99 protein-coding genes, 3 rRNA genes, 3 pseudogenes and 1 riboswitch (2 of these 106 running past the window's edge) are annotated in these 115,343 nt (G+C 71.2%); of the genes and pseudogenes, 62 read left to right on the plus strand and 43 right to left on the minus strand.

Annotated elements, in window-relative coordinates; genetic code table 11:
• The 5 genes from ACQPZG_RS26680 to ACQPZG_RS26700 all read right to left on the minus strand — a co-directional run.
• On the minus strand, nt 1-1,955 hold the 5' portion of the coding sequence (locus ACQPZG_RS26680) for a putative cobaltochelatase (protein ID WP_433548248.1). 94 nt of this gene lie to the left of the window's left edge; only the first 1,955 of its 2,049 coding nucleotides appear in the window; the start codon lies at nt 1,953-1,955; its stop codon lies off the left edge, out of view.
• A 67-nt stretch (nt 1,956-2,022) separates the two neighbouring features.
• Nucleotides 2,023-3,582 (minus strand): cobyric acid synthase, encoded by a 1,560-nt coding sequence (locus ACQPZG_RS26685; RefSeq protein ID WP_433548249.1) that lies wholly within the window; start codon nt 3,580-3,582, stop codon nt 2,023-2,025.
• The gene (locus ACQPZG_RS26690) at nt 3,579-4,619 is read right to left on the minus strand and encodes a cobalamin biosynthesis protein (RefSeq protein ID WP_433548250.1); all 1,041 of its coding nucleotides are present in this window, start codon (nt 4,617-4,619) and stop codon (nt 3,579-3,581) included. Before ACQPZG_RS26690 ends, ACQPZG_RS26685 begins: the two co-directional genes overlap by 4 nt.
• 35 nt (nt 4,620-4,654) lie before the next feature.
• Nucleotides 4,655-4,802: riboswitch (cobalamin riboswitch) on the minus strand.
• A gap of 97 nt (nt 4,803-4,899) precedes the next feature.
• The gene (locus tag ACQPZG_RS26695; RefSeq protein ID WP_433548251.1) at nt 4,900-5,121 is read right to left on the minus strand and encodes a hypothetical protein; all 222 of its coding nucleotides are present in this window, start codon (nt 5,119-5,121) and stop codon (nt 4,900-4,902) included.
• 12 nt (nt 5,122-5,133) lie between these two features.
• Nucleotides 5,134-6,405 (minus strand): anion permease, encoded by a 1,272-nt coding sequence (locus ACQPZG_RS26700; RefSeq protein ID WP_433548252.1) that lies wholly within the window; start codon nt 6,403-6,405, stop codon nt 5,134-5,136.
• A gap of 305 nt (nt 6,406-6,710) precedes the next feature.
• Between ACQPZG_RS26700 and ACQPZG_RS26705 the strand changes: the two genes are divergently transcribed.
• The 3 genes from ACQPZG_RS26705 (at nt 6,711) to ACQPZG_RS26715 (ending at nt 10,586) form a co-directional block, all read left to right on the plus strand.
• Complete coding sequence (locus tag ACQPZG_RS26705; RefSeq protein WP_433548253.1) at nt 6,711-7,406, plus strand: class II aldolase/adducin family protein; 696 nt, start codon at nt 6,711-6,713, stop codon at nt 7,404-7,406.
• A 298-nt stretch (nt 7,407-7,704) separates the two neighbouring features.
• On the plus strand, nt 7,705-8,847 hold the full coding sequence (locus ACQPZG_RS26710; protein ID WP_433548254.1) for an alpha/beta hydrolase family protein: 1,143 nt from the start codon (nt 7,705-7,707) through the stop codon (nt 8,845-8,847).
• Between the two features lie 341 nt (nt 8,848-9,188).
• Nucleotides 9,189-10,586: a hypothetical protein gene (locus tag ACQPZG_RS26715; RefSeq protein ID WP_433548255.1), complete on the plus strand. Its 1,398-nt coding sequence runs from the start codon at nt 9,189-9,191 to the stop codon at nt 10,584-10,586.
• A gap of 29 nt (nt 10,587-10,615) precedes the next feature.
• Here ACQPZG_RS26715 and ACQPZG_RS26720 read toward each other — a convergent pair whose 3' ends face one another.
• Together ACQPZG_RS26720 and ypfJ are read right to left on the minus strand one after the other, a co-directional pair.
• The gene (locus ACQPZG_RS26720; protein ID WP_433548256.1) at nt 10,616-11,017 is read right to left on the minus strand and encodes a VOC family protein; all 402 of its coding nucleotides are present in this window, start codon (nt 11,015-11,017) and stop codon (nt 10,616-10,618) included.
• Nucleotides 11,018-11,124: 107 nt separating this feature from the next.
• A complete protein-coding gene (gene ypfJ / locus ACQPZG_RS26725; RefSeq protein ID WP_433548257.1) occupies nt 11,125-12,015 on the minus strand; it encodes a KPN_02809 family neutral zinc metallopeptidase in 891 nt (296 codons plus the stop codon).
• Between the two features lie 208 nt (nt 12,016-12,223).
• On the opposite strand from ypfJ, the gene ACQPZG_RS26730 reads away from it, so the two are divergent.
• The 4 genes from ACQPZG_RS26730 to ACQPZG_RS26745 all read left to right on the plus strand — a co-directional run bounded on the left by ACQPZG_RS26730 (nt 12,224) and on the right by ACQPZG_RS26745 (nt 16,312).
• Entirely contained in the window at nt 12,224-13,006 is a 783-nt protein-coding gene (locus ACQPZG_RS26730) for a hypothetical protein (RefSeq protein WP_433548258.1), read from the plus strand.
• A 102-nt stretch (nt 13,007-13,108) separates the two neighbouring features.
• On the plus strand, nt 13,109-14,707 hold the full coding sequence (locus ACQPZG_RS26735) for an ABC-F family ATP-binding cassette domain-containing protein (protein ID WP_433548259.1): 1,599 nt from the start codon (nt 13,109-13,111) through the stop codon (nt 14,705-14,707).
• Between the two features lie 401 nt (nt 14,708-15,108).
• Nucleotides 15,109-15,327, plus strand: coding sequence for a helix-turn-helix domain-containing protein (locus tag ACQPZG_RS26740; protein WP_185035675.1), 219 nt, complete (start codon nt 15,109-15,111; stop codon nt 15,325-15,327).
• A 193-nt stretch (nt 15,328-15,520) separates the two neighbouring features.
• Nucleotides 15,521-16,312: an enoyl-CoA hydratase/isomerase family protein gene (locus ACQPZG_RS26745; RefSeq protein WP_433548260.1), complete on the plus strand. Its 792-nt coding sequence runs from the start codon at nt 15,521-15,523 to the stop codon at nt 16,310-16,312.
• A gap of 15 nt (nt 16,313-16,327) precedes the next feature.
• Here ACQPZG_RS26745 and ACQPZG_RS26750 read toward each other — a convergent pair whose 3' ends face one another.
• On the minus strand, nt 16,328-17,065 hold the full coding sequence (locus tag ACQPZG_RS26750) for a nucleopolyhedrovirus P10 family protein (protein ID WP_433548261.1): 738 nt from the start codon (nt 17,063-17,065) through the stop codon (nt 16,328-16,330).
• Between the two features lie 100 nt (nt 17,066-17,165).
• On the opposite strand from ACQPZG_RS26750, the gene ACQPZG_RS26755 reads away from it, so the two are divergent.
• Genes ACQPZG_RS26755 through amaP form a run of 5 tightly spaced genes read left to right on the plus strand, consistent with a single transcriptional unit; the run spans nt 17,166 to nt 19,519 of the window.
• Complete coding sequence (locus tag ACQPZG_RS26755) at nt 17,166-17,693, plus strand: Asp23/Gls24 family envelope stress response protein (protein ID WP_433548262.1); 528 nt, start codon at nt 17,166-17,168, stop codon at nt 17,691-17,693.
• A gap of 43 nt (nt 17,694-17,736) precedes the next feature.
• Nucleotides 17,737-17,940 carry a hypothetical protein gene (locus ACQPZG_RS26760; RefSeq protein WP_433548263.1) on the plus strand — a complete coding sequence of 68 codons (204 nt, stop codon included), beginning with the start codon at nt 17,737-17,739 and terminating at the stop codon, nt 17,938-17,940.
• The gene (locus ACQPZG_RS26765; RefSeq protein ID WP_433548264.1) at nt 17,937-18,299 is read left to right on the plus strand and encodes a hypothetical protein; all 363 of its coding nucleotides are present in this window, start codon (nt 17,937-17,939) and stop codon (nt 18,297-18,299) included. The genes ACQPZG_RS26760 and ACQPZG_RS26765 overlap by 4 nt, the downstream gene beginning before the upstream one ends.
• Nucleotides 18,296-18,922, plus strand: coding sequence for a DUF6286 domain-containing protein (locus ACQPZG_RS26770; RefSeq protein ID WP_433548265.1), 627 nt, complete (start codon nt 18,296-18,298; stop codon nt 18,920-18,922). Before ACQPZG_RS26765 ends, ACQPZG_RS26770 begins: the two co-directional genes overlap by 4 nt.
• Nucleotides 18,923-18,928: 6 nt before the next feature.
• Nucleotides 18,929-19,519: an alkaline shock response membrane anchor protein AmaP gene (gene amaP / locus ACQPZG_RS26775; RefSeq protein ID WP_433548266.1), complete on the plus strand. Its 591-nt coding sequence runs from the start codon at nt 18,929-18,931 to the stop codon at nt 19,517-19,519.
• A 347-nt stretch (nt 19,520-19,866) separates the two neighbouring features.
• On the opposite strand, the gene ACQPZG_RS26780 is transcribed toward amaP, so the two are convergent.
• From ACQPZG_RS26780 to ACQPZG_RS26795, 4 genes are all read right to left on the minus strand, one after another.
• Nucleotides 19,867-20,622 (minus strand): SDR family oxidoreductase, encoded by a 756-nt coding sequence (locus tag ACQPZG_RS26780; protein ID WP_433548267.1) that lies wholly within the window; start codon nt 20,620-20,622, stop codon nt 19,867-19,869.
• Between the two features lie 4 nt (nt 20,623-20,626).
• Nucleotides 20,627-22,456 (minus strand): glycoside hydrolase family 15 protein, encoded by a 1,830-nt coding sequence (locus tag ACQPZG_RS26785; RefSeq protein WP_433548268.1) that lies wholly within the window; start codon nt 22,454-22,456, stop codon nt 20,627-20,629.
• Between the two features lie 64 nt (nt 22,457-22,520).
• Nucleotides 22,521-23,327 (minus strand): SURF1 family cytochrome oxidase biogenesis protein, encoded by an 807-nt coding sequence (locus ACQPZG_RS26790; RefSeq protein WP_433548269.1) that lies wholly within the window; start codon nt 23,325-23,327, stop codon nt 22,521-22,523.
• A gap of 57 nt (nt 23,328-23,384) precedes the next feature.
• Nucleotides 23,385-24,383, minus strand: a complete 999-nt coding sequence (locus ACQPZG_RS26795) for a DEDDh family exonuclease (RefSeq protein WP_433548270.1) — start codon at nt 24,381-24,383, stop codon at nt 23,385-23,387.
• Nucleotides 24,384-24,678: 295 nt separating this feature from the next.
• Here ACQPZG_RS26795 and ACQPZG_RS26800 point away from each other — a divergent pair, with 295 nt between their 5' ends.
• The 4 genes from ACQPZG_RS26800 (at nt 24,679) to ACQPZG_RS26815 (ending at nt 27,588) form a co-directional block, all read left to right on the plus strand.
• Nucleotides 24,679-25,389, plus strand: a complete 711-nt coding sequence (locus ACQPZG_RS26800) for a VIT1/CCC1 transporter family protein (protein WP_433548271.1) — start codon at nt 24,679-24,681, stop codon at nt 25,387-25,389.
• A 72-nt stretch (nt 25,390-25,461) separates the two neighbouring features.
• Nucleotides 25,462-25,752: a Clp protease N-terminal domain-containing protein gene (locus ACQPZG_RS26805; RefSeq protein WP_433548272.1), complete on the plus strand. Its 291-nt coding sequence runs from the start codon at nt 25,462-25,464 to the stop codon at nt 25,750-25,752.
• A gap of 70 nt (nt 25,753-25,822) precedes the next feature.
• Nucleotides 25,823-26,896, plus strand: a complete 1,074-nt coding sequence (locus tag ACQPZG_RS26810) for a sterol desaturase family protein (protein WP_433548273.1) — start codon at nt 25,823-25,825, stop codon at nt 26,894-26,896.
• Nucleotides 26,893-27,588: a lysoplasmalogenase gene (locus ACQPZG_RS26815; protein WP_433548274.1), complete on the plus strand. Its 696-nt coding sequence runs from the start codon at nt 26,893-26,895 to the stop codon at nt 27,586-27,588. The genes ACQPZG_RS26810 and ACQPZG_RS26815 overlap by 4 nt, the downstream gene beginning before the upstream one ends.
• Before the next feature lie 27 nt (nt 27,589-27,615).
• On the opposite strand, the gene ACQPZG_RS26820 is transcribed toward ACQPZG_RS26815, so the two are convergent.
• Nucleotides 27,616-29,145 (minus strand): S8 family peptidase, encoded by a 1,530-nt coding sequence (locus tag ACQPZG_RS26820; RefSeq protein WP_433548275.1) that lies wholly within the window; start codon nt 29,143-29,145, stop codon nt 27,616-27,618.
• Between the two features lie 266 nt (nt 29,146-29,411).
• Here ACQPZG_RS26820 and ACQPZG_RS26825 point away from each other — a divergent pair, with 266 nt between their 5' ends.
• The 3 genes from ACQPZG_RS26825 (at nt 29,412) to moaA (ending at nt 32,554) form a co-directional block, all read left to right on the plus strand.
• Nucleotides 29,412-29,777, plus strand: coding sequence for a DUF485 domain-containing protein (locus tag ACQPZG_RS26825; protein ID WP_433548276.1), 366 nt, complete (start codon nt 29,412-29,414; stop codon nt 29,775-29,777).
• Complete coding sequence (locus tag ACQPZG_RS26830; RefSeq protein WP_433548277.1) at nt 29,774-31,414, plus strand: solute symporter family protein; 1,641 nt, start codon at nt 29,774-29,776, stop codon at nt 31,412-31,414. Before ACQPZG_RS26825 ends, ACQPZG_RS26830 begins: the two co-directional genes overlap by 4 nt.
• A gap of 150 nt (nt 31,415-31,564) precedes the next feature.
• The gene (gene moaA, locus ACQPZG_RS26835; RefSeq protein WP_433548278.1) at nt 31,565-32,554 is read left to right on the plus strand and encodes a GTP 3',8-cyclase MoaA; all 990 of its coding nucleotides are present in this window, start codon (nt 31,565-31,567) and stop codon (nt 32,552-32,554) included.
• A gap of 59 nt (nt 32,555-32,613) precedes the next feature.
• Here the strand turns inward: moaA and ACQPZG_RS26840 are convergent, their stop codons facing one another.
• A complete protein-coding gene (locus ACQPZG_RS26840) occupies nt 32,614-32,856 on the minus strand; it encodes a hypothetical protein (RefSeq protein WP_433548279.1) in 243 nt (80 codons plus the stop codon).
• A gap of 198 nt (nt 32,857-33,054) precedes the next feature.
• Nucleotides 33,055-33,432, minus strand: coding sequence for a DUF3099 domain-containing protein (locus ACQPZG_RS26845; RefSeq protein WP_433549562.1), 378 nt, complete (start codon nt 33,430-33,432; stop codon nt 33,055-33,057).
• A 212-nt stretch (nt 33,433-33,644) separates the two neighbouring features.
• Here ACQPZG_RS26845 and ACQPZG_RS26850 point away from each other — a divergent pair, with 212 nt between their 5' ends.
• On the plus strand, nt 33,645-33,920 hold the full coding sequence (locus tag ACQPZG_RS26850) for a GlsB/YeaQ/YmgE family stress response membrane protein (protein ID WP_433548280.1): 276 nt from the start codon (nt 33,645-33,647) through the stop codon (nt 33,918-33,920).
• Between the two features lie 162 nt (nt 33,921-34,082).
• Here ACQPZG_RS26850 and tyrS read toward each other — a convergent pair whose 3' ends face one another.
• The 3 genes from tyrS to ACQPZG_RS26865 are packed head-to-tail and all read right to left on the minus strand — an operon-like array spanning nt 34,083 to nt 38,342.
• Nucleotides 34,083-35,360 (minus strand): tyrosine--tRNA ligase, encoded by a 1,278-nt coding sequence (gene tyrS, locus ACQPZG_RS26855; RefSeq protein ID WP_433548281.1) that lies wholly within the window; start codon nt 35,358-35,360, stop codon nt 34,083-34,085.
• Between the two features lie 43 nt (nt 35,361-35,403).
• Nucleotides 35,404-36,798 carry a metallopeptidase TldD-related protein gene (locus tag ACQPZG_RS26860; protein ID WP_433548282.1) on the minus strand — a complete coding sequence of 465 codons (1,395 nt, stop codon included), beginning with the start codon at nt 36,796-36,798 and terminating at the stop codon, nt 35,404-35,406.
• Entirely contained in the window at nt 36,795-38,342 is a 1,548-nt protein-coding gene (locus ACQPZG_RS26865; RefSeq protein WP_433548283.1) for a TldD/PmbA family protein, read from the minus strand. Before ACQPZG_RS26865 ends, ACQPZG_RS26860 begins: the two co-directional genes overlap by 4 nt.
• Nucleotides 38,343-38,528: 186 nt before the next feature.
• Between ACQPZG_RS26865 and fabG the strand changes: the two genes are divergently transcribed.
• Together fabG and fabI are read left to right on the plus strand one after the other, a co-directional pair.
• On the plus strand, nt 38,529-39,245 hold the full coding sequence (gene fabG, locus ACQPZG_RS26870; protein WP_433548284.1) for a 3-oxoacyl-[acyl-carrier-protein] reductase: 717 nt from the start codon (nt 38,529-38,531) through the stop codon (nt 39,243-39,245).
• A 5-nt stretch (nt 39,246-39,250) separates the two neighbouring features.
• Entirely contained in the window at nt 39,251-40,012 is a 762-nt protein-coding gene (gene fabI / locus ACQPZG_RS26875) for an enoyl-ACP reductase FabI (protein ID WP_433548285.1), read from the plus strand.
• Nucleotides 40,013-40,150: 138 nt separating this feature from the next.
• Here the strand turns inward: fabI and ACQPZG_RS26880 are convergent, their stop codons facing one another.
• The 7 genes from ACQPZG_RS26880 to ACQPZG_RS26910 all read right to left on the minus strand — a co-directional run bounded on the left by ACQPZG_RS26880 (nt 40,151) and on the right by ACQPZG_RS26910 (nt 49,702).
• Nucleotides 40,151-41,500, minus strand: a complete 1,350-nt coding sequence (locus ACQPZG_RS26880; protein WP_433548286.1) for a UbiD family decarboxylase — start codon at nt 41,498-41,500, stop codon at nt 40,151-40,153.
• 31 nt (nt 41,501-41,531) lie between these two features.
• A complete protein-coding gene (locus tag ACQPZG_RS26885) occupies nt 41,532-42,278 on the minus strand; it encodes a hypothetical protein (RefSeq protein WP_433548287.1) in 747 nt (248 codons plus the stop codon).
• A gap of 134 nt (nt 42,279-42,412) precedes the next feature.
• On the minus strand, nt 42,413-43,363 hold the full coding sequence (locus ACQPZG_RS26890; RefSeq protein WP_433548288.1) for an amidohydrolase family protein: 951 nt from the start codon (nt 43,361-43,363) through the stop codon (nt 42,413-42,415).
• An 88-nt stretch (nt 43,364-43,451) separates the two neighbouring features.
• Nucleotides 43,452-45,683: a molybdopterin cofactor-binding domain-containing protein gene (locus tag ACQPZG_RS26895; protein WP_433548289.1), complete on the minus strand. Its 2,232-nt coding sequence runs from the start codon at nt 45,681-45,683 to the stop codon at nt 43,452-43,454.
• 127 nt (nt 45,684-45,810) lie between these two features.
• Nucleotides 45,811-46,554: a GntR family transcriptional regulator gene (locus tag ACQPZG_RS26900; protein WP_433548290.1), complete on the minus strand. Its 744-nt coding sequence runs from the start codon at nt 46,552-46,554 to the stop codon at nt 45,811-45,813.
• 41 nt (nt 46,555-46,595) lie between these two features.
• A complete protein-coding gene (locus tag ACQPZG_RS26905) occupies nt 46,596-48,053 on the minus strand; it encodes a nucleobase:cation symporter-2 family protein (RefSeq protein WP_433548291.1) in 1,458 nt (485 codons plus the stop codon).
• A 218-nt stretch (nt 48,054-48,271) separates the two neighbouring features.
• A complete protein-coding gene (locus ACQPZG_RS26910) occupies nt 48,272-49,702 on the minus strand; it encodes an amidohydrolase family protein (protein ID WP_433548292.1) in 1,431 nt (476 codons plus the stop codon).
• A gap of 233 nt (nt 49,703-49,935) precedes the next feature.
• Here ACQPZG_RS26910 and ACQPZG_RS26915 point away from each other — a divergent pair.
• Nucleotides 49,936-50,292: pseudogene (locus ACQPZG_RS26915) on the plus strand (hypothetical protein); the annotation flags it as partial.
• 109 nt (nt 50,293-50,401) lie between these two features.
• Here the strand turns inward: ACQPZG_RS26915 and ACQPZG_RS26920 are convergent.
• The gene (locus ACQPZG_RS26920; protein ID WP_433548293.1) at nt 50,402-51,100 is read right to left on the minus strand and encodes a FadR/GntR family transcriptional regulator; all 699 of its coding nucleotides are present in this window, start codon (nt 51,098-51,100) and stop codon (nt 50,402-50,404) included.
• A 102-nt stretch (nt 51,101-51,202) separates the two neighbouring features.
• Here ACQPZG_RS26920 and ACQPZG_RS26925 point away from each other — a divergent pair, with 102 nt between their 5' ends.
• The 4 genes from ACQPZG_RS26925 (at nt 51,203) to ACQPZG_RS26940 (ending at nt 53,690) form a co-directional block, all read left to right on the plus strand.
• Entirely contained in the window at nt 51,203-52,546 is a 1,344-nt protein-coding gene (locus ACQPZG_RS26925; RefSeq protein ID WP_433548294.1) for a CynX/NimT family MFS transporter, read from the plus strand.
• A gap of 66 nt (nt 52,547-52,612) precedes the next feature.
• Nucleotides 52,613-52,729, plus strand: coding sequence for an SGM_5486 family transporter-associated protein (locus tag ACQPZG_RS26930; RefSeq protein ID WP_433548295.1), 117 nt, complete (start codon nt 52,613-52,615; stop codon nt 52,727-52,729).
• A 154-nt stretch (nt 52,730-52,883) separates the two neighbouring features.
• Nucleotides 52,884-53,090 (plus strand): hypothetical protein, encoded by a 207-nt coding sequence (locus tag ACQPZG_RS26935; protein WP_433548296.1) that lies wholly within the window; start codon nt 52,884-52,886, stop codon nt 53,088-53,090.
• A gap of 81 nt (nt 53,091-53,171) precedes the next feature.
• Nucleotides 53,172-53,690, plus strand: a complete 519-nt coding sequence (locus ACQPZG_RS26940; RefSeq protein ID WP_433548297.1) for a SixA phosphatase family protein — start codon at nt 53,172-53,174, stop codon at nt 53,688-53,690.
• Between the two features lie 103 nt (nt 53,691-53,793).
• Here ACQPZG_RS26940 and serB read toward each other — a convergent pair whose 3' ends face one another.
• Together serB and ACQPZG_RS26950 are read right to left on the minus strand one after the other, a co-directional pair.
• Entirely contained in the window at nt 53,794-55,008 is a 1,215-nt protein-coding gene (serB, locus tag ACQPZG_RS26945) for a phosphoserine phosphatase SerB (protein WP_433548298.1), read from the minus strand.
• A gap of 228 nt (nt 55,009-55,236) precedes the next feature.
• Entirely contained in the window at nt 55,237-56,970 is a 1,734-nt protein-coding gene (locus ACQPZG_RS26950; protein WP_433548299.1) for a streptophobe family protein, read from the minus strand.
• Nucleotides 56,971-57,244: 274 nt separating this feature from the next.
• On the opposite strand from ACQPZG_RS26950, the gene ACQPZG_RS26955 reads away from it, so the two are divergent.
• Complete coding sequence (locus ACQPZG_RS26955) at nt 57,245-59,818, plus strand: FHA domain-containing protein (protein WP_433548300.1); 2,574 nt, start codon at nt 57,245-57,247, stop codon at nt 59,816-59,818.
• A gap of 76 nt (nt 59,819-59,894) precedes the next feature.
• Here the strand turns inward: ACQPZG_RS26955 and ACQPZG_RS26960 are convergent, their stop codons facing one another.
• Nucleotides 59,895-60,563: a transglycosylase SLT domain-containing protein gene (locus ACQPZG_RS26960; RefSeq protein WP_433548301.1), complete on the minus strand. Its 669-nt coding sequence runs from the start codon at nt 60,561-60,563 to the stop codon at nt 59,895-59,897.
• Nucleotides 60,564-61,351: 788 nt separating this feature from the next.
• On the opposite strand from ACQPZG_RS26960, the gene ACQPZG_RS26965 reads away from it, so the two are divergent.
• From ACQPZG_RS26965 to ACQPZG_RS26975, 3 genes are all read left to right on the plus strand, one after another.
• Nucleotides 61,352-62,443 carry a GAF domain-containing sensor histidine kinase gene (locus ACQPZG_RS26965; protein ID WP_433549563.1) on the plus strand — a complete coding sequence of 364 codons (1,092 nt, stop codon included), beginning with the start codon at nt 61,352-61,354 and terminating at the stop codon, nt 62,441-62,443.
• Nucleotides 62,436-63,104 carry a response regulator gene (locus ACQPZG_RS26970; RefSeq protein WP_433548302.1) on the plus strand — a complete coding sequence of 223 codons (669 nt, stop codon included), beginning with the start codon at nt 62,436-62,438 and terminating at the stop codon, nt 63,102-63,104. Before ACQPZG_RS26965 ends, ACQPZG_RS26970 begins: the two co-directional genes overlap by 8 nt.
• A 161-nt stretch (nt 63,105-63,265) precedes the next feature.
• Nucleotides 63,266-63,511, plus strand: coding sequence for a chaplin (locus ACQPZG_RS26975; protein WP_433548303.1), 246 nt, complete (start codon nt 63,266-63,268; stop codon nt 63,509-63,511).
• A gap of 452 nt (nt 63,512-63,963) precedes the next feature.
• On the opposite strand, the gene ACQPZG_RS26980 is transcribed toward ACQPZG_RS26975, so the two are convergent.
• Nucleotides 63,964-64,737 (minus strand): hypothetical protein, encoded by a 774-nt coding sequence (locus ACQPZG_RS26980; RefSeq protein ID WP_433548304.1) that lies wholly within the window; start codon nt 64,735-64,737, stop codon nt 63,964-63,966.
• 191 nt (nt 64,738-64,928) lie between these two features.
• Here ACQPZG_RS26980 and ACQPZG_RS26985 point away from each other — a divergent pair, with 191 nt between their 5' ends.
• From ACQPZG_RS26985 to ACQPZG_RS27000, 4 genes are all read left to right on the plus strand, one after another.
• A complete protein-coding gene (locus ACQPZG_RS26985; RefSeq protein WP_185035640.1) occupies nt 64,929-65,720 on the plus strand; it encodes an ABC transporter ATP-binding protein in 792 nt (263 codons plus the stop codon).
• Nucleotides 65,721-65,797: 77 nt separating this feature from the next.
• Nucleotides 65,798-66,238, plus strand: coding sequence for an NfeD family protein (locus tag ACQPZG_RS26990; protein ID WP_433548305.1), 441 nt, complete (start codon nt 65,798-65,800; stop codon nt 66,236-66,238).
• Nucleotides 66,239-66,400: 162 nt separating this feature from the next.
• Nucleotides 66,401-67,363, plus strand: a complete 963-nt coding sequence (locus ACQPZG_RS26995) for an SPFH domain-containing protein (protein WP_433548306.1) — start codon at nt 66,401-66,403, stop codon at nt 67,361-67,363.
• Between the two features lie 83 nt (nt 67,364-67,446).
• Nucleotides 67,447-68,223 (plus strand): sulfite exporter TauE/SafE family protein, encoded by a 777-nt coding sequence (locus ACQPZG_RS27000; protein ID WP_433549564.1) that lies wholly within the window; start codon nt 67,447-67,449, stop codon nt 68,221-68,223.
• Nucleotides 68,224-68,347: 124 nt separating this feature from the next.
• Here ACQPZG_RS27000 and ACQPZG_RS27005 read toward each other — a convergent pair whose 3' ends face one another.
• From ACQPZG_RS27005 to ACQPZG_RS27015, 3 genes are all read right to left on the minus strand, one after another.
• Nucleotides 68,348-68,854 (minus strand): HNH endonuclease, encoded by a 507-nt coding sequence (locus tag ACQPZG_RS27005; RefSeq protein ID WP_185035637.1) that lies wholly within the window; start codon nt 68,852-68,854, stop codon nt 68,348-68,350.
• A gap of 214 nt (nt 68,855-69,068) precedes the next feature.
• Nucleotides 69,069-69,638, minus strand: a complete 570-nt coding sequence (locus ACQPZG_RS27010) for a YbhB/YbcL family Raf kinase inhibitor-like protein (RefSeq protein WP_433548307.1) — start codon at nt 69,636-69,638, stop codon at nt 69,069-69,071.
• Between the two features lie 42 nt (nt 69,639-69,680).
• The gene (locus ACQPZG_RS27015) at nt 69,681-70,463 is read right to left on the minus strand and encodes a sporulation protein (protein ID WP_433548308.1); all 783 of its coding nucleotides are present in this window, start codon (nt 70,461-70,463) and stop codon (nt 69,681-69,683) included.
• Nucleotides 70,464-70,609: 146 nt separating this feature from the next.
• Between ACQPZG_RS27015 and ACQPZG_RS27020 the strand changes: the two genes are divergently transcribed.
• The 6 genes and pseudogenes from ACQPZG_RS27020 (at nt 70,610) to ACQPZG_RS27045 (ending at nt 79,750) form a co-directional block, all read left to right on the plus strand.
• A complete protein-coding gene (locus tag ACQPZG_RS27020; protein ID WP_433549565.1) occupies nt 70,610-71,251 on the plus strand; it encodes a DNA-3-methyladenine glycosylase in 642 nt (213 codons plus the stop codon).
• A 583-nt stretch (nt 71,252-71,834) separates the two neighbouring features.
• A 16S ribosomal RNA gene (locus tag ACQPZG_RS27025) occupies nt 71,835-73,362 on the plus strand.
• A 294-nt stretch (nt 73,363-73,656) separates the two neighbouring features.
• Nucleotides 73,657-76,780 (plus strand): 23S ribosomal RNA (locus ACQPZG_RS27030).
• 107 nt (nt 76,781-76,887) lie between these two features.
• Nucleotides 76,888-77,004: ribosomal RNA gene (rrf, locus tag ACQPZG_RS27035) — 5S ribosomal RNA — on the plus strand.
• Together the 16S, 23S and 5S rRNA genes form the textbook arrangement of a ribosomal RNA operon.
• Before the next feature lie 133 nt (nt 77,005-77,137).
• Nucleotides 77,138-78,229, plus strand: a pseudogene (locus tag ACQPZG_RS27040) (hypothetical protein); the annotation flags it as partial.
• 597 nt (nt 78,230-78,826) lie between these two features.
• Nucleotides 78,827-79,750 (plus strand): hypothetical protein, encoded by a 924-nt coding sequence (locus tag ACQPZG_RS27045; RefSeq protein WP_433549566.1) that lies wholly within the window; start codon nt 78,827-78,829, stop codon nt 79,748-79,750.
• A gap of 69 nt (nt 79,751-79,819) precedes the next feature.
• Here ACQPZG_RS27045 and ACQPZG_RS27050 read toward each other — a convergent pair whose 3' ends face one another.
• Nucleotides 79,820-81,100 (minus strand): DUF1015 family protein, encoded by a 1,281-nt coding sequence (locus ACQPZG_RS27050; protein WP_433548309.1) that lies wholly within the window; start codon nt 81,098-81,100, stop codon nt 79,820-79,822.
• A 74-nt stretch (nt 81,101-81,174) separates the two neighbouring features.
• Here ACQPZG_RS27050 and ACQPZG_RS27055 point away from each other — a divergent pair, with 74 nt between their 5' ends.
• From ACQPZG_RS27055 to ACQPZG_RS27070, 4 genes are all read left to right on the plus strand, one after another.
• A complete protein-coding gene (locus tag ACQPZG_RS27055; RefSeq protein WP_433548310.1) occupies nt 81,175-82,209 on the plus strand; it encodes an HAD hydrolase-like protein in 1,035 nt (344 codons plus the stop codon).
• Nucleotides 82,210-82,617: 408 nt separating this feature from the next.
• Nucleotides 82,618-83,679 (plus strand): FecCD family ABC transporter permease, encoded by a 1,062-nt coding sequence (locus ACQPZG_RS27060; protein ID WP_433548311.1) that lies wholly within the window; start codon nt 82,618-82,620, stop codon nt 83,677-83,679.
• Nucleotides 83,676-84,755: a FecCD family ABC transporter permease gene (locus tag ACQPZG_RS27065; RefSeq protein ID WP_433548312.1), complete on the plus strand. Its 1,080-nt coding sequence runs from the start codon at nt 83,676-83,678 to the stop codon at nt 84,753-84,755. Before ACQPZG_RS27060 ends, ACQPZG_RS27065 begins: the two co-directional genes overlap by 4 nt.
• Nucleotides 84,756-84,784: 29 nt before the next feature.
• Nucleotides 84,785-85,606 (plus strand): ABC transporter ATP-binding protein, encoded by an 822-nt coding sequence (locus tag ACQPZG_RS27070; RefSeq protein ID WP_433549567.1) that lies wholly within the window; start codon nt 84,785-84,787, stop codon nt 85,604-85,606.
• Here ACQPZG_RS27070 and ACQPZG_RS27075 read toward each other — a convergent pair.
• Entirely contained in the window at nt 85,590-85,940 is a 351-nt protein-coding gene (locus ACQPZG_RS27075) for an SCP2 sterol-binding domain-containing protein (RefSeq protein ID WP_433548313.1), read from the minus strand. The genes ACQPZG_RS27070 and ACQPZG_RS27075 overlap by 17 nt on opposite strands.
• 43 nt (nt 85,941-85,983) lie before the next feature.
• Here ACQPZG_RS27075 and ACQPZG_RS27080 point away from each other — a divergent pair, with 43 nt between their 5' ends.
• The 6 genes from ACQPZG_RS27080 (at nt 85,984) to ACQPZG_RS27105 (ending at nt 92,363) form a co-directional block, all read left to right on the plus strand.
• Entirely contained in the window at nt 85,984-86,304 is a 321-nt protein-coding gene (locus tag ACQPZG_RS27080; protein WP_433548314.1) for a hypothetical protein, read from the plus strand.
• A gap of 7 nt (nt 86,305-86,311) precedes the next feature.
• On the plus strand, nt 86,312-87,127 hold the full coding sequence (locus ACQPZG_RS27085) for a TlyA family RNA methyltransferase (RefSeq protein WP_433548315.1): 816 nt from the start codon (nt 86,312-86,314) through the stop codon (nt 87,125-87,127).
• 50 nt (nt 87,128-87,177) lie between these two features.
• Nucleotides 87,178-88,083, plus strand: a complete 906-nt coding sequence (locus ACQPZG_RS27090; RefSeq protein WP_433549568.1) for an NAD kinase — start codon at nt 87,178-87,180, stop codon at nt 88,081-88,083.
• Between the two features lie 193 nt (nt 88,084-88,276).
• Complete coding sequence (recN, locus tag ACQPZG_RS27095; protein WP_433548316.1) at nt 88,277-90,031, plus strand: DNA repair protein RecN; 1,755 nt, start codon at nt 88,277-88,279, stop codon at nt 90,029-90,031.
• A gap of 42 nt (nt 90,032-90,073) precedes the next feature.
• On the plus strand, nt 90,074-90,862 hold the full coding sequence (locus ACQPZG_RS27100) for a hypothetical protein (protein ID WP_433548317.1): 789 nt from the start codon (nt 90,074-90,076) through the stop codon (nt 90,860-90,862).
• A gap of 349 nt (nt 90,863-91,211) precedes the next feature.
• A complete protein-coding gene (locus tag ACQPZG_RS27105) occupies nt 91,212-92,363 on the plus strand; it encodes a glycosyltransferase family 4 protein (protein WP_433548318.1) in 1,152 nt (383 codons plus the stop codon).
• Between the two features lie 42 nt (nt 92,364-92,405).
• Here the strand turns inward: ACQPZG_RS27105 and ACQPZG_RS27110 are convergent, their stop codons facing one another.
• Both ACQPZG_RS27110 and ACQPZG_RS27115 read right to left on the minus strand, forming a co-directional pair.
• Nucleotides 92,406-94,037, minus strand: coding sequence for a PucR family transcriptional regulator (locus ACQPZG_RS27110; RefSeq protein WP_433548319.1), 1,632 nt, complete (start codon nt 94,035-94,037; stop codon nt 92,406-92,408).
• A 271-nt stretch (nt 94,038-94,308) separates the two neighbouring features.
• Nucleotides 94,309-96,111 (minus strand): glycoside hydrolase family 15 protein, encoded by a 1,803-nt coding sequence (locus tag ACQPZG_RS27115; protein WP_433548320.1) that lies wholly within the window; start codon nt 96,109-96,111, stop codon nt 94,309-94,311.
• Nucleotides 96,112-96,665: 554 nt separating this feature from the next.
• On the opposite strand from ACQPZG_RS27115, the gene ACQPZG_RS27120 reads away from it, so the two are divergent.
• The 11 genes and pseudogenes from ACQPZG_RS27120 (at nt 96,666) to ACQPZG_RS27170 (ending at nt 110,341) form a co-directional block, all read left to right on the plus strand.
• Nucleotides 96,666-98,333, plus strand: a complete 1,668-nt coding sequence (locus ACQPZG_RS27120) for a CTP synthase (protein WP_433549569.1) — start codon at nt 96,666-96,668, stop codon at nt 98,331-98,333.
• Between the two features lie 76 nt (nt 98,334-98,409).
• Nucleotides 98,410-99,030, plus strand: coding sequence for an NUDIX domain-containing protein (locus ACQPZG_RS27125; protein WP_433549570.1), 621 nt, complete (start codon nt 98,410-98,412; stop codon nt 99,028-99,030).
• 174 nt (nt 99,031-99,204) lie between these two features.
• On the plus strand, nt 99,205-101,265 hold the full coding sequence (locus ACQPZG_RS27130) for a tetratricopeptide repeat protein (RefSeq protein WP_433548321.1): 2,061 nt from the start codon (nt 99,205-99,207) through the stop codon (nt 101,263-101,265).
• A 146-nt stretch (nt 101,266-101,411) separates the two neighbouring features.
• Nucleotides 101,412-102,527, plus strand: coding sequence for an alanine dehydrogenase (gene ald / locus ACQPZG_RS27135; protein WP_433549571.1), 1,116 nt, complete (start codon nt 101,412-101,414; stop codon nt 102,525-102,527).
• A gap of 464 nt (nt 102,528-102,991) precedes the next feature.
• Nucleotides 102,992-104,035 (plus strand): ParA family protein, encoded by a 1,044-nt coding sequence (locus tag ACQPZG_RS27140; protein ID WP_433548322.1) that lies wholly within the window; start codon nt 102,992-102,994, stop codon nt 104,033-104,035.
• A complete protein-coding gene (locus tag ACQPZG_RS27145; protein ID WP_433548323.1) occupies nt 104,020-104,634 on the plus strand; it encodes a hypothetical protein in 615 nt (204 codons plus the stop codon). Before ACQPZG_RS27140 ends, ACQPZG_RS27145 begins: the two co-directional genes overlap by 16 nt.
• A gap of 61 nt (nt 104,635-104,695) precedes the next feature.
• Nucleotides 104,696-105,829 carry a segregation and condensation protein A gene (locus ACQPZG_RS27150; protein WP_433548324.1) on the plus strand — a complete coding sequence of 378 codons (1,134 nt, stop codon included), beginning with the start codon at nt 104,696-104,698 and terminating at the stop codon, nt 105,827-105,829.
• The gene (gene scpB / locus ACQPZG_RS27155; RefSeq protein ID WP_433548325.1) at nt 105,826-106,437 is read left to right on the plus strand and encodes an SMC-Scp complex subunit ScpB; all 612 of its coding nucleotides are present in this window, start codon (nt 105,826-105,828) and stop codon (nt 106,435-106,437) included. The genes ACQPZG_RS27150 and scpB overlap by 4 nt, the downstream gene beginning before the upstream one ends.
• Nucleotides 106,437-107,831, plus strand: coding sequence for a pseudouridine synthase (locus tag ACQPZG_RS27160; RefSeq protein WP_433548326.1), 1,395 nt, complete (start codon nt 106,437-106,439; stop codon nt 107,829-107,831). The genes scpB and ACQPZG_RS27160 overlap by 1 nt, the downstream gene beginning before the upstream one ends.
• Nucleotides 107,832-108,311: 480 nt before the next feature.
• Nucleotides 108,312-109,043, plus strand: a pseudogene (locus ACQPZG_RS27165) (NUDIX hydrolase); the annotation flags it as partial.
• Between the two features lie 275 nt (nt 109,044-109,318).
• On the plus strand, nt 109,319-110,341 hold the full coding sequence (locus ACQPZG_RS27170; protein ID WP_433548327.1) for an ADP-ribosylglycohydrolase family protein: 1,023 nt from the start codon (nt 109,319-109,321) through the stop codon (nt 110,339-110,341).
• An 11-nt stretch (nt 110,342-110,352) separates the two neighbouring features.
• Here the strand turns inward: ACQPZG_RS27170 and ACQPZG_RS27175 are convergent, their stop codons facing one another.
• The 6 genes from ACQPZG_RS27175 to ACQPZG_RS27200 all read right to left on the minus strand — a co-directional run.
• Nucleotides 110,353-110,820, minus strand: a complete 468-nt coding sequence (locus ACQPZG_RS27175) for a hypothetical protein (protein WP_433548328.1) — start codon at nt 110,818-110,820, stop codon at nt 110,353-110,355.
• Between the two features lie 156 nt (nt 110,821-110,976).
• Nucleotides 110,977-113,205, minus strand: a complete 2,229-nt coding sequence (locus ACQPZG_RS27180; protein ID WP_433548329.1) for a hypothetical protein — start codon at nt 113,203-113,205, stop codon at nt 110,977-110,979.
• Nucleotides 113,206-113,228: 23 nt separating this feature from the next.
• On the minus strand, nt 113,229-113,684 hold the full coding sequence (locus tag ACQPZG_RS27185; protein WP_433548330.1) for a hypothetical protein: 456 nt from the start codon (nt 113,682-113,684) through the stop codon (nt 113,229-113,231).
• Nucleotides 113,685-113,711: 27 nt separating this feature from the next.
• Complete coding sequence (locus ACQPZG_RS27190; RefSeq protein ID WP_433548331.1) at nt 113,712-114,422, minus strand: nucleotidyltransferase domain-containing protein; 711 nt, start codon at nt 114,420-114,422, stop codon at nt 113,712-113,714.
• A 17-nt stretch (nt 114,423-114,439) separates the two neighbouring features.
• The gene (locus ACQPZG_RS27195) at nt 114,440-114,901 is read right to left on the minus strand and encodes a Rieske (2Fe-2S) protein (RefSeq protein ID WP_433548332.1); all 462 of its coding nucleotides are present in this window, start codon (nt 114,899-114,901) and stop codon (nt 114,440-114,442) included.
• A gap of 110 nt (nt 114,902-115,011) precedes the next feature.
• On the minus strand, nt 115,012-115,343 hold the 3' portion of the coding sequence (locus ACQPZG_RS27200) for a DUF6529 family protein (RefSeq protein WP_433548333.1). 265 nt of this gene lie beyond the right edge of the window; the window shows 332 of its 597 coding nt (coding positions 266-597); its start codon lies off the right edge, out of view; the stop codon is at nt 115,012-115,014.

Consider the following 115,343-nt stretch of genomic DNA (forward strand, 5'->3'; position numbering starts at 1 on the left):
AGCTCCCGTGCCAGCTCGGCCGCCAGGCCCAGCCGCACCATTCCCGACTCGCAGTCCACCACCACCGAGGCGACGCCCTCCGCCTCGTGCAGCCGCGCCGCCCGCCCCGCCAGCGCCACGGGCTCCGGGCCCCCGGTGGCCCGCCCGTCCGTCACCACGACCAGCAGCGGACGGCGCGAGGGATCGCGCAGACGCTCCACCCGCAGCACGTCGTGCGCCTTGAGCAGCCCGGCCGCCAGCGGCGTCCGTCCGCCCGTCGGCAGCAGCTCCAGACGAGCGGCGGCGGCGTCCACCGACGACGTCGGCGGCAGGACGACCTCCGCGTCCCTGCCCCGGAAGGTGACGAGGCCGACCTTGTCCCGCCGCTGGTAGGCGTCCAGCAGCAGCGAGAGCACCGCACCCTTGACGGCGCTCATCCGCTGCCGGGCCGCCATCGACCCCGAGGCGTCCACCACGAACAGCACCAGGTTCCCCTCGCGCCCCTCGCGCGTCGTCTGTCGCAGGTCGTCGCGGCGCACGACCAGCCCGCGCCCGGTGCGCCCGCGCGCCCGCTGGTGCGGGGCGGCGGCCTGCACGGTGGCGGCCAGGTGCAGCTTGGTGAGCGTGCCCCGGGGGCGCACGGCCCCCGTCGTACGGCCGTGCTCGGTGCGTGCACGGGACCTGCGTCCCGCCGCCCCCTCGCCGAGTCCCGGCACGCTCAGCATTCTGGTGCGGAACGGCTCGGCGGACCGGGCGGCGGGCTGCTCGCCTGTGCCCCTGCCGGCCGGGGCGCTCTGCTGCTCCGGCTGCTCGGTCGGCGGCTCGGGTGTGTCGCCCTGCTCGGACTCGGTGCGCTCGGGCGCGTCGGGGCCGTCTCCGTCGCTCTGCGGCGGAATGCCGCCCCTGGGCCCGTCCGGCCCCGGATCGGGATCGTCGTCCCCGCCGTCCTCGTCCTCGCCCTGCGGAGGGCTGTTCTGCTCCAGCGTGTCGTCGAGCTTGTCCTCGTCGAGGCCCGGCGCGTCGAAGGGGTTGCGCCGCCTGCGGTGGGGGAGCGCGAGGAGGGCGGCCTGCCGTACGTCCTCCTCCTGTACGTCCTCACGCCCGGCCCACGCGGCCAGCGCGGTCGCGGTACGGGCCATCACGATGTCCGCCCGCATGCCGTCGACCTCGAAGGCGGCACAGGTCGCGGCGATCTGCCGGAGCGCGTCGTCACCGAGGCGCACGTGCGGCAGCAGGGCGCGCGCGGTCACGATGCGTTCGCGCAGGTCGCCCTCCTCGCTCGCCCACTTCGCGGCGAAGCCCGCCGGGTCGTCGTCGTAGGCGAGCCGACGGCGTACGACCTCCACCCGCAGATCGGTGTCCCGGGAGGCGGCCACCTCCACGGTCAGCCCGAACCGGTCCAGCAACTGGGGGCGCAGCTCGCCCTCTTCGGGGTTCATCGTCCCGACGAGCAGGAACCGCGCGGCGTGCCGTACGGACACACCCTCGCGCTCGACGTAGGAGGCGCCCATGGCGGCGGCGTCCAGGAGGAGGTCGACCAAGTGGTCATGGAGAAGGTTGACCTCGTCCACGTACAGAATCCCGCGGTGGGCGTCCGCGAGCAGCCCCGGCTCGAACGCCTTCACGCCCTCGCTGAGCGCCCGCTCGATGTCGAGCGCGCCCACCAGCCGGTCCTCGGAGGCGCCGACCGGCAGCTCCACCGTCCGGGCGTCCCGCGACACACCGCCGGCACCCGGGTGCGGCCCGTCGGGACACGCCGGGTCGGGGACCGCCGGATCACAGGAGAACCGGCACCCCGCGACCACCGTCACCTGGGGCATCAAGGCCGCCAGCGCCCGCACGGCGGTGGACTTCGCGGTCCCCTTCTCACCCCGCACCAGCACTCCGCCGACCGCCGGGGACACGGCGTTGAGCAGCAGGGCGAGCCGCAGGTCGTCCTGTCCGACGATCGCGGTGAAGGGATAGGGCGTACTCATGCGGCCTCCATAGTGGTTTCTGGCACAGCTGTCACGACCGCGACCGCTGTCGCGCATACGGCACTTCTCATCCGCGTGCCTCCGGTGCTCCCGGCGGCACGAACGGCAGCCCGCGGGGGGCACCCGACTCGATCAGCCGCCACAGCCCGTCCGTGTCCGCGTGCTCCTCGATCAAGTCCCCGAGGGTGTCGAGCTGTTCCTCCCGCAGCGCCTCGAAACTCGTGTCCGGCGCCGGCACGAACCGCCGCCCCGCCGCCGCGGCGACCTCGCGCAGGAAGGCACGCCGGAACGCGTCGCTCTCCAGCGACCCGTGCCAGTGCGTGCCCCACACCGAGCCGACCCGGCAGCCGTCCAGAAATGCTTCCCCGCCCAGGACCTCGGCGACCCCGTGATGGATCTCGTAGCCCGCCACGGGCTCGCCCAGCGCCTCGCCCACCGGCCGCGCCAGGGTCTTCTCCCGCGCGAACCGCACCCGCACCGGGAGCAGGCCCAGCCCGTCCACCACTCCCGCCCGGGACTCCACCTCGTCCTCGATGCGCTCGCCGAGGACCTGGAAGCCCCCGCAGATCCCCAGTACCGGCCGTCCCTCGGCCACCCGCCGCCGCAGCGCGTCCGCCAGTCCCCGCTCCCGCAGCCACTCCAGCGCGCGCACCGTGCCCCGGGTCCCCGGCACGACCACCAGGTCCGCGTCGGCCAGTTCCTCCGGCCGGTCCACGAACCGCACCACCACGCCCGGCTCGGCCGCCAGCGCGTCGACATCGGTGAAGTTCGACATCAGCGGCACCGCGCACACCGCGACCCGCAGCACGTCCTCGCCGACCGGGGGCGCGACCACGGACTCCCGCACCGCACCGCGCATCGAGACCCGCAGTCCGTCCTCCTCGTCGATGCCGAGCCCGTGTGCGTACGGGAGCACGCCGTAGGTCCGGCGCCCGGTGAGGTCCTCCAGCATCCGCAGGCCCGGCTCCAGCAACGACACGTCGCCCCGGAACTTGTTCACCAGGTAGCCGGCGATCAGCCGCTGGTCCTCCTCGGCCAGCAGGGCCGTCGTGCCGAAGAACGACGCGAAGACGCCGCCCCGGTCGATGTCCCCGACCACCACCACGGGAAAGTCTGCGGCGCGGGCGATGCCCATGTTCACGATGTCGGTGCGCCGGAGGTTGATCTCCGCCGGGCTGCCCGCGCCCTCGCAGATCACCGCGTCGTACTGGCTCCTCAGCTCGGCCAGGCACTCGGTCACCGTGCCGAGCAGCGCCTCCCGGTGCCCGCCCTGCACGCCCTCGCCGTACTTCCTGCCGCCCGCCGTCCCGAAGAAGCCGCGCGCGCTCATCTCGCCCACCGGCTTGCCCAGCAGCACCACCTGGCTGGAGCGGTCGCTGCCCGGCTTCAGCAGTACGGGGTTCATCAGCGCGGTCGGCTCGACCCGCGCCGCCTGCGCCTGCATGGCCTGCGCGCGCCCGATCTCCGCGCCCTCGCGCGTGACGAACGAGTTCAGCGACATGTTCTGCGCCTTGAACGGGGCGACCTTCACGCCCTGCCGCACCAGCCACCGGCAGATCCCCGCCGTGACGACGCTCTTGCCCGCGTCCGAGGTGGTCCCCGCGACCAGCAGTCCGCCGCCGCTCATGCGCTGTGCCCCTTGTCCCCGTGTCCGGCCCGCACGTACGAAACCGCCAGCCGCCCGGCCGCGCACGCGGCCAGCGCCAGCACACCCACCCGACGCGACAGCCGCACCGCACGCTCGATGTCCGGTACGGCGACGGCGCGGCCGGCCGCGCCGTTGAGCACCGCCCGGTGCTCGACCCGGCCCGCGTACGACAGCGTCCCGCCCAGCCGCACACCCAGCGCCCCCGCGAACGACGCCTCGACCGGGCCCGCGTTGGGGCTCGGGTGCGCCGCGGCATCGGCGCGCCAGGCCCGCACGGCACCCCGCGGGTCGTCCCCGGCGAGCACCGCGAGCGCCGCCGTCAGCCGTGCGCCCGGCCAGCCGGCCACGTCGTCGAGCCGGGCCGAGGCCCAGCCGTACCGGCGGTATCGCGCCGACTTGTGCCCGACCATCGCGTCCAGCGTGTTCACCGCCCGGAACGCGACCAGGCCGGGGACGCCGCCGAGCGCGCCCCACACCAGTGCGCCGACCACCGCGTCCGACGTGTTCTCGGCGACGGACTCGACCACCGCCCGCGCCATCTGCTGCCCGTCCAGGGAGTGCGGGTCGCGCCCGCACAGGTGGGGCAGGCGCTCGCGCGCGGTCTCCAGGTCGCCCGCCGCGAGGGCCCCGCCGATCGCCCGCGCCTCGCGCCCCAGCGACGTGCCGCCGACGACGGACCACGTCACCGCGGCGGTCAGTGCGACCGAAGCGGCGGGGGAGCGTCGTACGGCCCGTGCGGCGACGGCCGCCGCACCGGCGCCGCCGCCCGCGCACACCAGGGTGTGCAGTGCGCCCCACGCCCGGTGGTCGTGCCACAGCACGCGTTCCACGGCGCCCGCGGCACGGCCGAAGGCGGCGACGGGGTGCCCGCGGCGCGGATCACCGAACAGGAGGTCCGCGAGCATCCCGGCGGCGGCGCCGTACGCGAAGAGGCGGGCGTCGGCGAAGGCAGGGGCGCCTCCCGTGCCGGAAACCGGGCAGGGGGCGGCTGAACTGCGGGTTCCGCAGCCGGGCATGGCTGTGTGTCCTCACTCAGGGTCCGCGCCCTGGTTCGACGTGACGAGCGGCTGGGAGTTCCTGGCTTCCGTACGGCTCGTGCGAGCCGCCCGGTGACAGTGGCGGGACCGCGCCGGATTCGCACCGGCTTCCTCTCCATGCCGCCGTATTGGCTCCGGCAGTCCACCACGCCCCGCGAACGCCCGTCAACCTGGGGTTGACCTGCGGCGGGCGAGAACCCGGGGGCGCACGCAGAACCGCCCCGCGCACGGGGCGCGGGGCGGTTCGAAGGAACGGGTGTCAGACGACGATCAGGTAGATCCCGTACGCCACGGCCGCCGCGCACAGCGCGAAGCAGGCGTACGCGCCGGTGCGGGCCACGGTCGCGGAACCGCCGGACGCGGCGGCCGCGGTCTGCTTGGAGAGGCCGACGATGCCGAGGGTGAACAGACCCACCAGAGCCACGGTGGCCACGAGGCTGACGCCGAAGACGGTGCCCAGAGCTGCCCAGTCGATGTTCATGTGTGCGCTTCCTTAGACCGAGGCGGCCGGGCGGGACGCCTCGGTGGGGGAGTGGAGGGTGGCCTTTATGTCACCGGTGACCATGTGCGTGGCCTCGTGCGGGAGCACGCCCGCCGGGGGCGGGGAGACCGAGGCGACGGCCGCGGAGACGACGCCGGCGTTCTCGCCGGCCGGAGCGTCCAGGTCGTCGGCGGTGACGTTGGTGTGGTCGACCGGCTTGCGGCGCGACAGGAGCCAGATCACGGCCGACCCGACGACCAGCAGGATCGCGACGGCGGTGACGCCCCACGTGCCCTGACCGGTGAGGAACTCGGCGGCGGCGGCGATCGCACCCGCGGCCGGGAGGGTCAGGCCCCAGGCGACGAACATCCGGGTCGCGGTCGACCAGCGGACCACGCCGCCCTTGGGGCCGAGGCCGGCGCCCATCACGGAGCCGGAGCAGACCTGGGTGGTGGAGAGGGAGAAACCGAGGTGCGAGGAGGCCAGGATGACCGTCGCGGCGCTGGTCTGGGCGGCGAAGCCCTGCGGCGGCCGGAGGTCGGTGAGGCCCTTGCCCATGGTGCGGATGATGCGCCAGCCGCCGAGGTAGGTGCCGAGCGCGATGGCCACACCGGCCGAGACGATGACCCACATGGGCGGGTTGGAGCCGGGGACCAGGACGTTGCCGGTGACCAGGGCGAGGGTGATGACACCCATCGTCTTCTGCGCGTCGTTGGTGCCGTGCGCGAGCGAGACGAGACCGGCCGAGGCGATCTGGCCCGCCCGGTACCCCTTGGCGGTGGCCTTCTCGTCGGTCCTGCTCGCCAGCTTGAAGGTGAGCTTCGTGGCGAGGTACGCGGCGATGCCCGCGACGATCGGGGCGGCGATGGCGGGCAGCAGCACCTTGGTGATGACGACGCTGCCGTTGACGCCGGAGGCGCCGACCGACATCAGAGTGGCACCGATGAGGCCGCCGAAGAGTGCGTGGGAGGAACTGGACGGCAGGCCGATCAGCCAGGTCAACAGGTTCCACAGGATCGCGCCGACGAGCGCTGCGAAGATCACTTCCGTCGTGATGCCGCTCTCGTTGATGAGCCCTCCGGAAATCGTCTTGGCGACTTCGACGGAGAGGAAAGCACCTACGAGGTTCAGCACGGCGGACATGGCCACCGCCGTCTTGGGCTTGAGTGCGCCGGTCGAGATGGTGGTGGCCATCGCGTTGGCAGTGTCGTGGAAACCGTTCGTGAAGTCGAACACGAGAGCGGTCACGATCACGATTCCGAGAAGGAGCGTGATGTGTTCCATTTACCCAGGCAATCGTTTGAGGTCAGTGGCGCGTTGAACGTAGGCAACCTGAGTGAACGGAAGATGAACTGGGCAGGGCGCTGCGGTGACCCGAAACGCCGTGTCGCCGTTCCGTTTTCCACCGGAACGGCGGAGCCCCAAGGGCTGACCGGCGCGTCGACGTCGCGCGGGGCCCCTCGACCGCCCGGACGACCCGTCGAGGAGATCCTCGTCACCCGGAAGCGGGTCCCGGTCGCCGCCCGCCCCTGCGCACACCTTCCGTACGCCACTGCCGTACCGGCGCCCCGGCTGGCAGGATGCCGCCCATGACGAACAAGGCGACGGCTGCGACGGCTGCGACGGACGGGACAGGCGGGGCCACCGCGGTGCCCCGGGCCTGGCGGGAACTTCTGGCCACCGCCCGCCGATCGGTGGCCGACGGCCTGGTCGTCGGCACCTCCGGAAACGTCTCCGTCCGCCTCGGCGACCTCGTGCTGCTCACCCCGAGCGGCGTCCCCTACGACCGGCTCGGCCCCGACGACGCCGTGGGCGTCGACCTCGACGGCCGCCAAGTCCTCGGCGCCCTCGCACCGACCAGCGAACTCCCCCTGCACCTGTCCGTCTACCGGGCCACCGACGCGCGCGCGATCGTGCACACCCACGCCGTGCACGCCACCGCCGTCTCCACCCTCGTCGACCGGCTCCCGCTCATCCACTACATGGCCGCCGCCATGGGGGGCCCGATCCGCACGGCCCCCTACGCCACGTACGGAACCGACGAACTGGCGGAGAACGTGCTGCACGCACTGCGCGACCGCAGCGGATGCCTGATGGCGAACCACGGCGCCCTCACCTACGGCGACACCCTCGACCAGGCGTACGACCGCACCGCCCAGCTGGAGTGGATGTGCCGCCTGTGGCTCACCGCCTCCGCCGTCCCCGGGCACTCCCCGTCCCTGCTCTCGGGCCCGCAGCTCGACGCGGTGAAGGAACAGCTGCGCGGCTACGGCCAGCGCGGCTGACCTCCCGGCACGGCGGGCCCCAGGCTCCGGCTCGGCCGCCGCCGTCCCCGCCACGGGATAGGGCTCGGCCTCCTCCGCCCTGTCACGTGAGCGGGCTCGACTTCCACCGGCCACGCCTGCTCGCGGGCCCGGGATCGGCCGCCACCGGCCGCGTCCACGGACTCGGGCCCAGCCTCTGCCGACCCTGCCTGCCCACGGGCTCCGAACCGGCCGCCCCCGGCCCTCCCACATGAGCGGGCTCGGCCTCCACCGGCCCTGCCCACTGGCAGTTCCGTCCCGCCGTACGGACACTGGAGCGGTGCACCCGGCTAAAGCGACGGCAGCGGCCGTCACCACCCTGATCGGCATCGGCGCCGCCACAGTCGCCGCCGCCCGGTACGCCGGCGCCGCGGCCCTCAACTCCTCGCCCCGACGGCCCCCGCCCGGCGACCCGGGCGTCACCGTGCATGCCACGGCGCCCGGACGGATCACCCTGACCCGCGACCTGACCACGCTCCGGCCCGGCGTGTACGGACTGGAGGGCGCCGGGGCGGACGGCGAACGCGTCCACGCCGTCGTCGGCCCCGTCCTCGAAGAGGCCCCGCACGAGGCCCACACCGTCGTACGCCGCCTGAAGCGCGTCACCCGCGGTTCCCTCGAACCCGGGACGACAGTGCGGCTCACCCCGTACGTGCACACCGGCGACCCGGGCAGCGCGCTCGGCCTCGACTTCGAGAACACCGACGTCATGGGCGAACTCGGCGCGCTGCCCGCCTGGTTCGTGCCCGGTTCCCGCGCCACCTGGGTGATCACCGTGCACGGCCTCGACGCGACCCGCGAGCACCCGCTCAACGTCCTCGCGTTCCTGCACCGCCACCGGATGCCCGTGCTCGACCTCGCCTACCGGGGCGACGCGGGCGCGCCCCGTTCGCCCGACGGCCTCGGCCACCTCGGCGACTCCGAGTGGCGCGATCTGGACGCCGCCATCCGGCACGCGGTGCGCCACGGCGCCGACCGGGTCATCCTGTACGGCTGGTCCACCGGCGCGGCGATGGCGCTGCGCGCGGCGACCTCCTCGTCCGTCCGCCACCACGTGAGCGGGCTCGTCCTCGACTCCCCGGTGCTCGACTGGGAGGCCACCGTGCGCGCCCTGGCCAGGGCCCGGCGCACCCCCGGCGCCCTGCTGCCGCTCGTGGTGCGCGCCGCGCAGGGCAGCACCGGAGCGCACGGCGACCGACTGCGTGCGGCGGCCGACCCCGACGGGTTGCGCGTCCCGGCGCTGATCATCCACGGGCCCGGCGACACCGTCGCTCCCTGGGGGCCGTCCCGCGCACTCGCGCAGGCCCGGCCGGACGTGGTCACCCTGCACACCGTTCCGGACGCCGCCCACGCGGCGATGTGGAACGCCGACCCGGCCGGCTACGAAGAGGTACTACGGCGCTTTCTCACCCCGCTGATGTAACGGCCCCGTGCGGCGGTCCCTCGCGGGGCGGACCCAAGCGGAGGCCGGGCTGGCGGGAAGCGGACCCCGCGGGTGGTCGCGCGCCACCGGGACATGCGCCCTGCGTGGCGGGCCGGGCAACGGTGACCCGGGTGCCGCGTGGCGGGCCGGGCAACGGTGACCCGGGTCCCGCGCGGCCGGCCGCGCCACCGGGACCCGGGTCCCGCGGGTGGTCGCGCACCGGAACGCGGCCCGTCGGCCCCCTCCGGATGAGCGCCTTGTAGCAGATCCGACGCCGCTCCGTGGGCGGTGCGCGACATTCCGTTTGGGCTTTCGGGCAGTCAGCGGAGACACTGCTGCACGTGACGTCCCGTACACCGCGCGACTCCAGACTCCGACTTGTCCGCCCGCGACCCCTCGCCACGGCCCGACGGGCCGTGACGAACCGGCGTACCCGCCCGGCCCCCCGCCCCCCAGAGGGGACCCCCGCCCAGGCGGAACTGGCCCGTCACGCCCGGGAGGTGCTCGCGGACGCCGCCCGCATCGCCCGCTGGGCCGACACCGAGCGGGCCCGCGGCGCGGCCCCGCGGCCCGGCCAGGCCGGCACGCTCTCCGCCGCCTCCGCCGAACGCGCCGCCGAAGCGCTGCGCCTCACCGAGGCCAAGGTCCGCGCGGGATGGGACCGGGCCCGGCTCGCCGGTCTCGTCGAGATCCACGGTGCCAGCGCCCGCCCCGGTTGGCGGCTGCGCGCCTGGGACCGCGACGACGCCGCCGTGCTGCGCGGCTGGGTCGCCCTGTTCGACGCCTGGTCGATCGTCCACCCGGCGCCCGAGGGCATCACCCCGGTCACCGTCGCGGAGGTCGTGGAGTCCGTCCCGCAGGTGCTCTCCCTTCTTCAGCTCTCGGCCGGGCCCGTCCTGGTACCGGCACTGCTCGACCTGCTCCAGCAGCGCGTCGCCGAGCTGCACGAGGAGCGCTGCGAGGTACCGCCACACCTGCACGGCATCCCCGCCCAGTCCGCCACGCACTCCGCGCCCGCACCCCTGTCCTCCCTCCTCGACTGGGCCCTGGAGGGCCTCGCCTCCGTCGGCGCCCTGACCCTCGGCGAGGGCCAGGCCACCCTGACCCCGCTCGGCAGCTGGGCGGTCTGGGTCAAGCTGGAGCAGATCTGCGTGGCCGCGCAGAGCCCCGCCGGGAACATCGAGCAGTCCGCCGACGCCATGCTCAGCGGCTGCGCCGGCCTCACCCCGGGCCCGGCCCGCGCCGAGTACCGCGCCTGGCTGGCCGCCCGCACCGTGGGCAGCGCCGTCCTCGAACTCCTCGAAGTGGCCCGCGGCGAGGACGCCCTGCTGCGCGGTCTCGCCTTCGAGGCGCTGCGCGTGGTGGGCGCGCCCGCCGAGGCCGAGGTGCGCGCCGCCGCCGACGAGCAGGCCCTGCGCCCGTACGCCCTGCTGTGGCTCGCCGAGCACGAGGGAGTCGATTCCGAGGACGCCCACGACCTGCTCACCCGCGAGGAGTCCACCTGGCTGTGGGTGGACACCGCCGCCGCCGTCGCGGACCACGGCGAGAGCGAACTGCTGGTCCGTCACCTCGAATCGGCGGTCCAGGGCACCGTCCCCGCTCTGCTCGACGAGGTCCGTGCCGTCGGCCACCCGCGCACCGTGCAGGTACTGGTCGCGCTCGCCGCCGCACACCCCGACCCCGCCCTCGCGAAGGCCGTGCGCCGCGCGGCGTTCCAGGTGCACACCGGCGGGGCGTAGGGCGCGAGGCGCGCACGTCTGCCGGGGGCTCAGCGATGCGCCCCCGGCACGTACGTCCCGAAGGCCCAGATGTTGCCCTCCGGATCGCGGGCCGTGTAGTCCCGCGAGCCGTAGTCCTGGTCCGTGGGCGGCATCAGGATCTCCGCCCCGTGCTCCGCGGCCCGCTGGTGGTGGGCATCCACGTCGGCCACCACGACGTACACGCTCGACGGGCCCGAATCCGCCATCGCCTCGTCGAATTGGCCGCCCCGGCCCTTGCTGCCCAGCATCACCGTGCCGTTGCCGAAGCTCAGCTCGGCGTGCTCCACGGTGCCGCCCTCGCCCTCGAACACCGGGCCCCTCGTGAAGCCGAAGGCGCCGGTCAGCAGCTCGATCGCCGCCTTCGCGTCCCGGTACAGCAGGCTCGGGTACATGCTCGGTACGTCAGTCATGCCACTCACCCCTCGATCTGTGCGCGTCACGTGATGTGACCTGTGACACAGTCTCGCAGTCGGCACCGACAATCGCGCCGACCAGCGCGAACGCCGACGGCAGGGGCTCAGCGGAAGGTGTTGCAGCGCGCCATGTCGCCCGTCTCGAAGCCCGTGTAGAACCACTGCTGCCGCTGGGCCGCCGAGCCGTGCGTCCAGGTCTCCGGCGTCACCCGCCCCTGGAACTTCTCCTGGATCCGGTCGTCGCCGACCGCCGCCGCCGCGTCGAGACCGTCCCTGATGTCGTCGTCGGTCAGCTTCGTGATCAGGGGCTTCCCGGTCTTCTCGTCCGGCGTGCGGGTCGCGTGCTGGGCCCACACCCCCGCGTAGCAGTCCGCCTGGAGCTCCACCCGCACCGCGTTGCTGTCCGCGCCCTGGCGTCCGTCCTGCGAACGGGCGAGGGTCCCCATCCGGTTCTGGACGTGGTGTCCGTACTCGTGCGCCACCACGTAGGCCTGCGCGAAGGGGCCGCCGCTGGAACCGAACTTCGTCCGCAGCTCGTCGAAGAATCCCAAATCCAGGTAGACCTGCTTGTCGCCGGGACAGTAGAAGGGTCCGACGGCCGAGCTTGCCGTACCGCACGCCGTGCCGACCCGGTCGGTGAAGAACACCGTCTTCGCCGACCCGTACGTCGCGTCCCGCCGCGCGAACTCCTGCCGCCAGAAGTCCTGCACGCTGTTGACCACGCCGAGGATCCGGCAGTCCTCCCTGGCATTGGCGTCCCGGCCGGTCCGGCAGGACTGCTGCACCTGGGCCTGCGAGGACGGCGCCGCGGCCGGGTCCTCCCCGTCGGAGGACAGCCCCAGCTGCTCCGGGCCCACCCCGAACACCACCCCCATGATCAGCGCGATGAAGCCGACGATGCCTCCGCCGATCGTGGCCTTGCCACCGGGAACGCGACTCCCGCGCACGTCCCGGACCTCCGAGGTGTCCAGATTGGCGTCGTCGTCGAACTGCACGGGGCCACACCACCCTCTGCTCACGCTGTTTCGGCCGGTCGGGGACGGCGACCGCCGCCCTGCGCCGAGTATCAGCCCATTCGCTCCGTTACGCGCTTCTCCTGCCCCCCGAGCACCCCGCCGAACGGGGGACCCTCTGCCCGCCGCCCCGCCGTGTCGTCCCGCATCCCTCCACCGACGCCGCCCGTCCGCCGATACGTTCCGCTCCATGCTCCGACCCCGCCCCGGCCGCCTCCGCCGCCCCGCGCGCCTCCTGGCCCCCGTCCTGGCCGCCGCCCTCGCCGTCCCCCTCCTCACCGCCGCCCACCGGGCCCGCCCCGCCCCCTACGGCGACCTCCTCACCGTCCACGCGCCGGTCACCGCCCCCGGCCCGGCCCCCGCCGTCCGCATCCGCGACCGGGCCGTCGAGGCGCACGAGAGGACCACCGGGCGCGTCCGGTGGACGTACACCCGTACGGGGCGCCGTCCCCTGGCCGTACGGCCCGCGTCCGGCCACGTCTTCACCCTCTGGAGCGACGGGCTGGTCACCGACACCCCCCGGGCCCACGGCCGTCCGGTCCGCTGGCACCGTGCGATCCCCGGCTTCGACGGCCGCGCCACCGGCGTGCTCCAGCCGCTCGACCCGGCGGCCGAGATGCTCGCCGTCGTCACCCCCCGGCACATCGCGGCCTACCGCACCGCCGACGGCGACCTCCGCTGGGTGCTGCCCGCCCGGTCCGGCTGTGCGTTCTCGGCGGCCCGTACCGTACGCACGGCCCGCGTCCTGCTGGTGGCGCAGCCCTGCCCGGTACCGGCGGCCTGGACCGACCAGGTCGTTCCCGTCGACGTCCTCGGCCGCGTCACCCCGGGCCGCGTCCCGCTGGGCAACGCGTCCGCGGGCGCCCACCGGAAGGAAGCCCCCCACCGGACCGAAGCCACCCACCGGCCCGTGCCCCGGCCCGTGCCCCGGGCGGTCCCCGGGCCCCGAAAAGGGATTGCGAGCTCCCGTTAGACTGGGCCGTATGGCTCTTCTCCTTGCGCATTAGCGGCGTCGAAGCAGAATCCCCGCCCGTTTCCCACCTTCCGCCGTCCCACCCCGCACAGGAGTACTTCCGTGATCACCGCCTCCGGCATCGAGCTGCGTGCCGGCGCCCGCATCCTCATCGAGAACGCGTCCTTCCGCATCGCCAAGGGCGACCGCATCGGGCTCGTCGGCCGCAACGGCGCGGGCAAGACCACGCTCACCAAGTGCCTCGCCGGCGAGGGCATCCCGGCCGGCGGCACCATCACCTCCTCCGGCGAGGTCGGCTACCTCCCGCAGGACCCGCGCACCGGCGACCTGGACGTCCTCGCCAAGGACCGCATCCTCTCCGCCCGCGACCTCGACTCGGTCCTGCGCAAGATGCGCGAGAACGAGGAGCGGATGTCCAACGGGCAGGGCGCCACCCGCGAGAAGGCGATGAAGAAGTACGAGCGCCTGGAGACGGAGTTCCTCACCAAGGGCGGGTACGCCGCCGAGGCGGAGGCCGCCACCATCGCCGCCGCCCTCGGCCTGCCCGACCGGGTGCTCGGCCAGCCGCTGCACACCCTCTCCGGCGGCCAGCGCCGTCGCGTCGAACTGGCCCGCATCCTCTTCTCCGACGCCGACACCCTGCTCCTCGACGAGCCCACGAACCACCTCGACGCCGACTCCATCGTCTGGCTGCGCGACTACCTGAAGAACTACCGCGGCGGCTTCATCGTGATCTCCCACGACGTGGAGCTGGTCGAGACGGTCGTCAACAAGGTCTTCTACCTGGACGCCAACCGCGCCGCCATCGACGTCTACAACATGGGCTGGAAGCTCTACCAGCAGCAGCGCGAGGCCGACGAGAAGCGCCGCAAGCGCGAGCGCCAGAACGCCGAGAAGACGGCCAAGGTCCTCCACGCGCAGGCCGACAAGATGCGCGCCAAGGCCACCAAGACGGTCGCCGCGCAGAACATGGCCAAGCGCGCCGACCGCCTGCTCGCGGGCCTGGACGCCGTCCGGGTCTCGGACAAGGTCGCCAAGCTGCGCTTCCCCGAGCCCGCGCCCTGCGGCAAGACCCCCCTGATGGCGGAGGGCCTGTCCAAGTCGTACGGCTCCCTGGAGATCTTCACCGACGTCGACCTGGCCGTCGACAAGGGCTCCCGGGTGGTCATCCTCGGCCTCAACGGCGCCGGCAAGACGACCCTGCTGAGGCTGCTGGCCGGGGCCGAGAAGCCCGACACGGGCCAGGTCATCGAGGGTCACGGCCTGAAGATGGGCTACTACGCCCAGGAGCACGAGACGCTCGACCCCGAGCGCACCGTCCTGGAGAACATGCGCTCCTCCGCACCCGACCTCGACCTGGTCGAGGTCCGCAAGACGCTGGGCTCCTTCCTCTTCTCCGGCGACGACGTCGACAAGCCGGCCGGGGTGCTCTCCGGCGGCGAGAAGACCCGTCTCGCGCTCGCCACCCTGGTCGTCTCGTCCGCGAACGTGCTGCTGCTCGACGAGCCCACCAACAACCTCGACCCGGCCAGCCGCGAGGAGATCCTCGGCGCGCTGCGCACGTACAAGGGCGCCGTCATCCTCGTCACCCACGACGAGGGCGCCGTCCACGCGCTGGAGCCGGAGCGGATCATCCTGCTCCCCGACGGCGTCGAGGACCTGTGGGGACCGGACTACGCGGACCTCGTGGCCCTGGCGTGACCGGTCGGCCCGCCCCATGGCCGCGGCACAGTCCGGCGGCAAAGTACCTGGCAGGGCGGCCCCGCTGATCCACTCCGACTGGATCATTCGGCCTACGCGTGATCCTCAATCTGAGTGAGTGCGTCTCGTACCGCGGTGCGGCGCATCCGCCCCGAAGGCCCGTCCCGTGCCGGGACGGGCCTTCGGCGTGCCACTGATCGTTTAGCCGTGCTGACCTGGACATTCCCGGGAGCGACCGGATTCCGCTATGGCGAAGGACACGCGGAATGAGCCAGTCCGGGTGCGGTTGTCACTTCCTCCGCGGCGCACCTTGTTGTACGGACCTTGCCGAATGGGTGGCCAGGAAGCCGGGGAGGGGTGATCATGAGAAGTCCAGAGCGCACTTCCTTGAGGAGGCACGGGTGGCCGAGACTCTTAAGAAGGGCAGCCGGGTAACCGGCGCCGCGCGCGACAAGCTCGCGGCAGACCTGAAGAAGAAGTACGACTCCGGTGCGAGCATCCGGGCGCTGGCCGAGGAAACCGGCCGCTCCTACGGATTCGTCCACCGGATGCTGAGTGAGTCCGGAGTGACGCTGCGCGGACGCGGCGGAGCGACGCGGGGCAAGAAGGCAACCGCCTGACGGCCGCGCGGACGGAGTTACCGGCTTTACGTGTGCAGCTCGACCCGTACGAGACCTCGTGTCCCGCACGGGACGGGTGCGAGGTCGCAGTGTGTGGGGCCGGTCGTTCGCGCGGTCGGCCGGGTGGTTACTGTGCAGTCACTTAAGTCCGCTTGAGTGGCGGCGGCACCGTATCCGACCCCGGAGGCACCCCATGGCTTCGCTCGACCCCGTACTCGACAAAGACGGCGTGCAACTCACCGTCGAGGACGCCGTAGCCACGGTGACCCTGGCCAACCCGGCCAAGCGCAACGCCCAATCCCCCGCTCTGTGGCGGGCGTTGACGGAGGCCGGGAGGGCGTTGCCCGGCGATGTCCGGGTGGTCGTGCTGCGCGGAGAGGGCAAATCCTTCTCCGCGGGCCTCGACCGGCAGGCGTTCACTCCGGAAGGCTTCGACGGTGAGCCGTCCTTCCTCGACCTCGCGCGGGGCTCCGACACGGACCTCGACGCGGAGATCGCCGCGTACCAGGACGCGTTCACCTGGTGGCGGCGTCCCGACCTGATCAGCATCGCCGCCGTGCAGGGGCATGCGATCGGCGCCGGATTCCAGCTCGCCCTCGCCTGCGACCTGCGGGTCGTCGCCGAAGACGTGCAGTTCGCCATGCGCGAGACCAGCCTCGGCCTCGTGCCGGACCTGACGGGAACCCACCCGCTGGTGAGTCTCGTCGGGTACGCCCGCGCGCTCGAAATCTGCGCGACCGGACGCTTCGTCCACGCGGCGGAGGCCGAACGCACGGGCCTCGCCAACCTCGTCGTGCCCGCGGCCGAGCTCGACGGCGCGGTGCGCGACCTGACCGCCGCCCTGCTCGCCGCACCGCGCGACGCGGTCGTCGAGACGAAGGCACTCCTGCAGGGCGCCGCGGGCCGTACGTACGACCAGCAGCGCACCGCGGAGCGGGCGGCGCAGGCACGTCGGCTGCGGGACCTCGCCGGGCTCTCCGACTGACCCCACGCCGTCCGGCTAGGCCATGCCGTCCGTGACCACCTCGGTGATCAGCACGGCCACCGACGGATGTCCCTGAACCGCGCCCGCGACCCGCGCGCGGACCTCCAGGGCCACCTCCAGAGCACGGCGCTCCCCGGTCACCGCCACCTCCACGAGGACGTGGCCGCCGGGCGGCGCCGTGTCGTGCGTGACAGGCCGCGTGCCCAGTACGGTGGTCAGCCGGGCCACCCCGGGAACGCCGAGGGCCGCCAGCGCTTCCGGCCCGTCCGCGGCCGGAACCCCGTTCTGTCGCCCGGGTGGACCAGCGGGCGGCTGTTTCTCCGCCTCGGGCCTGTCCGGTACGTCGCCCAGCAGGCCCGTGACGCGCAGGTCCACCTCCACGACCTCCAGCCCCAGCCGGTCGGCGGCTGCCGCGAACAGGGCGGACCGCAGCCTCTTCGCCGTGTACGGGATCGGTTCGTGCGGCGTTGCCCGGAACTCCGCCGTCACGCACAGCGGGCCGAGCGGCAGCGAACCCGGCGGTGGCGGCACGGCCGGGCTGCCGGGCACCGCGTCGGGCTCGGCCAGCCCCACCCTGAGCGCCCCGAGCGCGGTGCCGTCGACCGACCGGCCGGCGAGGCGCAGGACGCGGTCCGCCGCGCGTTCCGCGATCCACACGCCGTCCCCCGGCCCGCCCAGAGGCAGCAGTCTGCCCAGGCCCAGCCGCTGCCGTACCGCCTGCGTCCAACCCTCGTCGGGTGCTGTGGATGCCATGGGGCCAGCCTGCCGCATCCCGGGCGCGACATCGGGCAGGCGGACTTAATGTGGCAACGGAGTCCAGTACCGCGTACCCCCCGGAAAGGGATGAACAGCGATGGCTGACACCGAACAGCAGCGCAACGAGCAGCAGCGCGGCACCATCCGGACCGGCGGCCAGGGGAAGGAACTGTCCGCATCCCCGGGCGTGTCCGCGTCCGGCGCCAGTTCCCCCCAGCGCGGCGGCGGCGACCCGTCCACCCGTGGCCGCACGACCATCGCCGACGGCGTGGTGGAGAAGATCGCCGGCCTCGCGGCCCGCGACGTGGACGGCGTCCACGCGATGGGTGGCGGCCTCTCCCGTACGTTCGGCGCGGTCCGCGACCGGGTGCCCGGCGGCAACGCCAAGTCCGTGAGCCGCGGTGTGAAGGCCGAGGTCGGCGAGGTGCAGACCGCGCTCGACCTGGACATCGTCGTCGAGTACGGCGTCTCCATCGCCGACGTGGCACGGGCGGTGCGGGAGAACGTGGTCGCGGCCGTCGAGCGGATGACCGGCCTGGAGGTCGTCGAGGTCAACATCGCGGTCGGCGACGTGAAGCTGCCCGACGAGGAGGACGAGGACGAGCAGGAACAGAGGCTGCGGTGAAGCACAGATCCGGAAGTTCAGACCTGGGAGTGAGGGCGGTTCGATGAGTCTGTCTCTGGTCGGCCTCGCGGTCGGCATCGCGCTGGGGTTCGCCGGGTACTTCGGCGGGTTCGGGGCGTTCGTGATCGTCGCGGCACTCGGCCTGATCGGGTGCCTCGTCGGCAGGTACCTGGACGGCGACCTCGACCCGGGCGACCTCCTGCGGCCCCGGGGCCGCGGACGCGACGACCGTTCCCGGCCGCGGTGACGCGGGTGGTGGAGGCGCGGCCGTCCGCGTCCGTACCCGCCGCCGACCGTGGAGCGCTGGAGATCGCGGACCGGGTCGTCACGAAGATCGCCGCCCGAGCGGCCGGCGAAGCGCTCGGCGACACACCGCCGACGGGCGTGGCGGCACCGCACGCCGAGGTGGCCGTGCGCGACTCCCGGGCCCGGGTACGGGTCGGGCTCGAACTGGGCTACCCGTCGGACATCGCCGCGCAGTGCGCCTCGGTGCGCCGCCAAGTCGCCTCGAAAGTACGGGAGTTGGCGGGTATGGAGGTGCCCGAGGTGACGGTGGTGGTCGACCGGCTGCTCCGGGTGGACCCGCAGGGCGGGAGGACGCGGTGAGCGAACACGTACCCACGCTCCAGGCCGAGCCAAGGACGTCGTCCGGCCGACGCGACGCCGCGTCCGCGAAGCGGTTCTGGTCCGCGCGCAAACTTCCCGCCGCCCTCGTCTCCACGGTGCTGCTCGGCACGGCCGGCCTGCTGCTGTACGACGTGGTCGCGGTACGGGCCGGCCGTCCGGGCATGGGCTGGCGCCGCGAGATCGCCACACAGCTGGCCGAGCGCCCGCTGGACCAGGTGTGGGTGAAGGTCGGTGCGGGCCTGGCCGTCGCACTCGGTCTGTGGCTGGTGGTGCTCGCGGTGACCCCGGGACTGCGGTCCCTGCTGCCCATGCGGTCGGACGCCGGCGATCCGGACGTCCGGGCCGGGCTCGACCGGGGAGCCGCGGCCCTGGTGCTGCGCGACCGTGCGATGGGGGTGCCCGGGGTGGAGGCGGCCCGCGTACGGGTCGGCCGCGCCAAGGTCACCGTACGAGCGGTCTCGCACTTCCGTGAACTCGCCGATGTGCGCGAGGAGTTGGAGGACGCGATGCGCGCCGGGGCGGCGGACCTGGGCCTCGCCCGGGACCCCGCGCTCGCGGTGCGGGTCGAGCGGTCGGAACGGGTGACGGGCGGAGAGGGGTGAGGGGGCGTGCAGACCGTGCTGACACGGGTGAACAGGGTGCTGCTGGGGCTGCTGGGCCTGGCGCTGCTCGCGCTGGGCGGCGCCGCCCTGATGGCGGGGCTCGGTGTCCGGGTCCCCTCGTGGTGGCCCTTCACGGGCCGGGGCGACGTGCTGCTGAGCGCGGCGGACCGGGCACGGTGGCGGGACGAGGGGTGGTGGTGGCCGGCCGTGATCGCGGCGCTCGCCGTCGTCGCGCTGCTCGCCCTGTGGTGGTTGCTGGCACAGCTGCGGCGGCAGAGGCTCGCGATGCTGCGGGTGCCGGACGAGGAAGGCCCGGTGCTGCTGCGCGGGCGGGCGCTGGAACGGGTCCTCGGTGAGGAGTCGGAAGCGGTGGAGGGCGTCGACCGGGCCGTGGTCGCCCTGACGGGTCGCCAGTCCGCGCCGCGCGTCCGCATCCGGCTGACGGTGAGCCCGTCCGCGGTCCCGGCGGAGGCGGTCGCGGACCTGGCGGCGGTGGCGGTGGCCCGCGCGCGGGAGTCGGTGCGGCTGGAGAGGCTGCCGACGGAGGTACGGGTACGCGGGGCGGGGGGCCGGGGAGGAGCCGGGCGCGTGCGCTGAGACGAGGCGGGGAAGGAGGGCGCGGCGGACCGGGGAGTGGGGGTGGGTGGCGTACGGCGGGGGCACCGTCGGGTGGGGGCCGCCCCCCCTGCTGCCCATCCGCCCCCTTGCCCACCCGCCCCCTTGCCCACCCGCCCCCAGGCACTCGGTTCGCTCGTGCAGGGGCCCCGCGTGCCCGCGGGGCGGCCGTCCTTGCTGTCTCGGATCGTGGGAGACCTGTGAGGGACCCCGCGTGGCCGAGGGCCGACCCCGCCGTCCAAGAGGCTGAACCTGAAGGCAGCCCCGCGCGCCCGTCGGGCGGATCCCGCCGCCCCGGGGGTGCGGGGCCGCGGGGGAGTGCGGTGGGGCTAGAAGCCGTGGCGGGCACCGCCGTCGACGGGGAGCATGACGCCCGTGAGGTAGGACGCCGCCGGCGACAGCAGGAACGCCGCTGCCCGGCCGAACTCCTCGGGGGTCCCGTACCGCCGCAGCGGGATGCTCGCCTCGTGTCCCGCGCGGGCCGCCTGCGGGTCTGCGGCCAGCGAGTCCAGGTAACGGACCCGGTCGGTGTCGATCCGCGACGGCAGCAGCCCGACCACGCGCACGCCGCGCGGCCCCGCCTCGGCGGCGAGCGACTTCGCGAATCCCGCCAGGCCCGGCCGCAGACCGTTGGAGAGGGTCAGGCCCGGGATGGGCTCGTGCACCGACGCGGACAGCACGAAGCCGATCACACCGCCTTCGCCGAGGGACTCCGCCGCGGTCCGTGCCAGTCGCACCGCGCCCAGGAACACCGCGTCGAACGCGTCCCGCCACTGTGCGTCCGTGCTGTCGGCCACCGTGCCCGCGGGGGGCCCGCCGACGCTGATGAGGATGCCGTCGAACCGGCCGAACCGGCCGCGCGCCTCCTCGATCAGCCGGGCCGCCGTGGCCGGGTCCGCGTTGTCCGCCGCCAACGCCGCAGCGTTCGGGCCCAGTTCACCGGCCGCGTCGGCCAGGGTCTTCTCGTCGCGGGCCGTCAGGACGACCTTCGCCCCGTCCGCCACCAGTTCCTTCGCCGCGGCGAAGCCGAGCCCCCGGCTGGCTCCGGTGACGACGTACACACGGTCCTTCAGTCCAAGATCCATGGCGCTATCCTGCACCCTCCGGCGCGACGGCGTCCTCCCGGGCCAGTGCCAACGCCGTACCCACCAGGCCGATGTGGCTGAACGCCTGCGGGAAGTTGCCCAGCAGACGGCCGGCCACCGGGTCGTACTCCTCGGCGAGCAGCCCCACGTCGTTGCGCAGGGCCAGCAGCTTCTCGAACAGGTCGCGGGCCTCCTTGACCCGGCCCGTCATCAGCAGCGCGTCCGCGAGCCAGAACGAGCAGACCAGGAACGTGCCCTCGCCGCCGGGCAGGCCGTCCACCCGGTGCCCGTCGCCCGTCTCGTCCGCGCTGTAGCGGCGGACGAAGCTGCCGTCCCGGGCGAGTTCGCTGCGCACCGCCTCGACCGTGCCCACCACCCGCGGGTCGTCCGGCGGCAGGAAGCCCACCATGGGGATGAGCAGGGTCGCCGCGTCCAGTTCCCGCGAGCCGTACGACTGGGTGAAGGTGTTGCGCTCCGGGTCGTAGCCCTTCTCGCAGACCTCGCGGTGCACCTCGTCGCGCATCGCCCGCCACCGCGCCGCGTCGCCGGGCAGCGAGGGGTCCGCCTCCAGGGTGCGGACCGCGCGGTCGGCGGCCACCCACGACATGACCTTCGAGTGCACGAAGTGCCGGCGCGGGCCGCGTACCTCCCACAGCCCCTCGTCCGGTTCGCGCCACATCGTCTCCAGGAAGCCGAGCAGGCTGAGCTGGAGGTTCCAGGCGTGCGGCTTGGCGACGAGACCCGAGCCGCGCGCCACGTACAGGGAGTCGATCACCTCCCCGTACACGTCGAGCTGGAGCTGCTCGGCGGCGTCGTTCCCGATCCGTACCGGGGCCGAGCCCTCGTACCCGGCCAGCCACGGCAGTTCCGTCTCCGGCAGCCTGCGCTCGCCGCCCAGCCCGTACATGATCTTCAGGTCGGCGGGGTCGCCGGCGACCGCGCGCAGCAGCCAGTCGCGCCAGTGGGCGGCCTCGTCCAGGTAGCCGGCGGCGAGCAGCGCGCCGAGGGTGAGGGTCGAGTCGCGCAGCCAGCAGTAGCGGTAGTCCCAGTTCCGGACTCCGCCGATCTGCTCCGGGAGGGAGGTGGTGGGGGCGGCGACGATGCCGCCGGTGGGTGCGTAGGTGAGGGCCTTGAGCGTGATGAGCGAGCGCAGCACCGCCTCCCGGTAGGGGCCGTCGTACGTGCACTTGGCGGCCCACAGCGCCCAGTCCTCCAGGCTGTGCTCCAGCGCCTCGTACGGGTCGATGAGCGCGGGGCGGGGTTCGTGCGAGGGGTGCCAGGTCAGGATGAACGCCACCTTCTCGCCCTCGCGGACGGCGAAGGAGGAGCGGGTGCTGTACTGCTGCCCCCAGGTCTTGACCTTCACCCGGTCGGAGCTGGGCACGTCGCGCAGCCAGACCGCGTCGGGGCCCGCCACCGCGACCCTGAGGCCGTCGGAGCGGCGCATCCACGGGACGACGTTGCCGTAGTCGAAGCGCAGCCGCAGTGTGGACCGCATCTCGACCTCGCCGGACAGCCCCTCCACGATGCGCACGACGTCGGGCGCGTTGTCCCGCTGCGGCATGAAATCGGTGACCTTGACCCTCCCCGAGCGGGTCTCCCACACCGACTCCAGGACGAGCGAGTCGCCCCGGTACGAGCGGGAGGCGCAGGTGGCGGAGGACTCGGGAGCGATCCGCCAATGGCCGTTCTCCTCGTCGCCGAGCAGGGCGGCGAAGCAGGCCGCGGAGTCGAAGCGGGGCAGGCAGAGCCAGTCCAGGGAACCGTCACGACCGACCAGGGCGGCGGTCTGGAGGTCCCCGATGAGCGCGTAGTCCTCGATGCGTTGGGTCACGCTCAGGCGTCTGCCCGGTCACGAGCGGGACCAATCCACGCAGGCCGGGGACGAGCGCGGGCCGCTACGCCGAGGCGGTGGCGGGCTCGGCCGCCCCGGCCCCCTCCGTCGCGGCGCGGGCCGCCGCCTCGTCCCGCTCGCGCTTCTCGCGCCGTACGAGAACGACCCAGCCGACCGGCACGCTCGCCGCGAACAGCCACCACTGGACGGCGTACGCCATGTGCGCACCGATCGACTCCGAGTCCGGCACGCCGATCGTCTCGGGGCTGCCGTCGGACGGGGCGGGCTTCGTCAGTTCGAGGTAGCCGCCGAGGACGGGGCGGCCGAGCAGTTTCGACTGCTGCTCGCTGTTGATCAGCATGACGTGCCGGGGCGGCAGCCCGGCGAGGTCCTTGATGCCGCTGCCGGAGGTCGTCTCGTCGGCCTTGAGACGGCCGGTGACGGTCACTTCGCCCCGGGGCGGCGCCGGGATGTGCGGGAACTGCTGCTGGTCGGAGCCGAAGGGCACCCAGCCTCGGTTCACCACGACCGTGCCGCCGCCCTTGAGGTCCAGCGGGGTCAGTACGTGGAAACCGACCTGGTCGTCCCGTGAGGTCCTGCGCCGTACGACGACCTCGTGCGTGGTGTCGAAGGTCCCGGTGGCCGTCGCGGTGCGCCAGTAGTCGGCCCGCGGAACGGTGTGGCCGGGGGAGGTCAGCTCGCCCACCGGCTTCGGCGGGGCCGCGAGGTTCCCCGCGATCAGCTGGTTCTGCGCGACCCTGTGCTCGTGGCGGTGGAGTTGCCAGAAGCCGAGTTCGACCATCGTCGGGACGAGGACGAGCACGAAAAGGGTGAGGAACACCCACTGCCGGGACAACAGGAAGCGGTACACGCATCGACGGTACCTGGCGGGAGGAGACCCCGGGCGGGCGGGTTGCCCGGTCCGGCCTCACCCGTCCGAGGGCGCCGGCGCCACGTCGCGGAGCAGGTGGGTGAACGCGGCCTCGTCGACGACGGGCGTGCCGAAGGCCTTGGCCTTGAGCGTCTTGGAGGTCGCCGAGTCCGGGTCGTTGGTGACCAGGAGGCTGGTGAGCCGGGACACACTCGTCGCGACGTGCAGCCCCGCCTCGACCGTACGGTCCTCCAGCAGGTCGCGGTCCACGGAGGTGTCACCGGAGAAGGCCACCCGCATCCCCTGCATCAACGGCTGGTCCGCCCGGTAACGGCCAGGGTTCGGGTACGGGCAGGCCGGACGCCTGCGGGAGGGCCGCCAGCTCGCGGGGCCGCCATTGCCTCCGCCGTACGAAGGCTGGTAGCCGATCCGGGGCCGGGGCGGGGCGTCCGACCACTCGGTGAGCGGCCGGCACTCCAGGAGCGGCAGCCGCACCCCGCCGCGGGCCGCCGCGTGCAGGCTCGGCCGGAACGCCTCGGCGAGCACCCGCGCGTCGTCCAGCGCGTGGTGCGCCTGCTGCTGCACGACGCCGAAGTGAGCGGCCAGCGAGGCCAGCTTGTGGTTGGGCAGCGGCAGCGCCAGTTCCTTGGCGAGCGCGATCGTGCACAGCCGGTGCTGGACCGGGGCGGTGTGCCCCGCCCGTGCGTACTCGCGGGCCAGCATCGACCAGTCGAACATCGCGTTGTGCGCGACCAGGACGCGCCCGTCGAGCCGGTCGGACAGCTCGCCCACGACCTCCGGGAACAGCGGCGCGCTCCGCAGCACGTCGCTGGTCAGGCCGTGGATCCAGGTGGGTCCCGGGTCCCGTTCCGGGTTGACCAGCGTGTACCAGTGGTCGACGACGTCGCCGTGGGTGTCCAGCCGGTAGACAGCGGCGGAGATGATGCGGTCGTCGCGGGAGAGCCCTGTGGTCTCCACGTCGACGACCGCGTACCCCTGCGGGTAGGCGGTCGGCCAGGGTGCTGCCGCTGTCGTCTGGTCATCGAGCATGGTCACAGAGAATACGGGCCAGGACTGACAGTTCCCTATTCGCCCAGGTCTGCCCCGCACCGGCGGCCGCGACGAGGCCCTCACCGCCCGCCGATCCCAGGACAACGAGGAAGGCCCGCACGGGGGTTGGGGCACCGCCCGCAGACGCAAGGAACCGTCCCCGTCGTCCCGCACCCCGAAGCCGCGCCCCGGCACAGGACGGCGATCGCTCCCAGAGCCCCGGGAGCGGGGCCACGCGCCCGCCGTCGCGCCGGGCGGGTCGGTACGCGTCCGCCGGACGGCGGGGTGGAATCCTCGCGGGGTGAGCGACACGCATGAGTACGAACCCCACCACGCGGACCTCGGCTCCCGCCTCAACTGGCTGCGGGCCGGGGTCCTCGGCGCGAACGACGGCATCGTCTCCACGGCGGGCATCGTCGTCGGCGTCGCCGGGGCCACCGACGACCGCGCCACCCTCCTGACGGCCGGTCTGGCCGGCCTGCTCGCGGGCTCCATGTCGATGGCGGCGGGCGAGTACGTCTCCGTGTCGACGCAGCGCGACGCGGAGAAGGCCGCCCTGGCGCTGGAGAAGCGGGAACTGAGGGAGCAGCCCGAGGAGGAACTGGACGAGCTGACCCAGCTCCTCCGCAGCCGCGGCCTGACCCCCGAGCTGGCCCGGGAGGCCGCGGAACAGCTCACCGAGCGCGACGCCCTGCGCGCGCACGCGCGCGTGGAGCTCGGCATCGACCCCGACGACCTCACCAACCCCTGGCACGCCGCCTGGGCGAGCTTCGCCGCCTTCACCGTCGGCGCGTTGCTCCCGCTCCTCGCGATCATCCTGCCGCCGGAGGCGTGGCGGCTGCCGGTGACGGTGGTCTCGGTGCTGCTCGCCCTCGCCCTCACCGGCTGGGGGAGCGCCCGTCTCGGCGCCGCGCCGCCCAGGCCGGCGGTGTGGCGGAACACGGCGGGCGGGGCGCTCGCGATGGCGGTGACCTACCTGGCCGGCACACTGCTGGGCGCGGTGGGCGTGTAACGGCGGGGGATGCGTGGTTTTTGTCCGTCCGAGGGGGTGCCCGTCGGACGGACCTTCGCCACCATGGTGAGCATGAACCGTATGGCGAACGACACAACTCCCGGTACCACTCCGCGATTTGACGCCCTGGTGGCCGAGGCGGGCCGCATCGCCGTCTCCCTCGGGCACCGCCACACCGGCGCGGAACACCTGATGCTGGCGCTGCTGCGCGATCCCGACGCCGTGCCGACGCAGGTGCTCGCCGAACTCGTCGAGCCCGCCGACATCGACAAGCGCCTGCTGACGCTGGTCACGTCACCGACGTACCACGAGAACCGGCACAGCGACCGGCCGCGCCCCGACCCGCACCGCCCCCGTTCCTGACGGAATTTCTTACATACTTGTGGGTAACAACCTCTAGTCGGGCCCCTGCCCGCGCCTCTATCGTGCGGGCATGCCGAACCTGCCCGATGTCGTGCTGTGGTCGATACCCGCCTTCGTCCTGCTCACCGTGCTCGAAATCGTGAGCTACCGCCTGCACCCCGACGACGGCGCCGAGGGGTACGAGACCAAGGACGCCGCCACCAGCATCACCATGGGACTCGGCAGCATCGGCTTCGACCTCCTGTGGAAGATTCCCATCGTCGCCGTCTACACGGCGGTGTACGAGCTGACGCCGGCCCGCGTCCCCGTGTTGTGGTGGACGATCCCGCTGATGCTGCTCGCACAGGACTTCTTCTACTACTGGTCGCACCGCGGCCACCACGTCGTCCGCATCCTGTGGGCCTGCCACGTCGTCCACCACTCCAGCCGGAAGTTCAACTTCACCACCGCGATGCGCCAGCCCTGGACGACGCTCACCGTCTGGCCGTTCTACCTGCCGCTCATCGCCTGCGGCGTGCATCCGGCCGCCCTCGCGTTCTGCTCGTCCGCGAACCTCGTCTACCAGTTCTGGGTGCACACCGAACGGGTCGGCAACCTGCCCAGGCCCTTCGAGTACGTCCTCAACACGCCCTCGCACCACCGGGTGCACCACGCCTCGCAGGGCGGTTACCTGGACCGCAACTTCGGCGGCATCCTGATCGTCTGGGACCGGCTCTTCGGCTCGTTCGTGAGCGAGACCGACCGCCCCGTCTACGGGCTGACCAAGAACATCGAAACCTACAACCCGCTGCGCGTCGCCACCCACGAGTACGCCGCCATCGCCCGCGACGTACGCGCGGCGCGTACCTGGCGGGAGCGCGCCGGGCGCGTCTTCGCGGGGCCCGGCTGGCAGCCGCGGACCGCGGACCCGGCCGACGCGACCGCCACTCCGGCGAAGGCCGTCGCGCCCCAGGCCGGGGCGACCGCGACACCGACCACGACGACGGCGACGCCGGCCCCAACGACCGCGGCCCCGGCGGCGACGACCGCGCTCCCGGCGGGGGCGACCACGCTCCCGACCGAGGCGACCGCACCCGCGGCCGGCACGACGTCGAGCCCTGCCGGGGCGACCGCCACCGCGCAGCAGCCGGAGCCCGCCGCGTGACCCGTGGCCGGCTGTCCCGCGCCCTTCTCGCCGCCTTCCTCCTCGCCACCGCTGTCGACCTCGTCGGTCTGCTCGCCGGGGTGTGGGCGGTGCACGCGGCGGCCAAACCGCTCCTGATGCCGTTGCTCGCCGGGTACGTGGCCGCGCGCGGCGGACCGCGCCTGTTGATCGTGGCGCTGCTCCTCGGCTGGGGCGGCGACGTGGCGCTGCTCTTCGACGCGGACCCGGCCTTCATGCTCGGCATGGGGTCCTTCGCCCTCGGGCACGTCTGCTACCTGCTGCTCTTCAGGGGCGCGCCCCTGAGCCGCCCGCTCGGCGCCGGGTACGCCCTGGCGCTCGTCGCCGTCGTCGCCCTGCTCTGGCCCGACCTGCCGGCCGACCTGCGCGTCCCGGTCGCCGGGTACAGCCTGCTGCTCACCGTCATGGCGTTCCGGGCCGGCGGCCTGGGCCCGTACGCGGGTGTCGGCGGCGGCCTGTTCCTGCTCTCCGACACCCTCATCGCCACCGGTGTGGCGCAGTGGCCGCAGCTTCCCGCACCCGACTTCTGGGTCATGGCCACCTACGCGGCGGCCCAACTCCTGCTGACGCTGGGCGTGCTCGGGGCCCCGGGCAGCAAGGAGGGCGGGGCCCCGCGCGACCGGCCGCGAAACATCCGCGACCGGCAGGACTCGCGCAGTTCCCCGCCCCTTTGACCCCTGTCCGGTGCCGTGCGGCGCTGTCTAGCGCACCGCGCGCAGGGCGTCGATGATCCCGGCTCCGTAGAAGCCGTTGTCGTTCACGCCGCCCTTGCAGACCGCGTCGATCTTGCCGTCCTTGTTGATGTCGTACGGCTCACCGCACGCGGTGCTCTCGGCGTGCGTCGTCACCATCCGCTCCAGCTGGCGCGGAGTGGCCTTCGGGTGCGTCGACTTCAGCAGCGCGAGGACGCCCGACACGTGCGGCGACGCCATCGAGGTGCCGTTCTTGTAGCCGTAGCCGCCCGGAACGGTCGACAGGATGCGGCCGTCGACGGCCGGGCCCTCCGGCGCCTGGTACGCCGTGCGGTCGCCGCCGGGAGCGGCGATGTCGATGACGCCCTTGCCGTAGTTGGAGTACGACGACTTCAGGTTCTTGGCGCCCGTCGCGGAGACCGTCAGCACGTCGTCCAGCTGCATCGGGATGTCGAGGCACTTCTTCGGGTCGATCGTCCGCGAACCCGGCGTGGAGTCGTTCGGGCTCGTCGTGTCGACGATCTCCTTGGCTCCGAGGTCGAAGTTCGAGTTGCCCGCCGAGGCGACGGAGATCGTGCCCTTCTTCCACGCGTACCCGTGGGCCCGGTCCGTGGCCTCCACGAGGGCGCCCTGGTCCGGGTCGTCCTTGCAGTTGAACATCCACGGGTCGGTGTAGTAGCTGTTGTTCGTGACGTCCGCACCGTGCTCGGCGGCGTACATGAACGCGCAGACGACGGCCTCGGTGTAGAAGAAGCCGGTCGCGTCGGCGACCTTGATGCCGGAGACCTTCACGCCCGGGGCGACCCCCGTGACGCCGACGCCGTTCTTCGCGGCGGCGATGGTGCCCGCCACGTGCGTGCCGTGGTCGGACTCGTCGGCCTTCGGACGCCAGGCGCCGGCCGTGGTGTCCGCCTTGCCGCCGACGCAGCTCGCGGAGCCCTTGGCGTCGAAGTTCGGCGCCAGGTCCGGGTGGGTGTCGTCGACACCCGTGTCGATGACGGTGACGTTGACCTTCTTGGAACCGAGGGTCTTCTGGTGCGCCTTGTCCGCGCGGATCGTCGGCAGCGCCCAGAGCAGCGGCTCCAGCGGGTCCTCGGCCGCGGTCGCCTTCTTCGCGGCGGCCTGCGCCTCGCTCGCGGTGAGGCGCTCCGTGGAGCCCTCCTCCGTGGTGGCGGCGGCCTGCATCGGCGCGGTGCGCGTGGCACCCGCCGAGTCGACGCCGCGCACCTTGCGGATCTGCTTCCCGAACTCCGGGTTCTGGGAGGTGACGACGATGACGCCTATCTTGTCGTACGACACCACTATGGTGCCACCGGCCCTGGCTATCGCCTTCTTGACCGACGCCGCGGTGGACTTGCCGCCGCCGACGTTCACCACGTACGACAGCTTCGGGCCGTCCGCGGCGGGGGCCGCGGCCGCGACCTCCGCCACGGGGGCCGCCGTCGCCGAGGTCATCGGCAGGAAGCCGAGCGAGGCAGTCAGTGCAAGCCCGACGGGCAGCGCCAGTGCGCGCGACCGTCTGGTTCCCAGATGAGCCATGGGTTCTCCACATCATCCGTGCCGAACGTCCCACCGCACATCCGCGGTTGGACGGGTACATGACCAGCGAAGCTATCGCCGATCAACCCGCCGGATCAATGAGTTCGGACAACGAGTTCGGAAAAGAAAACACGACCCGTGAACCGAGTCGCCACGCCGACCGTGCCGTTGTCAGGGGGAGGCAGCACCAACCACCCCTTCCCCGTGAGGTCGTTTTGAGCCGCTCCACCCCGACACCCACCCCACCCGCGTCGCGAGGAGAATCCGTGACCACCGAGGCACCACCGCCCCAGGGCGGACCGGACACCAGCCCTGCCGGGCCCACGACGGAGAAGTTCGTCGAGGTGCAGGAGAGTGCGGAATTCGGCGAACTGCGCCGTGCCCACCGCTCCTTCGCCTTCCCCCTCACCCTCGCGTTCATCGCCTGGTACCTGCTGTACGTCCTGATGTCGAACTACGCCGGCGGCTTCATGGGCACGAAGGTCTTCGGCAACATCAACGTCGCTCTCGTCTTCGGCCTCGGCCAGTTCCTGACGACCTTCCTCATCGCCTGGTTCTACTCCCGGCACGCGGCGACCAAGCTCGACCCGAAGTCGGCCGCCATCAAGTCCCGCCTGGAGGCCGGAGAATGAACCTCCTCGACCCGACCCACCCGGGATGGCAGCTCGCCGCCGGCGAGGGCGCGAGCGAACACCGTCCGCTGATCATCACCCTCTTCGGCCTCTTCGTCGTCGCCACCCTCGGCATCACCGTCTGGGCCGGCAAACAGACCAAGAGCGCCTCCGACTTCTACGCGGGCGGCCGCCAGTTCACCGGCTTCCAGAACGGCCTGGCGATCTCCGGCGACTACATGTCCGCCGCGTCCTTCCTCGGCATCGCCGGATCCATCGCCCTCTTCGGCTACGACGGCTTCCTGTACTCCATCGGCTTCCTGGTCGCCTGGCTGGTCGCGCTGCTCCTCGTCGCCGAGCCGCTGCGCAACTCCGGCCGGTACACGATGGGCGACGTCCTGGCGTACCGGATGAGGCAGCGCCCGGTCCGGACCGCTGCCGGCACCTCCACCATCGTCGTGTCGATCTTCTACCTGCTGGCACAGATGGCGGGCGCGGGCGTCCTCGTCTCGCTGCTCCTCGGCATCACGAGCGACGGCGGCAAGATCGCCATCGTCGCCCTGGTGGGCATCCTGATGATCGTGTACGTCACCATCGGCGGCATGAAGGGCACCACCTGGGTGCAGATGGTCAAGGCGGTCCTGCTCATCGCGGGCACCCTGCTGATCACCTTCCTGATCCTGCTGAAGTTCAACTTCAACGTCTCCGACCTGCTGGGCGCGGCCGCCACCAACAGCGGCAAGGAGGGCTTCCTGGAGCCGGGCCTGAAGTACGGCGTCAGCGCGATGTCCAAACTGGACTTCCTCTCGCTCGGCATCGCCCTCGTGCTGGGCACCGCGGGCCTGCCGCACATCCTGATCCGCTTCTACACGGTTCCCACCGCCCAGGCCGCACGCAAGTCCGTGAACTGGGCGATCGGCATCATCGGCGCGTTCTACCTCATGACGATCGTGCTGGGCTTCGGCGCCGCGGCGCTCCTCAAGCCCGAGGACATCACCTCGTCGAACAAGGCGGGCAACACCGCGGCCCCGCTCGCCGCGCTCGAAATCGGCGGCGGTTCCGGCTCCGCCGGCGGCGCGATCCTCCTCGCCGTCATCTCCGCCGTCGCCTTCGCCACGATCCTCGCGGTCGTCGCGGGCCTCACCCTCGCCTCGTCGTCGTCGTTCGCGCACGACATCTACGCGAACGTCATCCGGCGCGGCAAGGCCACCGAGAAGGAGGAGATGAAGGCCGCCCGCTGGGCCACCGTCTTCATCGGCGTCGTCTCCATCGCGCTCGGCGCCCTCGCCCGCGACCTCAACGTCGCCGGCCTCGTCGCCCTCGCCTTCGCGGTCGCCGCATCCGCCAACCTGCCGACGATCCTCTACAGCCTTTTCTGGAAGAAATTCACCACCCAGGGCGCCCTGTGGTCGATCTACGGCGGCCTCTTCGCGGCCGTCTTCCTCGTCCTGTTCTCGCCCGTCGTCTCCGGCAAGCCGACGTCCATGTTCAAGGGCGTCGACTTCGCCTGGTTCCCGCTGGAGAACCCCGGCCTGATCTCGATCCCGCTGGGCTTCCTGCTCGGCTGGCTCGGCTCGGTCCTCACCAAGGAGGAGCCCGACAAGGGCAAGTACGCCGAGCTGGAGGTCAAGTCCCTCACGGGCACCGGGGCGCACTGAGCCCCCCGTTCCCGTGCAGCGGTCCCGGGGCCGCGTCGTAGGGACCTACGACGCGGCCCCGCCGTCCCTCGTGGCAATCTCTTCCCGGCGTTGTCGGTGCCGTCGCGTAGTGTCGAATACAACAGACACCCATCGGGGAGGGGGCCCACAGTGCTCATCGACACCTATGGCCGGGTCGCCACCGACCTGCGTGTTTCGCTGACGGACAAGTGCAACCTGCGCTGCACGTACTGCATGCCGGAAGAAGGCCTGCAATGGCTCGGCAAGCAGGAACTCCTCAGCGACGACGAAATCGTCCGTCTCATCCGCATCGCCGTCACCGACCTCGGCATCACCGAGGTCCGCTTCACCGGCGGCGAACCCCTCCTGCGCCCCGGCCTGGTCTCCATCGTCGAGCAGTGCGCCGCGCTGGAGCCCCGCCCGAAGATGTCGCTGACCACCAACGGCATCGGCCTCAAGCGCACCGCCACCGCCCTCAAGGCGGCCGGCCTGAACCGGGTCAACGTCTCGCTGGACACCTTGCGTCCCGACGTCTTCAAGACCCTCACCCGCCGCGACCGGCACCGCGACGTCCTCGACGGCATGGCAGCCGCCCGTGCGGCAGGGCTCACCCCGGTCAAGGTCAATGCCGTCCTGATGCCCGGCCTCAACGACGACGAGGCCCCCGACCTCCTCGCCTGGGCCGTGGAGAACGAGTACGAACTGCGCTTCATCGAGCAGATGCCGCTCGACGCCCAGCACGGCTGGAAGCGCGACGGCATGATCACCGCGGGGGACATCCTGGAATCCCTGCGCACCCGTTTCACCCTCACCGAGGAAGGCGAACGCGAGCGCGGATCCGCGCCCGCCGAGCGCTGGGTGGTCGACGGCGGCCCGCACCGGGTCGGCGTCATCGCCTCCGTGACCCGCCCGTTCTGCGGGGCCTGCGACCGCACCCGGCTCACCGCCGACGGCCAGGTCCGCACCTGCCTGTTCGCCCGCGAGGAGTCCGACCTTCGTGCGGCGCTGCGTTCGGAGGCCACGGACCAGGAGATCGCCGAGCTGTGGAAGGTCGCCATGTGGGGCAAGAAGGCGGGCTCGGGCCTGGACGACCCGACGTTCCTCCAGCCGGACCGCCCCATGTCGGCGATCGGCGGCTGAGCGTCCGCCCGGCACAGCGGCCGGGGCGACCCGCGGGCCGGCGCGCGGGGGGCCCGCGGTCAGCGCCCGGCGGCCGGGCCCTGAGGCCCCGTGCGGTCCCGTTCCCAGTCGTCGAGCGTCACGACGTCCTTGAGGAAGCCCCGTACCCCCAGGAACTGCGACAGGTGCTCCCGGTGCTCCTCGCACGCGAGCCACGTCTTGCGCCGCTCGGGCGTGTGCAGCTTCGGATTGTTCCAGGCCAGCACCCAGACGGCGTCCGCACGACAGCCCTTGGCGGAGCAGATGGGGGTCTCGTCACTCACAGCTGAATTCCCAACGGGGGCCGCACGGAAAAGGGCCCGAACAAAGGCGACGCCGAGCAGCCACGGGGGGAGCTGCCCGGCGTCGGTCCGTCGCTCCGACGGGGGATGCGGAGCGCCTACGAAGTATGTCACGGGGGACGGGGTGCGGTGCACCGGAACCGCATGATTGATCTGAGCTTTTCCCTCCCTTGGCCGGGACTAAATGCTCCGGCCCTGCGGGTCGTTGGCGGACTCGGCGCGCTGCGGCCCGTCCTCCGGACCCCTCACCGTGCCCTCCAGCGCGGGGCCCAGGGCGGGCCGTACCGGGGCGGGAATGAAGGTCGACGGCACCACCTTCACGGTCTCCCGGCCCGCGTTCGCGATCACCACCGACACGTACGGCAGCAGCACGCCGGCCACCAGCGCCACGATCGCCACGTGCCGTTCCACGTTCCACAGCACCGCGGCGAGAATGACCGCCAGCGTCCTGACCGTCATCGAAATGATGTACCGGCGCTGCCTGCCCCGGACGTCGTCGGCCAGCGACTGCCGCGCGCCGGTGATCCGGACGACTTCGGCTCCGCGCAGCTTCCGCATACGTTCCACCACCCGTTTCCAGAGCCGGGCGCTCCCCGGCCCGGACACCTTCCACGGTACGCCCGTACTCCGACAGGCGGCAGAGCGGGGGCGGCCGGGACCGGACGGAGCGGGACCGGCGTACCGCGTATGGCGGTGTCCGACATGCGCCGTACGGGGGACGGCGTCAGACTCGATCACAGCGCACATCCGCGCCGCTACGAGGAGGCGACATGAGTTGGTTGTGGGCAATCATCGTCGGGCTGGTGCTCGGACTGATCGCCAAGGCGATCATCCCGGGCAAACAGCAGATCCCGCTCTGGTTGACGGTTGTCTTCGGCATCATCGGAGCCGTGCTGGGCAACTGGTTGGCGACGTTGTTCGGCATCAACGACACCAAGGGCGTCGACTGGGGACGGCACATCCTCCAGGTGATCGCTGCCGTGGTGGTGGTCGGAGTGGGCGATGCGATCTACGCCTCGCTACGTGGCAACCGACGGCGCGCCTGAGACACGGACCCGGCTGAGGAACGGCGGTGGGCCGGAACCCCGACAGGGTTCCGGCCCACCGCCTCGCACACGACGCCGCCCGCCGTGTCGGCCACGACCGCCCTGCCGGGCAGGCAGACGCGGCGGCTCCCGCACGCGAGGCGGCGTCCGCACAGAGGGCCCTCAGCCCCCCGTGACCTCGATCGCCGCGAGGTTCTTCTTGCCCTTGCGCAGCACCAGCCAGCGGCCGTGCAGCAGCTGGTCGGCGGTGACCTCGGCGTCCTCGGCGGCGACCTTGACGTTGTTCACGTAGGCACCGCCCTCCTTGACGGTGCGCCGCGCACCGCCCTTGCTGGGCGCCAGACCGGCCGCGATCAGCAGGTCCACGACCGGTCCGAGCGCCTCGACCCGGGCGTGCGGCAGCTCGCTCAGCGCGGCCTTGAGCGTCGGCTCGTCGAGCTCGGTCAGCTCACCCTGCCCGAACAGCGCCTTCGACGCGGCGACGACGGCCGCACACTGGTCCGCGCCGTGCACCAGCGTCGTCAGCTCCTCGGCCAGCGCACGCTGGGCGGCCCGCGCCTGCGGGCGCTCCTCGGTCTGCGCCTCCAGCTCCTCCAGCTCCGCCCGGGTACGGAAGCTGAGGATGCGCAGGTACTTCGAGACGTCACGATCGTCCACGTTCAGCCAGAACTGGTAGAACGCGTACGGCGTCGTCATCTCCGGGTCCAGCCAGACGGCCCCGCCCTCGGTCTTGCCGAACTTGGTGCCGTCCGCCTTCGTCATCAGCGGCGTCGCCAGCGCGTGCACCTGTGCCTCCGGCTCGACCCGGTGGATCAGGTCCAGGCCGGCGGTGAGGTTGCCCCACTGGTCGCTGCCGCCCTGCTGGAGGGTGCAGCCGTAGCGGCGGTACAGCTCCAGGAAGTCCATGCCCTGGAGGAGCTGGTAGCTGAACTCGGTGTAACTGATGCCCTGGTCGGACTCCAGCCGGCGGGCCACCGAGTCCTTGGTGAGCATCTTGTTGACCCGGAAGTGCTTGCCGATGTCGCGCAGGAACTCGATGGCCGACATGCCGCCGGTCCAGTCCAGGTTGTTCACCATCGTCGCCGGGTGGGCGCTGCGCGAGCCCTCGAAGTCGAGGAACGGCTCGATCTGCGAGCGCAGCCGGTCCACCCACTCCCTGATGGTCTCCGGGTCGTTGAGCGTGCGCTCGGCGGTGGGCCGCGGGTCGCCGATCTGCCCGGTCGCCCCGCCGACCAGCGCCAGCGGGCGCAGACCCGCCTGCTGCAGCCGGCGCATGGTGAGCACCTGCACCAGGTGTCCCACGTGCAGGCTCGCCGCCGTCGGGTCGAAGCCGCAATAGAACGTGACGGGGCCGTCCGCGAGCGCCTTGCGCAGTGCGTCTTCGTCCGTGGACTGGGCGAACAGCCCGCGCCACTTCAGCTCGTCGACGATGTCCGTCACGATTCTCGTATCTCCTCAGATGTGCGGTGTGTGCTGACCGAGGTTATACGCCCCGGCTGACAGAACTCATATTGAAATCCGGCACCCGCAGGGCGGGCATCGCGGCCCGGGTGAACCAGTCGCCCCACTCGCGCGGCAGCGTCTTCTCGGTGACACCGGCCTCGGTGGCCCGCGACAGCAGGTCCACCGGCGACTCGTTGAACCGGAAGTTGTTCACCTCGCCGACCACCTCGCCGTTCTCCACCAGGTACACGCCGTCCCTGGTCAGACCGGTCAGCAGCAGCGTCGCCGGGTCGACCTCGCGGATGTACCACAGACAGGTCAGCAGCAGCCCGCGCCCGGTGGCGGCGACCATCTCCTCCAGCGTCTTCGTGCCGCCCGCGTCGAGGACCAGGTTGTCGACGTCCGGCGTCACCGGCAGCCCGGTCAGAGCGGCGGTGCTGCGGGTGGTGATCAGCCGCTCCAGCTTCCCGTCCTTGATCCACTCGGTGGGGGCCAGCGGCAGCCCGTTGTCGAAGACCGACGAATCCCCGCCCGAGGAGTGCGCCAGCACGAACGGCGCGGATTCCAGGCCCGGCTCGTTCGGGTCGCTGCGCAGCGTCAGCGGCAGCGCGGACAGCGTGTCGCCGAGCCGGGTCGTACCGCCGGGCCTGGAGAACACCGTCCGCCCCTCCACGGCGTCCCGCGCCCCCGACGACCACAGCTGGTACACGAGGAGGTCCGCGACGGCGCTGGGCGGCAGCAGCGTCTCGTACCGCCCGGCGGGCAGGTCCAGGCGCCTGCCCGCCCACCCGAGGCGCTTCGCGAGCTCCTCGTCCAGTGCGGCCGGGTCGACGTCGGTGAAGTCCCGGGTGGAGCGCCCGGCCCACGCCGACTTCGTACGGTCGGGGGACTTGGCGTTCACCTCCAGGGTGCCGTTGGGCTGGTCGTGCCGCAGGCGCAGGCCCGTCGACGTGCCGAGATAGCTGGATGTCATCTCGTGGTGCGCGAACCCGTACAGTTCCCGGCCGCCGGAGCGCGCACGCGCGAAGGCCTCCCCGAGAGCGGGCGCGAACGCGTCGAAGACGCTCGACGACGTCTCGGCGGGCGCGTCCCGGAAGCCGGGCGACACGGGAAGCCCCTCGACCAGCGGCTGCGCGTCCTCCGCCGGGCCCGCCGCCCGCGCCGCCGCCTCGGCGGCCCGTACGAGAGGCTCCAGCTCATCGGGGGTCACCGCCGACCGCGACACCACCCCCGAGGCGGTGCCCTGAGCCCCGTCGACGGTCGCGATCACGGTGAGCGAACGCCCACGGGTGACGCCGTTCGTCGTCAGCGTGTTCCCCGCCCACCGCAGATTCGCCGACGACTGCTCGTCCGCGATCACCACGCACCCGTCGGCGGTGGACAGATCCAGTGCCCGCTCGACGATCTCGTACGGCTTGCTGCTCGCGCGGCTCATCGCCCTGCCTCCTGCGTGGTGTTCAAGATGTTGACGCCCCGGAACAGGGCCGACGGGCAGCCGTGCGAGACGGCCGCGACCTGGCCCGGCTGGGCCTTGCCGCAGTTGAACGCGCCGCCCAGGACGTACGTCTGCGGACCGCCGACCTTCTCCATCGAGCCCCAGAAGTCGGTGGTCGTCGCCTGGTAGGCCACGTCCCGCAACTGGCCCGCGAGCCTCCCGTTCTCGATGCGGAAGAAGCGCTGCCCGGTGAACTGGAAGTTGAAGCGCTGCATGTCGATGGACCACGACCGGTCGCCGACCACGTAGATGCCGCGCTCCACACCCCCGATGAGGTCCTCGGTCGACAGCCCCCCTGGATCCGGCTGCAACGACACGTTCGCCATCCGCTGCACGGGCACGTGCCCGGGGGAGTCGGCGAACGCGCACCCGTTGGACCGGCCCAGCCCCGTCAACCTGGCCATCCTGCGGTCGAGTTGGTAACCGACCAGCGTTCCGTCCCTCACCAGGTCCCAGGACTGCGCCGCGACGCCCTCGTCGTCGTACCCGATCGTCGCGAGCCCGTGCTCCACCGTCCGGTCACCGGTCACGTTCATCACCGACGACCCGTACGCCAGCTTCCCGAGCTGGTCGAAGGTCGCGAACGACGTCCCGGCGTACGCGGCCTCGTACCCCAGCGCCCGGTCCAGCTCGGTGGCGTGCCCGATCGACTCGTGGATGGTCAGCCACAGGTTCGACGGGTCGACGACCAGGTCGTACGCCCCCGCCTCGACGCTCGGCGCCCGCATCTTCTCCGCCAGCAACGAGGGGATCTGCTCCAGCTCGGAGTCCCAGTCCCACCCGGTGCCCGTCAGGTACTCCCAGCCACGCCCCGCCGGCGGCGCGACCGTCCGCATGGAGTCGAACTCCCCGGACGTCTCGTCCACCGCGACCGCCGTCAACTGCGGGTGCAGCCGCACGCGTTGCTGCGTCGTCACGGTGCCCGCGGTGTCGGCGTAGAACTTGTTCTCCTGCACGGTCAGCAGTGACGCGTCGACGTGCGTCACCCCGTCCGCCCGCAGCAGCCGCGCACTCCGCTCGGCGAGCAGCGCCGCCTTCTCCTCGCCCGGCACGTCGAACGGATTGATCTCGTACGACGACACCCACGTCCGGTCCTCGTGCACGGGCTCGTCGGCCAGCTCCACCCGCTCGTCCGAACCGGCGGCCTTGATCACCTTGGCCGACAGCTTGGCCATCGCCACCGCCTGCCCGGCGACCCGCGCCGCCGCGTCCATGGACAGGTCCACACCGGACGCGAACCCCCAGGCCCCGCCGTGCACCACCCGCACCGCGTATCCGAGGTCGGTGGAGTCGGAGGACCCGGACGGTTTGGCGCCCCGCAGCCGCCACGACGCGCTGCGCACCCGCTCCAGCCGGAAGTCGGCGTGCTCGGTGCCCAGCGCACGGGCCCGCGCGAGCGCGGCGTCGGCGAGGGCGCGCAGGGGAAGAGCGGTGAAGGACGGATCGACCGGGTGGGAGGAACGGGGACGAGGGGAATGCGGCACGGATGTCTCCTGTCGTCGAGACGAGGTCGGTCCGATCATGTCGCGTCCGGGGCTCCCCTGCCCAGAGGCTTTCTGTAGGGACCCGACAGCGGGCGGATGGCCGACCTGTCAGGGCCCGATTCTCCGTACGGGCCCCGGTACCGATAGTTTCGGTCGGTACCACACCGCTACCGAAAGGGTGATCCGTTGAGCCGCTCGGTTCTCGTCACCGGAGGAAACCGGGGCATCGGCCTCGCCATCGCCCGCGCCCTCGCCGACAACGGCGACAGGGTCGCGATCACGTACCGCTCGGGTGACCCGTCGGACCTCGAAAAGGCGGGCTTCCTCGCCGTCAAGTGCGACATCACCGACACCGAGCAGGTGGATCAGGCATACCAGGAGATCGAGGAGAAGCACGGTCCCGTGGAGGTGCTGGTCGCCAACGCCGGCGTCACCAAGGACCAGCTCCTGATGCGCATGTCCGAGGAGGACTTCGCGTCCGTCCTCGACACCAACCTCACCGGCACCTTCCGGGTCGTGAAGCGCGCCAACCGCGCCATGCTGCGCGCCAAGAAGGGCCGCGTCGTGCTGATCTCCTCGGTCGTGGGCCTGCTCGGCTCCGCCGGGCAGGCGAACTACGCCGCCTCCAAGGCCGGTCTGGTCGGATTCGCGCGTTCGCTCGCCCGCGAGCTGGGGTCGCGCAACATCACCTTCAACGTCGTCGCGCCGGGGTTTGTCGACACCGACATGACCCAGGCACTCACGGACGAGCAGCGCAAGGGCATCGTCGCCCAGGTCCCGCTCGGCCGGTACGCACAGCCGGAGGAGATCGCCGCCGCGGTGAAGTTCCTCGCCTCCGACGACGCGTCGTACATCACTGGAGCCGTCATCCCGGTTGACGGCGGATTGGGCATGGGTCACTGATCGCCATGAGTGGAATCCTCGAAGGCAAGAACATCCTCATCACGGGTGTGCTGATGGAGTCCTCCATCGCCTTTCACGCGGCCAAGGTGGCCCAGGAGCAGGGTGCCAACGTCATCCTGACGGCCTGGCCCCGCCCGACGCTGACCGAGCGCATCGCGAAGAAGCTGCCGAAGCCGGCGAAGGTCATCGAGCTGGACGTGACCAACCAGGAGCACCTGGACCGCCTGGAGGGCCTCGTCCGCGAGGAGCTGGGCTCGCTCGACGGCGTCGTCCACTCCATCGGCTTCGCCCCGCCGGGCGCCTTCAACTTCCTCGAAGCCACCTTCGAGGACGTGTCGACGGCGATGCACGTCTCCGCGTACTCCCTGAAGTCGCTGACGCTGGCCTGCCGTCCGCTGTTCAGCGACGGCGCCTCGGTGGTCGGCCTCACCTTCGACGCGCAGTTCGCGTGGCCGAAGTACGACTGGATGGGCCCGGCCAAGGCGGCTCTCGAAGCCACCAGCCGCTACCTCGCCCGCGACCTGGGCAAGGAGAAGGTCCGCTGCAACCTGATCTCCGCGGGCCCGCTCGGCTCCATGGCGGCCAAGTCCATCCCGGGCTTCTCCGACCTCGCGGACGTCTGGAACACCCGCTCCCCGCTGAACTGGGACATGGGCGACCCGGAGCCCGCGGGCAAGGGCATCGTGGCCCTGCTGTCGGACTTCTTCCCGCAGACGACGGGCGAGATCATCCACGTCGACGGCGGCGTGCACATGATGGGCGCCTGACTGCCCCGCAGTGCGCACCGGAGCGCCGGTCCGGCCGACACCCTCGGCCCGGCCGGCGCTCCGGTGCGCGTGGCGGAGTCTGCGCATCGCGCCCCCGTACGCGGCCCGCCCGCGCCAGGCGCCCAGGATCCGCCCGCGCTACGCGCCCAGGATCCGCCGCGCCGCCGCCACCCGCTCCGGAGCCACCCGTATCCGCACCCCGTGAAAGCCGGCCCCCCGCGTGGCGTCCAGCGCCATCCGTGACGTCGTGCCGTCCGCCGTCGACGACGGGTCCAGCGGGCTCCCCGGCAGCCCGTCCACCACGAAGACGTCCCGGTGCGGCTGGAGGTGCGCGGCCATCGCCCACAGCACCTGCGCGTCCTGCGTGACGTCCACGTCCTCGTCCACCGCGACGACCGTCTTCAGGTACGGATCCCACCCCAGCAGCCCCAGCATGACCTGCCGCGCCTGCCCCGGCCGGGACGCCCGCAGCGCCACGTACGCGTGGAAGTGCGTCCCCGACGTCGGGTAGTACAGGGCCGTGACCTCGGGGAACCGGTCCCTGAGCTTCTGCGCCATCTCGGACTCGCGGGGGATCCTCGCCAGGTTCAGATGCTCGTCGGTGTTGCCGCCGACCACGTCGAGCAGCAGCGCGTCGCGGCGGTGCAGGACCGTCTCCACCGTCAGCACGTCGTTCGTCGACCGGTCCGAGGAGTAGCCGGAGAACTCCCCGAACGGTCCCTCCGCCGCGTGCCGCACCGGATCGATGTGCCCCTCCAGCACGATCTCGGCGCTGGCCGGCACCCGGATCCCGTACTCGGGCGTCCGTACGACCTCCAGCGGCGCCCCGAACAGCCCGCCCGCCACGTCCCGTTCGTCCTCGCCGGCCCCCAGCCGGGCGGACGCCGCCAGCATGAACAGCGGGTGCCCGCCCACCACGAGCGCCACCGGCAGCCGCTCCCCGTGCGCCTCGGCGAGCCGCAGCAACTGCCACAGGTGCCCGCGCGAGTGCAGGCTGGTCGCCAGCTCGTTGCGGCCGTGCACCATCGAGCGGTGGTAACTCAGGTTCCCCGAGCGCCCCTCGGCGTACGAGGGGGCCTCCACCGCGATGATCCCACTGGTGACGTAGGGGCCCCGGTCCGACGCGAAGTGCTGGATCAGCGGCAGCGACGCCAGGTCCACGTCCGCACCCGACTCCACCACTTCCAGGACCGGCCCGTCCGCCACCACGCGTGGTGCGCACCGGCGGGCGGACGCCGCCTGGTACGCGGTGTGCAGCCCGGCCGCATCCGTGCCCAGCAGCCGTGCGATCCGCCGCCGTGAGGCGAAGACGTTCGTGACGACCGGGGCGCGGAGCCCTGCCACCCCGCGGCAGACGAGCATCTCGCCCCGGCCGCTCCGAGCCAGTTCCATGGCCAGCGCGGCCACGTCCTCGCCCTCGATCTCCTCGTCCACGGTGACGACGTCGTCCGGATGCGCGGCCGTGTAGGCACGCAGGAACTCCCTCAAGTCCTGCGAGGAACAGGGCTGTTCAGTAGGTTCAGTGGGTGTCACAGCACACCCCGGCGGGGTTCTCCGCGCCGAACATCTCGCCCCACTCCGGTGCTGTCACCGACAGCCCCAACAACTCCAGCCCCGTCCGGATCGCCACCCGCGCCCCGTCGTACACTGGCTTGCCCAGCTCCCGCTCCACCAGCGCCGCCACCGGTGCCACCGGCAGCTCCGTCCCGGCGACCACGAGGCACTGCGCGTCCGGCGCGTCCGTGTCCAGGAGCAGGCGGCGTACCCGCGACACGGGCAGCTCGGCCGCTTCCCGCGCGGTGGTGAGGCCCAGCGCCGTCACCGAGGAGATCTTGAAGCCGGCGGCGAGGTAGGTGTCCGCCAGCCGGCCGGTCGTCTGCTCCGAGCCGGCCGAGACCAGGGCCAGCGATACGATGTCGCGGCGCGAGAGGAGGTCGATCTGGCCGAGCGTGACGGTGGACGCCCGTACGCCCGTGACCTCCTCCACCCAGCGCGCCATCGCCCGCCCGTGCGCCGCCCCGTGCAGATCGGCCGAGCTGCCGCTCCACACCACCGCGCCCACCCCGGCGTCCGCCAACCGGGAGGCCGCGCGGGTCAGTTCGGCGGACTGGGACGGGGCGATCGCCGGACCGCTCAGTACTTCGGGGAGCGAGGCGCGGGCGACGGGATGCGCCACCTCGATCGCCACGGACCTACAGATCTGGTGCACCCAGCGCTCGACGCCGATGCTGGTGGAGGGGACGAGATGACCGATGCGCTGCTGCATGTGCGGCCCCACTTCTCTCACGCGACGATGTGCCGACGTATCGACATGGACGGCGTACGGACACCGAGGACGTACGCGGGGAAGGGGGTGGCCCCGGGCCTCCCGAGCATCGGAGCCACCCCCGGTCCCGGGAGCTACGCGCGCGCCTCGGCCGCCGACGTCGCCGTCGGATTCTCCAGCGTCGCGTACGTGCTCTTCAGGCGCAGTTGCGCCTCCTCCTGGTCGCGCGGCGGGGGAGTGGGTTCCAGGCCCAGCAGCTTCGCCACGTTGTTGCCGAGGTAGCCCTCCAGGTGCTCCTCGGAAAGGTTCATGCCCTGCGGCGGCGGGCCGCACAGCACCTCCAGCTCCCGCGCCCACATGCCCGGTTCGTTGGGCGGCGAGTCGGTGCCGAAGACCAGCTGGTGCTTCTCCATCTGCTGCGCGAACTCCACGATGCGCGACTGGAGGAGCCAGCCCGACTCGCCGTACACGTTCGGCGAGTCGAGGATCATGTAGAGCGCCTCGAAGCAGTACACGCCACCCGTCTGCACCCCGAAGTGCCCGAGGATGAAGTTGACGTTCGGGAACTCCCGGATGATCGGGTAGAACTGCGTCGGGATCGAGTACGGCCCGTCACCCGTGTGGATCAGGACGAGGATGCCCAGCTCGTCGCAGACCTTCAGCACCGGACGCAGCCAGTCCAGCGCGCGGTCCGGGCGGTAGGCGTGCATGTTGGCATGCAGCTTGAGCATCTTGTAGCCGTATTCCTCGACGTGGAACCTCAGCTCCTTCGCGCCGTTCTCCGGCCCGAAGCGCGGGTTGTACATGAAGTTCCCGATGAAGCGGTCCGGATACTCCGTGACCAGCTTCGTGATGTACGCCATGTAATCGCGAATGCCCTCGCGACCCCCGCGCATCCCGTCCTGCCACACCGAGTTGCCGGGCGGGGGCATGATGCAGCCGTAGTCGATCCGGCGCGGCTTCCCGTTGATCACGTAGGGGCCGTCCATCATCTTCAGCGTCCGCTCGCCGGTGAACGGCTCGCCGTCGTGCCGCCACGCCTGGTCGACGACGTTCGTCGGGTGCATGTGGGTGTCGATGATCAAGGTGCTGTTCCTTCCCTGCGGGTTCTGGTCGTACGTGCTGCTGTGTGGACCGTGGTGAACCGTTCGGGGACCCAGGGCAGGGCCCGCCTCACCTCCCTTCCGTGAAGTCGTCGGGTCGCACCGGCACCCTGGCCAGCTCCAGGCCCGTCGCGTCGCGCAACGCGTTCGCGATGGCCGGGGTGGAGGACAGGGTCGGTGGCTCGCCCACCCCGTTCAGGCCGTACGGCGAGTCGGGGTGCGGCAGTTCGAGAAGGTCGATGGGCACGGACGGCATGTCCGCGATGGTGGGGATGAGGTAGTCGGTGAAGGACGGGTTGCGCACCTTGCCGTCCTTCACGTGCAGCTCCTCCATCAGGGCCAGTCCCAGCCCCTGGGCGCTGCCGCCCTCGATCTGCCCCTCCACGGCCAGGGGGTTCATCGCCTTGCCGACGTCCTGGGCGGTGGCCAGTTCGACCACCTTGACCAGGCCGAGTTCGGTGTCGACCTCGACGACGGCCCGGTGCGCGGCGAAGGCGAAGGCGATGTGCGCCTGCCCCTGTCCGCGCTCCGGGTCCACCGGGTGGGTACGCCGGTGGGAGTACTCGTACTCCTCCTCCAAGGGGCCGTGCACGGCGAGGAGTTCAGCGAGGTCGCCGGCCCCCAGCGCGGTGATCCGCTGCCGGAGCGCCCGGCACGCCCCCTGCACCGCACCGCCGCTCATCCAGCTGATCCGGGAGGCGGACGAGGAGCCCGCGTCGCCCACCCGGGTGTCCGCCGGCAGGACCGTGACCCGGGCGACGCCGAGTTCGGTCCGTACGATCTGGGCCTGGAGGGTGACGATGCCCTGGCCGCACTCGGAGGCCGAGGTGTGCACCTGCGCCACCGGCTCCCCGTCGGCCAGTGACAGCCCGACCCGCGCCACCGAGCGGTCGTCGACGCCGCCGGAGAAGCCGATCGCCTTGACGCCGATCGCGTAGCCGACACCGCGTGCGACGCCTTCGCCGCGCGTGGTGTTGTTCAGGCCGCCGGGGAGACCGAAGGCGCCTTCGTCCGGTGGCGGCAGGGGGCGGTCGCGGAGGCGTCGGAGCAGTTCGGCGGCGGGCGCCGGGCCGTCGACGGCCTGCCCGGTCGGCAGCACCGTGCCCGTCGTCATGGCGTTGCGCAGCCGCAACTCCAGGGGATCCATGCCCAGTTCACGGGCGAGCTTGTCCAGGTTGGACTCCACGCCGTACGTGGACTGCACGGCGCCGAAGCCGCGCATAGCGCCGCACGGGGGGTTGTTGGTGTAGACGGAGTACCCGTCGATCTCGGCGTGCGGGACGTCGTAGGCGCCGGCGGCGAAGTACGAGCCGTTGGCGATGACGACCTGGGAGGTGGAGGTGTACGCGCCGCCGTCGAAGACCAGCCGCGCCTTCACGTAGACGATCTTCCCGTCGCGCGTCGCCCCGTGCTCGAACCGCATCCTCGCCGGGTGGCGGTGCACGTGCCCGAAGAAGGACTCGTCACGGTGGTAGCTCATCTTCACCGGCCGCCCGGTGTGCAGCGCGAGGAGCGCGGAGTGGATCTGCACGCTCACGTCCTCGCGTCCGCCGAACGCCCCGCCCACCCCGGACATGGTCAGCCGGACCTTTTCCGGCGGCAGTGCGAGCGCGGAGCACATCTGGCGCTGGTCGTCGTACAGCCACTGCGTCGACACGTAGACGTCCACGCCGCCGTCCTCGGCGGGTATCGCCAGCCCCGACTCGGGGCCCAGGAAGGCCTGGTCCTGCATGCCGACCTCGTACGTCCCCGAGACGACCACCTCGGCGAGGCGTGCGGCCTCCGCCATGTCGCCGTGCCGGATGCGGACGTGCCGCACGACGTTGCCCCACTCGTCCCTGCCGTCCACCCGCCGGGGGTGGACACGCGGACCGCGGCCGCTGACGGCCGCCTCCGGGTCCGTCAGCGGGGTCCGTATCCCGTAGTCGACGTCGATGAGCCGCAGCGCCCGGCGCGCGGTCTCCGGATGGTCGGCCCCCACCAGCGCCACCGGCTCGCCCTGGTAGCGGACCACGTCCCTGGCGAGGACCGGCTGGTCGGCGACCTTCATACCGTACAGCGGATGCCCGGGGACGTCCTCGTGCGTGAGCACCGCGACGACGCCGGGAAGCCTCAGCGCCCTGCTCGCGTCGAAGCGCGTGATCCGGGCGGAGGGGTGCGGGCTGCGCAGGGTCGCGCCCCACACCATGCCGTCCGCGTGCAGGTCCGAGGAGTACGCGAAGTCCCCCTTGACCTTCAGTCGGCCGTCGGGCCGCCGGACGCTTTCGCCCACCCCGTTCCGGACTCCGGTAGCGGTGCTCACGTGTCGTCACTTCCCTTCCACAGCGGTGGGACCGGGTGGTGCGGTGCGAGTGGTGCGTGAAGCTCGGTGCGCGGTACGGGAGTGCTCTGTGCGCGGTAACGGGAGTGCTCCGCGCGCGGTGGGGGAGTCAGGCCACCGGGTGGATGCCGGGTCCGCCGGCGTCGTCCCGGTCCGGTCCCGCCGCCACCGCCTGGGAGAGCCGGATCCGCAGCCGCCTGATGTGCTCGCGGGCCGCCAGCTCCGCCGCGTCCGGGTCGCCCGACGTCATCGCCTCGAAGATCCGGCGGTGCTCGGCGACGGCGAGGCGCGGAGCCTCCGGGCTGCGCCACAGCGAGTGCAGCGCCAGGTGGGCCTTGCCCTGGATGGTGTCGAGGGCGGAGGTCAGATGGGTGTTCCCGGCGACCTCGCGGATCAGGCGGTGGTACGCCATGTCCATCTCGATGTGCGCCGTCTCGTCGTAGTCGGAGCCGACCACGCGCTCGTGCGCCTCCAGCATCTCGCGCAGCTCGCCGACCCTGGTGGCGTCGAGCCGTTCGGTGGCCAGGCGCGCCGCCAGCCCCTCCATGACCTCGCGGACCACGTACAGCTGGCGTACGTCCTGGAGGTCGACGGTGGAGACGACGGCGCCCCGGTGCGGGACGTGGGAGGCGAGTCCGTCGTGGATCAGCCGCTGCACGGCTTCCCTGACGGGGCTGCGGCTGATGCCCATCTGCGTGGCGAGCGCCGGCACGGACAGTGCGTCGCCGGGGCGGAGGCGGTTCGCCAGTACGGCGGCCCTCAGCTCGTCGTACGCACGGTCCGCCAGCAGGCTCCCGGCCGCGACCGGGTTGACGGCCCGACCGACCGCCTGCTCCGCCTTGTCGGTCGCCATCCCCGCTCCCTCTTTCCTGTTCCGCCGATCGGTCTCAGATGTCACACGGTGTCGGACTCGGACGCTGTCTTCTCCGTGTGCACTTCATGTTGCATGTAATGTTCCGACGGGTCAACGGGTTCCTCCTCCTTCTTCCGTCGCGACGGCAGCGGCACATGGTGGAAGAACAGGTTCAAAAGGACCGCGGTGATCGTTCCGAGGATGATTCCGCTCTCGAAGAGTGCATGCAGTTGCCGGGTGGGCATCTGCTCGGCGAACTGCGGGAACGCCGTCGGCAGGAAGCCGATGCCCAGGCTCGCGGCCACCAGAATGGTGTTCCGCTGGTCGGTGAGGTCGGCCTGGAGGAGGATCTGGATGCCGACCACGCCGATCGTCGCGAACAGCACGATCGTGGCGCCGCCGAGCACCGATGCCGGCATGGAGGCGACCACCGCCCCTATCTTGGGCACCAGGCCGAAGAGGATCATGATCACGCCCGCCGAGGCGATGATCCAGCGGCTCTTGACCCGGGTGAGCCGGATCAGCCCGATGTTCTGCGAGTAGACGGTGCTGGGGAACGAGTTGAGGACACCGGCGACCGCCGTGGCCAGGCCGTCCGCCCGCAGCGCCCTGGTGACGCCCTTGCCGTCCACCTCGCGCCCGACGATCTCGCCGACCGCGAAGAACTGGCCGATGGACTCCACCGCCACGATGATCATCACCATGAAGAGGGCCAGGATCGCGAGGGTGTCGAACTCGACCCCGTAGTGCAGCGGCGCCGCCATCCCGAACCACGAGGCCTCACCGATCCTGGAGAAGTCCGTCTTCCCCAGCACCGCGGCGACCGTCGTACCGATGACCAGCCCCGCCAGGACGGCGACGGTGGCCATGAACCCGCGCGAGAACTTATACAGCAGCAGGATGACCACGAAGGTCACCGCGGCCATGCCCAGCTGGCCGGGCGAGCCGAAGGTCTCCGCGCTCGGATCGCCACCGCCCACCTGGCGGGCGGCCACGCCGAGCAGCGTGATGCCGACGATCGTCACAATCGTGCCCGTGACCAGCGGCGGGAAGTACTTCACCAGCTTGCTGAAGACCGGCGCGATCACGAACAGGGCGAGCCCCGCCGCGATCACCGCCCCCAGCACCGTCGGCATCCCGGCCTTCGCGCCGCCGGCCGCCAGCCCCACCGAGACGAGCGAGGGCACCGCGGTGGTCGAAGTGCCCTGCACGATCGGCAGCTTGATGCCGACCCCCTTGAAGCCCACTGCTTGCATGAGCGTGGCGATGCCGCAGGTCAGCAGTGACGCGTTGACCAGCATCCCGATGTCCTTGTCCGGCAGGCCGACTCCCTGCGCGACCAGCAGCGGCATCACCACCGCTCCGGCGTAGAAGGCGAGCACGTGCTGCAGCCCGTAGACGGCGAGCCGCCACACGGAAGGCACCGCCTCCACCGGGTCGGCCGACTGGTCGTCCGCCCATCCCTGCTCCGAGGTGCCCTGTTCTGTGGTGCGGGACATGTGCGTTCTCCCTCCACCCGCCGTGCGGTGACGGCGGGGGTTCCTGTGTGCGCACGTACGGGGGCCGCGGACGGGCAGCCGTGGGTCCTGCGAATAAGGTCTTCGGGAGGCTTGTGGTGCTCGGGAGGTCTGTGGGATCCGGAAGGGCCCCGGTGCTCGCAGGCTCGTGCCCGGGAGGCCCGTGAAGGTACGGAGGGCGGACGGGTCGCGTACGGTCCTCAGCGCTGCCAGGAGCTGCGCAGCGCGTCGAGACCGGCGCGCACGAGCAGCCGTTCGGCCCGCTCCTGGGCCTCTTCGAGGAGGGCCGCCTCGTCCACCAGCACGCAGCGGCCCTCCTCGAAGACCACCCGCCCGTCCACGACCGTCATCTCCACGTCGCTGCCGCGCGCCGAGTGGACGAGCGTGGCGACGGTGCGGTGCACGGGCCGCAGGTGGGGCCGGTCGAGGGTGACGACCGCGAGGTCCGCCGGCGCGCCGACGGTCAGGGAGCCGGTCCCGGTGCCCGCGTACCTGCCGCCCTCGCGCGTCGCCAGCTCCAGGGCCTCCTCGCAGCGGGCGGCGGCCGGGTCGAGGTGGTGCTGACGCTGGCCGAACAGCGTCTGCTTCATCACCTCGAACATGTCCTGACGGTGACCCGCGCTCGGCCCGTCGGTGCCCAGCGACACCACCGCGCCCGCGTCCCGCAGATCGCGCAGCCGCATCACCCCGGAGGCCAGGTACGCGTTGGAGACCGGGTTGTGCGAGATCCCGGCCCGGTGCTCGCCCACGTGCTCGACCTCGGCGTCGTCCAGCCAGATCGCGTGCGCCAGGGTGGCCCGCTCGTCGAGCAGCCCCTCCCGGGCGAGCCACTCCACCGGCCGTACGCCGTACGCCTTCAGGTAGCTCGACGGATCCTTGGCGCCCTCCGAGCAGTGCGTGTGCCAGCGGGTGCCGAACTCCGCCGCCAGCTCGACGGCTCCCCGGACGAGGTCCTGGTCGACGTAGCTCAGATTGAGCGGTGCGGGCCAGATCTCGACCATCGCGGAGTGTCGTGGACGGCGTTGCATGCAGTCCCGCGTGATGTCGAGCTCCTCCTGCGTGGAGTAGCGGTACAGCGCGTCCGGAAGCCCCCGCGCCGAGGCGACCTCCGTCCTGCGGCCGAGCATCCCGCGCGCGATCGCGCCCCGCAGACCGGCCGATTCCACGGCGCGGGCCACGGCGAGGACGGTGTCCGCGTCCGTCGGCGCGTAGTGGTTGTCGATCACCGTGGTGATGCCCGAGCGCAGCGCCTCCACCGCCCCGAGCGTGGCCGCCACCCGGGCGTCCTCGGGGTCCACGGCCATCGCGTACGGCCACATGAACTCGCACAGCCAGGGCCAGATCGACAGACCCTCGCCCATGCCCCTGGCCAGGGCCTGGAACAGGTGCGAGTGCCCGTCGACGAATCCCGGCAGCACGGCCCTGCCCCGGCAGTCCACCGTCCGCGCCGCCCGCCACTGCGCGTCGACCTCGGAGGCGGGACCGACCGCCACCACCCGGTTGCCCGAGACGGCCACCGACCCCGGCTCGTGCACCGACCTGCGCCCGTCGACGGTCACCACCCGGCCGCCCGACAGCAGAAGGTCGCAGGCGAGCGGGCGCGCGGAGTCCGTGGGATGTGTGGCGTGCATGGAGGTCCTCCCGGAAGGTCGGCAGCATGCTCAATGTTGCATGTAACATATTCAGGCCAATCGGCCTGTCAACCCTCCGCGACGGAACGCGCTCGTCAGGCCCCCCTCAAGTCGAAAACCAGGCACAACCACCGCAGACTGTCCGAAACGGGATGTATCGGTTCGGGTGTGGAGCGCAGAAGAGAAGGCGGGGGCAGCCAGTGACGACATACGGCAGACACGGAGGACGCGCGGTGCTCGCGGTGTCCTCGATCGCCCTGGCCGCCTGCCTCGCCGGGGCGGCCGCGCACGCCTCGATATCCGACGGACCCCGGACGCCCGCAGCTCCGGCCGCCGCCCCCGACTCCTCGCGCCCGGTCCCCTTCGGTGCCTTCTGCCGAACCTCGATCGAGCGCTCCGAGTCCGTCGCGTACTGCCACAACCCGTACCCCGAGACCGACCTGGTCCAACTGCACACGGAGTGCAGGCGCTGGTGGGACATCGACGGGGACAGCGCTCCGGTCGCCGTGGGCCCCGCCGAGACCGTACGGCTGACCGGCCGCTGCTGGAAGGAGGTGAGCAGTACCTGGGTCACCCACGCGCGCGCCCCCGAGCACGCGCACCCGCCCCACGCACCGGATCACGTCCGGGAGCCCGGCCGCCACTTCGACCCGCGGCTCACCGGGGAACTGCTCGAACGGCACCCCGCCGGCGACTGACTCAGCCGGGCGCGCCCGCCGTGCGGCAGCCGCGCTCCGACAGGCAGCTCAACGCGTAACCGGCCGCCTCGGACGCCGCCGTCTCCGCGTCCCCGGCCCGGATCGCCTCGATCAGCCGGCTGTGGTCCATGTGGTCCTCGTCCCGCAGCTCGTGTCCGACGTCGTCCCGCAGCCAGTCCCGCAGCAGGTCGCCGAGGTCGGCGTACAACCCGATCAGCACGTCGTTGTGGGAGGCCGTCACCACCGCCAGGTGCAGCGAGGCGTCCGCCGTCACGAACTGCTCCGCGTCCCCCGACGCCCATGCCTTCTCGCGTCGCGCGAGCAGCGCGTCCAGCTGCCGGACGTCCTTGTCGGTGCGGCGCTGCGCGGCCAGCCGCCCGGCCGAGGACTCCAGGGTGGAGCGCAGCTCGGCGATGTGCAGCGGATCGGCGTCCGCGAAGCGGCGGTGCATGACCCCTGCCAGCTCGCTGGTCGCCCGTACGTACGTGCCCGAGCCCTGCCGGATGTCCAGGAGGCCGTTGTGCGCGAGCGCGCGCACCGCCTCGCGGACGGTGTTGCGGGCCACCCCCAGCTGCTCGACCAGCTCGGGCTCGGTCGGAATGCGTGAGCCCACGGGCCACTCGCCGGAGGTGATCTGGTTCCGCAGGGCGCTGATCACCTGGTCGGAGAGTGCGGAACGCCGGGCAGAGGTCAGCGTCATGATGCTCCTCGTTCGGGGTCGGAGAGGGCGCGGGCGCCGTCGGGGGCTCCGGCCGGGAAGCGATTGGACAACCAATCATCCCATGATTCTATGATGGTTCACATGCCTGCCGACGAAACCCGGACCCTGAGCCCCGAGCCCCGCACCGCACGCGAGCCCCGTACGGCCGCCCCGCGGAGTCCGGACGGGAAGCCGCACCGCTCGGTCTGGCTCCTGCGCCTCATGGTCGTCGGCCTGGTCCTCGCCGCGCTCAACCTCCGGCCCGCCATCACCAGCCTCGGCCCCCTCCTCGAAGAGGTCCGCAAGGGGCTCGGGATGAGCGGCACCGTCGCCGGCCTCGTCACCTCCGTACCGTCCCTGTGCTTCGCGGTCTTCGGCATCATGGCGCCGCGCCTCGCCCGCCGGTTCGGCCCCGCCGCCATCGTCTGCGCGGGCATGACCGCCATCGCGATCGGCCTGTTCCTGCGCCCGTACGCCGGCGGCACGGCGGGCTTCCTGGCCGCCAGTGCGCTCGCCCTCGTCGGCATCGCCGTCAGCAACATCCTGCTGCCGGCGATCGTCAAGCAGTGGTTCCCGGACCGGGTCTCCACGATGACCGGCCTGTACTCCATGGCCCTGGCCATCGGCACCTCGCTGGCCGCCCTGTCCACCGTCCCCATGACCAGGGCGCTGGGCGGCAGTTGGCAGACCGGCCTCGCCGTGTGGGGCATCCTCGCCGCGGTCGCCCTGTGCGTCTGGCTGCCGCTGGCCGTCCGGCACGGACGCGACCGGGCCCGGCCCGCCGGCACCGAGCCGCGCCCGCGGACCCCGGGAGCCGAGGCCGCGGAGTCCGCCGCCGGGGCCCCGGCCCCCGTTCCCGCCCTGCCCATGGTCCGCAGCCGCACCGCCTGGGCGCTGGCCTGCTTCTTCGGCCTCCAGGCCACCGCCGCGTACATCACCATGGGCTGGATGCCGCAGATCTTCCGCGACGCCGGCCTCTCCGCCGGCACCTCCGGCATGCTGCTGGCCCTCACCATGGCGATGGGCATCCCCCTCGCCTTCGTCATCCCGCGGGTCGCCACCCGCCTCCCCAGCCAGGGCCCCGTCGTCCTCGTCCTGGGCCTGTGCGGACTGTCCGGATACGCGGGCCTCTACCTCGCCCCGGCGAGCGGCGCCTGGGCGTGGGCCCTCCTGCTCGGCATCTCCAACTGCGCGTTCCCGCTGGCCCTCACCATGATCGGGCTGCGCGCCAAGAGCCACCAGGGCGTCGTCAGGCTGTCGGCCTTCGCGCAGAGCGTCGGCTACCTCATCTCCATCCCGGGCCCCCTGCTCATCGGCGTACTGCACGACGTGACCGGCGGCTGGGGGCTGCCCATCGCGCTCATGGCCGCACTGATGCTGCCGCAGATGGCCGCCGGTGTCCTGGCCGGCCGCAACCGCACGATCGAGACCGAACTGGCCGCCTGACCGGGACCCCGGTCCACCGGCAGGTCCGGCGGCGGGGGAGGGACGAAAGGTGCGAGACTGGCTGTCATGCCTGTACTCGACCCGCACCCCCCGAACGGCCGCAAGAAGCTCCTGTACGTGCTCGGCGCCATGCTCGCCATCACCGTGATCATCGCCGTCGTCGCCATGGTCCTCTCCCCGTGACCGGCGAAGACGGCGCCGGGGGTGGGGCTGTCCCCACCCTCCCCTAGGGGGCTGTACTCAGGGGTGAATGGGGAGTCCTCCGGATGGGCGCGGGCGCTCGTACTCCGTAGGTTCGAGGTGTCCCACCGGATACCGCACACCACGGAGGCGGCCCATGTCGGCCCCCACGCACCCCGCCCGCCGCACCGCCGCCCTCGGCAACCGCCTCCCCTGGTGGTCCGTGGTGCTCCCGGCCGTCGCCTTCGCCGTCCTGCTCGTCCTGACGGCCGGATCCGGCCACGCGAGCGCCACGGTTTCCGCGTCGGACGCCCCGGGTCTCGCGTACCTGGTGGAGCGGATCCTCGGCGCGCTGTCGCTCTGACGGATCCAGCCGTTCACCCGTGGTGGGGGAGCGCACCAACTCCCCGGGCCCCGGCGCGCGTTTCATGCGAAGCTGGGGTGCATGAGCGCCGACACACCCCGCAGGATCGTCCTTCTCCGGCACGCCAAAGCCGAGTGGTCAGATGCGTCCGACCTGGAGCGACCGCTCGCCGACCGGGGCCGCAGGGATGCCGCCACCGCAGGGCGGAAGCTGGCCGACACCGGCCTCGCCTTCGACCTGGCCCTGTGCTCGACCGCCACCAGGACGCGCGAGACCTGGAAGCTGGCCGTGCAGGAGATGCCGCGCCGACCGAAGACCGTCTATGAGGACCGGCTCTACGAAGCCTCTCTCGGCGAACTCATCGCCCTCGTCAACGAGACCCCCGACGACGTGACGGGCCTCCTCCTCATCGGCCACAACCCCGGGATGCACGCCCTGGCCGACGCCCTCGCCGGCCAGGCCGACCCCGAGACACGGGCCCGGATGACCCGGAGCGGCTTCCCCACGGCGACGTACGCCGTCGTCGAGTTCACCGGCTCGTGGAAGTCGGTGGAGCACGGAGTGGGCAGGCTGACGGGCTACTGGGCGCCGCACGACTGATCCGCGTCCGCCGCACCTCGTACCAGCAGGGCCCCGGGAAGCATGTGCTCCCCGGGGCCCTCTTCCTTCCCGCTCCGCCCGCGCGCAGGGGTGCGGCCCGCCCTCAGTGCAGGTGGACGACGTCCCCGTCCGCTGCCTCGACCTCTTCGCGGGTGATGCCCAGCAGGTACAGGACGGTGTCCAGGAACGGCACGTTCACCGCGGTGTCGGCGGCCTGTCGCACCACCGGCTTGGCGTTGAACGCGACGCCCAGGCCCGCCGTGTTGAGCATGTCGAGGTCGTTGGCGCCGTCGCCGATCGCCACCGTCTGATCGAGCGGAACCCCGGCCTGCTCGGCGAACCGGCGCAACAGCCGTGCCTTGCCCGCCCGGTCCACGACCTCCCCGACGACCTTGCCCGTCAGCTTCCCGTCGACGATCTCCAGCGTGTTGGCGGACGCGAAATCGAGCGAGAGCTCGTCCTTCAGCGCATCGGTGACCTGGGTGAACCCCCCGGACACCACGCCGACTTGATATCCGAGCCGCTTCAGCGTCCGCACCAGGGTCCGGGCGCCCGGTGTCATCCTCACCTCCGCGCGGACCTTCTCCACCACCCCGGCGTCCAGCCCCTCCAGCAGTGCCACGCGCGCGTGCAGCGACTGCTCGAAGTCGAGTTCGCCGCGCATCGCCTGCTCGGTGACGGCGGCCACCTGCGCCTCGCAGCCGGCGTGCGCGGCGAACAGCTCGATCACCTCGTCCTGAATGAGCGTCGAATCGACGTCCATCACGACGAGCCGCTGGGCGCGCCGGTGCAGTCCCGCCGACACGACGGCCACGTCCACACCGATCTCCGCCGCCGCGGTCGCCAGGGCCGTGCGCAGCGTTTCCGTAGCGGTGCCGGAGACCGCGAACTCCACTGCGGTCACCGGGTACTTGGCCAGCCGGAAGATACGGTCGATGTTTCCACCGGTGTCGGTGATCCTGGCCGCTATGGCCGCCGTCGACTGGGCCGTCAGCGGGTGCCCGAGGACGGTGACGTGGGAACGGCCACTGCCGCGCGGCCGGTTGTCGCCCGTACCGGAGATGATCTCGGCCTGGAGATCCAGCGAGTCGGCCCAGCTGTGCACGGTCGCCCGCAGTTCGCCCGCGGCGGCCACGGTCGGCTCGGTCACCAGCACGCACAGGACGATGCGGCCACGGGTGACGACCTGCTCGATGTCGACGACGTCGACGCTGTAGGCGGCCAGGGTGTCGAAGAGTCCGGCGGTGATCCCGGGACGGTCCTTCCCGAAGATCTTCACGAGGAGGGTCGGGACGTCGTTGTTCGGCAGTGCGCTCATGGTGCCCCCACCGTATCGGCCCGGTGCCGCGGCCCCGGCACCCGTCCCGACTGGCGGACAGCGCCGCGCGCGACCGTGCGGCGCGGACGGCTCGCGGGTCCGCGCGGACGGCGGGGGCGGGTCCGCGCGGACGACGGGGCGAGCACCGCGAACGGCAGGCGGGCCCGCGCGGACGGGCGGGGCGAGCACCGCGGGCCCCGTGCGTTCCCCCGGGACCGTGCCGGTCCCTCACCTCCCCCCGGGCCTCCCCGGCGGAGGCGGCCCCTCGTCGGACGGCGGCGGAGGCGGCGGCACCGGCGGAACGGCTCCCCGCCGCCCGCGCCCCGGCACTCCCGGCGGCCTCGGCGGCCCGGGAATCCCCGTGATCGTCGGTGCCGTGTGCCGGCCGTCCCGCGTCCCGCGGTGCGGCGCCGAGCCCTGCCTTGCGGTCGGCGGCGGCGAGGACGAGGACGCCGTCCCACCCCCGTCCGCCGCCCGCAGATACGGATTCGTCCTGTCCTGGGCGGGGCCGTACCCCGGCGAAGGACGGTAGGGCCCCGGCACGTACGCCAGGTCCGGGTACGTCCGCTGCCCCCCGCCCGGCCCCGGCGTCCCGTTCCCGCGCTCCCTCGGCAGTACCGCCCGCCGGCCGTCCACCCGCGCCGCGCAGGCCAGCAGCGCTCCGGCCGCGCCCGCCCCCACGCCCCAGGCCACCCCCAGCAGCAACGCCATCGCCAGGTTCCCGCGCAGCGAGATCCCCGCTCCGAAGGCGTCGAAGCCGAGCACCGACAGCGACGCGTCCGCCGACACCCCGGCCAGCCACGTCATCAGCGGCAGCCCGACACCGGTCACGGCCCCCAGCGCCACCGCGCTCTGCCCCGCGTACTCCACCGCCGACAGCCCGTCGCGCGGTGTCCGCGACGCCGCGACCACCCCGGCGCACAGCATCGCCACGGCGGCGGCGACGGCCAGCAGCCACACCCGCCCGTCCAGCTCCGCGAGCCGCCCGAGGCTCAACGCGCGGTCGCCGGACGCGGACAGCAGCTCGTCGAAGGGCGCCGGCAGGACGTTCGCCAGCTGCCCCGACGCGTGCCCCTGCCAGGGGACGAACAGCCCGACCGCGACCCCGAGCCACACCCCGTTGGGGGCTCCGAGCAGCGCGGCGCCCAGCACCCGGCCGGGGTGGTCGTCGCCGGCCGCCGCGTACCCGGCAGCCGCGACGCCCGCGAGCACCGCCAGCAGCGCCACGGCGACCAGCGCGGACGCGGCCGGCCGGAGCACCCGGTGCACCGCGTCCCAGCCGGGCGGCAACGGCGTACGGCGCGAGGCGAGCAGCGCGATCAGCAGCACGCCCACCACCCACACCGCGCCGCCGAGCAGCGAGTCCGCCGTATCGACGCCGAACCCGACCGTCGCCTTCGCTTCGACGAGGTCGGAGATCCGGTCCGGGAGGAGGCCGCCGACCGCCCCCGGGAGCCTGTCCTGGATGCCGCCGGGAAGGTCGTTTCCGGGAATTGCGTCGATTCCGAGCTTCCCGCCGTCAATTGTGATGACGTCGTGACCCGCCCAGGCGAGCCCGGCCACCGTGCCCAGGAACAGCACCACGACCGAACCCGCCCGGACGGCCAGTTCGCCGCCCGGAATCTCCGCTCCCGCGCTTTTCAGCGACCGCAGGAAGAAGAAGGAGAGGAGCAACGCGCCGACCAGACCCACCCCAAGTGGCGCAATATCGACGGCCGTCCGCGCCGCGGCGCTGTCGATCCCGAAGACTGAGACGTTCCCGACCGGGGTGACCGAGCCGCCCACCGCGAGGACGACGACCGCCGCCGTCATGGCCCGCAACGACCCGGCCGCGTCCGCGCCCAGCAGGTGCAGACCCAGCGCGGCGACGCCCGCCATTCCGGCCAAAGCCCAGCTCACCGAGGCAATCGAGGCGAGCAGAACATCGCCCCACCGCACGCCGACCCGACCGTTCGCATCCATCAGGCCACCCGATCTGTACCGGTACGACATGAGTTGCCCGGCCGTGCATGATCCGTACACAGTCATGCGGAGTCATGTGCACTCATGGGCCCTTACTACTCTCCGGGCGTGTTTCGGCTGCGTCAACGGGCGCGCGCGGACCCCGCGCACCCCCTCTTCACATGGCCCGACTTTCGTATTCGAGCCGGAGCCTGAAATAGTTCCCCCCGATGTTCACCATCCCTAGACTCCCGGTGACGGGCGTAACTACGGGGGACAACTAGTGGGGCATGGAGTGCCGGAACTCGTACTGGAATTGAATGGAAGGACCTGGACGCTCGATCCGTCCCGGTCGTACACCCTCGGCCGCGACCCCCAGGGTGACGTGGTGATAGACGACGCCCGGGTCTCGTGGCGGCATGCCTCGGTCAGCTGGGGCGGCCACAGCTGGGTGATCGAAGACCACGGCAGCACCAACGGCACGTACGTGCAGGGCCAGCGTGTCCACCACACGGAGATCGGCCCCGGGTCCAGCGTGCACCTGGGCAACGCCACCGACGGACCGCGGCTGGTGCTCTCGGGAGCCGCGCCCGGCGCGGCCTCCGCCGTACCGCAGACGCACCAGCCGCAGGCCGCGCACCAGCAGGCAGCACCGCATCAGGCGCCGCATCAGGCGCCGCAGCGGCAGCAGCCCAGCTGGCAGCAGCAGCCCCAGCAGGCGCAGCAGCCGAGTTGGCAGCAGCAGGGCCAGCAGGGTCAGCAGCCGCCGTACCAGCAGACGCCCGCCGCCCAGGCGCACGCGCCGCAGGGACAGGGCGGCCAGGCCGGCGGAGTCGCGGGGGCCCCGCCTGTCTACGGCGACCGCAGCCCGACGACGTTCCACCAGATGGCGCTCGGCCGCGTCATGCGCATCGGCCGTGCCCTGGAGAACGAGCTGGTCGTCTCCGACCTCCAGGTCTCCCGGCTGCACGCCGAGTTCCACGCGACGCCCGACGGGCGCATGGAGATCCGCGACCTCGGCTCGCACAACGGCACGTACATCAACGGCCAGCCGATGCAGAAGTCCGGCACGGCGCTGCTGGGCCCCAACGACATCGTCGGCGTCGGCCACTCCACCTTCCGCGTCGTCGGCGACCGGCTCGAAGAGTTCGTCGACACCGGTGAGGTCTCCTTCTCCGCCCGCCACCTCACGGTGACGGTCGACGGCGGCAAGGACATCCTCAAGGACGTCTCCTTCGGCGTCCCCGAGAAGTCCCTCATCGCGGTCATCGGCCCCTCCGGCTCCGGAAAGTCGACGCTGCTCAAGGCGCTCACCGGTTACCGGCCCGCCAACAAGGGCGACGTCCTCTACGACAACCGGAACCTCTACAAGCAGTTCGCCGAGCTGCGCCAGCGCATCGGTCTGGTCCCGCAGGACGACATCCTGCACAAGGAACTGACCGTCAAGAAGGCCCTCAAGTACGCCGCCAAGCTGCGCTTCCCCGCGGACACCTCCGAGGCGGAGCGCAACCAGCGGATCGACGAGGTCCTCGGCGAACTCAAGCTGGACATCCACAAGGAGAAGAAGGTCACCTCCCTCTCCGGTGGCCAGCGCAAGCGCGTCTCGGTGGCCCTGGAGCTGCTGACCAAGCCCTCGCTGATCTTCCTGGACGAGCCCACCTCGGGCCTCGACCCGGGCATGGACCGCGACGTCATGCAGCTGCTGCGCGGTCTCGCCGACGACGGCCGCACGGTCCTGGTCGTGACCCACTCGGTGGCCGAGCTGGCCATCTGCGACAAGCTCCTGGTGATGGCGCCCGGCGGATCCGTCGCGTACTTCGGCCCCCCGGAGGAAGCGCTCAACTTCTTCGGCTACAGCACCTGGGCCGACGTCTTCTCCGCGTTCGAGAACTACCGCGACTACGACTGGGCGGGCCGCTGGCGCGGCTCGCAGCACTACCAGATGTACGCCGCGGACATCGACGCCGTCGCGGCCCAGCCCGTACACATGCCGCCGGCGCAGCAGATGCGCCCGCCGAAGCCGCAGGGCTGGGGTGCGCAGCTGACGACGCTGGTGCGGCGCTACGTCTCCGTCATCGCGTCGGACAAGGGCTTCATGGGCCTGATGGTGATCCTGCCGGCCGTGCTCGGCCTGGTCAGCGTCGTCATCCCGGCCGACTTCGGCCTCGGCCCGCCCAAGCCGCCGTCCCGGTTCAACGGCGACGCGGGAACGATCATGCTGATCCTCGCGGTCGGCATGTGCTTCTCCGGCGCCGCGAACTCGGTCCGCGAGCTGATCAAGGAACGGGTGATCTACGAGCGCGAACGGGCCACCGGTCTCTCCCGTTCCGCGTACCTGATGTCCAAGGTCCTCGTCCTCGGCGTGATCACGGCCATCCAGGGCGTCATCATCTGCGCGATCGGCTTCTCCACCCGGGCCCTCCCGGAAGAGGGCCTGATCATGCCGCCGGCGGTCGAGATCTGCCTCTCCGTCATCGCGCTCGGCTTCACCTCGATGATGTTCGGCCTCGTCATCTCCTCGCTGGTGAAGACCTCCGAGAAGACGATGCCGCTCCTCGTCATGTTCGCCATCGTGCAGGTGGTCTTCACCGGCATCCTCTTCCAGGTGTACGGCCAGATCGGCCTGGAGCAGTTCGCCTGGCTGATGCCGTCCCGCTGGGCGATCGCCGCCGCGGGCACCACGCTGGACCTGGCGCACCTGATGCCGCCGTGGGACCAGAAGAACCCGACCGACCTCGACCCGCTCTGGGAGAGCACCGCCTCCCAGTGGGGGATGAACATCACGGTCCTGCTGGCCCTCGGTGTGATCTGCGGCTTCGTGGTCGCGCGCCTGCTGCGCCGGCACGAGCCCGAGGTCATGCGCAAGTGACCCGCTAGCGCATGCGACGAAAGGGCGGCCCCCGGAATGCTCCGGGGGCCGCCCTTCTTCCGTGCGCCGGTACGTATCAGTAGGCGCCGTTGACGTTGTCGATCGAGCCGTACCGGTCGGCGGCGTAGTTGGCCGCGGCCGTGATGTTGGAGACCGGGTGGTAGATGTCGTGCGGGGTGCCCGGCACGTGGTAGGCGTTGAACGTCGGCTGGATGACCTGGAGCAGGCCGACCGAGGGGGTGCCGTTCTGCGCGTTGATGTCCCAGCCGTTCTTCGCCCGGGGGTTGCCGGTCGACTCGCGCATGATGTTGCGGTGCAGTCCCTCGTACGAGCCGGGGATGCCCTTCGCCTTCATCACGGCCAGCGCCTCACGGATCCAGCCGTCCAGGTTGTTCGCGTACACCGGCTTGCGCGCGGCGGCCCGGGAGGCCGCCGCCTTGGTCGCGGCACGCTTCTTCGCCTTCGCCTCGGCCTTCGCCTTCGCCTCGGCCTTGGCCTTCGCGGCAGCGGCGTCCTTGGCCCGCTTGTCGGCGGCGGCGTGCTGGGCGGCGATGCTGGCCTTGGCGGTGCCGCTGTCCTGGGAGGCGACCATCGCGACCGGCGCCACGTGCTGCACCCCGGCCTCGGCGCTTTCGCCGCCGGGCAGCAGGGTGAGCGCGAGGGAAGCGGCGCCGAGAGCGGCGACGCCGGCGATCGAGACCCGGTGGGTCTTGGTCAGGCGACCATGGCCAGAGTTGGCGGACATGCAGACGAACCTCTCGGACGGGGAAGTGCCGCGGAGTGCGCGACGGCAGCCATTGTTAGCGGCCGCAAAATGCGCAGGCAAAGACGCTGTGTACGAAGCGCGATAGTGGAGCGGGGTCGCCGCAGGACCGTCCCGGACCCCCGCCCTGCCCGCTCAGAGCGCGTTCAATCGTCGACTACACGGCTTCGTAAGTGACCTGTGTCCTATGCGCGGGCTCACATCGGGCAGCCGCCGAACTCACGAAAGGTCACGACCGCAAAGCTCTCCGTGACGACTGTCATCCCCTGGTACCAGGGCACGCCCCGAAGCCTCCTCCCCGGGTGGGAGGGCGCCGCGGGAGCACGCCCGACCGCCCCGACGGTGCGTCCCGGCAGACCCGCAACCGTCCGTCTCGGTCCCGAGACCCGCCCCCGCCCGCCCTCGGACCTAGGTCGCGGGCCCGCCCGCCGACAGCCCCGGGCCCGATGCCCCCGCCGTGCCACCGCCGGTACGGTGACCGCATGACCAGGCCCCGACCCGCCCGCCATCCCCGTCCGGCACCCCCGGAAACACCGGTCGGCCCACCGGGAGCGGGGCAGCCCCCGGCTCAGGAGCCTTGTTCGACGTCGTCGTGCCCGGCCCCCTCGCACCCCGAGAGCACCCCGCCCGCACACGCACCCTCACCGGCCCCCTCCGTCCCGGCGGAACACCTGGCTCCCGGTCCGACCGCCCCCGGCCCGACCGCCCCCGCCCCGTCCGTCCCCGCCGGTCCGTCCGGCCTCGCCGCCGTGAGCACCGCCCTCCTCGCCATGAGCCGCCACCTCGAAGTCCGGGACGTGCTCAAGACGATCGTCGCCTCCGCGCGGGAGCTCCTCGACGCCGAGTACGCCGCTCTCGGCGTCCCCGACGACCACGGCGGCTTCGCCCAGTTCGTCGTCGACGGTGTGAGCGAGGAACAGTGGAAAGCCATCGGTCCGCTGCCCCGCCAGCACGGCATCCTCGCCGCGATGCTGCACGGCGACGCCACCGAGCGCCTCGCCGACGTGCGCCAGGACCCCCGCTTCGAGGGCTGGCCCGACGCCCACCCCGACATGTCGGACTTCCTGGGCCTCCCCATCCGGGACGGCGACGAGGTCATCGGCGCCCTCTTCCTCGCGAACAAGCGCTGCCCCAAGCCCGAGGGCGGCTGCGGCTTCACGGCGGCCGACGAGGAACTGCTCACGATCCTGGCCCAGCACGCCGCCATCGCCCTCACCAACGCCCGCCTGTACGAGCGCAGCCGCGAACTCACCATCGCGGAGGAGCGCTCCCGGCTGGCCCACGAACTGCACGACGCCGTCAGTCAGAAACTCTTCTCGCTGCGCCTCACCGCCCAGGCCGCCACCGCTCTCGTCGACCGCGACCCGGCCCGCGCCAAGGAAGAGCTCCACCAGGTCGCCGACCTCGCCGCCGAGGCCGCCGACGAACTCCGTGCCGCCGTTGTCGAACTGCGCCCCGCCGCGCTCGACGAGGACGGCCTCGTGGCCACCCTGCGTACCCAGATCCAGGTCATGGACCGCGCCCACAGCGCCCACGTCGTCTTCGACAGCTGCGGCGTACGGGCCCTCCCCGCCGCGCAGGAGGAGGCCCTGCTCCGCGTCGCCCAGGAAGCCCTGCACAACGCCCTGCGTCACTCCGGCGCCACCCGCGTCGACGTCGTACTCGAACGGCGGGGCGACCACGTCCGCCTCGGCGTCACCGACGACGGCTGCGGCTTCGAACCCGGGGGAGTGCGCCGCGCGGGCCGTCACCTCGGCCTGGTGTCCATGCGGGACAGGGCGAGCGGCGTCGGCGGCTCCCTGACGGTGGAATCGGCGCCCGGCAAGGGCACCACGATCACAATGGAGGTCCCCGGTGCCTGAGACCGGCCCCAACCGTGCCGCACGGACCAGGATCCGCGTCCTGCTGGTCGACGACCACCAGGTCGTACGCCGCGGACTGCGCACCTTCCTCGAAATCCAGGAGGACATAGAGGTCGTCGGCGAGGCGGCCGACGGGGCGGAGGGAGTGGCCCAGGCGGAATCCCTGCGCCCGGACGTCGTCCTGATGGACATCAAGATGCCCGGCACCGACGGCATCGAGGCGCTCCGCAAGCTCCGCGAACTCGACAATCCCGCCCGGGTGCTGATCGTCACCAGCTTCACGGAGCAACGCACCGTGGTGCCCGCCCTGCGGGCAGGGGCCTCCGGGTACGTCTACAAGGACGTCGACCCGGACGCGCTCGCCGGAGCCATCCGTTCCGTCCACGCCGGACACGTGCTCCTCCAGCCCGAGGTCGCCGGCGCGCTGCTCGCCCAGGACGACCCGCACAACGGGCAGGGCCGCGGCACCTCCCTGACCGACCGCGAGCGTGAAGTCCTCGCGCTGATCGCGGACGGCCGCTCCAACCGGGAGATCGCCCGCGCCCTCGTCCTCTCGGAGAAGACCGTCAAGACGCACGTGTCGAACATCCTGATGAAACTCGACCTCGCGGACCGTACTCAGGCAGCCCTCTATGCCGTCCGACATGGTCTGACGGACTGATCGACGCCCCTGGCCGACCTCAAGCGGACCTTCGTCCTCCGGTCTGAGATTCATACTGTCGGGTGTAAGTCCCCCACATGGCGTATCCCGAGCGCGGCCCGGTCCGTTCTTCATGGCGTGCTGCGGCGGCTGGCCGCAGTCATCGCGAGGAGGAACCTGTAGTGAAGAACCTGAAGAAGGCTGCCGCCATCACCCTGGTCGCGGGCGGGCTCGTCGCGGCCGGTGCCGGTGCCGCCTCCGCCACCTCCGGTGCGGACGCCAACGGCAAGGCCGTCCAGTCCCCGGGTGTCGGTTCCGGCAACCTGGTCCAGGCCCCCGTGCACATCCCGGTGAACGCGGTGGGCAACACCGTCTCCGTCATCGGCGCCCTCAACCCGGTCTTCGGGAACGACGGCCTCAACCACTGACCGACCTCTGCGTCGAGCACCGTCACATACGGACGAACGGCCCCCGGGACCTCCCGGGGGCCGTTCAGCTTCTCCACTCGCAGCGCATTTCCCCACCGACACCCGCACCCCGCTTCCCACCGACGCCCCGCCCCGCGCCCGCCGCTGTCCCCGCTTCCCGCCCCGCGCCCTCCTCGCCGTCGCCCTCGGTCCGCCCATCGATCCGAACGGAGGCACGGCCCCCGCGGGCCCCGTCCCCCGGTACCACGCCACCTCCGGGACATGCCCCGTCCCGTGACGTTCCGGCCCGACGACTCCCAGCCCGGCGAGGTACGCACCGTGCGCCGCGTCCCCGGCCGAGGTACGCACCGCGCGCCGCGCCCCCGAGCGCCCGCCGGCCCCCCGCCGTCCGGCAGGCAACCAGCTCCGGCCTCCACACCCGCGAGCGCCGCCCGTCCGGAGACGTCCCCGCCCTACCCCCTCTCCGCCACCGCCCCGTAAGCCGCCACCATCGCCCGCCGGGCCACCCGCTCCACCGGCCTCAGCGCCTCCCCCCGGGCAGCCATCTCGGAGGCGCTCACCGCACCTCCGTGCCCGCTCTCGTACGCCAGCGACACCATCAGCCCCACCCGCCGCGCCATCCCCAGCACTCGTACCGCCCGGGGTGGGTACCCGGGCGCCAGCACGTCCGCCGTCGCCTCCGCCCGCGCCCGGTACGCGTCGAGCGCAGCCGCCGCCTGTGGTCCCGATCCGGCCACGTCCAGCCGGGCGAGCACCGCCGTCGCGTCCCGCAGCGCCTCCGCCAGCTCCCGCTCCGCCTCCCCGAGCGACGGCACGTCCGCCGGTGGGGCGTCCCGGACCTGCGAGCACGCCCACCGCACCTCCACCCGGACGTCCCCGGCCGGCCCCGTCTCCTCGACCTCAGGAACGAGCCCGAGCGCCGCGCCCGCGCAGACGACCGCCTCCTCGGCGTCCAGCGCCCGCGCGTTGAACTCGGGAGGCCCGCTCAGCCCCAGCGGGTGCCCCGGCGCGGGCAGCGCGACCCGGAACCCGGTGGCCCCGAGCACCCGCAGCCGGCCGAGCGCCAGCGTGAGCCCCACCGGTCCCGTTTCTCCCGGCAGGCCGGTCACCCGGTGCACCGCGTCGTCCCCGACGATCGCGAGGGCCGCGTCGTCCGGCGACACGAATCCCCCCAGCAGGGCGTTTCCCCAAGCAGCCAGCAATCCTGAACGTGGTTCCGTGAGCATGCGGACAGCCTAGATTCCCGCCCGCACCGACCCCAAGAACAGTTCGAGGACAGCCGGGGAACAGGCGCGGGGCGGAACCCAAGTACGGTCCCAAGGGCAACACCGTCCGACCGGTGGCGTAGGTTTTCCCTGGGCGCTGTGCCCACAGGCACACGCGACATTTCGATACTGCATGGGGAGACAACGCGCTCATGAGCGATGTACTGGAGCTGGTGGACGTATCCGTGGTCCGCGACGGTCGGGCTCTGGTGGACGACGTCTCCTGGTCGGTGAAAGAAGGCGAGCGCTGGGTCATTCTCGGCCCCAACGGCGCCGGCAAGACCACCTTGCTGAACGTTGCCTCCAGCTACCTCTTCCCCTCCTCCGGCTCCGCCACCGTCCTCGGCGAGACCCTCGGCCGGGTCGATGTCTTCGACCTGCGCCCGCGCATCGGCATGGCCGGCATCGCGATGGCCGAGAAGATGCCCAAGCGCCAGACCGTCCTGGAAACCGTCCTCACCGCCGCGTACGGCATGACGGCCACCTGGCACGAGTCCTACGACGAGGTCGACGAGCAGCGGGCCCGCGCCTTCCTCGACCGGCTCGGCATGACCGAGTACCTGGACCGCAGGTTCGGCACGCTCTCCGAGGGCGAGCGCAAGCGCACCCTGATCGCCCGCGCGATGATGACCGACCCCGAACTGCTGCTCCTGGACGAGCCCGCCGCCGGTCTCGACCTCGGTGGCCGCGAGGACCTGGTCCGCCGTCTCGGCCGGCTCGCGAAGGACCCGTACGCCCCCTCGATGATCATGGTCACCCACCACGTCGAGGAGGTCCCGCCCGGCTTCACCCACGTCCTCATGATCCGGCAGGGCAAGATCCTCGCCGCGGGACCCGTGGAGACCGAGCTGACCTCGCGCAACCTCTCGCTCTGCTTCGGTCTGCCGCTCGTCGTCGAGCACCGCGGCGACCGTTACACCGCCCAGGGCCTCCCGCTCGGCTGATCGCCCGCCCACGTACGGCACTTGAGCCCGTACGCGAGAGCCACGCGCCCTGTCCGCGCCGACCGACCACCCCTACCATGACCGTTGTGAACATGGACGCATGGCTCTGGTGGCTGATCGGCGCGGCGGTGCTCGGCGTCGCCCTCGTCGTGACCACGATGCCCGAACTGGGAATGCTGGCCGTCGGCGCGCTGGCGGCGGCGCTCGCCTCGTACCTGGGCGGCGGTCTCGTCACCCAGGTCCTGGTGTTCGCGGCCGTCTCGACGGCACTGATCGTCGTCGTACGGCCGATCGCCGTCAGGCACCGAAGTCAACGGCCCCAACTGGCCAGCGGCGTCGACGCACTGAGGGGCCGTCAGGCGGTTGTCGTGGAACGCGTCGACGGCAGCGGAGACGGCCGTATCAAACTCGCGGGCGAGATCTGGTCGGCCCGCGCACTCGATGCCGGCGCCTCCTTCGAACCCGGCCAGCAGGTCGACGTCGTCGAGATCGACGGGGCCACGGCCGTGGTCATGTGAGTCGGTCGCCGACGGGCCTGCCCACGACCTGGGCCGGGTGACCCGAACACCCCCCACGCCGCGCCGTCATCTGGCAGGCTCGATCTTCAGCACAGGTTTGATCATCACGGCAGGCTCGGTCGGCACGGCAGGACCGAGAAACACGAAGGGCACGGGGAAGCGATGTCATCGATCATCATCGTCCTGATCATTCTGGTGGTGCTGGTCTTCATCGCCCTGATCAAGACGATCCAGGTCATCCCACAGGCCAGCGCCGCGATCGTGGAGCGTTTCGGCCGCTACACCCGCACCCTCAACGCGGGCCTCAACATCGTCGTCCCGTTCATCGACTCGATCCGCAACCGGATCGACCTGCGTGAACAGGTCGTCCCCTTCCCGCCCCAGCCGGTGATCACCCAGGACAACCTGGTCGTCAACATCGACACCGTCATCTATTACCAGGTGACCGACGCCCGCGCCGCCACCTACGAGGTCGCCAGCTACATCCAGGCCATCGAGCAGCTCACCGTCACCACGCTCCGCAACATCATCGGCGGCATGGACCTGGAGCGCACGCTGACCTCCCGCGAGGAGATCAACGCGGCTCTGCGAGGCGTCCTCGACGAGGCCACCGGCAAGTGGGGCATCCGCGTCAACCGCGTCGAACTCAAGGCGATCGAGCCGCCGACCTCCATCCAGGACTCGATGGAGAAGCAGATGCGCGCCGACCGCGACAAGCGCGCCGCCATCCTCCAGGCCGAGGGAACCCGCCAGTCGGCCATCCTCACCGCCGAGGGCGACAAGCAGTCCGCGATCCTGCGCGCCGAGGGCGAGGCGAAGGCGGCGGCCCTGCGCGCCGAGGGCGAAGCCCAGGCCATTCGCACGGTCTTCGAGTCCATCCACGCCGGCGACGCCGACCAGAAGCTCCTCGCCTACCAGTATCTCCAGATGCTCCCGAAGATCGCCGAGGGCGACGCCAACAAGCTCTGGATCGTCCCCAGCGAAATCGGCGACGCCCTCAAGGGCCTTTCCGGAGCCATGGGCAACTTCGGCCCCATGGGCGGCGGTTCGGGCAGCACGGGTGGCAACTCGGGCGGCAATTCCGGCAACGGCCGCGAACGCCGCGAACAGCCCCCCATCGACTGACCCCGTCCGTCCCCGCCCACTGCCCCTCGTGCATGATCGCTGCATACGACACCGATCACGGCAACCACGAGGGGCAGCACCGCATGACGATCTGGGAGATGCTCGCCGTCTTCGCCGCGGGAATCGGCGCGGGCACCATCAACACCATCGTCGGATCCGGCACTCTCCTCACCTTCCCCGTGCTCCTCGCCACGGGCCTGCCACCGGTCACCGCCAACGTCTCCAACACCCTCGGCCTCGTCCCGGGCTCCATCAGCGGCGCCATCGGCTACCGCCACGAACTGCGCGGCCAGCGCTCCCGGATCGTCCGACTCGGCCTCACCGCCCTGGTCGGCGGCCTGATCGGTGCGATCCTGCTCCTCGCGCTCCCCTCCTCCGCGTTCGACACGATCGTCCCGGTCCTGATCGGTCTCGCCCTGATCCTGGTCGTCCTCCAGCCCAAGCTCTCCGCAGCCCTCAAACGCCGCCGCGAGCAGAACGGCGACAGCACCGCGGGCCCGCACCCCGACGGAGGCCCGGCCCTCCTGGTCGGCCTGCTCCTGGCCAGCATGTACGGCGGGTACTTCGGAGCGGCGCAGGGAGTGCTCTACCTCTCCCTCATGGGTCTCCTGCTCCACGACACCCTCCAGCGCATCAACGGCGTCAAGAACATCCTCGGCGCCGTCGTCAACGGAGTCGCCGCGGTCTTCTTCCTCTTCGTCGCCGAATTCGACTGGACGGCAGTGGCCCTGATCGCCGTCGGATCCGCACTCGGCGGCCAGCTCGGTGCCAGGATCGGCCGCCGCCTGCCCCCGACGGCTCTGCGCGCGGTGATCGTCGTCGTGGGGCTCATCGCCATCACGCAACTCCTGCTCACCTGAGACGACTTGTGCCCACCGGGGGCGGCACTGCGGTAGGAACGGGGCCAGTACGCGCACCGGGCCAGCACGCGAAGAAGCCCGCCCCCACCACGGGACGGGCCCCTCGCCAACAAGGACGTACGGCCTAAGCCGCCGCCTCCGCCAGCCAATCCGGCAAGGCGTCCCACTCGGCACCCCGCAACGACAGAAGCATCGCGTCGGCGGGAGTGGGTACGAAGGGCTGGAACAACAGGGGCATCCCCGCCTTCTCCGGCGTACGGTCCGCTTTGCGATGGTTGTCCTCGGCGCACGAAGCCACCGTGTTCAACCAGCTGTCCGCACCACCGCGCGACCGCGGCACCACGTGGTCCACGGTCGTCGCCCTTTTCCCGCAGTACGCGCACCGGTGTTGGTCCCGAACCAACACGCCCCGCCTCGACCACGGAGCTTGTCTTCGGAACGGCACCCGTACGTACCTGCTGAGCCGGATCACCATCGGCACCGGAAGATCGACGGCAGCGGCGCGCATGCGCAGCCCGGGATGCGACTTCTCGACCACGGCCTTGTCCTGCAGGACAAGCACCACCGCACGGTTCAGTGTCACCGTCGACAGTGGCTCGAAGCTCGCGTTCAGTACCAGCGTGTCACGCATCCCGCCCACCCTCCGTGTGCCGGCCCACCGCATGGCGGGCTTGGATCAACTCTGGCGGGACGCACGTGATCGGACAACGCATTAACGGCGCCCCGGGGGAGAGCCACCACACCCCACACGAAAACTGCCCGCTCCCGATCTCTTTCAAGACCGGGAACGGGCAAATACCCAGTGAATCTTTCCCCGCGCGGCTGCGCCGTCGTACCGGCCGGACTCAGTCCTCGGCCGGAGCCTCGTACTCGGCCACGAGCTGCGCACGTCCCAGCGTGTGGAACCGAAGGTTGAAACCGACGGCCGCAGGCGGCGTATCGGCGTCGATCCCCAGGCTCTCCACGTCCACCGCGTACACGGTGAAGACGTACCTGTGCCGTTCCCCGGCCGGGGGAGCGGCCCCTCCGAAGTCCTTCGTCCCGTAGTCGTTGCGCGCCTGGAGAGCCCCCGGAGGCAGCCCCTCGAACGCTCCGCTGCCCGCACCGGCCGGCAGCTCCGTCACGGACGCGGGAATGTCGAAGACGGACCAGTGCCAGAAACCGCTCCCGGTGGGCGCGTCAGGATCGAAGCACGTCACCGCGAAGCTCTTGGTCTCCGCCGGAAAGCCCTCCCACCGCAGCTGCGGCGACGTGTTCCCACCCGCGTACACCTGCCCGTCCTTCAGCTCGGCGCCTTCTGCGACGTCCTCGCTCAGCACCTCGAACGACGGCACCGGCGGATGGAAGTCGTGGGGCAGCGGCGCCCTCTCGACCTTGGCGGACTCGCTCACGTCAACACCTTCCTGCTCGCTCATCTCTTGCCCCTCCACGCTACGACCCGTCACCGGGAACCAGCCCTACAACCAGTTGCGTCGGCCTCCGACCTGAGCCAGCCACTGGTTGATGTACCCGGCCCAGTCCGTCGACTGGAAGTCGTGCAGCCCGACCTGGAACGCCCGGTAGGAGTCGCTGCTCTCGCTGAACAGCCCGCCCTTCCGGTCCATCTCCAGGATCACGTCCATCTCCCGGTCGTCGGCGATGAACGTCAGCTCGACCTGGTTGAGCCCCCGGTACTGCTGCGGCGGCAGGAACTCGATCTCCTGGTAGAACGGCAGCTTCTGCCGCGTCCCCCGGATGTGCCCGCGCTCCATGTCCGCGCTCTTGAACCGGAACCCCAGCTCGATGAACGCGTCCAGCAGCGCCTGCTGGGCCGGCAGCGGATGCACGCTGATCGGGTCCAGGTCCCCGGAGTCCACTGCTCGGGCGATCGCCAGCTCCGTCGTCACCCCGATGTCCATCCCGCGCAGCTGCTGCCCCGCGATGTTGGTGACCGGGGTCTCCCAGGGGACGTCCAGCCCGAACGGCACCACGTGCACGGCACCGGCCTGCACCTCGAAAGCCCCGCCGAGCTTCAGCTTGGCGAACTCGATGTCCTGCTTGACCTCCTGGTCACCGCCCTCGACCTCCACCCGCGCCTGGAGCCCGACCGACAGCCCTTCGATCTGCTGCGGCACGGACCCGCCCTGAATGCGCACCTCGCCCTGCACCACACCGCCCGGCACGACGTTGATCTCGGTGAGCTCCGTCTCCACGGACGCCCCACCCGCACCCAGGCTCGCGAGCAACTTCTTGAATCCCATGGTTCTCCCCAGTCTCCGGTTCCGACCCGACGTACTTCACGTACTACCGCACACGCGCGAACCCCTGTGGCTGGATGCCTGGTTCCGCACCTGTTCCGCGTGACCCGACCCCCACCGCGGGCGTTCGGTTACCCTCGGCAGGCATGATCGCGACGACCCCAGACCGTACGCCGCTCACCCGGGACTTCTTCGACCGCCCCGTCCTGGACGTGGCCCCTGACCTCCTCGGACGCACCTTGGTACGTCGCACGACCGAGGGACCCGTCGAACTGCGCATCACCGAGGTGGAGGCGTACGACGGCGAGCGCGACCCCGGCTCGCACGCCTTCCGCGGCAAGACCGCCCGCAACGCCTCCATGTTCGGCCCGCCCGGGCACGCGTACGTCTACTTCATCTACGGCATGTGGTTCAGCGTGAACCTGGTGTGCGGCCCGGAGGGAAAGGCCAGTGGTGTCCTCCTGCGGGCCGGCGAGGTCGTCACGGGGGCCGAGTTCGTCCGCAAACGGCGGCTTTCAGCCCGTAAGGACAACGAACTGGCCAAAGGCCCCGCTCGCCTGGCCACCGGCCTGGACATCACCCGAGAGCTCGACGGCGTCGACCTCTGTACGAGTGCCGACTCCCCGCTCTCCGTACTGCACGGCACGCCGGCCCCCGCTGACCAGCGACAGAGCGGCCCCCGCACAGGCGTGGGCGGCGAGGGTGCGGTCCACCCCTGGCGGTTCTGGATCGCCGGCGACCCCACGGTCAGCCCGTACCGGGCGCACAAGCCGCGCCACCGCAGGACTTGACGTGCCCCCGGCGCGCGCCTAATGTGGCCCGAGCCGCTTGAGACGGGCATTGCTGTCGGCAGGGTCCATCGGACCTCACCGAGCAGCCCCAAGGCGGCCAACCACTACGACGACCTCCCTCACGGGTTCTGAATTCCGTCATGTCCGCATGCCGCAATTCAGGTCTTATCGGCTCGATTATGAGTCACCGGGGAAAGCCGCTAAAGTAGTGGACACGCCGAAAGGCAAGGCCCTCCGACGGCCATCGGAAAGAATATCCAAACCGGAAACGGCGCGGAAACGATCTGATAGAGTCGGAAACGCAACAACGCAAAAGAAACACCGAACGAAAACGTCCGGAGGAAAGCCCGCAGGGGTGAGTACGAAGGAAGCGTCCGTTCCTTGAGAACTCAACAGCGTGCCAAAAGTCAACGCCAAATATGTTGATACCCCGGCCACTTCGGTGGTTGGTGGTTCCTTTGAAGTCCTACCGGCCCATGCGGCAGGTAGGCAACAACACTAGCGAGGACGCAGGAACACACCGTCTTATTCCGATGGTGGCTGTTCCGCTCTTCCGATGTGTTCACCCGATGACGGGTAAACATTCACGGAGAGTTTGATCCTGGCTCAGGACGAACGCTGGCGGCGTGCTTAACACATGCAAGTCGAACGATGAAGCCCTTCGGGGTGGATTAGTGGCGAACGGGTGAGTAACACGTGGGCAATCTGCCCTTCACTCTGGGACAAGCCCTGGAAACGGGGTCTAATACCGGATAACACTCCTGCCTGCATGGGCAGGGGTTGAAAGCTCCGGCGGTGAAGGATGAGCCCGCGGCCTATCAGCTTGTTGGTGGGGTAATGGCCTACCAAGGCGACGACGGGTAGCCGGCCTGAGAGGGCGACCGGCCACACTGGGACTGAGACACGGCCCAGACTCCTACGGGAGGCAGCAGTGGGGAATATTGCACAATGGGCGAAAGCCTGATGCAGCGACGCCGCGTGAGGGATGACGGCCTTCGGGTTGTAAACCTCTTTCAGCAGGGAAGAAGCGCAAGTGACGGTACCTGCAGAAGAAGCACCGGCTAACTACGTGCCAGCAGCCGCGGTAATACGTAGGGTGCGAGCGTTGTCCGGAATTATTGGGCGTAAAGAGCTCGTAGGCGGCTTGTCACGTCGGATGTGAAAGCCCGGGGCTTAACCCCGGGTCTGCATTCGATACGGGCAGGCTAGAGTGTGGTAGGGGAGATCGGAATTCCTGGTGTAGCGGTGAAATGCGCAGATATCAGGAGGAACACCGGTGGCGAAGGCGGATCTCTGGGCCATTACTGACGCTGAGGAGCGAAAGCGTGGGGAGCGAACAGGATTAGATACCCTGGTAGTCCACGCCGTAAACGTTGGGAACTAGGTGTTGGCGACATTCCACGTCGTCGGTGCCGCAGCTAACGCATTAAGTTCCCCGCCTGGGGAGTACGGCCGCAAGGCTAAAACTCAAAGGAATTGACGGGGGCCCGCACAAGCAGCGGAGCATGTGGCTTAATTCGACGCAACGCGAAGAACCTTACCAAGGCTTGACATATACCGGAAAGCATCAGAGATGGTGCCCCCCTTGTGGTCGGTATACAGGTGGTGCATGGCTGTCGTCAGCTCGTGTCGTGAGATGTTGGGTTAAGTCCCGCAACGAGCGCAACCCTTGTTCTGTGTTGCCAGCATGCCCTTCGGGGTGATGGGGACTCACAGGAGACTGCCGGGGTCAACTCGGAGGAAGGTGGGGACGACGTCAAGTCATCATGCCCCTTATGTCTTGGGCTGCACACGTGCTACAATGGCCGGTACAATGAGCTGCGATGCCGCAAGGCGGAGCGAATCTCAAAAAGCCGGTCTCAGTTCGGATTGGGGTCTGCAACTCGACCCCATGAAGTCGGAGTTGCTAGTAATCGCAGATCAGCATTGCTGCGGTGAATACGTTCCCGGGCCTTGTACACACCGCCCGTCACGTCACGAAAGTCGGTAACACCCGAAGCCGGTGGCCCAACCCCCTTGTGGGGAGGGAGCTGTCGAAGGTGGGACTGGCGATTGGGACGAAGTCGTAACAAGGTAGCCGTACCGGAAGGTGCGGCTGGATCACCTCCTTTCTAAGGAGCATCTAGACACCACTGGTGTCCAGAGACCATTTCGCCGGCAAACGTCCGGCGGTGGTTGCTCATGGGTGGAACGTTGACTATTCGGCACGGTTCGGTGGGATGCACAAGTACTGCTTCGGCGTGGAAAGTGCATCGCATGGGATCGGGTCGGGCACGCTGTTGGGTGTCTGAAGGTACGGACTGCGGTCTTTGCTTTCAGTGCCGGTCCCAGTGCACTTGCCTTCGGGTGGGGTGATGGGTGGCTGGTCGTTGTTTGAGAACTGCACAGTGGACGCGAGCATCTGTGGCCAAGTTTTTAAGGGCGCACGGTGGATGCCTTGGCACCAGGAACCGATGAAGGACGTGGGAGGCCACGATAGGCCCCGGGGAGCTGTCAACCGAGCTTTGATCCGGGGGTGTCCGAATGGGGAAACCCGGCAGTCGTCATGGGCTGTCACCCATACCTGAACACATAGGGTATGTGGAGGGAACGCGGGGAAGTGAAACATCTCAGTACCCGCAGGAAGAGAAAACAACCGTGATTCCGGGAGTAGTGGCGAGCGAAACCGGATGAGGCCAAACCGTATGCGTGTGATACCCGGCAGGGGTTGCGCATGCGGGGTTGAGGGATCTCTTTTCTGTCGTCTGCCGGCGACAGGACGAGTCAGAAACCGTTGGTGTAGGCGAAGGACATGCGAAAGGTCCGGCGTAGAGGGTAAGACCCCCGTAGCTGAAACATCAACGGCTCGTTTAAGAGACACCCAAGTAGCACGGGGCCCGAGAAATCCCGTGTGAATCTGGCGGGACCACCCGTTAAGCCTAAATATTCCCTGGTGACCGATAGCGGATAGTACCGTGAGGGAATGGTGAAAAGTACCGCGGGAGCGGAGTGAAATAGTACCTGAAACCGTGTGCCTACAAGCCGTGGGAGCGTCGCTGTATGTGCTTGCACATACAGTCGTGACTGCGTGCCTTTTGAAGAATGAGCCTGCGAGTTAGCGGTGTGTAGCGAGGTTAACCCGTGTGGGGAAGCCGTAGCGAAAGCGAGTCCGAACAGGGCGATTGAGTTGCACGCTCTAGACCCGAAGCGGAGTGATCTAGCCATGGGCAGGTTGAAGCGGCTGTAAGAGGTCGTGGAGGACCGAACCCACCAGGGTTGAAAACCTGGGGGATGACCTGTGGTTAGGGGTGAAAGGCCAATCAAACTCCGTGATAGCTGGTTCTCCCCGAAATGCATTTAGGTGCAGCGTCGTGTGTTTCTTGCCGGAGGTAGAGCACTGGATAGGCGATGGGCCCTACCGGGTTACTGACCTTAGCCAAACTCCGAATGCCGGTAAGTGAGAGCACGGCAGTGAGACTGTGGGGGATAAGCTCCATGGTCGAGAGGGAAACAGCCCAGAGCATCGACTAAGGCCCCTAAGCGTACGCTAAGTGGGAAAGGATGTGGAGTCGCAGAGACAACCAGGAGGTTGGCTTAGAAGCAGCCACCCTTGAAAGAGTGCGTAATAGCTCACTGGTCAAGTGATTCCGCGCCGACAATGTAGCGGGGCTCAAGCGTACCGCCGAAGTCGTGTCATTCATACAACAGGGCCAACGCCTGTATGGATGGGTAGGGGAGCGTCGTGTGCCGGGTGAAGCAGCCGCGGAAGCGAGTTGTGGACGGTTCACGAGTGAGAATGCAGGCATGAGTAGCGATACACACGTGAGAAACGTGTGCGCCGATTGACTAAGGGTTCCTGGGTCAAGCTGATCTGCCCAGGGTAAGTCGGGACCTAAGGCGAGGCCGACAGGCGTAGTCGATGGACAACCGGTTGATATTCCGGTACCCGCTTTGAAACGCCCAATACTGAATCAGACGATGCTATGCCCGTGAAGCCGTTCCGGACCCTTCGGGGAAAGGAAAGTGGTGGAGCCGGCGACCCAGATCTGTACTAGGTAAGCGATGGGGTGACGCAGGAAGGTAGTCCAGCCCGGGCGGTGGTAGTCCCGGGGTAAGGGTGTAGGCCGTGTGATAGGCAAATCCGTCACACATTGAGGCTGAGACCTGATGCCGAGCCGATTGTGGTGAAGTGGATGATCCTATGCTGTCGAGAAAAGCCTCTAGCGAGTTTCATGGCGGCCCGTACCCTAAACCGACTCAGGTGGTCAGGTAGAGAATACCGAGGCGTTCGGGTGAACTATGGTTAAGGAACTCGGCAAAATGCCCCCGTAACTTCGGGAGAAGGGGGGCCATCACTGGTGATCCGTTTTACACGGTGAGCTGGGGGTGGCCGCAGAGACCAGCGAGAAGCGACTGTTTACTAAAAACACAGGTCCGTGCGAAGCCGTAAGGCGATGTATACGGACTGACGCCTGCCCGGTGCTGGAACGTTAAGGGGACCGGTTAGTGCACTTTCGGGTGTGCGAAGCTGAGAACTTAAGCGCCAGTAAACGGCGGTGGTAACTATAACCATCCTAAGGTAGCGAAATTCCTTGTCGGGTAAGTTCCGACCTGCACGAATGGCGTAACGACTTCTCGACTGTCTCAACCATAGGCCCGGTGAAATTGCACTACGAGTAAAGATGCTCGTTTCGCGCAGAAGGACGGAAAGACCCCGGGACCTTTACTACAGTTTGATATTGGTGTTCGGTTCGGCTTGTGTAGGATAGGTGGGAGACTGTGAAGCTGTGACGCCAGTCATGGTGGAGTCGCCGTTGAAATACCACTCTGGTCGTGCTGGATGTCTAACCTCGGTCCGTGATCCGGATCAGGGACAGTGTCTGATGGGTAGTTTAACTGGGGCGGTTGCCTCCTAAAGAGTAACGGAGGCGCCCAAAGGTTCCCTCAGCCTGGTTGGCAATCAGGTGTTGAGTGTAAGTGCACAAGGGAGCTTGACTGTGAGACCGACGGGTCGAGCAGGGACGAAAGTCGGGACTAGTGATCCGGCAGTGGCTTGTGGAAGCGCTGTCGCTCAACGGATAAAAGGTACCCCGGGGATAACAGGCTGATCTTCCCCAAGAGTCCATATCGACGGGATGGTTTGGCACCTCGATGTCGGCTCGTCGCATCCTGGGGCTGGAGTCGGTCCCAAGGGTTGGGCTGTTCGCCCATTAAAGCGGTACGCGAGCTGGGTTTAGAACGTCGTGAGACAGTTCGGTCCCTATCCTCTGTGCGCGTAGGAATATTGAGAAGGGCTGTCCCTAGTACGAGAGGACCGGGACGGACGAACCTCTGGTGTGCCAGTTGTCCTGCCAAGGGCATGGCTGGTTGGCTACGTTCGGAAAGGATAACCGCTGAAAGCATCTAAGCGGGAAGCCTGCTTCGAGATGAGTATTCCCACCCCCTTTGAGGGGTTAAGGCTCCCAGTAGACGACTGGGTTGATAGGCCAGATGTGGAAGCCCGGTAACGGGTGGAGCTGACTGGTACTAATAGGCCGAGGGCTTGTCCTCAGTTGCTCGCGTCCACTGTGTTAGTTCTGAAGCAACGAACAGTTGCTGGTAAAGAGCAGAACCCACTTAATTGAAGAGTGTGCTTGTTCGCTCGAAACCGATAGGGTTTCGGTGGTCATAGCGTTAGGGAAACGCCCGGTTACATTCCGAACCCGGAAGCTAAGCCTTTCCGCGCCGATGGTACTGCAGGGGGGACCCTGTGGGAGAGTAGGACGCCGCCGAACAATCTTTCAAAAGGACCCTTGGTCCCAGCGTTCATGCTGGGACCAAGGGTCCTTTTTGTTTTTTCTGCCCGAAGCGCGTCGGATGCCCGACTGCGCGAGAATGACTGCGTTGCCCGAAGACTAGGAGTCACCCATGTCCACCAACTCTCCCGACGATCGTCCGGAGCGCGAGCCGCGTCACCGTGACAGTGGTGACCGGGGCGGATACCGCGGTGGTCGTGACAACGACCGCGGCCCCCGTCGTGATGACAACCGGGGTGGCGAGCGCGGCGGCTTCCGTCGCGACGACCGGCCCAGCGGTGGTGATCGTGGTGGAGACCGCGGTGGGTTCCGTCGTGACGACCGTCCCGGAGGGGACCGTCGCGACGACCGCGGCGGACGTCCTGCCAACGGCGACCGTGGCGGGTTCCGTCGCGATGACCGTGGTGGGCGTCCGGCCGGCGGCGGGTTCGAGCGCCGTGACGACCGTTCCGGTGGTGACCGCGGTGGGTTCCGGCGGGACGACCGGCCCAGCGGTGGTGACCGCGGTGGCGATCGCGGTGGGTTCCGTGGGCGTGACGACCGTGGTGGGCGTCCGGCCGGTGGTGGCTTCGAGCGGCGCGATGACAACCGTGGCGGCGAGCGCGGCGGCTTCCGACGCGACGACCGGCCCAGCGGTGGTGACCGTGGTGGCGATCGCGGTGGGTTCCGTGGGCGTGACGACCGTGGTGGGCGTCCGGCCGGTGGTGGCTTCGAGCGCCGTGACGACAACCGTGGGGGCCGTCCCGCCGGTGGTGGCTTCGAGCGCCGTGACGACCGTTCCGGCGGTGGCGACCGTGGCGGCTTCCGTGGCCGTGACGACCGGGCTCCGCGTCGGGACGACGACCGTGGGCCGCGTCGGGACGACCGGCCGAGCGGGGACCGGGGCGGTTTCCGTAGGGACGATCGCTCCGGCGGTGGGTTCGAACGTCGTGATGACCGTGGCGGTGAGCGCGGGGGGTTCCGGCGGGATGACCGTGGTGGGCGTCCGGCCGGTGGTGGCTCCGAGCGGCGGGACGACCGTTCCGGCGGCGGGTTCGAGCGCCGTGACGACCGTTCCGGTGGTGACCGCGGTGGGTTTCGGCGGGACGACCGGCCCAGCGGCGGTGACCGCGGTGGCGATCGCGGTGGGTTCCGCGGGCGGGACGACCGTGGCGGGCGTCCGGCCGGTGGCGGCTTCGAGCGGCGCGACGACAACCGTGGCGGCGAGCGCGGCGGCTTCCGACGCGACGACCGGCCCACCGGCGGCGACCGCGGTGGCTTCCGTCGCGACGACCGGCCCAGCGGCGGCGATCGCGGTGGGTTCCGCCGGGACGACCGGGCGAGCGCGGGGAACCGCGGTGGGTTCCGCCGGGACGAGCGTCCGAGCGGAGACGACCGTGGTGGGTTCCGTCGGGACGACCGTGGTGGGCGTCCGGCCGGTGGCGGGTTCGAGCGCCGGGACGACCGTTCCGGTGGCGGGTTCGAGCGGCGTGACGACAACCGTGGCGGCGAGCGCGGCGGCTTCCGGCGCGACGACCGCGCCGGCGGCGGCGACCGCGGTGGCTTCCGTGGCCGTGACGACCGGGCTCCGCGTCGGGACGACGACCGTGGACCGCGTCGGGACGACCGTTCCGGCGGCGGCTTCCGCGGACGGGACGACCGGGGCGGGGACCGCGGTGGATACCGTGGCTCGCGCGACGAGCGTGGTGGCGAGCGGAACGGCGACCGGGGTGGGTTCCGTGGGCGGGACGACCGTGACCGGGAGCCCGTCAAGCGGCTGCCGATCCCGGACGACGTGACCGGCCGGGAGATCGACCCGGACGTGCGCCAGGAGCTGATGAGCCTGCCGAAGACGCTGGCCGAAGACGTCGCCAGGAACCTGGTGATGGTGGCCAAGCTGATCGACGACGAGCCGGAGGAGGCGTACGCGTACTCGCGCATCGCGCTGCGGCTCGCCTCGCGGGTCGCCGCCGTGCGGGAGGCCGCCGGATTCGCCGCGTATGCGACCCAGCGGTACACCGAGGCACTGGCCGAGTTCCGGGCGACGCGCCGTATGACGGGCAGCGTGGAGCTGTGGCCCGTCATGGCGGACTGCGAGCGCGGACTGGGCCGCCCCGAGCGGGCGATGGCGATGGCCGGTGAGCCCGAGGTGCAGAAACTGGACAAGGCCGGTCAGGTCGAGATGCGGCTCGTCGCCGCCGGTGCGCGGCGCGACATGGGGCAGATCGACGCCGCCATCGTCACGCTTCAGGGACCGGAGCTCGGCTCCTCTTCCGTACAGCCGTGGACTGCTCGGCTGCGGTACGCGTACGCCGACGCACTGCTGACAGCGGGGCGTGAGGACGAGGCGCGCGAGTGGTTCGCCAAGGCGGTGGAGGCGGACCGGGACGGCAGCACGGACGCTTCCGAGCGGCTCGCGGAGCTGGACGGGGTCGAGTTCGTCGACGCTCTGGACGGGGACGAGGAGGGTTCGACGGAATCCGTCGAGGCGCCTGGGAGCCTGGAGGACCCCGAGGCGGTGGCGGCCGACGAGACCGCGGTCGCGGCCGAGGGGACTGCGAGTGAGGAGCGCGCCGCCCAGGAGTCCGACGCACCGGAGTCCGACGTTCCGGAGTTCGGCGCAGCGGAGTCCGGCGTTCCGAAGTCTGACGCTGTGAAGTCCGACGCGCCGGAGTCCCCGGGCGGTGAGGGGGCGGCAGCCGCGGTGGACCGCGCCGAGGCCGAGGCCGAGCCCGACAAGGGCTGAGTGGGAGAAAGGGCGGCGTCCCGGGGAAATCCCCGGGACGCCGCCCTTTCTGCGTTTCGGTGACCGGTCTCAGTTGACGTCGAGGCTGCGCAGGACCAGGCCGGTGGCCGGCTTGGGGCCGAAGGACGTGGACTTGCGGGGCATCGTGACGCCCTGCCGGGCCAGGTCCCGTACGACTTCCTCGCGGACGGGGTGCATGAGGACCGCGGTGGCGTCGTGCCGTTCGGCCTGCTCCACGGCGGCCTCCGTGTCGTGGATGTACGCGATGTCCTCGGGGGCGTCCGGGATGTGCCAGACGTGGGCGAGGAGCGTCTCGTGCAGGACGGTCGCGTCCAGGGTCCGCCAGGCATCCGGGCGGTCCCGGCGGACCGTGCGGGAGAGTAGGCCGGGGTCGGGGCGGTCCAGCAGATGGTACGAGCCGTCGCCGGCCAGCAGGAACGCGTTGCCGGAAGCGGCGGCTGCGGCCAGGGCGTCCAGGGCCTCGGGGAGGGTCTTGTCCAGGTGCCGTACGCGGAAGGAGTCGCCGACCGCCGCGAGGGCCCCGGAAACCGGCAGGCGGTGCAGCAGACGATGGATCGCGCGGACCTGGAGCGGATAGCGGGCGGTGTCGACGAGAAGGACGAGGCCGAAGTCCCAGGGGGAGGAGACGGTGCCGTGTTCCTCCTGGAGGCGGAGGTACGTCGCCCAGCGGTGGTGACCGTCGGCGATGAGGGCCTGGCGGTGGGAGAGGTCCGTGGTGACGGTGGCGATCTCGGCCGGGTCGGTGAGGGACCACAGCCGGTGGTGGAAGCCGTCCTCGGTGGTGGTGGACAGCAGCGGGGGGCGGGAGAGGGCGGCGTCGATCGCGTCGGTGGTGCCGGTCGGCCCGTCGCTGCGGTAGGTGAGGAGGAGCGGCTCCAGGTTGGCCGCCGTGGCGCGCATCAGAGCGGCGCGGTCCTCGACGACGTGCGGCATGACGTCCTCGTGCGGCAGGACGACGCCCTGCTCGCGGTGGGACAGTGCGAGCGAGCCGATGACGCCGCGCTGGAGGAGGTCTCCGCGGGCCTGCTCGTACACGTACAGGGCCGGTTCGGCGTCGGGGGCGAGAACGCCCTCGTCGAGCCAGGTCCTGAGCGTGTCGGCGGCCTGCTCGTGGCGGGCGGACGCGGTGTCGGCCTGCGGGAGGATCAGCCGGACGATGTTGTGCGGATCCGCGGACTCCAGATGGAGCAGGCCGTCCGGGCGGACCACCACGTCGTACGGCGGAGAGGTCACGGCGGCCAGGCTGCCGACCTCCTCCGGGACATAGCGAAGCCCGCGCAGGGGGACCAGTCGCAGGCCGTGGTCCTCGGGCGGCCCAGGTGTGCTCATTGGTGCATGGTAAATGGGGTGGGCAGATGGGTGATGATCGGGGGAGAAGCAGCGGAACGAGGAGCGGAAGAGATATGGGCCAGCAGCCGAGCAGGACGCGTCCGGGCAGCAGTGGGACGGCGCTGAGTGAGGCCTACGACACGGCGCTGCTGGACCTCGACGGGGTGGTGTACGCCGGTGGCGAGGCCATCGCGCACGCGGCGGACGCGCTGGGCACCGCGCGGGACGGCGGCATGCACCTCGCGTACGTGACCAACAACGCGTTGCGCACCCCGGAGGCCGTGGCCGCGCATCTGACGGAACTCGGGGTGCCCGCGCTGCCGAGTGACGTGATCACCTCCGCGCAGGCCGTCGCGCGGCTGATCGCCGAGCAGGTCCCGGCGGGGGCGAGGGTGTTGGTGATCGGCGGCGAGGGGCTGCGGGTCGCGCTGCGGGAGCGGGGCCTGGTGCCGGTGGACTCGGCGGAGGACTCGCCGGTGGCGGTGGCACAGGGGTACGGGGGACCGGACATGCCGTGGGGCCGTTTCGCGGAGGCCTCTTACGCGATCCGCGCGGGCGTGCCGTGGTTCGCGTCGAACACCGACCTGACCATCCCCGGTGCGCGGGGGATCGCGCCGGGGAACGGCGCGGCCGTCGAGGTGGTACGGATCGCCACGGGCGCGGAGCCGCAGGTGGCGGGCAAGCCGTTGCCGCCGATGCACCGGGAGACGATCCTGCGCACCGGGGCGCGACGGCCGCTGGTCGTGGGCGACCGGCTGGACACCGACATCGAGGGTGCGAACGCCGGGGGCGTCGACTCCCTGCTGGTTCTGACGGGGGTGACGGATGCGGCGCAGCTGCTGGCGGCGGAGGCGAAGTACCGGCCGACGTATGTGGACGCGGATCTGCGGGGGCTGCTCTCCGGGCAGCCGGAAGTGGTCGCCGGAGAGGAGCAGTTCACGTGCGGGGGGTGGACCGCTTCGGTGCGTGGGGACGCGCTGACGGTCGAGGGGGAAGGACGGGAGATGGACGGGCTGCGGGCGTTGTGCGCGGCGGCCTGGAGTGAGGCGGGGGTGGCGGGCTGCGGGTTGGACGCGGGGGAGGCGTTGAAGAGGGTGGGGTTGGGGTAGAGGGCGGGATCTGCCGGGGGTGGGCGGGCGAGCGGGCAAGCGGACGGGACTGGCGGTGGGCCTGGTGGCGGGGGTGGGCTTGGCGGTGCGGGTTCGCGTGCGGGTGCGGGTCCGCGTGCGGGGAGCGGGGGCGCCTGGGGCAGAAGGGGGCACCTCCGGTGGGGGCCGCCCCCTTGCCCGCCCGTTCCGCCCCCGGGGGGCGGCCCCGCCGCCCAAGGGGGGCGCTGGCGTGGGGTGTGGGCCCGTCGCCCGAGGGGGCTGGTGGGATGTGGCCCCGGTGCCCAGGAGGGCGGGTGTGGAAGCGTGGTCCCGTCGCTCAAGAGCGGTGGTGTCGAGGGTGGCGCGGCTGATCGGGGGCTGCGGGGGCGGGTCTGCGGGGCTGGGTGTCGGTTAGGCTAACCTAACCGGGTGTTGGTCGACAGTCCCCCCGAACAGAGCGTGGAGCACGGCTCCGCTCCGTCCCCCCGGAACCTTCGGAAACGCAACGCGGTGCGGGCTGCCGGGTTGGTCGTTTCGCTGGGCGTTCTGGTGCTCGTGATGCTGGCGAGCATTGCCGTCGGCGCCAAGACGATCCCGTTCGAGGACGTGTGGCACGGGCTCGCGCACTACTCCGGCACCGGGGACGACGTGATCGTCCGGGACGTGCGGGTGCCGCGCACGATCCTCGGCGTCCTCGCCGGGGCCGCGCTGGGCACGGCCGGGGCCGTGATGCAGGGGCTGACCAGGAACCCGCTGGCCGAGCCGGGGATCCTCGGGGTGAACGCCGGAGCGTCCGCGGCCGTCGTGTCGGCGATCAGTTTCCTCGGGGTGACCTCGCTCACCGGGTACGTCTGGTTCGCCTTCCTCGGGGCGGGGGCCGTCTCCGCGCTGGTGTACGTGCTCGGCGGCAGCCGGGGGGCCACGCCGGTGCGGCTCGCGCTCGCCGGCACGGCGGCCACCGCCGCGCTCTACGGCTACGTCAACGCCGTACAGCTGCTGGATTCGGCGGCGCTGGAGCGGCTGCGGTTCTGGACCGTGGGGTCGCTCGCGTCGGCGGACATGGCGGTCGTCGGAAAGGTGTGGCCGTTCATCGCCGTCGGGCTGGTGCTCGCGCTGCTGCTCGCCCGGCCGCTCAACGCGATGGAGATGGGCGAGGACAGTGCGCGGGCCCTGGGCGTCCACCTGACGAGGACCCGGATCCTGTCGATGGTCGCCGTGACGCTGCTGTGCGGCGCCGCGACCGCCGCGTGCGGGCCGATCGTGTTCATCGGGCTGATGGTGCCGCACCTGGTGCGGGCCGTCACCGGGCCCGACATGCGCTGGATCCTGCCGTACGCCGCGGTGCTGGCACCCGTACTGCTGCTGGGCTCGGATGTGGTGGGGCGGGTCGTGACCAGCCCTTCGGAGCTTCAGGTGGGCATCGTGACGGCACTGATCGGCGGACCCGTCTTCATCCACCTGGTGCGTCGGCGGAGGATGGGGCAGCTGTGAGTACCACCAGGACCGCCGAGAGGGACCCGGCAGTGCGGCGGGCCCCGGCTCGTGCGGTGCGATCCCGTGGCGGGCTGTCGTTGCGGCTGGACGTACGGGCGGTCGTCGCGTCACTCGTGATCACGGCCGTGGCGCTGGCCGGCGGCATCGTGGTCATCGGCAGCGGCGACTTCCCGATGACGCCCGGTGAGGTCGTCTCGACGCTGCTCGGCGACGGGCTGCCCGCCCAGGAGTTCATCGTCCGGGAGCTGCGGCTGCCGCGCGTGCTGACCGCGCTGCTGGTCGGCGCGGCCCTCGGCCTGTCCGGGGCCGTCTTCCAGTCGATCTCCCGCAACCCGCTGGGCAGCCCCGACGTGCTGGGCTTCGGGCAGGGGGCGACCGTCGGCGCGCTCGTCGTGATCGTGCTGTTCCAGGGGAACAGCTGGGCCGTCGCGGCCGGAGCGCTGGCCGGCTGCCTGCTGACGGGCGTGCTGGTGTACGTACTGGCGTGGAAGCGGGGAGTGCACGGCTACCGCCTGGTGCTGGTCGGCATCGGGGCCGCCGCCATGCTGACCGCCGTCATGCAGTACCTGCTGACCAAGGCCGACCTGGTGGACGCGACCCGGGCGGTGCTGTGGATCACCGGGACCCTGGACGGGCGCGGCTGGGAACAGGTGCTGCCGCTGGCCGCCGTCTGCGCCGTGCTCGTTCCGCTGGTGCTCGGGCACGGGCGGGCGCTGCGGATGATGGAGATGGGCGACGATGCGGCGTACGCGCTGGGCGTGCCGGTGGAGCGGGCGCGGGTGGTGCTGATCCTGTGCGCCGTACTGCTGATGGGCGTCGCGACGTCGGCCGCCGGGCCGATCGCCTTCGTGGCGCTGAGCGCGCCGCAGCTCGCGCGCCGGGTGACGCGGTCGCCGGGACCGAACCTGATGCCGTCCGCGCTGATGGGCGCGGCACTGCTGGTGGTCGCCGACTGGGCGGCCCAGCAGGCGTTCGGGGAGCGGCAGCTGCCGGTGGGAGTGGTGACCGGAGTGGTGGGCGGCTGCTATCTGCTGTGGCTGCTGGTGACGGAGCGCAAGGCGGGACGGATATGAGCGGGAACGACGTCAGGAGCGGTACGTCCATGCAGCGACTCGTCGCGGAATCGGTGACCCTCGGCTACGACGAGCGGATCATCGCGGAGGATCTGTCGGTCGAGATACCGGACAACTCCTTCACGGTCGTCGTCGGGCCCAACGCCTGCGGCAAGTCGACGCTGTTGCGGGCCCTGTCGAGGATGCTGAAGCCCGCGCAGGGGCGGGTCCTGCTCGACGGGCAGGCGATCGGGACGATGCCAGCCAAGAAGGTCGCCAGGACGCTGGGGCTGCTGCCGCAGTCGTCGGTGGCACCCGACGGAATCACCGTCGCCGATCTGGTCGCGCGCGGACGCTACCCGCATCAGGGGCTGCTGCGGCAGTGGTCGCCCGAGGACGAGCGGATCGTCGAGGAGTCGATGGCGGCGACCGGGGTCGGCGAACTCGCGGAGAGATACGTCGACGAGTTGTCCGGAGGACAGCGCCAGCGGGTGTGGATCGCGATGGCGCTGGCCCAGCAGACGCCGCTGCTGCTGCTCGACGAGCCGACCACGTTCCTCGACATCCAGCACCAGATCGACGTCCTGGACCTGTGTGCGGAACTCCACGAGACCCAGGGGCGCACCCTGGTCGCCGTGCTCCACGACCTGAACCACGCCGCGCGCTACGCCACGCACCTGATCGCGATGCGGGACGGCAGGGTCGTGGCCGAGGGGGCGCCGGCGGACGTGGTCACGGCGGAGCTGGTGGAGCGGGTCTTCGGGCTGAAGTGCCAGGTCATCGACGATCCGGAGACCGGGACCCCGCTGGTGGTACCGGCGGCGCGGAAGGCCCGTACCCCCGTCGACGCGACGGTTACAGCAGCTTCCTGAGATGCAGGAGGTCGCGGAAACCGGCCTCCAGCCGTACCCGGCCGGACGCCCAGGCCTTCGCGAAGTTCAGGTCGCCGTCGACCATCGCGACCAGGTCGTCACCGGTCATCGCCAGGCGGATCTGGGCGCGCTCGCGGGGCGGGCCGGGGGTGGTGTCGTCGACGGTGATCCGGCCGTCGGTCAGCCGGCCGGTGAAGGTCGTGTCGAGGTCCGTCACGTGGCAGCTGAGCGAGCGGTCGAAGCCCGCGACGCCGCGCACGCCGTCGTGTTCGGACCGGGTGAGATTGTCCGAAAGCCTGTCGAGTGCGCCGCGGCACTCCTGAGTGGTCGCCATCAACGCCGACCGTACCTCAGGGCTTCGGGGTAGCGTCGTGACCATGCACCTTGAGGAAGCACAGGGCGGCGGAGCAGCGGCGGAGGCAACCGGGGCCGAGAGCGCCGGGGCCGCCGGCGCGGCGGCCCACGACCCGGCCGCCCCGGCGCCGCTCGGCGTCGCGCGCAGCGCCACCGGGCACCTCGGGGTGGACGCCGTCCTGGAGCGGCTGGCCGATGTCGACCACCTCACGGCGGACGGACACATCGAGGTGTACGAGGATGTACACCGGGGGCTGCGCGAGACGCTCACCGCACTCGACGCACGCCCGGGACCTCCGGCGACCCCTGCACCAGGGGCTTCCCCGCACGACATCAGGAGCTGAACGAGAAGTGGCAGGAGTGGCACGCCGCCGCCTGGACGCCGAGCTGGTCCGCCGGAAGCTCGCCCGTTCGCGGGAGCACGCGAGCCAGCTGATCGCCGCGGGCCGGGTCAAGGTCGGCGGAGCGGTGGCGAGCAAGGCCGCGACGCAGGTCGAGACGGCCGCCGCGCTGGTGGTCCTCAAGGACGACGACGACCCGGACTACGTGTCGCGCGGCGGGCACAAACTGGCCGGCGCGCTGGCCGCCTTCACCCCGCTGGGACTGACGGTGCAGGGGCGGCGGGCGCTGGACGCCGGGGCCTCCACGGGCGGCTTCACGGACGTGCTGCTGCGGGCCGGCGCCGGGCACGTGGTGGCCGTGGACGTCGGCTACGGCCAGCTGGCGTGGTCGTTGCAGTCCGATGGGCGGGTCACCGTCAAGGACCGTACGAACGTCCGCGAGATGACCCTGGAGACGCTCGACGGGGAGCCGGTCGACCTCGTCGTCGGCGACCTCTCGTTCATCCCGCTGGGCCTCGTGCTGCCCGCGCTGGCGCGGTGCGCGGCCCCCGACGCGGACCTGGTGCTGATGGTCAAGCCGCAGTTCGAGGTCGGCAAGGAGCGGCTGGGCAGCGGGGGAGTGGTGCGCAGCACCGAACTGCGCGCCGACGCCGTGCGGAACGTGGCCCGCCAGGCGTGGGGACTCGGGCTCGGCGTGCGGGGCGTGACGGCCAGTCCGCTGCCCGGCCCGTCCGGAAACGTCGAGTACTTTCTGTGGCTGAAGGCCGGTGCACCCGAGCTGGACCCGGCGGACGTGACTCGTGCAGTGGCGGAGGGGCCTCGGTGACCACAACAGGGACGAGCGGAACGTCGGGCGCGCCGGACGCGGCACGGGTACTGGACCCCGCCGCGGAGCGCACCGTGTTCCTGCTCGCGCACACCGGGCGGCCCGCCGCCATCCGCAGCGCCGAACTCGTCGTCGAAGGGCTGCTCAAGAGCGGCCTGGGCGTCCGGCTGCTGGAGTCGGAGGCGGTCGACCTGCCGCTGCCCTCCTCCGTGGAGACGGTCGTCGAGGCGACCCCCGACGTCCTCGACGGCTGTGAGCTGCTGATCGTCCTCGGCGGCGACGGCACACTGCTGCGCGGCGCGGACATCGCCCGCGCCTCCGGAGTGCCGATGCTCGGCGTCAACCTCGGCCGGGTGGGCTTCCTCGCGGAGGCGGAGCGCGACGACCTGGACAAGGTCGTCAAGCGGGTCGTCTCCCGGTCGTACGACGTCGAGGAACGCATGACGATCGACGTCCTCGTGCACGACAACGGGGAGGTCCTGCACCGCGACTGGGCCCTCAACGAGGCGGCGGTGCAGAAGGTCTCGCCGGAGCGGATGCTGGAGGTCGTCCTGGAGATCGACGGGCGGCCGGTCACCGGATTCGGCTGCGACGGGATCGTGTGCGCCACGCCGACCGGCTCCACGGCGTACGCCTTCTCGGCCGGCGGGCCCGTCGTCTGGCCCGAGGTGGAGGCGCTGCTGATGGTGCCGATCAGCGCGCACGCCCTGTTCGCGAAGCCGCTGGTGACCTCGCCGACGTCGGTGCTGGCGGTTGAGATCCAGCCGCACACCCCCGCCGGGGTGCTCTGGTGCGACGGGCGGCGGACGGTGGAGCTGCCGTCGGGGGCCCGGGTGGAGGTGCGCCGGGGCGCGGTGCCGGTGCGGCTGGCACGGCTGCACCAGGCGTCGTTCACGGACCGGCTGGTCGCCAAGTTCGCCCTGCCGGTGTCGGGGTGGCGCGGGGCGCCGCACTGAACCGTCGGCCGGGTTCTGGCCGGTGCTCGCATCCGTCATTCGTACGTACGTCGACCGGACGGCCGTTCTGTCACCCGTATCGGGGTCTTCCCTGCCCGCGGGTGGGGGTTTGAGCAGGGTCCGGGGGGATTCGGGAGGCCCGCGGAGGCGGCGGGCGGGCGGGGCCCGTCGCACGGTGGCCTCCGGACCTCGTATGGTCGTGTCCGTGTTGGAGGAGATGCGGATACGGTCGCTCGGAGTCATCGACGACGCTGTCGTCGAGCTGTCACCAGGCTTCACGGCGGTGACCGGCGAGACCGGAGCCGGCAAGACCATGGTCGTCACCAGTCTCGGGCTGCTGCTCGGAGGCCGGGCCGACGCTGCGCTGGTCCGGGTCGGGGCCAAGGCGGCGGTGGTGGAGGGGCGGCTCACGATGCGCCCCGGCGAACCCGCCGCGCTGCGCGCCGAGGAGGCCGGGGCGGAACTCGACGACGGAGCGCTGCTCATCAGCAGGACGGTTTCTGCCGAGGGGCGTTCGCGCGCCCACCTCGGCGGGCGCTCGGTCCCGGTGGGGCTGCTCGCGGAGCTGGCGGACGACCTCGTCGCCGTGCACGGCCAGACCGACCAGCAGGGATTGCTGCGGCCGTCCCGGCAGCGCAAGGCCCTGGACCGTTTCGCGGGTGACGCCGTCGCCGTGCCGCACGCCAAGTACACCGTCGCCTTCCGCCGCCTGAAAGCGGTCTCGGCGGAACTGGACGAGATCACCACGCGCGCGCGTGAGCGGGCCCAGGAGGCCGATCTGCTGCGCTTCGGCCTGGAGGAGATCGCCGCTGTCGAGCCCCTCGCCGGCGAGGACACCGAACTCGCCGCCGAGGCCGAACGGCTCGGGCACGCGGAAGCGCTGGCCTCCGCCGCGGCGCTCGCGCACGCCGCCCTCGCGGGCAACCCCGAGGACCCGGAGGGCGTCGACGCCAACACCCTCGTCGCGGGCGCCCAGCGGTCCGTCGACGCGGTGCGCGCGCACGACCCGGCGCTGGCCGCCCTCGCCGAGCGGATCGGCGAGATCGGCATCCTGCTCGGCGACGTCGCGGGCGAGCTCGCCGGATACGCCGACAACCTGGACGCCGACCCGCTGCGGCTGGCCGCCGTCGAGGAGCGCAGGGCCGCCCTCACCCAGCTCACCCGCAAGTACGGCGGGTCCGAGGGCGATGTGGCGGGAGTGCTCGCCTGGTCGCAGGAGGGCGCGGCCCGGCTCACGGAGCTGGACGGCGACGACGACCGGATCGACGAGCTGACGGCCGAACGGGACGTCCTGCGGGACGAACTGTCCGGTCTGGCACAGGCCCTGACCGACGCCCGTACGGAAGCGGCGGCACGTTTCGCCGACGCCGTCACCGCCGAGCTGGCCTCCCTCGCCATGCCGCACGCCCGGGTGACCATCGACATCCGGCAGACCGAGGACGCCGAGCACGGCATCGAGGTCGGCGGGCGGCGCGTCGCCTACCACGCGTCCGGCGCGGACGAGGTCGAACTGCTGCTCGCCCCGCACCCCGGAGCACACCCGCGCCCCATCGGCAAGGGCGCGTCCGGCGGCGAGCTGTCGCGCGTGATGCTCGCGGTGGAGGTCGTGTTCGCCGGCGCGGACCCGGTGCCCACCTACCTCTTCGACGAGGTCGACGCGGGGGTCGGCGGCAAGGCGGCCGTCGAGGTCGGGCGGCGTCTGGCGAAGCTCGCGAGGTCGGCGCAGGTGGTCGTGGTGACGCATCTGCCGCAGGTGGCGGCGTTCGCGGACCGGCAGCTGCTGGTGGAGAAGACCCACGACGGCTCGGTGACCCGAAGCGGCGTGACCGTCCTGGAGGGCGAGGACCGGGTGCGGGAACTGTCCCGGATGCTGGCCGGCCAGGAGGACTCCGAGACGGCGCGGGCGCATGCCGAGGAACTGCTCGCCACCGCGCGGGCGGACGTGTAGGGGCCTGCCTCCGGCCCGCAGCGCAGACGTAGGCTCGTGATCATGAGCGTGGGTCGAAGCGGGTTCGGTGGCCGGGTTTTCGGGACGGTGGCGGCGGGCGGGGTCACCTCGTGCGTACGCCGGGGCATGCGCCGCCGGCCTCCGGGGGAGGCCGCCCTGTGGGAGCGGAAGAACTTCCGGGGCGCGGTGGTCGACCTGTACGCGGGCCCGGCCGTCGCCCTCGGTTCCGCCGCCGCCGTCGCGCTCGCACCGGGGGTTTCCGGGCGGGCGCGGGCGGCCACGGTGCTCGCCGTGCTCGCGGCCGGCGGCTGCGGGGCGTACGACGACCTGGCGGGCCGCGACGACCCGCGACGTGGCTTCCGCGCACACCTGGGCGCCCTGCGGCGGGGCGAGATCACCAGCGGTGCGGTCAAGCTGCTGGGCATCGGCGCGGCCGGGCTCGTGGCGGGCGCGCTCCTCAAGCGACACGCCGTGGACCGCATGCTGGCGGGCGTGGTCGTCGCGGGCACCGCGCACCTGGTCAACCTGGTGGACGTACGGCCGGGCCGGGCGGCCGGGGCGGTGCTCGTCCTCGGGGCGCCGGGGCTGGTGAGGCGCGGCGACGCCGGGGTGCTCGCGGGCGCTCCCGTGGGGGCCGCCGCCGCGGTGCTGGAGGACGACCTCGGGCGGCGCACCATGCTGGGCGACACCGGGGCGCACGCACTGGGAGCCGGGCTCGGCGCGGCGGTGGCCGCGGGCAACGGCCGTACCGGGCTCGCCCTGCACGCCGCCGCGCTGATCGCCGCCGCCGTGTGCGGCGACGGGGTCAGCCGTGCGGCGGGGGCGCGCTGAGGGAAACCGTCCGCGCGAGGGACCGAGAAGCGGGACCGGGCCGCCCGCGCGGAGGGGAGCGGGGGCCGCCCGCGCGGAGGTCAGCACCTGACCGGCGCTCACCCGCGGCGGAGGGCAGGGCTGAACCCGCGCTCACTCGTGCGGGTGGTCGTGGGCATGAAGTGACCGGACCCGGGCATCTGTGGCGCCCCGGCGGCCGTCGGGGCTGGCATCCTTGGCGCCGAGACGCGCACCTGCGCGGCGGAAGACGCGCGGGCACGCCCGGATCTCTGCTACAAGTGCCCTTTCCCAGCCCGGTTGCGCACCGCGAGCGCGGTGCGCCGTACCCCATCCAGGAGCACTCGCCACCGTGAGCAGCACCCCGCCCCCGCCGTACGTGCAGTCGCCGCTGAGGGCCGTCCACGTGCTCGGCGGTGGCAGCGCGGGCAGCGGCGCGCACGTCAGGTCGTTGACGGCGGGCCTCGTCGCCAGGGGCGTACGGGTCACCGTGTGCGCCCCGGCCGAGCTGGAGAGCGCCTACGGCTTCGCCGGGGCGGGCGCCGACGTGGTGACCGTCCCCAGACGCGGCGATCCGCTGACCGTGGCCGCGCTGCGGGCCGCGTGCGCACGGGCCGACATCGTGCACGCGCACGGACTGCACGCCGCCGTGCGCTCCGCCTTCGCCCTTGGCGGACGGCTGCGGGCGGACCGGGGACGACTGGGCGTCCGGCTCGCGGGCCCTCCCCCGCTCGTCGTGACCTGGCACACCCGGGCGCACGCCGAAGGCGCCCGCGGCCACGTCGTACGCCTCATGGAGCGCCGTGCCGTGCGGGCGGCCGCCGTCGTGCTCGGCACCTCGTCCGAACTGGTCGACAGGGCCCGGGAGCGCGGGGCGCGCGACGCGCGGCTGGCCCCGGTCACGGTGCCCGCCGTCCGGCCCTCCGAGGACTTCCACGAGGGCAAGGCCAGGGCCGACCTGGGAGCCGTGGACCGCCCGCTGGTGATGGCCGTCGGCAGCCTGGTCCCGCACCGGGGCTACGACGTCCTGCTGGACGCCGCGCGCACCTGGCGGGAGCGGGACCCCGCGCCGCTGCTCACCATCGCCGGGGAGGGCCGCGAGCGGGCCGCGCTCCAGCGCCGCATCGAGGCCGAGGACCTGCCCGTGCAGCTCCTCGGGCAGCGCGAGGACGTCGCCGAGCTGCTCGCCGCCGCGGACGTCGCGGTGCTGCCCAGCCGGTGGGAGGCGCGCTCGGTGCTCGCCCAGGAGGCCCTGCGGGCCGCGGTGCCGCTGGTCGCCACCGAGGTCGGCGGGGTGCCGGAGCTGGTCGGCGACGCCGCTGAGTTCGTACCGTACGGCGACGCCGACGCCCTCGCGCGGACGGTGCTCGCCCTGCTCGACGACCCGGAGCGCCGGGCCCGTCTCGCGGACGCCGGACTGCGGCAGGCGGCGGCCTGGCCGACGGAGGACGAGACGGTGGCGCAGGTGCTCAGCGTGTACGACGAACTGACGGGACTGGCGTAGGGCTCCCCCCGCGCGCCGGGCGCACCCGCACCGCCCGCCGCATCAGGAGGCGTGCCTGCGCGCGCGCAGGGCCAGGCTCAGCGCCAGCACCGTCTGCGGATCGTCGAGGTCGGTGCCCAGCAGCTCGGAGATGCGGGCGAGCCGGTTGTAGAGCGTCTGCCGGTTGAGGTGCAGCTCGCGCGCCGTCTCCGCCTTGCGGCCCGCGTGCGCCAGGTACGTCTCCAAGGTGGGCAGCAGCGGAGGGCGTGAGGTGCGGTCGTGGTCGCGCAGCGGACCGATCGCCCGGTCCACGAACGCCGCCAGGTCCGGATGGTCCCGCAGCCGCCACAGCAGCAGGTCGATGTCGAGGCGGCGGGCGTCGTGCCAGGGCCGTTCGTGCAGCCCCTGCGCCGCCGTCGCCGTCTCCGCCGCGTGCCGCAGACCCGCCGAGGCCGCCGCCCAGCCGCCCGCGACCCCGACGACCACGACCGGCGGGTGCGCGCCCGCCCTGTCCAGCCCGGCCCGCTCGACACCGGCCCGCAGGGCCGCCGCGACCCGGTCGGCGACGGCCGTGCGCTCCGCCTCCGCGCGCAGCCCGAGCAGCAGCGGAACACGCCCCTCCACCGGGCGCACGCCGAGCAGCACCGGCACCCCGACCGACGACAGCTCCTCCAAGAGCGCCCGCGTCAGCACCGACCAGTTTCCGGGCGGCGACAGCTCGGCGGCCAGGCGCATCACCACCGGCAGCAGCGGCCCCTCGCCCGGCTTGAAGCCCAGCACCCGGGCCTGCGCGGGGGCCTCCTCCGCCGGGATGCGGCCCTGTGCCAGGTCGGTGAGGAAGTCGCCGCGCCCACGTGCCGCCAGCTCCTCCTCCTGACGTGCCTGCATCAGGACGACGGCGAGGATGCCCGCGGCCCGCTCGGCGGCGATCCGGTGCACCGGCAGGAGCGGGTTCGTCACCCCCAGCAGGGCCAGCCGGGCCCGTACCGAACCCGCGCCGTGCCCGCCGCCGGGAACGTCCACCAGGACGCCGTGGGCGGGCGGCCCCGACTCGCGGACCTCACGCTGACCGCGCAGCCCCTCCCAGACCTGGAGCGGGTCGGCGCCCCCGGTGTCCTTGGCGGTGGGCCCCGCCGCGTACAGCAACTGCCCGTCGGCGGTCTCCAGGAAGACCGGGTTGGCCGTGAAGTCGGCCAGGATCCCCAGCACCTGCGGGATCCCGCCGCCGTCCAGCAGCGCCCCGGTGCAGTGGCGGTGCACCTCCTCGGCGCGGCGCAGCAGCGTGTAGTGGCCGTTGACGATCTCGGTGTGGACCTCTTCGGTGACGGACACGAACGGCACCTCGCGGTGCAGCTGGACGAGCGGCAGCCCGGCCGTCCGGGCGGTCTCCACCAGCGTCGGGGGCAGCCGGCCGAAGCGCGGCCCCAGCTCGACGACCAGGGCGGCGATGCCCCGCTCGGCCAGCCTGCGTACGAAGGCACGCTGCTCGGCGGGGCGGGTGCCCAGGCCGAGGCCCGTCGTCAGCAGGAGTTCGCCGCCCTTGAGGAGCGAGGCGATGTGGGGGACCTCCCCGGCGTGCACCCAGCGCACCGTCCGGTGGAGCCGGTCGGCACCCGCCACCACCTCGGGGAGCCCGCTGCGGAGTCCCGGCAGTTCGAGCGCCCTTTGCACGGTGATTCCGCCCTGCGTGTCCATGGACCGGGACGGTACCCGCGCGCCCGATTCCAGAACATCACCGCGCGGTCGCCGGTCGGGACGGCCTGCCCCGCCCCCCGACAACTCGTCGCGGCCACCCACGAATTGGGGGACCCCGTGCCCGGTGTGGCGTACATCACCCCGGGGCGCGCACGCCGGGACGTCCGGCGCGTCGCGGAGCACACCGGCCACGTCTGCCGGGGCTTCGCTCCGGGCGACGCGCACGCGGGGTCCGCGCCGCCCGGAGCGTCCAGTTCCTCGAAGTGGGCGCTCAGCCCCCGTAGGCGCCGCTCGCCGTCAGCCGCAGCGCCGTGTCGATCAGCGGCACGTGGCTGAAGGCCTGCGGGAAGTTGCCGACCTGGCGCTGGAGGTGGGAGTCCCACTCCTCGGCCAGCAGACCGAGGTCGTTGCGCAGCCCCAGGAGCTTCTCGAAGAGCCTGCGGGCCTCGTCGACCCGCCCGATCATCGCCAGATCGTCCGCCAGCCAGAACGAGCAGGCCAGGAACGCGCCCTCGTCGCCCTCCAGGCCGTCCACGCCCGCGTCCTCGCCGGCCGTCGGGTAGCGCAGCACGAAGCCGTCCGGGGTGGACAGTTCCCGCTGGATCGCCTCGATGGTGCCGATGACGCGCTTGTCGTCCGGCGGCAGGAAGCCCATCTGCGGGATGAGCAGCAGGGAGGCGTCCAGCTCCTGGGAACCGTAGGACTGCGTGAAGGTGTTGCGCTCCGGGTCGTAGCCCTTCTCGCAGACGTCGCGGTGGATCGTCTCGCGCAGTTCGCGCCAGCGCTCCAGCGGGCCGTCCGCGTCGCCCGACTCGATCAGCTTGACCGTGCGGTCCACAGCCACCCAGGCCATCACCTTGGAGTGCACGAAGTGGCGGCGCGGGCCGCGCACCTCCCAGATGCCCTCGTCGGGCTCGTTCCAGTGGTCCTCCAGGTAGCGGATCAGCTTGAGCTGGAGGAGGGAGGCGTAGTCGTTGCGGGCCAGACCGGTCATGTGCGCCAGGTGCAGGGCCTCGGTGACCTCGCCGTACACGTCGAGCTGGAGCTGCCCGGCGGCGCCGTTGCCGACGCGGACGGGACCGGAGTTCTCGTAACCCGGCAGCCAGTCCAGTTCGGCCTCGCCCAGCTCGCGCTCGCCGGCGATGCCGTACATGATCTGGAGGTTCTCGGGGTCGCCCGCGACCGCCCGCAGCAGCCACTCGCGCCACGCGCGTGCCTCCTCGCGGTAGCCGGTGCGCAGCAGCGAGGAGAGCGTGATCGCGGCGTCGCGCAGCCAGGTGTAGCGGTAGTCCCAGTTGCGGGAGCCGCCGATGTCCTCCGGGAGGGAGGTGGTGGGGGCCGCGACGATGCCGCCGGTGGGGGCGTACGTCAGGGCCTTCAGCGTGATCAGCGAGCGGACCACGGCCTCGCGGTAGGGCCCGTGGTACGTGCAGTGCTCCACCCACTCCCGCCAGAAGTCGACGGTGAGCTGCAGCGCGCCCTCGGGGTCGGGAAGCGGCGGCGCCTCCTTGTGCGAGGGCTGCCACTGGATGGTGAAGGCGAGCCGCTCACCGGGGCCGACCGTGAAGTCGGAGTGCGTGGTGAGGTCCTGGCCGTGCGTCTCGACGTCCGTGTCCAGCCAGACGGAGTCGGGTCCCGCGACCGCGACCGTACGGTTGTCGACCCGGTGCACCCAGGGGGTCACCCGGCCGTAGCTGAAGCGCATGCGCAGCGCCGAGTGCATCGGCACGCGGCCGCTGATGCCCTCGACGATTCTGGTCATCTGCGGTGCGCCGTCGCGAGGTGGCATGAAGTCCGTCACCCGGACCGTGCCCCGGGGGGTGTCCCACTCCTGTTCCAGGATGAGGGAGTCCCCGCAGTAGCGGCGGCGGGAGGCCACGGGAGCCTCGCTGCCCTCCGGATAGGTGGGTCCGATCCGCCAGAAGCCGTGCTCCTCGGTTCCGAGGAGCGCGGCGAAGACGGCATGGGAGTCGAAACGGGGCAGGCACAGCCAGTCGACTGAGCCGTCCCGGCAGACCAGCGCCGCTGTCTGCATGTCTCCGATGAGTGCGTAGTCCTCGATGCGCCCGGCCACGTGCAATCTCCAGTCGAACGGCCACGTCCACCCCCGTTCGGAAGGGGGCCTCTGCGGTCAGGGGATCTTCGACGACGAGCTTCGGGGTCCGGGAGCGGGCGGGGTTGGTGCCTTCGCCACCGGCCGGCTCGCAGCGATGTTCCGTGAAGGATACGTCGCACGGGGCTCATCCGCGTGAGGTGGTCGCAAGGTGGGGGGACCGAACGGGTGAGGCACAGGTGGTTCCGGTGTGATCGTAGGGTGAAGGTGGATCGAACAAGCGGCCGCAGTGCTGACCGTTCGGGTCCAGTCGGCCCGAAACCGTCTTCACAGGTGCGCGGACGAAGAGGCCGAAATTCCGCGTGCGGCCCGCGTCCTCCGTCGGCCCGCGCCGGACGCCGGAAGCAGCCTCCCGGAGTCACTGTTACCCTGGTAGCCCGTGGAGCGGTGGGCGCAAATCCCCCCGAACCGCAGCGACGGCGCCCCCCGAAATCACCGGTGAATGAACCGATGTGCACCGGTGGGAGGCCGGAAACGCATCCTCACCTCGCGACCACGGGAGCCCCGCCTTGGCCATGCAGCCCGCTGCCTTTAGGAACAACACCGTCTCGACGACCAAGCACATCTTCGTCACCGGGGGTGTCGCCTCCTCCCTCGGCAAGGGTCTGACCGCCTCCAGCCTGGGTGCGCTCCTGAAGGCCCGCGGCCTTCGCGTCACCATGCAGAAGCTCGACCCGTACCTGAACGTCGACCCGGGCACGATGAACCCCTTCCAGCACGGTGAGGTGTTCGTCACCAACGACGGCGCCGAGACCGACCTGGACATCGGCCACTACGAGCGCTTCCTCGACGTCGACCTCGACGGCTCGGCCAACGTCACCACCGGCCAGGTCTACAACACGGTCATCGCCAAGGAGCGCCGCGGCGAGTACCTCGGCGACACCGTGCAGGTCATCCCGCACATCACCAACGAGATCAAGCACCGCATCCGCCGCATGGCCACCGACGACGTCGACGTCGTCATCACCGAGGTCGGCGGCACCGTCGGCGACATCGAGTCGCTGCCCTTCCTGGAGACCGTCCGCCAGGTCCGCCACGAGGTCGGCCGCGACAACGTCTTCGTCGTGCACATCTCGCTGCTCCCCTACATCGGTCCCTCGGGCGAGCTGAAGACCAAGCCGACCCAGCACTCGGTCGCCGCCCTGCGCAGCATCGGCATCCAGCCCGACGCGATCGTCCTGCGCGCCGACCGCGAGGTCCCGACCGCCATCAAGCGCAAGATCTCGCTGATGTGCGACGTCGACGAGGGCGCCGTGGTCGCCGCCATCGACGCCAAGTCGATCTACGACATCCCCAAGGTGCTGCACACCGAGGGCCTGGACGCCTACGTCGTCCGCAAGCTGGACCTGCCGTTCCGCGACGTGGACTGGACCGTCTGGGAGGACCTCCTGGACCGCGTCCACAACCCGCAGCACGAGGTCACCGTCGCGCTCGTCGGCAAGTACATCGACCTGCCCGACGCCTACCTCTCGATCACCGAGGCCATGCGCGCCGGCGGCTTCGCCAACAAGGCCCGCGTCAAGGTCAAGTGGGTCACCTCCGACGACTGCAAGACGCAGGAGGGCGCCCGCAAGCAGCTCGGCGACTGCGACGCCATCCTGATCCCCGGCGGCTTCGGCGAGCGCGGCGTCAACGGCAAGGTCGGCGCCATCCAGTACGCCCGTGAGAACAAGGTGCCGCTGCTCGGCATCTGCCTGGGCCTGCAGTGCATCGTCATCGAGGCGGCCCGCAACCTGGTCGGCATCGAGGACGCCAACTCCACCGAGTTCGACGCCGCCACCGCCCACCCGGTGATCTCCACCATGGAGGAGCAGCTCGCGTACGTCGAGGGCGCGGGCGATTTGGGCGGCACCATGCGCCTGGGCCTCTACCCGGCCAAGCTCGCCGAGGGTTCCCTCGTGCGCGAGGCGTACGGCGACGAGCAGTACGTCGACGAGCGTCACCGCCACCGCTACGAGGTCAACAACTCCTACCGCGCCGAGCTGGAGAAGAAGGCGGGCCTCGTCTTCTCCGGCACGTCCCCCGACAACAAGCTCGTCGAGTACGTCGAGTACCCGCGCGAGGTGCACCCCTACCTGGTCGCCACCCAGGCGCATCCCGAGCTGCGGTCGCGCCCGACCCGTCCGCACCCCCTGTTCGCGGGGCTGGTGAAGGCGGCGGTGGAGCGCCAGCAGGGCAAGTAGTCACAGGCGTTACGGTTGACCGGGGTAAGGGCTTTTCAGGCTCTTGCCCCGGTTTTCTCGTTGCATGGAGGCGTACGTGGCGATCAAGGACACCCCCCAGGAGTGGCAGGTCACCGAGTCGGTGACTCCTTTCGAGGGGGCGAAGACCAGTGTCCGGACCGACCAAGTGGTGATGCCCGACGGGTCGGTGGCGGGCCGTGACTACCAGGTGCACCCCGGCTCGGTCGCCGTCCTCGCCCTGGACGACCAGGGCTGTGTCGCCGTCCTCAGCCAGTACCGCCACCCGGTGCGGCACAAGCTGTGGGAGATCCCGGCCGGACTGCTGGACGTGCCCGGCGAGAACCCGCTGCGCGCCGCCCAGCGCGAGCTGTACGAGGAGGCGCACATCAAGGCGGGGGACTGGCGGGTGCTCGCCGACGTCTACACCTCGCCGGGCGGCTCCGACGAGGCGGTACGGATCTTCCTGGCCCGGGACCTCTCGGAGAGCGAGGGCGAACGCTTCGTGGTGTCCGACGAGGAGGCAGACATGGAGCACGCGCGCGTACCGCTCGCGGAGCTGGTGCGCGGCGCGCTCGCCGGTGAACTGCACAACAACTGTCTGGTGCTCGGTGCGCTCGCGCTCGGCGCGGCACAGGCGGGCGACGGACTGGACGCCCTGCGTCCGGCGGAGGCGCCGTGGCCCGCGCGGCCGTTCTGACCCGCACGGCGGGATCCCTCCGACGAAGGCTCACCAGTCATAACAACTGTTGATCCGATCGGGCGACTTGTCCGCCGCGCTCCCCCCGGATCGTCGCAGAGCGTGAACTAGGCTCGAAAGCGCCCGACCGCAGTCGCGGCGGGGTATGTGCGCAGGCGGACGGGAGCGTGGCCCGTGACGGATCAGGCGGTGGGCAACAGCGGCGCGGCGGCGGTCACGACGACCGCCCCCGCGGCGGGCTCGGCCCACGACTGGGCGACCGGTGAGTTCTTCGGCCGGAAACGGGAGTTGAAGGAACTGCGCGCCGACATCCAGCGCACGGGTCTGGACACCCTCACCGGGCGCAAGGAACCCCGGGCCCGCGTCCTGCTCATCGCGGGGCGCCCCGGCTCCGGGCGCACCGCCCTCGCCGAGGAACTGGCCCGCTCGCTGGCCGGCGACTACCCGGACGGCGCGCTGCGGGCCCGCCTCACCGCCCCGGGCGGCGCACGCGTGCCCACCGAGGAGACGGCGCGCACCCTGCTCGACGAACTGGGCATCGCCGCTCCGGCCGGCGCGGACGCGGACACCCTGTCGGAAATGGTCCGCGAAGCCCTCGCGGTACGCCGGACACTCCTCGTGCTGGACGACGCGGCCGATGCCGAACAGGTCGACCCGCTGCTCCCCGACAACCCGCGATGTCTCGTCGTGGCCACCTCGCAGGGGCCGCTGACCGGCATCCCCGACGTCCGGCCGTGCACGCTCGGCGGGCTCGACACCGCGTCCGCCGTCGCCCTCCTCGCGCACTACACCGGCAAGGTGCGCATCACCGTCGACCCGACGGCCGCCGACGCCCTGGCCGAGGAGTGCGGCGGGCAGCCCGCCGCACTCGTCCTGGTCGGCGGCTGGCTCGCGGCCCACCCCAAGTACTCGGTCCCGGACGTCACCAAGCACCTCCACGACCTTCCCGACGACGCCGAACACGCGCAGGGAGCAGGGCCGTTGGGGCGTGCGCTGCGACTCGTGTACGAGTCGCTGCCGCAGCCGACGGCACGGATACTGCGCCTCCTGGCGCTCGCCCCCGCCGGTTTCGTCGACGCACACACCGCGTCCGCGCTCGCCGGGTGCTCCGTGTCGGCGGCGCAGAGCGCGCTGGACGACTTCGCGGTGCAGGGGCTGCTGCACCCGGCGGGCGAGCAGTACCTCGTACCGGGGTGCCTGGCGCCGTTGCTGCTGAAACTGGCGGAGACTCAGGAACGTCCGGCCGAGAGGCAGTTGGCACGGGCCAGGATGCTGGAACGGACCGTGCGGCAGCTCCAGTCGTGCCGTGCGGTCACCGAACCGGAGGGCTCGGCGGCCCGCAAGAGGCTCGCCGGACTGCCCCGCGCGCTGCGCTTCTCCTCCCCCCAGGACGCCGCCGAGTGGCTGCGCGCCCGCCAGCCCGCACTGCTCGCCGCCGCCCGCGCGGCGGTCGAGGACGGCGAGTTCGACACCCTGGCGCGGCGCCTGGTCGCCGCTCTCGTACGGGCGCTGGCCGCACACCGGGGGACCGAGGCGGCGGCTCCCGAACTGTACGGACTGCACCGGCTGGTGCTCGACGTCGCCGAGCGGCGCGACCTGCACCGCGAGAAGGCCGCGGCACTGCTCAACCTGGCCGACCTGGACGTGCGGACCGGGCGCACCGCGGAGGCCCTGTCCCGGTACCGGGCGGCCCTGGACGCCGGACGGCTCGCCCAGGACCCCTACGCGACGGCCCGCGCCATGGAATCCGTAGGAGGCGCGTACCAGGAGATGGGGGACTACTCGCGCGCCTCGGACTGGTACGGAAGGGCACTCGACCAACGGCTCGCCCGGGGTGAGCGCGAGGACGGGGCGCGCCTGTACGGGCGGCTCGGCGCGGTGCACACCTACGCGGGCCGGTACGGCGAGGCGCTGCGGCAGTGGCGGGCGGCCGCGGCGGCGATGCGGCGGCTCGACGATCTCCCGGGCTACGCAAGGGCGTTGAGCGAGATGGCGCGGGTCCAGGAGTACGCGGGGCGTCCCGAGGAATGCCTGCGCACCTGCCAGGAGGCGGTGGAGTGGGCGCGGCGGGCCGGGGAGACGCGGCTTCAGGCCGCACTCGGGCTGCGGCTCGCCGACACCCTCGACCGGCTCGGCGACCCGACGGCCGCCCGCCTGTACCGGGCCTCGGCGGAGAGACTAATGGAAGAGGCGGTTCCAGCCTACGAAATCAGTAGCGCATCCGTTCGAGGTTGATGCTTTGTAAGGCTAGACAGCTGGAAATCCTTCATTAGACTGGCTTTGCCGCGTCACTCCGTGGCGTTCCCCAGGTATGCCTTCCGTGCCTGGTCATGCAAGGCACTGCCCGTTTTATCCCCCAGATTCCAAGGACCGTGATCGACGTGAAGGTCGGCATCCCCCGCGAGGTCAAGAACAACGAGTTCCGGGTGGCCATCACCCCGGCCGGCGTGCACGAGCTGGTGCGCCACGGCCACCAGGTCGTCATCGAGAAGGGCGCCGGCCTCGGCTCCTCGATCACGGACGCCGAGTACGTCTCGGCCGGCGCCGGCATCCTGGACACCGCCGACGAGGTGTGGGCCTCCGCCGACCTGCTGCTCAAGGTCAAGGAGCCCATCGCCGAGGAGTACCACCGCCTCCGCAAGGACCAGACGCTCTTCACCTACCTGCACCTCGCCGCGTCCCGCGAGTGCACGGACGCGCTGCTGGAGTCCGGCACCACCGCCATCGCGTACGAGACGGTGGAGACCGCGAACCGCGCGCTGCCGCTGCTCGCCCCGATGTCCGAGGTCGCGGGCCGGATCGCCCCGCAGGTCGGCGCGTACCACCTGATGCGCCAGGCCGGCGGCCGCGGCGTGCTGCCCGGTGGCGTCCCCGGCACGGCGGCCGGCAGGGCCGTCGTCATCGGCGGCGGCGTCTCCGGCTGGAGCGCCACCCAGATCGCGGTGGGCATGGGCTTCCACGTGACGCTGCTCGACCGCGACATCAACAAGCTGCGCGAGGCCGACAAGGTCTTCGGCAGCAAGGTGCAGACGATCGTCTCCAACGCCTTCGAGCTGGAGAAGGCCGTCGTCGAGGCCGACCTCGTCATCGGCGCCGTACTGATCCCGGGTGCCAAGGCCCCGAAGCTGGTCACCAACGAGCTCGTCGCCAAGATGAAGCCCGGAAGTGTACTTGTCGACATTGCAATTGATCAGGGCGGTTGCTTCGAGGACTCGCACCCGACCACGCACGCCGAGCCGACGTTCAACGTCCACGAGTCGGTCTTCTACTGCGTGGCCAACATGCCGGGCGCCGTGCCGAACACCTCGACCTACGCGCTGACGAACGCCACGCTGCCGTACATCGTCGAGCTCGCCAACCGCGGCTGGGTCGAGGCGCTGCGCCGGGACCCGGCCCTCGCCAAGGGTCTCAACACCCATGACGGCCAGGTCGTTTACCGCGAGGTCGCGGAGGCGCACGAGCTCCCGCACGTCGCGCTGAACACCCTCCTCGGCTGAGGCGTCAACAGGCGTCGTCAACATCACGTGCCCGGCCGGACCTTGCTCCCGCGAGGTCCGGCCGGCCGCGTCTCCGGGTGCTTTGCGACACTCGCTCAACTCGTCGCGAACGTAACCCTTTAACCGTTTCGCACACCCCTGGAACCAGGCGCATGTGCTTCGCGTACGCCCTCGCGCACCCTTGACACAGAGGGGTTCGGTTGCCGACACATCGACCCGGGTCCGGCGGATTGTGTTGCTGCGGAGCGGTGACACGCCATAGAGTCGGCGACCGTCGGCATGGTGCCACGCTGACCTATCGATAAGTTTCCTGGTCACGTCCCAAGGAGGTAAGACGACTTGTGAATGAGTCGACATTTACTCCCGGAGGTGGTCAACCGGGGACGCCTGCGCAGGGCCAGAGCCCTACAGGGCTCGAAGCTGTCGGCTCGGTCGCGGTCCGCACCTTCGCCACCCATCAGCACATGACGACGACATCCCACCAGAGCATGGACGGCCTACACGTGAACGCCATGGCCGGCGACCAGAGTGGCGATAAGTCCACCACCGGCTTCGCCGACTTCGACGAGGTCCCCCAGGGGCACTTCTACGATCCCGACGCCGAGTACGAGCCCGACCCCGAGTACGCGGCCACCCTCGCCCCCGACGCTGCCCGCCAGCGCCGCGAGCGGATCGGCCCGACCGGACGGCCGCTGCCGTACTTCCCGATCCCCGGACCGCTGACCGATCACGGCCCGGCCAAGATCATCGCGATGTGCAACCAGAAGGGCGGGGTCGGCAAGACCACCTCGACCATCAACCTGGGCGCCGCCCTCGCCGAGTACGGACGCCGTGTCCTGCTCGTCGACTTCGACCCGCAGGGAGCCCTGTCGGTCGGCCTCGGGGTGAACCCGATGGAGCTCGACCTCACGGTCTACAACCTGCTCATGGAGCGGGGCATGTCGGCCGACGAGGTGCTGCTGAAGACGGCCGTTCCCAACATGGACCTGCTGCCCAGCAACATCGACCTCTCCGCCGCCGAGGTGCAGCTGGTCAGCGAGGTCGCGCGTGAGTCGACCCTGCAGCGGGCGCTCAAGCCGCTGATGAACGACTACGACTACATCGTGATCGACTGCCAGCCCTCGCTCGGTCTGCTCACCGTGAACGCGCTGACCGCCGCGCACAAGGTGATCGTGCCGCTGGAGTGCGAGTTCTTCGCGCTGCGCGGTGTGGCGCTCCTCACCGAGACCATCGAGAAGGTCCAGGAGCGGCTCAACCCCGACCTGGAGCTCGACGGCATCCTCGCCACGATGTACGACTCCCGCACGGTGCACAGCCGCGAAGTCCTCGCGCGCGTGGTGGAGGCGTTCGACGATCACGTCTACCACACGGTGATCGGCCGGACGGTGCGCTTCCCGGAGACCACGGTCGCCGGTGAGCCCATCACCACCTACGCCTCCAACTCCGTCGGTGCCGCCGCCTACCGCCAGCTCGCCAGGGAGGTGCTCGCCCGGTGTCACGCCGAGTGAGTCTGCCGGGGGCCGACGAACTGTTCCGCACGACCGGGGGAATGGGACTCCAGTCCGCCAACCGCAGGTCCGGGGCCAACGGCGAGCCGGCCAGGGTCCCGGCGCCCGCGGGTGAACCCGCGGCCCAGGGGCCCGCCGCCGACGCGAGCGGTGAGGGCGCCGGATCCGGCGCCGCCGCCGAGGCCGGACAGCAGCGGACCAGGGCAGCGGAGAGCGCCCCTGCGACGGGAACCGCCGGTCCGGCAGCCGCGGGTGCCACCACGGCCGCGGCGAAGGCCGCCGCCCCCAGGGCCCAGGAGGCCGCTGGAGCGCCCCGTAACGCCGTTCCGGCCGCCACCGGGGCCCAGCCCCGCCGCCGGGGCGGACGGGGCGCCAACCGGCGACCCAGCGGCCGCGAGCGGCACGACGAGAAGATCACCGTCTACGTCTCCGCCGAGGAACTCATGGACCTGGAGCACGCGCGCCTGGTGCTGCGCGGCGAGCACGGCCTGGCCGTGGACCGGGGACGGATCGTCCGCGAGGCGGTCGCCGTCGTACTCGCCGATCTGGAGTCGCGCGGCGACGCGAGCATTCTCGTACGGCGCCTGCGCGGGCGCTGACCGGTGCGGCGGTAGCCTCGCGGCTGCCCCCACCGTGTTCCGCCCGTACCCAGGACCCTCCTTGACGCCGCCCGCCGTTCCCGCCCCCGCCCCCGCTCCCGAAGACGACGCACCCGGCCGCCCCTCGCACCGCCGCCCACTGGGGCGCGGGCCGGGGGCGGAGGGCGTGTCCGGGGCGGCCTCCGAGGGGCCGCGCTCCGGGGCACCCGAACAGGCGCGGCCCGGACCCTCCGGAGAGCCGGGGCCCGGGTCCTCCGAAGAGGCGAGGGGCCGGCCGTCCGAAGGACCGCGTTCCACGCCCACCGAAGAGCCGCCGCCCGAGGCGTCCGACGGGAGGTTCACCGTCCGGCTGGCGAACTTCGAGGGGCCCTTCGACCTGCTGCTCCAGCTGATCTCCAAGCACAGGCTGGACGTCACCGAGGTCGCCCTGTCGAAGGTCACCGACGAGTTCATGGCGCACATCCGCGCCATGGGCACCGACTGGGACCTCGACCAGACGACCGAGTTCCTCGTCGTCGCCGCCACCCTGCTCGACCTGAAGTGCGCCCGGCTGCTGCCGTCCGCCGAAGTCGAGGACGAGGCGGACCTGGCGCTGCTCGAAGCCCGCGACCTGCTGTTCGCCCGACTGCTCCAGTACCGCGCGTACAAGAGAATCGCCGCGATCTTCGAGGAGCGCTGGGAGACCGAGGGGCGGCGCCACCCGCGCACCGTGGGCCTGGAGGAACAGCTCGCCGCGCTGCTGCCCGAGGTGGTCATCGGCATCGGCGCCCAAGGCTTCGCGGAACTGGCCGTGAAGGCCATGCGGCCCAGGCCCGAGCCCCAGGTGTACGTCGATCACATCCACGCCCCCCTGGTGTCCGTTCAGGAGCAGGCAGGGGTCGTGGTGGAACTGCTGCGCGCGCGGGGCGCGGCGAGTTTCCGGGAACTCGTGGAAGACGCACCGGACAACCTCACCGTCGTCGCCCGCTTCCTCGCCCTGCTGGAGCTCTACCGGGAGAAGGCCGTCGAGCTGGACCAGGAGGAGGCGCTCGGGGAGCTGACCGTGACCTGGACCGGCGGCGAGACCGCCGATCCCGTGGTGACGGACGAATTCGATCACGTGACGCAGAAGCAGAACGTGCTGGAGCGGAACGTGCCGGAGCAGGACGTGCTGGACAAGGACGCACGGGAGAAGGACGTGGAGGAGAAGGAGTGAGCGAGCAGGACCTGCGAGGTTCCCTGGAGGCGGTCCTGATGGTCGTCGACGAACCCGCCACGGCAGCGCACCTCGCCCAAGTCCTGGACGCCACGGAACGGGACGTCACGCACACCCTGCGCGCGCTGGCCGACGAGTACACCGGCCAGGGGCGCGGATTCGAGCTGCGACTGGTGGCGGGCGGCTGGCGGTTCTACTCGCGGGCCCGGTACGCGGACGCCGTCGAGGCATTCGTACGGGACGGGCAGCAGGCCCGGCTCACCCAGGCGGCGCTGGAGACCCTGGCGGTGGTCGCCTACCGCCAGCCGGTGTCCCGGTCGCGGGTCTCCGCCGTACGGGGAGTCAACTGCGACGGGGTCGTGCGGACCCTCCTCCAGAGGGGTCTGGTGGCGGAGGCGGGCACGGAACCCGAAACAGGTGCGATCCTGTACAGGACGACGAACTACTTTCTGGAGCGGATGGGCCTGCGAGGCCTGGACGAGCTCCCGGAGCTCGCTCCCTTCCTCCCCGAGGCGGACGCGATCGAGTCCGAGACGCAAGAGGGTGTGCCGTCGTTCGATCCGGACGCCCCGGACACCGACGCAGACGACGACAAGACGGATTTTTGATGCGAAGCAACGGCAGGAACAGCGGCAGCAGCGGCAACGACCGGAACCAGCGGGGTGCGGGTAACGGACGCGGCGGCCCTGCGAGCGGCGGGCGCGGCGGCGCGGGCGGCGGCGGACGCGGTGCGGGCTCCGGCTCGGGCGCGGCGGGCGGCGGACGAGGCGGCTCCGGCGGCCGGGGCGGCTCCGGCTTCGGCGGGTCCGGCGGCGGCCGCGACGGCGGCTTCAGCGCCTCCGGCGGCGGCCGGGGCGGCGCGGGTGGCCGTGGCGGCTCCGGCGGCGGTCGTGGCGGCAGCGGCGGCCGTGAGGGCTTCGGCGGCGGACGCGGTACGTCCGGTGGCGGACGCGAGGGCGGCTTCGGCGCCCCGCGCGACTCCCGCGACGACGAGCGCGAGCAGCGGCCGCGCCGGCCCCGTCCGGAGGAGCGCCGTTACGACGTCGGCCCCTCCGCCACCCACGAGGGCCCCCGCAGCGGCCGGGGCGACTCCGCACGCGGCGGCGCCAAGGGCGGACCGAAGTCCCCGAAGACCCCGCAGAAGCCCGGCCGTCGCGGCAACTACAACGCCGGCGCCTCCCGTCCCCGCGAGCTCGACGCCAAGATCGAGCAGCGCAACCGGGACCGCTACGCGGGCAAGCCCGACATCAAGATCGAGAAGACCTTCCCGGGCGCCGAGCAGGAGGGCGAGCGCCTGCAGAAGATCCTCGCCCGGGCCGGCATGGGCTCGCGCCGCGCGTGCGAGGAGCTCATCGAGCAGGCCCGCGTCGAGGTGAACGGCGAGATCGTCACCGAGCAGGGCCGGCGCGTCGACCCGCACAAGGACGAGATCAAGGTCGACGGCCTCACCGTCGCCGCCCAGTCCCACCTCTTCTTCGCGCTGAACAAGCCCGCGGGTGTCGTCGCGACGATGGGCGACCCGGACGGCCGCCAGAACCTCAACGACTACGTGAACAACCGCGAGACGCGGCTCTTCCACGTCGGCCGTCTCGACACCGAGACCGAGGGCATCATCCTGCTCACCAACCACGGCGAGCTGGCGCACCGGCTGACCCACCCGAAGTACGGCGTGAAGAAGACGTACCTCGCCGCCATTCAGGGACCGCTCCCGCGCGACATCGGCAAGCGGCTCAAGGACGGCATCGAGCTGGAGGACGGCTACGCGCGCGCCGACCACTTCCGGGTCGTCGAGAACACCGGCAAGAACTACCTGGTCGAGGTGACCCTCCACGAGGGCCGCAAGCACATCGTCCGCCGCATGCTGGCCGAGGCGGGCTTCCCGGTGGAGCGCCTGGTCCGCACGTCCTTCGGGCCGATCGCCCTGGGCGACCAGAAGTCCGGCTGGCTGCGCCGCCTCACGAACACCGAGGTCGGCATGCTCATGAAGGAGGTCGGCCTCTAGGCCCGACCGTCCCACCATCCCGTCCCCGACCTCTGCGGGACGGGATGCGCCCGGGGCCGGTTCCTGCTCACGCGGGGACCGGCCCCGGGCTTTGCTTTTTGCCGCCCCGGCCCCGTATGAGCGGACCCGGGGCCCGCGCTCTTGTTGCATCAGTGTCGCCTCCTTTATAGTCACTATGACTATTAGGAGGGGGTGGGTGATGCCGAGGACTGTGACGGGGAAGCCGATCCCACAGCCCGCCGTGCAGCAGCCCGCGGCACCGCGGACCGTCCTCGGCGCTCCTGTCGCTCACGACGCTCCGCGGCCTGGGCCCACGGGGGTGGACCAGGCCGCAGAACGCCGGGGCGGGACCCGCGCTCCTGCCGGCCGGGTGCGGCCGGGCGGTGGGGCGTCGCTGCGAGGCCGCCGCGCCCGTGGGCGCGACGCGCAGGGGTGCGGGTACGTGCGCGGTACGGAGGCGACCAAGTGACAGGAAACGACATTTCATACGGTGGAGACGTCCCACCTGGCTATGACCCGAAAGCATTCGAACCCTTCGCGGTCACCGTCGATCTCGCAGTCTTCACCGTTCGGGAATCCCAGCTGCACGTCCTGCTGGTACGGCGCGGACAGGCGCCCTTCGCGGGAACGTGGGCGCTGCCCGGGGGTTTCGTACTGCCCAGGGAGTCGGCGGAGCGGGCGGCGCTGCGTGAACTCGCCGAGGAGACCGGACTGTCGGAGTCGGTCGCGGCGGGACTGCACCTGGAGCAGTTGCGCACGTACAGCGAGCCGGACCGGGACCCCCGGATGCGGGTCGTGTCGGTGGCGTTCGCCGCGCTCGTACCGGATCTGCCGGAGCCTTCCGGGGGCGGAGACGCGGCGGAGGCCCACTGGGTACGCCTCGGCGAGGATCCGGACCCCGCTCTCCACCTCGCCTTCGACCACGGCCGGATCCTCGCCGACGCACGGCGGCGGATCGGCGACAAGCTGGAGTACACGACGCTCGCAACGGAATTCTGCCCGCCCGAGTTCACACTGGGTGAGCTTCAGCGGGTGTACGAAACGGTGTGGGGCGTCACGCTGGACCGGCCGAACTTCCGGCGGAAGGTGCTGGCCACGGGGGGATTCGTGGAGCCGGTGGGCGGGGCGCCGAGGCGTACCGGCGGGCGGGGCAAGCCGGCGGCGCTGTATCGGGCGGGGGGAGCGGCCGTTCTGCATCCGCCGTTGCTGCGGCGGGCGGTCGATGCGTCGGCAGGTGCTGTGCCGGCAGGTGAGGTTCAGGCAGCTGGTGTGCCGACAGGTGGCGTGCCGAGTGGTGAGGTGCGGGCAGCTGCTGTGCCGACAGGTGAGGTGTCGGCGGCAGCCGTCGTGGAAGTGCGGGCACCTGTGCAGCCGTTCGGGATGACGTCCGTGCTGGTGCCCGTGGGCGCGCAGGCGCCCGCAGAAGCGTCGGCGGAACTGCCGGAGGGGCAGCCGCCCGTTGAACGACCTGAGGAAGGACCTTCCGCATGATGCGTACGAAGCAGGCAGCCACCGGTTCGCTGATCGGGCTCGCCCTGGGGGACGCGCTCGGCTTCCCGACGGAGTTCGACGACGTGCCGGCCATCCTCGCCAAGCACGGGCCCTGGCGGGAGATGGAGCTGCCGCCGGAGGCGCGCGTCAGCGACGACACGCAGATGACGTTGGCGCTGGGGCGGGGGCTGCGGACCGCAATGGAGCGCGGTGCGCTGGTGCCGCGCACGCTGGAGCGGCCGGTGCGGGAGGAGTTCGTGAACTGGTACCACTCGCCGGAGAACGACCGCGCGCCCGGTCGGACCTGCCTGGTTGCCTGCCGGCTGCTGGACAGCGACCTGCCCTGGCAGAAGGCCTCGCAGATCGCTTCGAAGGGGTGCGGGGCGAACATGCGGGTGGCGCCGGCGGGGCTGGCTCCGGGGCTGGACGAGCGGCAGAGGGCGGGCGCCGCGCAGTTGCAGGCGGCGCTGACGCATGGGCACCCGACGGGGCTGGCGGCGAGCGACCTGACGGCCAGGGCCGTCCACCTGCTCGCCCAGGGTGCGGAACCGGCGGGTCTGGTCGGGCAGTTGCGCTCGTACGGGCTGGAGAACCGAACGCGGTACGACGAGCGGTGGCTGGGCGACCTGTGGACCTACGCGGACGACCCCACCCCCGCGCACTTCATCGCCCGGGGATGGGACGAGTGTCTGGCCGTCCTGGAGCGGCTGGCTGCCGTCCTGCGCGACCCGTCGCTGACGCCGGAAACGGACCCGTGTGCGGCGACGGGCGACGGGTGGGTGGCGGAGGAGGCGCTGGCCACGGGGCTGCTCTGCTTCCTGATGTTCCCGGAGGACCCGGTCACGGCCCTGCGCAGGGCCGCGTGCACCAAGGGCGACTCGGACTCGATCGCCTGCCTCACGGGAGCCTTCGCCGGCGCTCACCTCGGGGCGTCGGTGTGGCCGGGGGAGTGGGTGGAACGGGTGGAGTACCGGGGGGAGTTGGAGGGGTTGGGGGCGGGGTGGGAGGGGTTGGCTTGAAACAAGCGTGGTTAGGTCAGCTTGCCGGGGATGTGCGGAGCGTTGCTGCAGTTGAGTTCGCTCCTCATGCGGTGGGCAAAGTGGGCAGCCAACTTCCCTCGCAGGTCGGCGAAATCCGGGATGTTCAGGTCGTCGATTCGTAGGCGGAGGTACACGTATTTCTCCTGCATTTTGTGCGAGCCGGGAACCTTGCACGGGAGGCGGTAGAACGTCGCAAATCGTGAAGTCAGTACGCGTACATCGCCTCCGGCTGACCTCCAGTTTTCGGAACCGTCAGGGTAGTTGTGCCAACCGACTCGCGCCGAAACCTTCCGAGAATGCTTGGCGTCGACAATACTGCATGGGATGGAATCTACGAATTTATACTCGTCGCCGGGCCGCCATTTATGGGCGAGTTGTAGCAGTCGCTTCGTTGTGTCCTCGAATGGATGGTGTGATGAAGTGACCTTGAGTGCGTTGTCCTTGATTTTGTGTTCCAAGTGGCTAATATTCCGCTGGCCGAAAGTAGCGTGACAGGTCTCCCAGGCCGAAGTGGTCCTTGTCTGCTCGGGTTGCGATTTCGTACACCCGATCATGGCCGTCGTGAGTGAAAGGATGACGGCGGCGAATGTCCGTCCCGATCTTAGTTTCACTAGTCAGCCGATCCGGGCCACGGAATTGAGTTTACCCTTGCCGACCATGTGGGAAACCTCAAGCTCGCGGATGAGGTTGCGCTTTTCTTCAAGTGTCATTCCGATTGCATTTGCGTATGTTCTCGCGGCAGTTACGGCTTCTGCTTCGCCATATCTTTCGAGGTCCTGTGCTTGCTGCAAATATTCCGCACCTAGTTGCGCTTCGTTCTCTTTCAGGTAGTCAATCATGTGGTTTCCATACGCTGTATTGATCGCTTCCCCTGCTGTCTCCAGGACGAGTGGTACGGCGATGGAGACAACGCGCCCGATGGCGGGGCCTGCCACTAGTGCGCTCCCCGCTTCCACTGCAAGGCTCACGCCGCTACTTACGCCAAATTGCCGCCAAGCAACCTCCTTCTCCAGTTGCTTGTTGGTTTCCTCGATCCTTTCATTGCATTCTTGGTAGATGGCGAGGGACCGTGCCCCATCCAGGATGCCGTGGATCTTAGTCGCATTGTGAGCGAAAGCAATACCGCTTCCGCGGTCATCTTCGAGCGAGGAAAGAACGCTCGCTTGAAATACCTGCTGTGCGGCCGAAAGAGACTTGTATCCATCGGCATCACCCGCCACAATGCTCATGAAGTTCTTAACTGCCGTTTCGCCGAGGTTTGTGCGCGAGTAGCCGTCGCTGCCGTGAGGGAAAAGTGCTCGCCAGCCCAGATCTTCTCCCGAGTTGCCGAAGTTAAAGGTAGAGAAATTCAGGTCATCAATATAAGCCGCCCCCATTCTTCCCAAGCTGTCCATAATGCTGTCGGGTGGCTGGACGTCGGACGTCGGACTGTAAAGTTCGATAACCTTCTTCATGATCGTCGCAGTATCGGCATCCCGATGGAGACCAGGGCGAGCGTCATCCCATGGATGCCCCGTCGTGGCTGCCTCAAGTGCATGTCCTAGAGCATCTGGCCCGCCGTCGTTTGTGGCTTCCGCATCTCGACCCAAGGTGTCGGGTGCCCACTCGAAATCGTTGCTCGTCAGTTCCGCCAGGTGTTTTCCGTCGGCGAAGAATTGTTTTGCCGCCTCCGGGCTGTGGCCCAAACCCTCCAGGACGCTGGTCAGCGGGTCGTAGCCCGCGCCCGTGCGGCCCGAAGGATTGAAGCCGTAGTCCGGGTCGTTCGGGGCGTACGGTCTGTTTTCCATGAACCTGTGGGGGTCCTCCTTGTGCAGACGGAGGATGTCCTCGGCGATGGGGTTGATGAAACGCGGGTCGTAGTCGCCGTAGCGGAGAAGGCCGCCCAGGATTTGGTAGCCGTAGGGGTGGTTGGAGGCGAGGGGGTCGTACACGATGGGTTGGGTTCCCAGTGCGCGGAATTCCTGACCCCAGCTCGCGGGCAGATGGGGTTTGTTGTCCGGGTCGGTGGCCGAGGCGAGGGCCGTGCCCATGCTCCGTTGCAGTTCCTGGACCTGCGCCAGACGGGTCGGGTCGTCCCCCTCCGTGCCGTGCAAGGACATCCGGGCGTAGAAGTCCAGTGCTTGCTTCGGGCCGCCGAGCCCCCGGTAGAAGGCGGTCGAGAAGTCCGCGTCCTTCGCGTTGAACTTCATGATGTTGTTGAACTCGGCGTACTGCGCCGCGGTCATGCTCGTGCCGGTTCTGGCCAGTTCAAGGGCGCGTTCCTGTTGCGCGTCGTCCAGGGAGCCGTACGTACGGTGGCCGAAGTGGGTGGCGTCGTTGCCGTGCGACTTGCTCAGCGCGCGGGCCGCCGACGCGTCGATCTCGGCGGCGTGCGCGACGAGGACGGACAGGCGGCTGTGCAGCGCCTGGACGGCGGCTTCGTCGTACGGCTGGGTTGTGCGCGGAACCGCCTTGTCGAAGGTGCCCGGACGGTACTGCAGGTTGGCCCAGTCGTTCTGCACCGTCAGGTTCAGTCCCAGCTTCGGTCCCTCCACTTCACGGATCTGACGTACGGCCTTCTGGATCTTGGTGAGTTCCAGGTGGGCGTCCTCGACGACCTTCACGATGCTCTGTGCTTCCGCGAGCGCGTCGGCGAATTCCTTTGTCGTTCTGCGGATGAAGTCACGGGTGACGGCCGCGTTGACGCCTTCCCAGCGGGCCCGTTCCGACTTGGCGAGGAGGCCGGAGCGGGCTTGGGAGGAGAGGGCCTTGAGATGGGCGGCCGTGCGTTTCCAGTCGGCCACCGCGCGACCGAGCCGGGTGAGGTCGACGTCGGCGATGTCGGCGTGCGTGAGGGTGCTCATGGGCGCTCCCGTCCGGCCCGGCGCTACTTGAAGTACTCGGTGAGGCGGGAGACCGGGGTCTCGGGGGCGACGACGCCCCGGATCTTCGTCCGGACCTTGGCATCGTCCTGGGCGTGGGACGCCTTCGTGTGGTCCAGGTGGTTGGAGATGTGAGCGCACGCCTGGAGGAGGTGCTTGAGCTGGGCGGTCCAGACGGTGACCGTCGTCCCCAGGGCCGGCCCCATCGCGAAGTGGTGGCTCTTGAGGGACGCCGCCGCCTGCGAGGTCGAGCAGGCGCCGGACCTGTCGAGCCCTGCCCCCGAGACGTCGGCCTGTCGGGACAGCGAGCGGTGGAGGACGAAGGCCTCGTGGCCGACGGCCCCCAGGTCGTCCTGGTGCGCCACCAGGTCCCCGCGGGCCCCGCCGCCTCCGCCCGTGCCTGCGCCGGGCGAGGCGACGGCCTTGGCCGACTTCAGGCTTTCCCACTCGTTCCAGGCCACCGACGGGTCCTTCCGGCCAAGCGCTTCCTACGGGGATGTCCCGTACGCCGATGCCGAGTTGCGGCGGGTACGGACCAGGAAGTCTTCCACCCGGGCGCGGTCGGGGAGGGGCGGCAGCGGGCTGCCGGATGCGGCCTCGGTCGCTGCCGCGACCAGGCGGCTCAGCCGGTTTTCGATGTGCTGCCAGGGAATTTCGCCCCGCTTGACGCGGAGGAGGTCGTCGCGGGCGTCGCCCACGCCGGTCGTCAATTCACCCGTACGGAGAAGGTCGACGCAACTCGAGAGGAGGCGGAGCAGGTGCATGGCGTGCTTCCAGCGCGGAGCGCCGTACTGGCGTACGTCCGCGTCGATCTTGCGGCGCTGGCTTTCCGCGTACCCGACGAAGGTCGCGTGGACGCGTCGGGAGAGGAACGCCGAGCGCAGCGAGAGGAGTTCCTCGCCGCGGGCGTCCGTGTGGAGGGGGAGCGGGGAGTGCAGGACCTCCAGAACGTTGGGGTTGGCGCGCAGGGCGAGGGCGCAGAAGCGTTCCAGTTCCCAGGAGAACTGTTCGGGGGCGGGGCCCTCCACGTGGGTGGGGGGCTTGTCGAAGCGCCAGAACAGGGGCGTGGGGGCGACGTAGACGCCCCGCACGTCCGTGTCGCTGTCCTCCGTCGCCAGGCCGAACGCGCGAGAACCCATCACGCACGAGTAGATGCTGTGGTCACGGACGAGGTCGGGCTGCGCGGGCGAAGGGGGCATGAAGGGATTGTGGTCGGTCAGGCCAGCCGGATCGAGCCGCTTTCCACCGTGATCGCACGGGGAGGGAGCGCCTGGGTCGCCGGCCCGCCCGCCACCGAGGCGTCCGCCACGCGGAACTTGCTCCCGTGGCAGGGGCAGTTGATGGTCCCGTCCGACACGGACGCCACGTCGCATCCCTGGTGGGTACAGGTCGAGGAGAACGCCTTGAAGCTGCCCGCCTCCGGCTGGGTGACGACCACCTTCTGCTCCTTGAAGACCTTGCCGCCGCCCACCGGGATGTCCGAGGTCGCCGCCAACGGGGCGGGCTTCGGGTCCTGTTCGCCGGCCGGAGCGGAAGCGCCGGACGGAGCCGGAGGGTTGGCGTCGGCGTCGCCTCCGCCGCCCTTGTCGTCGCCGTACTTGCTGCAGCCGGTGACCAGCGCGGCCGCCGTTCCGGCCGCCGCAGTCAGGACCGTCCGCCGGTGAGTGGGGTGGGTCATGGGGTGAGCTCCCTTGCGAGTGCGAGTGCGAGTGCGAGTGCGCTTGCGAGTACCGGTGCGAGGAGGTGTACGTGGGGGAGTGGGCGCGCGTTCACCGCGTCTCGTGGTGGTCACGTGGTGACGCCGAAGGTACGGAAGAACCACAGGGCGGACGTCAGCCAGGCCACCGTGAGGACGGTGAAGACCAGGCCGCCGACGACCGGCAGCAGCCACCCGGGCAATCGCTCCGCCCGCAGCAGCAGCATCTTCGCGCTGAACGCGCCGAAGAAGAGGCAACCCGCCAGAGAGTGCCACATCACCCGGCTGTCGAAGGACTGGAAGCCGAGACCGTAGAGGCAGTGCACGGCGACGGGAACCGCGAGCAGGAAGGCGACCCGGCCGGACCAGCGGTGGGCGGTGGACATCCAGGGCGCCGCAAGGACACCCGGCAGGCGGCCGTACA

The organism is Streptomyces sp. CA-294286, assembly GCF_050947155.1.
Taxonomy (GTDB): domain Bacteria; phylum Actinomycetota; class Actinomycetes; order Streptomycetales; family Streptomycetaceae; genus Streptomyces.

Coding starts and splice junctions, on each gene's coding strand:
- ACQPZG_RS26685 (WP_433548249.1), bottom strand. CDS start 3,582: ATGAGCGGCGGCGGACTGCTGGTCGCGGGGACCACCTCGGACGCGGGC.
- ACQPZG_RS26690 (WP_433548250.1), bottom strand. CDS start 4,619: ATGCCCGGCTGCGGAACCCGCAGTTCAGCCGCCCCCTGCCCGGTTTCC.
- ACQPZG_RS26695 (WP_433548251.1), bottom strand. CDS start 5,121: ATGAACATCGACTGGGCAGCTCTGGGCACCGTCTTCGGCGTCAGCCTC.
- ACQPZG_RS26700 (WP_433548252.1), bottom strand. CDS start 6,405: ATGGAACACATCACGCTCCTTCTCGGAATCGTGATCGTGACCGCTCTC.
- ACQPZG_RS26705 (WP_433548253.1), top strand. CDS start 6,711: ATGACGAACAAGGCGACGGCTGCGACGGCTGCGACGGACGGGACAGGC.
- ACQPZG_RS26720 (WP_433548256.1), bottom strand. CDS start 11,017: ATGACTGACGTACCGAGCATGTACCCGAGCCTGCTGTACCGGGACGCG.
- ACQPZG_RS26730 (WP_433548258.1), top strand. CDS start 12,224: ATGCTCCGACCCCGCCCCGGCCGCCTCCGCCGCCCCGCGCGCCTCCTG.
- ACQPZG_RS26745 (WP_433548260.1), top strand. CDS start 15,521: ATGGCTTCGCTCGACCCCGTACTCGACAAAGACGGCGTGCAACTCACC.
- ACQPZG_RS26750 (WP_433548261.1), bottom strand. CDS start 17,065: ATGGCATCCACAGCACCCGACGAGGGTTGGACGCAGGCGGTACGGCAG.
- ACQPZG_RS26755 (WP_433548262.1), top strand. CDS start 17,166: ATGGCTGACACCGAACAGCAGCGCAACGAGCAGCAGCGCGGCACCATC.
- ACQPZG_RS26760 (WP_433548263.1), top strand. CDS start 17,737: ATGAGTCTGTCTCTGGTCGGCCTCGCGGTCGGCATCGCGCTGGGGTTC.
- ACQPZG_RS26780 (WP_433548267.1), bottom strand. CDS start 20,622: ATGGATCTTGGACTGAAGGACCGTGTGTACGTCGTCACCGGAGCCAGC.
- ACQPZG_RS26805 (WP_433548272.1), top strand. CDS start 25,462: ATGAACCGTATGGCGAACGACACAACTCCCGGTACCACTCCGCGATTT.
- ACQPZG_RS26810 (WP_433548273.1), top strand. CDS start 25,823: ATGCCGAACCTGCCCGATGTCGTGCTGTGGTCGATACCCGCCTTCGTC.
- ACQPZG_RS26820 (WP_433548275.1), bottom strand. CDS start 29,145: ATGGCTCATCTGGGAACCAGACGGTCGCGCGCACTGGCGCTGCCCGTC.
- ACQPZG_RS26830 (WP_433548277.1), top strand. CDS start 29,774: ATGAACCTCCTCGACCCGACCCACCCGGGATGGCAGCTCGCCGCCGGC.
- ACQPZG_RS26845 (WP_433549562.1), bottom strand. CDS start 33,432: ATGCGGAAGCTGCGCGGAGCCGAAGTCGTCCGGATCACCGGCGCGCGG.
- ACQPZG_RS26850 (WP_433548280.1), top strand. CDS start 33,645: ATGAGTTGGTTGTGGGCAATCATCGTCGGGCTGGTGCTCGGACTGATC.
- ACQPZG_RS26860 (WP_433548282.1), bottom strand. CDS start 36,798: ATGAGCCGCGCGAGCAGCAAGCCGTACGAGATCGTCGAGCGGGCACTG.
- fabI (WP_433548285.1), top strand. CDS start 39,251: ATGAGTGGAATCCTCGAAGGCAAGAACATCCTCATCACGGGTGTGCTG.
- ACQPZG_RS26885 (WP_433548287.1), bottom strand. CDS start 42,278: ATGCAGCAGCGCATCGGTCATCTCGTCCCCTCCACCAGCATCGGCGTC.
- ACQPZG_RS26900 (WP_433548290.1), bottom strand. CDS start 46,554: ATGGCGACCGACAAGGCGGAGCAGGCGGTCGGTCGGGCCGTCAACCCG.
- ACQPZG_RS26905 (WP_433548291.1), bottom strand. CDS start 48,053: ATGTCCCGCACCACAGAACAGGGCACCTCGGAGCAGGGATGGGCGGAC.
- ACQPZG_RS26910 (WP_433548292.1), bottom strand. CDS start 49,702: ATGCACGCCACACATCCCACGGACTCCGCGCGCCCGCTCGCCTGCGAC.
- ACQPZG_RS26920 (WP_433548293.1), bottom strand. CDS start 51,100: ATGACGCTGACCTCTGCCCGGCGTTCCGCACTCTCCGACCAGGTGATC.
- ACQPZG_RS26925 (WP_433548294.1), top strand. CDS start 51,203: ATGCCTGCCGACGAAACCCGGACCCTGAGCCCCGAGCCCCGCACCGCA.
- ACQPZG_RS26930 (WP_433548295.1), top strand. CDS start 52,613: ATGCCTGTACTCGACCCGCACCCCCCGAACGGCCGCAAGAAGCTCCTG.
- ACQPZG_RS26935 (WP_433548296.1), top strand. CDS start 52,884: ATGTCGGCCCCCACGCACCCCGCCCGCCGCACCGCCGCCCTCGGCAAC.
- ACQPZG_RS26940 (WP_433548297.1), top strand. CDS start 53,172: ATGAGCGCCGACACACCCCGCAGGATCGTCCTTCTCCGGCACGCCAAA.
- serB (WP_433548298.1), bottom strand. CDS start 55,008: ATGAGCGCACTGCCGAACAACGACGTCCCGACCCTCCTCGTGAAGATC.
- ACQPZG_RS26950 (WP_433548299.1), bottom strand. CDS start 56,970: ATGGATGCGAACGGTCGGGTCGGCGTGCGGTGGGGCGATGTTCTGCTC.
- ACQPZG_RS26960 (WP_433548301.1), bottom strand. CDS start 60,563: ATGTCCGCCAACTCTGGCCATGGTCGCCTGACCAAGACCCACCGGGTC.
- ACQPZG_RS26965 (WP_433549563.1), top strand. CDS start 61,352: ATGAGCCGCCACCTCGAAGTCCGGGACGTGCTCAAGACGATCGTCGCC.
- ACQPZG_RS26980 (WP_433548304.1), bottom strand. CDS start 64,737: ATGCTCACGGAACCACGTTCAGGATTGCTGGCTGCTTGGGGAAACGCC.
- ACQPZG_RS26985 (WP_185035640.1), top strand. CDS start 64,929: ATGAGCGATGTACTGGAGCTGGTGGACGTATCCGTGGTCCGCGACGGT.
- ACQPZG_RS26990 (WP_433548305.1), top strand. CDS start 65,798: ATGACCGTTGTGAACATGGACGCATGGCTCTGGTGGCTGATCGGCGCG.
- ACQPZG_RS26995 (WP_433548306.1), top strand. CDS start 66,401: ATGTCATCGATCATCATCGTCCTGATCATTCTGGTGGTGCTGGTCTTC.
- ACQPZG_RS27000 (WP_433549564.1), top strand. CDS start 67,447: ATGACGATCTGGGAGATGCTCGCCGTCTTCGCCGCGGGAATCGGCGCG.
- ACQPZG_RS27005 (WP_185035637.1), bottom strand. CDS start 68,854: ATGCGTGACACGCTGGTACTGAACGCGAGCTTCGAGCCACTGTCGACG.
- ACQPZG_RS27010 (WP_433548307.1), bottom strand. CDS start 69,638: ATGAGCGAGCAGGAAGGTGTTGACGTGAGCGAGTCCGCCAAGGTCGAG.
- ACQPZG_RS27015 (WP_433548308.1), bottom strand. CDS start 70,463: ATGGGATTCAAGAAGTTGCTCGCGAGCCTGGGTGCGGGTGGGGCGTCC.
- ACQPZG_RS27050 (WP_433548309.1), bottom strand. CDS start 81,100: ATGAGCACACCTGGGCCGCCCGAGGACCACGGCCTGCGACTGGTCCCC.
- ACQPZG_RS27055 (WP_433548310.1), top strand. CDS start 81,175: ATGGGCCAGCAGCCGAGCAGGACGCGTCCGGGCAGCAGTGGGACGGCG.
- ACQPZG_RS27070 (WP_433549567.1), top strand. CDS start 84,785: ATGCAGCGACTCGTCGCGGAATCGGTGACCCTCGGCTACGACGAGCGG.
- ACQPZG_RS27075 (WP_433548313.1), bottom strand. CDS start 85,940: ATGGCGACCACTCAGGAGTGCCGCGGCGCACTCGACAGGCTTTCGGAC.
- ACQPZG_RS27080 (WP_433548314.1), top strand. CDS start 85,984: ATGCACCTTGAGGAAGCACAGGGCGGCGGAGCAGCGGCGGAGGCAACC.
- recN (WP_433548316.1), top strand. CDS start 88,277: ATGGTCGTGTCCGTGTTGGAGGAGATGCGGATACGGTCGCTCGGAGTC.
- ACQPZG_RS27100 (WP_433548317.1), top strand. CDS start 90,074: ATGAGCGTGGGTCGAAGCGGGTTCGGTGGCCGGGTTTTCGGGACGGTG.
- ACQPZG_RS27110 (WP_433548319.1), bottom strand. CDS start 94,037: ATGGACACGCAGGGCGGAATCACCGTGCAAAGGGCGCTCGAACTGCCG.
- ACQPZG_RS27120 (WP_433549569.1), top strand. CDS start 96,666: ATGCAGCCCGCTGCCTTTAGGAACAACACCGTCTCGACGACCAAGCAC.
- ACQPZG_RS27140 (WP_433548322.1), top strand. CDS start 102,992: ATGACGACGACATCCCACCAGAGCATGGACGGCCTACACGTGAACGCC.
- ACQPZG_RS27160 (WP_433548326.1), top strand. CDS start 106,437: ATGCGAAGCAACGGCAGGAACAGCGGCAGCAGCGGCAACGACCGGAAC.
- ACQPZG_RS27170 (WP_433548327.1), top strand. CDS start 109,319: ATGATGCGTACGAAGCAGGCAGCCACCGGTTCGCTGATCGGGCTCGCC.
- ACQPZG_RS27180 (WP_433548329.1), bottom strand. CDS start 113,205: ATGAGCACCCTCACGCACGCCGACATCGCCGACGTCGACCTCACCCGG.
- ACQPZG_RS27190 (WP_433548331.1), bottom strand. CDS start 114,422: ATGCCCCCTTCGCCCGCGCAGCCCGACCTCGTCCGTGACCACAGCATC.
- ACQPZG_RS27195 (WP_433548332.1), bottom strand. CDS start 114,901: ATGACCCACCCCACTCACCGGCGGACGGTCCTGACTGCGGCGGCCGGA.